The sequence below is a fragment of the Actinomyces israelii genome, assembly GCF_030253495.1.
Taxonomy (GTDB): Bacteria; Actinomycetota; Actinomycetes; order Actinomycetales; family Actinomycetaceae; genus Actinomyces; species Actinomyces israelii.
Genome location: NZ_CP124548.1, coordinates 1,602,826 through 1,718,168 on the forward strand (window position 1 = coordinate 1,602,826; position 115,343 = coordinate 1,718,168).

At 72.4% G+C, this 115,343-nt stretch carries 94 protein-coding genes, 1 tRNA gene, 3 rRNA genes, 1 other RNA gene and 2 pseudogenes (1 of these 101 running past the window's edge); 70 read left to right on the forward strand and 31 right to left on the reverse strand.

All coding sequences use genetic code 11. The features are described 5' to 3' along the window. The first annotated feature begins 165 nt into the window (after positions 1–165). Positions 166–536: a transfer-messenger RNA gene (gene ssrA, locus AIF0345_RS06545) on the forward strand. Here ssrA and AIF0345_RS06550 read toward each other — a convergent pair. After that, positions 534–1,808: a cysteine desulfurase family protein gene (locus AIF0345_RS06550; protein WP_285297710.1), complete on the reverse strand. Its 1,275-nt coding sequence runs from the start codon at positions 1,806–1,808 to the stop codon at positions 534–536. The two genes, ssrA and AIF0345_RS06550, sit on opposite strands and share 3 nt — an antisense overlap. A 130-nt stretch (positions 1,809–1,938) precedes the next feature. On the opposite strand from AIF0345_RS06550, the gene AIF0345_RS06555 reads away from it, so the two are divergent. From AIF0345_RS06555 to AIF0345_RS06585, 7 genes are all read left to right on the forward strand, one after another. After that, positions 1,939–2,895: a sugar-binding transcriptional regulator gene (locus tag AIF0345_RS06555; RefSeq protein WP_268918549.1), complete on the forward strand. Its 957-nt coding sequence runs from the start codon at positions 1,939–1,941 to the stop codon at positions 2,893–2,895. A gap of 218 nt (positions 2,896–3,113) precedes the next feature. Further along, the gene (gene deoC, locus AIF0345_RS06560; RefSeq protein ID WP_043564752.1) at positions 3,114–3,773 is read left to right on the forward strand and encodes a deoxyribose-phosphate aldolase; all 660 of its coding nucleotides are present in this window, start codon (positions 3,114–3,116) and stop codon (positions 3,771–3,773) included. Continuing rightward, positions 3,770–5,140 carry an L-fucose:H+ symporter permease gene (gene fucP, locus AIF0345_RS06565; RefSeq protein WP_043564754.1) on the forward strand — a complete coding sequence of 457 codons (1,371 nt, stop codon included), beginning with the start codon at positions 3,770–3,772 and terminating at the stop codon, positions 5,138–5,140. Before deoC ends, fucP begins: the two co-directional genes overlap by 4 nt. 11 nt (positions 5,141–5,151) lie before the next feature. Next, positions 5,152–6,192: an aldose 1-epimerase family protein gene (locus AIF0345_RS06570; protein WP_285297711.1), complete on the forward strand. Its 1,041-nt coding sequence runs from the start codon at positions 5,152–5,154 to the stop codon at positions 6,190–6,192. Between the two features lie 3 nt (positions 6,193–6,195). Next, positions 6,196–7,131, forward strand: coding sequence for a ribokinase (rbsK, locus tag AIF0345_RS06575; protein WP_285297712.1), 936 nt, complete (start codon positions 6,196–6,198; stop codon positions 7,129–7,131). Positions 7,132–7,186: 55 nt separating this feature from the next. Next, complete coding sequence (nudC, locus tag AIF0345_RS06580; RefSeq protein ID WP_285297713.1) at positions 7,187–8,335, forward strand: NAD(+) diphosphatase; 1,149 nt, start codon at positions 7,187–7,189, stop codon at positions 8,333–8,335. A 79-nt stretch (positions 8,336–8,414) separates the two neighbouring features. Next, entirely contained in the window at positions 8,415–10,613 is a 2,199-nt protein-coding gene (locus AIF0345_RS06585; RefSeq protein WP_285297714.1) for an ATP-dependent DNA helicase UvrD2, read from the forward strand. Here the strand turns inward: AIF0345_RS06585 and AIF0345_RS06590 are convergent. Next, the gene (locus AIF0345_RS06590) at positions 10,504–11,598 is read right to left on the reverse strand and encodes a thiamine biosynthesis protein ThiF (protein ID WP_285297715.1); all 1,095 of its coding nucleotides are present in this window, start codon (positions 11,596–11,598) and stop codon (positions 10,504–10,506) included. The genes AIF0345_RS06585 and AIF0345_RS06590 overlap by 110 nt on opposite strands. 122 nt (positions 11,599–11,720) lie before the next feature. Further along, positions 11,721–12,971: a YlbL family protein gene (locus tag AIF0345_RS06595; RefSeq protein ID WP_043564762.1), complete on the reverse strand. Its 1,251-nt coding sequence runs from the start codon at positions 12,969–12,971 to the stop codon at positions 11,721–11,723. A 203-nt stretch (positions 12,972–13,174) separates the two neighbouring features. Here AIF0345_RS06595 and AIF0345_RS06600 point away from each other — a divergent pair, with 203 nt between their 5' ends. Further along, entirely contained in the window at positions 13,175–14,611 is a 1,437-nt protein-coding gene (locus AIF0345_RS06600) for a zinc-dependent metalloprotease (RefSeq protein ID WP_043564764.1), read from the forward strand. A 15-nt stretch (positions 14,612–14,626) separates the two neighbouring features. Here the strand turns inward: AIF0345_RS06600 and AIF0345_RS06605 are convergent, their stop codons facing one another. Next, complete coding sequence (locus tag AIF0345_RS06605; protein ID WP_285297716.1) at positions 14,627–15,199, reverse strand: PPA1309 family protein; 573 nt, start codon at positions 15,197–15,199, stop codon at positions 14,627–14,629. Positions 15,200–15,436: 237 nt separating this feature from the next. On the opposite strand from AIF0345_RS06605, the gene AIF0345_RS06610 reads away from it, so the two are divergent. The 3 genes from AIF0345_RS06610 (at position 15,437) to AIF0345_RS06620 (ending at position 20,892) form a co-directional block, all read left to right on the forward strand. Further along, a complete protein-coding gene (locus AIF0345_RS06610; RefSeq protein WP_285297717.1) occupies positions 15,437–18,811 on the forward strand; it encodes a UPF0182 family membrane protein in 3,375 nt (1,124 codons plus the stop codon). A 158-nt stretch (positions 18,812–18,969) separates the two neighbouring features. Next, positions 18,970–19,043 (forward strand) — tRNA-Met (locus AIF0345_RS06615). A gap of 157 nt (positions 19,044–19,200) precedes the next feature. Next, positions 19,201–20,892, forward strand: coding sequence for an alpha/beta hydrolase (locus AIF0345_RS06620; RefSeq protein ID WP_285297718.1), 1,692 nt, complete (start codon positions 19,201–19,203; stop codon positions 20,890–20,892). A gap of 30 nt (positions 20,893–20,922) precedes the next feature. On the opposite strand, the gene AIF0345_RS06625 is transcribed toward AIF0345_RS06620, so the two are convergent. Beyond that, positions 20,923–21,855: a CPBP family intramembrane glutamic endopeptidase gene (locus AIF0345_RS06625; protein ID WP_285297719.1), complete on the reverse strand. Its 933-nt coding sequence runs from the start codon at positions 21,853–21,855 to the stop codon at positions 20,923–20,925. 118 nt (positions 21,856–21,973) lie between these two features. Between AIF0345_RS06625 and AIF0345_RS06630 the strand changes: the two genes are divergently transcribed. The 3 genes from AIF0345_RS06630 (at position 21,974) to fumC (ending at position 25,722) form a co-directional block, all read left to right on the forward strand. Next, positions 21,974–23,254, forward strand: coding sequence for a sensor histidine kinase (locus tag AIF0345_RS06630; RefSeq protein WP_285297720.1), 1,281 nt, complete (start codon positions 21,974–21,976; stop codon positions 23,252–23,254). Next, positions 23,254–23,892 (forward strand): response regulator, encoded by a 639-nt coding sequence (locus AIF0345_RS06635; protein WP_285297721.1) that lies wholly within the window; start codon positions 23,254–23,256, stop codon positions 23,890–23,892. The genes AIF0345_RS06630 and AIF0345_RS06635 overlap by 1 nt, the downstream gene beginning before the upstream one ends. 393 nt (positions 23,893–24,285) lie before the next feature. Next, on the forward strand, positions 24,286–25,722 hold the full coding sequence (gene fumC / locus AIF0345_RS06640; RefSeq protein WP_268917877.1) for a class II fumarate hydratase: 1,437 nt from the start codon (positions 24,286–24,288) through the stop codon (positions 25,720–25,722). Between the two features lie 15 nt (positions 25,723–25,737). Here the strand turns inward: fumC and AIF0345_RS06645 are convergent, their stop codons facing one another. The 3 genes from AIF0345_RS06645 to AIF0345_RS06655 form a co-directional block, all read right to left on the reverse strand. Continuing rightward, positions 25,738–26,316: a DM13 domain-containing protein gene (locus tag AIF0345_RS06645; RefSeq protein WP_043564821.1), complete on the reverse strand. Its 579-nt coding sequence runs from the start codon at positions 26,314–26,316 to the stop codon at positions 25,738–25,740. 128 nt (positions 26,317–26,444) lie between these two features. After that, complete coding sequence (locus AIF0345_RS06650) at positions 26,445–27,851, reverse strand: family 4 glycosyl hydrolase (protein ID WP_285297722.1); 1,407 nt, start codon at positions 27,849–27,851, stop codon at positions 26,445–26,447. Then, the gene (locus AIF0345_RS06655; RefSeq protein WP_043564825.1) at positions 27,848–28,597 is read right to left on the reverse strand and encodes a DeoR/GlpR family DNA-binding transcription regulator; all 750 of its coding nucleotides are present in this window, start codon (positions 28,595–28,597) and stop codon (positions 27,848–27,850) included. The genes AIF0345_RS06650 and AIF0345_RS06655 overlap by 4 nt, the downstream gene beginning before the upstream one ends. A gap of 113 nt (positions 28,598–28,710) precedes the next feature. Here AIF0345_RS06655 and AIF0345_RS06660 point away from each other — a divergent pair, with 113 nt between their 5' ends. The 8 genes from AIF0345_RS06660 to AIF0345_RS06695 all read left to right on the forward strand — a co-directional run bounded on the left by AIF0345_RS06660 (position 28,711) and on the right by AIF0345_RS06695 (position 34,910). Next, a complete protein-coding gene (locus AIF0345_RS06660) occupies positions 28,711–29,733 on the forward strand; it encodes a carbohydrate kinase family protein (protein ID WP_285297723.1) in 1,023 nt (340 codons plus the stop codon). Then, on the forward strand, positions 29,730–30,680 hold the full coding sequence (locus AIF0345_RS06665; RefSeq protein ID WP_285297724.1) for an ABC transporter substrate-binding protein: 951 nt from the start codon (positions 29,730–29,732) through the stop codon (positions 30,678–30,680). The genes AIF0345_RS06660 and AIF0345_RS06665 overlap by 4 nt, the downstream gene beginning before the upstream one ends. Then, on the forward strand, positions 30,611–31,114 hold the full coding sequence (locus tag AIF0345_RS06670; protein ID WP_285297725.1) for a type 2 periplasmic-binding domain-containing protein: 504 nt from the start codon (positions 30,611–30,613) through the stop codon (positions 31,112–31,114). The genes AIF0345_RS06665 and AIF0345_RS06670 overlap by 70 nt, the downstream gene beginning before the upstream one ends. 114 nt (positions 31,115–31,228) lie before the next feature. After that, entirely contained in the window at positions 31,229–32,155 is a 927-nt protein-coding gene (locus AIF0345_RS06675) for a carbohydrate ABC transporter permease (RefSeq protein ID WP_285297726.1), read from the forward strand. Next, a complete protein-coding gene (locus tag AIF0345_RS06680; protein ID WP_285297727.1) occupies positions 32,152–32,961 on the forward strand; it encodes a carbohydrate ABC transporter permease in 810 nt (269 codons plus the stop codon). Before AIF0345_RS06675 ends, AIF0345_RS06680 begins: the two co-directional genes overlap by 4 nt. Before the next feature lie 167 nt (positions 32,962–33,128). After that, positions 33,129–33,590 (forward strand): VOC family protein, encoded by a 462-nt coding sequence (locus tag AIF0345_RS06685; RefSeq protein ID WP_268917893.1) that lies wholly within the window; start codon positions 33,129–33,131, stop codon positions 33,588–33,590. A gap of 61 nt (positions 33,591–33,651) precedes the next feature. Next, a complete protein-coding gene (locus tag AIF0345_RS06690) occupies positions 33,652–34,500 on the forward strand; it encodes a GDSL-type esterase/lipase family protein (RefSeq protein ID WP_285297728.1) in 849 nt (282 codons plus the stop codon). Next, complete coding sequence (locus AIF0345_RS06695; protein WP_273167762.1) at positions 34,500–34,910, forward strand: DUF1304 domain-containing protein; 411 nt, start codon at positions 34,500–34,502, stop codon at positions 34,908–34,910. The genes AIF0345_RS06690 and AIF0345_RS06695 overlap by 1 nt, the downstream gene beginning before the upstream one ends. 34 nt (positions 34,911–34,944) lie before the next feature. Here AIF0345_RS06695 and AIF0345_RS06700 read toward each other — a convergent pair whose 3' ends face one another. Further along, positions 34,945–35,997: a zinc-binding dehydrogenase gene (locus AIF0345_RS06700; RefSeq protein ID WP_268917868.1), complete on the reverse strand. Its 1,053-nt coding sequence runs from the start codon at positions 35,995–35,997 to the stop codon at positions 34,945–34,947. Further along, a complete protein-coding gene (locus AIF0345_RS06705) occupies positions 35,987–36,547 on the reverse strand; it encodes a PadR family transcriptional regulator (RefSeq protein ID WP_285297729.1) in 561 nt (186 codons plus the stop codon). Before AIF0345_RS06705 ends, AIF0345_RS06700 begins: the two co-directional genes overlap by 11 nt. 101 nt (positions 36,548–36,648) lie before the next feature. Between AIF0345_RS06705 and AIF0345_RS06710 the strand changes: the two genes are divergently transcribed. The 4 genes from AIF0345_RS06710 to AIF0345_RS06725 are packed head-to-tail and all read left to right on the forward strand — an operon-like array spanning position 36,649 to position 39,903. Continuing rightward, positions 36,649–37,575 (forward strand): ABC transporter ATP-binding protein, encoded by a 927-nt coding sequence (locus tag AIF0345_RS06710; RefSeq protein ID WP_229118647.1) that lies wholly within the window; start codon positions 36,649–36,651, stop codon positions 37,573–37,575. Beyond that, positions 37,572–38,240, forward strand: a complete 669-nt coding sequence (locus AIF0345_RS06715; protein ID WP_273167768.1) for an ABC transporter permease — start codon at positions 37,572–37,574, stop codon at positions 38,238–38,240. Before AIF0345_RS06710 ends, AIF0345_RS06715 begins: the two co-directional genes overlap by 4 nt. Further along, the gene (locus tag AIF0345_RS06720) at positions 38,237–38,911 is read left to right on the forward strand and encodes an ABC transporter permease (RefSeq protein ID WP_043564835.1); all 675 of its coding nucleotides are present in this window, start codon (positions 38,237–38,239) and stop codon (positions 38,909–38,911) included. Before AIF0345_RS06715 ends, AIF0345_RS06720 begins: the two co-directional genes overlap by 4 nt. Next, positions 38,911–39,903: an ABC transporter substrate-binding protein gene (locus AIF0345_RS06725; RefSeq protein ID WP_043564837.1), complete on the forward strand. Its 993-nt coding sequence runs from the start codon at positions 38,911–38,913 to the stop codon at positions 39,901–39,903. The genes AIF0345_RS06720 and AIF0345_RS06725 overlap by 1 nt, the downstream gene beginning before the upstream one ends. On the opposite strand, the gene AIF0345_RS06730 is transcribed toward AIF0345_RS06725, so the two are convergent. Continuing rightward, positions 39,875–40,963, reverse strand: coding sequence for a LacI family DNA-binding transcriptional regulator (locus AIF0345_RS06730; RefSeq protein ID WP_285297730.1), 1,089 nt, complete (start codon positions 40,961–40,963; stop codon positions 39,875–39,877). The two genes, AIF0345_RS06725 and AIF0345_RS06730, sit on opposite strands and share 29 nt — an antisense overlap. A gap of 379 nt (positions 40,964–41,342) precedes the next feature. On the opposite strand from AIF0345_RS06730, the gene AIF0345_RS06735 reads away from it, so the two are divergent. Next, positions 41,343–42,191 (forward strand): TIM barrel protein, encoded by an 849-nt coding sequence (locus AIF0345_RS06735; protein WP_285297731.1) that lies wholly within the window; start codon positions 41,343–41,345, stop codon positions 42,189–42,191. Beyond that, on the forward strand, positions 42,188–43,597 hold the full coding sequence (locus AIF0345_RS06740) for a sugar porter family MFS transporter (RefSeq protein WP_285297732.1): 1,410 nt from the start codon (positions 42,188–42,190) through the stop codon (positions 43,595–43,597). Before AIF0345_RS06735 ends, AIF0345_RS06740 begins: the two co-directional genes overlap by 4 nt. 86 nt (positions 43,598–43,683) lie before the next feature. On the opposite strand, the gene AIF0345_RS06745 is transcribed toward AIF0345_RS06740, so the two are convergent. Beyond that, positions 43,684–44,370, reverse strand: a complete 687-nt coding sequence (locus AIF0345_RS06745; protein ID WP_229118649.1) for a fructose-6-phosphate aldolase — start codon at positions 44,368–44,370, stop codon at positions 43,684–43,686. Between the two features lie 35 nt (positions 44,371–44,405). Continuing rightward, complete coding sequence (locus AIF0345_RS06750) at positions 44,406–46,868, reverse strand: glycyl radical protein (protein ID WP_285297734.1); 2,463 nt, start codon at positions 46,866–46,868, stop codon at positions 44,406–44,408. Positions 46,869–47,016: 148 nt separating this feature from the next. Between AIF0345_RS06750 and AIF0345_RS06755 the strand changes: the two genes are divergently transcribed. Then, on the forward strand, positions 47,017–47,796 hold the full coding sequence (locus tag AIF0345_RS06755) for a 4Fe-4S cluster-binding domain-containing protein (protein ID WP_273167160.1): 780 nt from the start codon (positions 47,017–47,019) through the stop codon (positions 47,794–47,796). A 161-nt stretch (positions 47,797–47,957) separates the two neighbouring features. On the opposite strand, the gene AIF0345_RS06760 is transcribed toward AIF0345_RS06755, so the two are convergent. From AIF0345_RS06760 to AIF0345_RS06795, 8 genes are all read right to left on the reverse strand, one after another. Next, positions 47,958–49,151 (reverse strand): PTS transporter subunit EIIC, encoded by a 1,194-nt coding sequence (locus AIF0345_RS06760; RefSeq protein ID WP_268917861.1) that lies wholly within the window; start codon positions 49,149–49,151, stop codon positions 47,958–47,960. Continuing rightward, positions 49,148–50,224 carry an ROK family protein gene (locus AIF0345_RS06765; RefSeq protein WP_268917860.1) on the reverse strand — a complete coding sequence of 359 codons (1,077 nt, stop codon included), beginning with the start codon at positions 50,222–50,224 and terminating at the stop codon, positions 49,148–49,150. The genes AIF0345_RS06760 and AIF0345_RS06765 overlap by 4 nt, the downstream gene beginning before the upstream one ends. 259 nt (positions 50,225–50,483) lie before the next feature. Beyond that, on the reverse strand, positions 50,484–51,278 hold the full coding sequence (locus AIF0345_RS06770; protein WP_268917859.1) for a DeoR/GlpR family DNA-binding transcription regulator: 795 nt from the start codon (positions 51,276–51,278) through the stop codon (positions 50,484–50,486). Positions 51,279–51,506: 228 nt separating this feature from the next. Next, a complete protein-coding gene (locus AIF0345_RS06775) occupies positions 51,507–52,082 on the reverse strand; it encodes a dihydrofolate reductase (RefSeq protein WP_043564907.1) in 576 nt (191 codons plus the stop codon). A gap of 70 nt (positions 52,083–52,152) precedes the next feature. Continuing rightward, positions 52,153–53,019, reverse strand: a complete 867-nt coding sequence (locus AIF0345_RS06780; protein ID WP_285297737.1) for a thymidylate synthase — start codon at positions 53,017–53,019, stop codon at positions 52,153–52,155. Beyond that, the gene (locus tag AIF0345_RS06785) at positions 53,016–53,702 is read right to left on the reverse strand and encodes a hypothetical protein (protein ID WP_043564844.1); all 687 of its coding nucleotides are present in this window, start codon (positions 53,700–53,702) and stop codon (positions 53,016–53,018) included. Before AIF0345_RS06785 ends, AIF0345_RS06780 begins: the two co-directional genes overlap by 4 nt. 64 nt (positions 53,703–53,766) lie before the next feature. Continuing rightward, positions 53,767–54,210 carry an OsmC family protein gene (locus AIF0345_RS06790; protein WP_285297739.1) on the reverse strand — a complete coding sequence of 148 codons (444 nt, stop codon included), beginning with the start codon at positions 54,208–54,210 and terminating at the stop codon, positions 53,767–53,769. A gap of 238 nt (positions 54,211–54,448) precedes the next feature. Further along, positions 54,449–54,946 carry a DUF2505 domain-containing protein gene (locus tag AIF0345_RS06795; protein ID WP_268917857.1) on the reverse strand — a complete coding sequence of 166 codons (498 nt, stop codon included), beginning with the start codon at positions 54,944–54,946 and terminating at the stop codon, positions 54,449–54,451. A 52-nt stretch (positions 54,947–54,998) separates the two neighbouring features. On the opposite strand from AIF0345_RS06795, the gene AIF0345_RS06800 reads away from it, so the two are divergent. After that, a complete protein-coding gene (locus AIF0345_RS06800) occupies positions 54,999–56,471 on the forward strand; it encodes a sensor histidine kinase (protein WP_043564850.1) in 1,473 nt (490 codons plus the stop codon). 111 nt (positions 56,472–56,582) lie between these two features. Here AIF0345_RS06800 and AIF0345_RS06805 read toward each other — a convergent pair whose 3' ends face one another. Next, the gene (locus AIF0345_RS06805; protein WP_008729815.1) at positions 56,583–56,831 is read right to left on the reverse strand and encodes a WhiB family transcriptional regulator; all 249 of its coding nucleotides are present in this window, start codon (positions 56,829–56,831) and stop codon (positions 56,583–56,585) included. Positions 56,832–57,054: 223 nt separating this feature from the next. Next, positions 57,055–60,261 carry an FtsK/SpoIIIE domain-containing protein gene (locus tag AIF0345_RS06810; RefSeq protein WP_268917855.1) on the reverse strand — a complete coding sequence of 1,069 codons (3,207 nt, stop codon included), beginning with the start codon at positions 60,259–60,261 and terminating at the stop codon, positions 57,055–57,057. 197 nt (positions 60,262–60,458) lie between these two features. Here AIF0345_RS06810 and AIF0345_RS06815 point away from each other — a divergent pair, with 197 nt between their 5' ends. Further along, positions 60,459–61,196 (forward strand): SOS response-associated peptidase, encoded by a 738-nt coding sequence (locus tag AIF0345_RS06815; protein ID WP_052375330.1) that lies wholly within the window; start codon positions 60,459–60,461, stop codon positions 61,194–61,196. A gap of 58 nt (positions 61,197–61,254) precedes the next feature. Further along, positions 61,255–63,672 (forward strand): NAD-dependent DNA ligase LigA, encoded by a 2,418-nt coding sequence (gene ligA / locus AIF0345_RS06820; RefSeq protein ID WP_285297741.1) that lies wholly within the window; start codon positions 61,255–61,257, stop codon positions 63,670–63,672. A gap of 117 nt (positions 63,673–63,789) precedes the next feature. Here the strand turns inward: ligA and AIF0345_RS06825 are convergent, their stop codons facing one another. After that, the gene (locus AIF0345_RS06825) at positions 63,790–65,502 is read right to left on the reverse strand and encodes a L,D-transpeptidase (protein WP_285297742.1); all 1,713 of its coding nucleotides are present in this window, start codon (positions 65,500–65,502) and stop codon (positions 63,790–63,792) included. Between the two features lie 605 nt (positions 65,503–66,107). Between AIF0345_RS06825 and gatC the strand changes: the two genes are divergently transcribed. The 33 genes and pseudogenes from gatC (at position 66,108) to AIF0345_RS06990 (ending at position 104,873) form a co-directional block, all read left to right on the forward strand. After that, positions 66,108–66,413, forward strand: a complete 306-nt coding sequence (gatC, locus tag AIF0345_RS06830) for an Asp-tRNA(Asn)/Glu-tRNA(Gln) amidotransferase subunit GatC (protein ID WP_043564857.1) — start codon at positions 66,108–66,110, stop codon at positions 66,411–66,413. Then, the gene (gene gatA / locus AIF0345_RS06835) at positions 66,410–67,930 is read left to right on the forward strand and encodes an Asp-tRNA(Asn)/Glu-tRNA(Gln) amidotransferase subunit GatA (RefSeq protein WP_285297743.1); all 1,521 of its coding nucleotides are present in this window, start codon (positions 66,410–66,412) and stop codon (positions 67,928–67,930) included. Before gatC ends, gatA begins: the two co-directional genes overlap by 4 nt. 1 nt (position 67,931) lies before the next feature. Beyond that, positions 67,932–69,440, forward strand: a complete 1,509-nt coding sequence (gatB, locus tag AIF0345_RS06840) for an Asp-tRNA(Asn)/Glu-tRNA(Gln) amidotransferase subunit GatB (protein ID WP_404975986.1) — start codon at positions 67,932–67,934, stop codon at positions 69,438–69,440. 195 nt (positions 69,441–69,635) lie between these two features. Beyond that, positions 69,636–71,021: an NAD-dependent malic enzyme gene (locus tag AIF0345_RS06845; protein ID WP_285297745.1), complete on the forward strand. Its 1,386-nt coding sequence runs from the start codon at positions 69,636–69,638 to the stop codon at positions 71,019–71,021. Positions 71,022–71,513: 492 nt separating this feature from the next. Further along, positions 71,514–73,064, forward strand: a 16S ribosomal RNA gene (locus AIF0345_RS06850). A gap of 555 nt (positions 73,065–73,619) precedes the next feature. After that, positions 73,620–76,812 (forward strand): 23S ribosomal RNA (locus tag AIF0345_RS06855). Between the two features lie 204 nt (positions 76,813–77,016). Further along, positions 77,017–77,133, forward strand: a 5S ribosomal RNA gene (gene rrf / locus AIF0345_RS06860). The 16S, 23S and 5S rRNA genes sit together here, the layout of an rRNA operon. A 713-nt stretch (positions 77,134–77,846) precedes the next feature. Beyond that, a pseudogene (locus tag AIF0345_RS06865) lies at positions 77,847–78,491 on the forward strand (hypothetical protein); the annotation flags it as partial. Positions 78,492–78,510: 19 nt separating this feature from the next. Beyond that, positions 78,511–79,581 (forward strand): HAD-IIA family hydrolase, encoded by a 1,071-nt coding sequence (locus AIF0345_RS06870; RefSeq protein ID WP_043559314.1) that lies wholly within the window; start codon positions 78,511–78,513, stop codon positions 79,579–79,581. Positions 79,582–79,604: 23 nt separating this feature from the next. Then, the gene (locus AIF0345_RS06875) at positions 79,605–79,796 is read left to right on the forward strand and encodes a hypothetical protein (protein ID WP_285297747.1); all 192 of its coding nucleotides are present in this window, start codon (positions 79,605–79,607) and stop codon (positions 79,794–79,796) included. 70 nt (positions 79,797–79,866) lie between these two features. After that, positions 79,867–80,727 (forward strand): TlyA family RNA methyltransferase, encoded by an 861-nt coding sequence (locus AIF0345_RS06880; protein WP_285297749.1) that lies wholly within the window; start codon positions 79,867–79,869, stop codon positions 80,725–80,727. Between the two features lie 80 nt (positions 80,728–80,807). After that, positions 80,808–81,719, forward strand: coding sequence for an NAD kinase (locus AIF0345_RS06885; protein ID WP_285297900.1), 912 nt, complete (start codon positions 80,808–80,810; stop codon positions 81,717–81,719). Continuing rightward, a complete protein-coding gene (recN, locus tag AIF0345_RS06890; RefSeq protein WP_285297751.1) occupies positions 81,716–83,530 on the forward strand; it encodes a DNA repair protein RecN in 1,815 nt (604 codons plus the stop codon). Before AIF0345_RS06885 ends, recN begins: the two co-directional genes overlap by 4 nt. Next, a complete protein-coding gene (steA, locus tag AIF0345_RS06895) occupies positions 83,527–84,750 on the forward strand; it encodes a putative cytokinetic ring protein SteA (protein WP_285297753.1) in 1,224 nt (407 codons plus the stop codon). The genes recN and steA overlap by 4 nt, the downstream gene beginning before the upstream one ends. Before the next feature lie 16 nt (positions 84,751–84,766). Then, positions 84,767–85,693: a copper transporter gene (locus tag AIF0345_RS06900; RefSeq protein WP_043559300.1), complete on the forward strand. Its 927-nt coding sequence runs from the start codon at positions 84,767–84,769 to the stop codon at positions 85,691–85,693. Between the two features lie 47 nt (positions 85,694–85,740). After that, entirely contained in the window at positions 85,741–86,688 is a 948-nt protein-coding gene (locus AIF0345_RS06905) for a hypothetical protein (protein ID WP_268917063.1), read from the forward strand. Then, a complete protein-coding gene (murJ, locus tag AIF0345_RS06910; RefSeq protein WP_268917062.1) occupies positions 86,685–88,376 on the forward strand; it encodes a murein biosynthesis integral membrane protein MurJ in 1,692 nt (563 codons plus the stop codon). Before AIF0345_RS06905 ends, murJ begins: the two co-directional genes overlap by 4 nt. A gap of 20 nt (positions 88,377–88,396) precedes the next feature. Further along, positions 88,397–89,533 (forward strand): glycosyltransferase family 4 protein, encoded by a 1,137-nt coding sequence (locus AIF0345_RS06915; RefSeq protein WP_268917061.1) that lies wholly within the window; start codon positions 88,397–88,399, stop codon positions 89,531–89,533. A gap of 60 nt (positions 89,534–89,593) precedes the next feature. Further along, positions 89,594–91,333 carry a CTP synthase gene (locus tag AIF0345_RS06920; protein ID WP_268917060.1) on the forward strand — a complete coding sequence of 580 codons (1,740 nt, stop codon included), beginning with the start codon at positions 89,594–89,596 and terminating at the stop codon, positions 91,331–91,333. Next, positions 91,330–91,998 carry an NUDIX domain-containing protein gene (locus AIF0345_RS06925; RefSeq protein WP_268917059.1) on the forward strand — a complete coding sequence of 223 codons (669 nt, stop codon included), beginning with the start codon at positions 91,330–91,332 and terminating at the stop codon, positions 91,996–91,998. The genes AIF0345_RS06920 and AIF0345_RS06925 overlap by 4 nt, the downstream gene beginning before the upstream one ends. Before the next feature lie 194 nt (positions 91,999–92,192). After that, positions 92,193–93,197, forward strand: a complete 1,005-nt coding sequence (locus AIF0345_RS06930) for a LacI family DNA-binding transcriptional regulator (protein WP_268917058.1) — start codon at positions 92,193–92,195, stop codon at positions 93,195–93,197. Between the two features lie 92 nt (positions 93,198–93,289). Continuing rightward, positions 93,290–94,573, forward strand: coding sequence for an extracellular solute-binding protein (locus AIF0345_RS06935; RefSeq protein WP_268917057.1), 1,284 nt, complete (start codon positions 93,290–93,292; stop codon positions 94,571–94,573). A gap of 70 nt (positions 94,574–94,643) precedes the next feature. After that, positions 94,644–95,552, forward strand: a complete 909-nt coding sequence (locus AIF0345_RS06940; protein ID WP_043559275.1) for a carbohydrate ABC transporter permease — start codon at positions 94,644–94,646, stop codon at positions 95,550–95,552. 1 nt (position 95,553) lies between these two features. After that, on the forward strand, positions 95,554–96,489 hold the full coding sequence (locus AIF0345_RS06945; RefSeq protein ID WP_268917056.1) for a carbohydrate ABC transporter permease: 936 nt from the start codon (positions 95,554–95,556) through the stop codon (positions 96,487–96,489). Between the two features lie 3 nt (positions 96,490–96,492). Beyond that, positions 96,493–97,446, forward strand: coding sequence for a glycoside hydrolase family protein (locus AIF0345_RS06950; RefSeq protein WP_268917055.1), 954 nt, complete (start codon positions 96,493–96,495; stop codon positions 97,444–97,446). Between the two features lie 282 nt (positions 97,447–97,728). After that, on the forward strand, positions 97,729–98,463 hold the full coding sequence (locus AIF0345_RS06955; protein ID WP_268917054.1) for a helix-turn-helix transcriptional regulator: 735 nt from the start codon (positions 97,729–97,731) through the stop codon (positions 98,461–98,463). Then, entirely contained in the window at positions 98,460–99,899 is a 1,440-nt protein-coding gene (gene sufB / locus AIF0345_RS06960) for a Fe-S cluster assembly protein SufB (protein WP_268917053.1), read from the forward strand. Before AIF0345_RS06955 ends, sufB begins: the two co-directional genes overlap by 4 nt. Before the next feature lie 92 nt (positions 99,900–99,991). Then, positions 99,992–101,254 carry a Fe-S cluster assembly protein SufD gene (gene sufD / locus AIF0345_RS06965; protein ID WP_268917052.1) on the forward strand — a complete coding sequence of 421 codons (1,263 nt, stop codon included), beginning with the start codon at positions 99,992–99,994 and terminating at the stop codon, positions 101,252–101,254. A 65-nt stretch (positions 101,255–101,319) separates the two neighbouring features. Continuing rightward, a complete protein-coding gene (gene sufC, locus AIF0345_RS06970) occupies positions 101,320–102,075 on the forward strand; it encodes a Fe-S cluster assembly ATPase SufC (protein ID WP_043559262.1) in 756 nt (251 codons plus the stop codon). A gap of 72 nt (positions 102,076–102,147) precedes the next feature. Beyond that, positions 102,148–103,485, forward strand: a complete 1,338-nt coding sequence (locus tag AIF0345_RS06975) for an aminotransferase class V-fold PLP-dependent enzyme (RefSeq protein WP_268917051.1) — start codon at positions 102,148–102,150, stop codon at positions 103,483–103,485. Between the two features lie 2 nt (positions 103,486–103,487). Beyond that, positions 103,488–104,000: a Fe-S cluster assembly sulfur transfer protein SufU gene (gene sufU, locus AIF0345_RS06980; RefSeq protein ID WP_285297757.1), complete on the forward strand. Its 513-nt coding sequence runs from the start codon at positions 103,488–103,490 to the stop codon at positions 103,998–104,000. A gap of 12 nt (positions 104,001–104,012) precedes the next feature. Beyond that, positions 104,013–104,390, forward strand: a complete 378-nt coding sequence (locus tag AIF0345_RS06985) for a metal-sulfur cluster assembly factor (protein ID WP_229118300.1) — start codon at positions 104,013–104,015, stop codon at positions 104,388–104,390. 285 nt (positions 104,391–104,675) lie between these two features. Further along, positions 104,676–104,873 carry a DUF350 domain-containing protein gene (locus AIF0345_RS06990; protein ID WP_311136111.1) on the forward strand — a complete coding sequence of 66 codons (198 nt, stop codon included), beginning with the start codon at positions 104,676–104,678 and terminating at the stop codon, positions 104,871–104,873. Here the strand turns inward: AIF0345_RS06990 and AIF0345_RS06995 are convergent. The 4 genes from AIF0345_RS06995 to AIF0345_RS07010 form a co-directional block, all read right to left on the reverse strand. Continuing rightward, positions 104,863–105,309, reverse strand: coding sequence for a hypothetical protein (locus AIF0345_RS06995; protein ID WP_268917049.1), 447 nt, complete (start codon positions 105,307–105,309; stop codon positions 104,863–104,865). The two genes, AIF0345_RS06990 and AIF0345_RS06995, sit on opposite strands and share 11 nt — an antisense overlap. A gap of 69 nt (positions 105,310–105,378) precedes the next feature. Next, positions 105,379–105,852: a flavodoxin gene (locus AIF0345_RS07000; RefSeq protein WP_268917048.1), complete on the reverse strand. Its 474-nt coding sequence runs from the start codon at positions 105,850–105,852 to the stop codon at positions 105,379–105,381. A 523-nt stretch (positions 105,853–106,375) separates the two neighbouring features. Further along, complete coding sequence (locus tag AIF0345_RS07005) at positions 106,376–107,188, reverse strand: MerR family transcriptional regulator (RefSeq protein ID WP_268917046.1); 813 nt, start codon at positions 107,186–107,188, stop codon at positions 106,376–106,378. 72 nt (positions 107,189–107,260) lie between these two features. Further along, on the reverse strand, positions 107,261–107,431 hold the full coding sequence (locus AIF0345_RS07010) for a hypothetical protein (RefSeq protein ID WP_285297758.1): 171 nt from the start codon (positions 107,429–107,431) through the stop codon (positions 107,261–107,263). Positions 107,432–107,592: 161 nt separating this feature from the next. Here AIF0345_RS07010 and AIF0345_RS07015 point away from each other — a divergent pair, with 161 nt between their 5' ends. Next, a complete protein-coding gene (locus AIF0345_RS07015) occupies positions 107,593–108,636 on the forward strand; it encodes a quinone-dependent dihydroorotate dehydrogenase (RefSeq protein WP_268917044.1) in 1,044 nt (347 codons plus the stop codon). Between the two features lie 118 nt (positions 108,637–108,754). Continuing rightward, positions 108,755–109,984 (forward strand): MFS transporter, encoded by a 1,230-nt coding sequence (locus tag AIF0345_RS07020; protein ID WP_052374564.1) that lies wholly within the window; start codon positions 108,755–108,757, stop codon positions 109,982–109,984. A 44-nt stretch (positions 109,985–110,028) separates the two neighbouring features. Here AIF0345_RS07020 and AIF0345_RS07025 read toward each other — a convergent pair whose 3' ends face one another. Together AIF0345_RS07025 and AIF0345_RS07030 are read right to left on the reverse strand one after the other, a co-directional pair. After that, positions 110,029–111,036: an aldo/keto reductase family protein gene (locus AIF0345_RS07025; protein ID WP_268917043.1), complete on the reverse strand. Its 1,008-nt coding sequence runs from the start codon at positions 111,034–111,036 to the stop codon at positions 110,029–110,031. Positions 111,037–111,070: 34 nt separating this feature from the next. Beyond that, complete coding sequence (locus AIF0345_RS07030; protein ID WP_043559236.1) at positions 111,071–111,670, reverse strand: DUF3043 domain-containing protein; 600 nt, start codon at positions 111,668–111,670, stop codon at positions 111,071–111,073. Between the two features lie 40 nt (positions 111,671–111,710). On the opposite strand from AIF0345_RS07030, the gene AIF0345_RS07035 reads away from it, so the two are divergent. Together AIF0345_RS07035 and AIF0345_RS07040 are read left to right on the forward strand one after the other, a co-directional pair. Beyond that, a complete protein-coding gene (locus AIF0345_RS07035; RefSeq protein ID WP_268917042.1) occupies positions 111,711–113,150 on the forward strand; it encodes a dipeptidase in 1,440 nt (479 codons plus the stop codon). A 16-nt stretch (positions 113,151–113,166) separates the two neighbouring features. Beyond that, positions 113,167–114,360 (forward strand): glycerate kinase, encoded by a 1,194-nt coding sequence (locus AIF0345_RS07040; protein WP_043559392.1) that lies wholly within the window; start codon positions 113,167–113,169, stop codon positions 114,358–114,360. A 110-nt stretch (positions 114,361–114,470) separates the two neighbouring features. Here the strand turns inward: AIF0345_RS07040 and AIF0345_RS07045 are convergent. After that, a pseudogene (locus tag AIF0345_RS07045) lies at positions 114,471–115,343 on the reverse strand (LacI family DNA-binding transcriptional regulator) (its annotated part continues 141 nt past the right edge of the window); the annotation flags it as partial.

Genomic DNA, 115,343 nt, shown 5'->3' on the forward strand with positions numbered 1-115,343 from the left:
GGAGGTGAGCCGTGCCGCGGTCGCGACCGGTGCGCGCAGCCGCCCGCGCACCGGAGTCGGGTGTGACGCAGTCGACTGAACGCGGATCGGTGTGGGACTGGTAGGCTTTCCCCGCTCTAGCGAGCACGTTCCGGCGGTCTTCACGCCGCCGGTGACAACTTCACAGGGGATGATCGGTTTCGACGACGGTCGTGGGTTCAGGAGAAGCGGGTCGAGGATGCACAGTCATCTCGTCAACGCTCTGTGCGAACCAATAGGTGCCGATAACACTCGCACCGACTTCGCCCTCGCCGCCTGAGCGAGCTCCGAAGTCCGTCAGCCCGGGGAGCGCTTCCGCCCCGGTTCCTGGCGTCATCCAGGGAGCCACTGCCGGGGTCCCTCGTCATCGGGGATCGCGGGACTTCTAGATGACTGAGCCCGTCGGCGCCCTTGTTCGCGTGAGGCGCCGGGGCTGAGAAAAGCACCAGCGAACTGCACCCGGAGAAGTCCTGTTGCACCACCGTCGGACCGGGGTTCGATTCCCCGCATCTCCACTATCCCGCGCGGTTCCAGCGGAAACCCCCGGCACGGGGGCGGGCGTGGAACGCACGTGCCCTGCGCGCGGTCTCAAGGGCCGCAGGCAGGGCGGCGAGCAGCCGCTCGACGTCGGCAATGACGGTCGCCCCTCCCATGGAGCAGCGCAGCGTTGAGCGCGCCGGGCCCTCCTCAAGGCCCATGGCCAGCAGCACGTGGCTGGGCCGGGCGACCCCGGCGTGACAGGCGGAGCCCGCCGAGGCGTCAATGCCGGCCGTGTCGAGGGCCATGAGCAGCGCCTCGGCATCGCAGTCCTCGAACCACAGATGCGCCGTGGACGCCACGTGCGCAGCGCCCTCGGGAAGCGTCGCGTGCGCGCCCGGCAGCGCCGTCGCCCCCTCCAGCAGCCGCCCGCGCAGCACCTCCAGCCTGGCGGACTCCTCGGCCCGCTCGGCCACCGCCAGCTCGACGGCCAGCGCCAGGGCTCGGGCGCCGACAACGTCCTGGGTGCCCGAGCGCAGCCCCCGCTCCTGGCGCCCGCCACCGGTCGGGGCCACCAGCGTCAGGTCGCGCCTGGCCACGAGCGCCCCGGTGCCGACGGGCGCCCCGATCTTGTGGCCGGTGATCGTCATGGCGTCCAGCCCCCAGTCGCGGAAGCGCACCGGCACCCTGCCCAGGGCGGCCACGGCGTCGGAGTGGACCGGCACATAGCCGGGCTCCGTGGGGCGCCAGGCCCCGCTCGCCTCGCGGACCGCCTCGACGAGAGCGGCCATGTCCTGGACGACGCCGGTCTCGTTGTTGGCCGTCATTATGCTCACCAGCGCGGTCCGCGGCCCCACGACCGCCGCGCGCAGGTCGGCCCGATCGGCCAGGCCGGCGTCGTCGACCCCGATCACGACGTGCTCGGCCCCCAGATGGGCCGCCGCGGTGCGCGCCGAGTCCAGCACCGCCGGGTGCTCAATGGGGGAGGTGACCACTCGGGGTCCGTCCGTTCCCGCGACCCGCGCCGCCAGAACCCGGCCGGCCACCACCAGGGCGTCGGCCTGCGTGCCCCCGCTGGTGAATAGCACCTCGTGGGGGTCGACCTCCAGCGCCGCCGCCAGGCGGGCTCGGGCCTGGGCCAGCATCGCCCCGGCGCGCCGTCCCGAGGCGTGCTGGGCGGCCGGGTTGGCCCACCCTCCCAGGCGCCCGCGCAGGTCCGCCGCCACCTGCTCGGCGACCTCTGGGCGCACGGGCGCGGTCGCGGCGTGGTCGAGGTAGACCCGGGAGGCTGGGGAGGTGTTCGTGCGTCTCACCCGCCCACTGTAGAAGAGGGCTCTGAGCATCAGCGGAGCTCGCTGAGAAGCGGCTACCATCCATCCGGTTCCGGTAGGACGGCGACAAGCGGCGTCTGGGCTCGATCGACGGTGAGACGAGGAGGACGACATGGGCGAGGAGGCTGTGAACCTGACGCGCAAGGACATCCTGTCCCTGGACGCGGCTCACCTGTACTACAAGGGGATGACCCAGGCGCAGGTCGCCGAGCGCCTGCACGTGTCCCGGCCCACCGTCTCCAAGCTCCTGTCCCACGCCGAGCGCAGAGGCTTCGTGCATATTGAGATCGTCGATCCCAGGGAGCACGATGAGCACCTCATCGCCTCTCTGCAGCAGCGCTACGCCCTCGACGAGCTTCGGCTCGTCTCGCCGCACCCCGTGACGGCGGGCCTCGCATCCGCTCTCGGCGCGCAGGCCGCGCCCCTGATCGGCGCCCTGATCCGCGACTGCGACCGGATCGCCGTCACCGACTCGCCGGTCATGGCCGACATCGTGCGCTGCCTCGACATTATGCCGCTGTACGGGGTCGAGGTGGTCCGGATGAGCCGGGGCCTGACGGAGCACGCCTCGGGGCGGTCGGGCGATGCCTCTGTTCGCCGTCTGGCCCTTGCCCTGCGGGCTCACCTGCACACCTGTGACGCTCCGCTGGTCGTGGAGTCGGTTCCCCGGGCGAACCAGCTGCGGAGCCGCTCGGATGTGCGCAGAAACCTGGACCTTGCCCGGACCGCGAGGATCGTCGTCTTCTCCGTCGAGGGACCCCGTGCGCTCCTGGGGATGGTGGGCGATCTGGGCTTGAGCGACACCGACCAGCGCGTGCTGCGAGAGCGCGCCGTCGGCGAGATCTGCTCGCGGGTCGTGGACGCCGAGGGATGCGTGTGCCTTCCCGATCTCAACAATCGGACCCTGGGGCTGTCTCTCACCGAGCTCCGCCACGTCGAGCAGAAGGTGCTCGTCGCCGGTGGAACCGCCTGCGCGCCCGCCGTCCGGGCGGCGCTCGAAAGCGGCTACGCCAACCGTCTCGTGACGGACGTCGGCACGGCGCGCTGGCTGCTCGGCGCGTCCGGCTGACCCGCGCCCGGGGCGGCGCGGCACGAAGGTGCCGTTGCGGCACGGATGGTCGATTCTTGCCCGGCAGAACCAGCCATGACGTCTATTTATCGGCGTGATGACGGAGAATCCGCTGCATTCGACCTTTGCTGGTCCGGCCTTCCCGGTGCGCCTGACGATCGCTACCTTTCGTGCCGTCGGACGACGCTGTCCGAATCAGCGCAGACAAAGGAGTTCTCGTGACATCAGTCTCCCACCTCATCGACCACACGCTTCTCGCACCGGATGCGCGTACCGCAGATATCGATCGCCTGTGCCGGGAAGCGGTGGAGATCGGCGCCGCCAGCGTGTGCGTCAACCCCGTCCACGTGGCCCGCTGCGCGGAGAGCCTCAGGGAGGAGGACGTCAAGGTCTGCGCCGTCATCGCTTTCCCCTTCGGCGCCTCTCTGAGCGGGACGAAGGCCTGCGAGACCCGGGCGGCCGTACGTGACGGCGCTCAGGAGGTCGACATGGTCCTCAATCTCGGCGCGGCCAAGGACGGCGAGTGGGACGTCGTCGGCGAGGATGTGCGCGCCGTCGTCGAGGCGGCCGGCCCGGGCACCGTCGTCAAGGTCATTCTGGAGACCTGCCTGCTCACCGACGACGAGATCGTCCTGGCCTGTCAGAGCGCCCGCGACGCCGGCGCCCACTTCGTCAAGACCTCCACCGGGTACTCCACGCACGGAGCCACCGTCCACGCCGTCGCCCTCATGCGCCGGACCGTGGGCGAGTCCATGGGAATCAAGGCCTCGGGCGGAATCCGCACCCCGGAGGATCTCGCGGCGATGGTCGAGGCGGGAGCCACCCGCATCGGCGCGTCCACGGGCCGCGCCCTGCTCGACGAGGAGGCCCGGGCATGACTGCCGCACCCCGCCTCGAGCCCCGGAGCCTCGGGGTCATCAAGGACCCCTCGCACCAGCTGAGCGACGGCTACCTCGACCGCACGCCGATTCTGCAGTACATCCTGCTGTCGATCTGCTTCCCGCTGTGGGGGGCGGCCGCCAGCCTCAACGACATCCTCATCACCCAGTTCAAGTCCGTCTTCACCCTGTCCGACTTCGCCTCGGCATTCGTTCAGTCAGCCTTCTACGGCGGCTACTTCCTGCTGGCCGTCCCCGCCTCCCGCGTCATTCGCCGCTGGACGTACAAGACCGGCATTCTCGTCGGACTCAGCTTCTACATCGTGGGCTGCACGATGTTCTTCCCCGCGTCGCACGTGGCGACATACTCGGTGTTCCTCGCAGCCCTGTTCGCCATTGCCGTGGGACTGTCCTTCCTCGAGACATCCTGCAACACCTACTCCTCGATGATCGGGCCCAAGCGTCTGGCCACGCTGCGACTCAACATTTCGCAGACCTTCTACCCGCTGGGCTCGATCTTCGGGATCCTGCTGGGCAAGTACCTCGTCTTCACGGAGGGGGAGGCGATCCACAAGCAGATGGAGGCGGTCTCCGGCGCCGAGCGGCAGGCGCTGGCCAACGAGCTTCTCCAGCGCACGCTCGGACCCTACCGATTCATCATTATGGTCCTGGCCGCCATGCTCCTGCTCGTGGCGATCACCCGGTTCCCGTACTGCAAGCCGCTGCGCGACGGCGTGCGCGAGTCCCGCGCGACGGTCGGCGAGACCCTGCGCTACCTGGCGGGGAACAGAAGGTTCAGGCTGGGGATCGTCACCCAGTTCCTCTACGTGGGCATGCAGACCGCCGTGTGGTCCTTCACCATCCGCCTCGCCCTGACCCTCGACACCTCGCTCAACGAGCGCAGCGCCTCGAACTACATGGTGGCCGCATTCATCGCCTTCTTCCTCGGGAAGCTCATCGCCAACCTGCTCATGTCCCGTCTCAACGAGGACCTGGTCCTCGTCGCCTACTCCGTACTCGGCGTGGCGGCCCTCGCCTACGTCGTCACGGTGCCCAATATGACCGCGGTCTACGCGGCGATCCTGACCTCGGGCCTGTTCGGCCCGTGCTGGGCGACGATCTACGCCCGCACCCTGGACTCCATCACGGACAAGCATCACACCGAGACCGGAGGCGCCGTGATCGTCATGTCGATCATCGGGGGTGCGGTCGTCCCGGTCATTCAGGGCCTCGTGTCGGACTCGACGGGCTCAATGCAGGTCTCCTTCGCCGTCAACATCGTGTGCTTCGGCGCCGTCCTGCTCTACTTCCTCACCTCCTACCGCCGTCGCCGCTCCGTCGCCATCACCGCGGACGACGCCTCCTGAAAGGACCTGTCATGACCGATGAGACCACCGTTGTTCCTCTGCAGCGCAGCCTGTTCACGGCCGACCCCTCCCACCCGCAGGCACTGCTCTCCCACGGCGAGCTGACTGCCGCCGCCGCTCGCTATCCCAGCGGCGTGGAGACCCTCGTGATGACCAGCTCACGGGTGCGCCTCGAGATTCTGCCGTTCATGGGGCAGATCCTCTGGGACGCCGTCGTCGACGGCGTCAGCCTGCGGATGGACAACATGTTCCGCCAGCCGCTGCCCGCCAAGGAGATCACGCAGACCTACGGGTGCTTCGCCTTCCACTCGGGCCTGCTGTCCGCGGGCTGCCCGGCGCCCGAGGACACCCACCCCCTTCACGGCGAGCTCTCCTGCGCGCCCATGGACGCCGCGCGTCTCGAGGTGGGCGAGGACGGCATCCGGCTCGTATCCACCTACGAGTACGTCATGGGCTTCGGCCATCACTACCGGGCCGAGCCCTCGGTGGCCCTGCGCGCCGGAGCGAGCACCTTCGACATCGATCTGTCGGTGACCAACCTGTCCGCATACGCGCCGATGCCCCTGCAGTACATGTGCCACATGAACTACGCCTTTGTCCCGAACGGGCGCATGAGACAGAACCTGCCCGCGGGAGCCTTCGCCCTGCGCCGCACCGTCCCCGCCCATGTCACCCCCACGCCGCGCTGGCAGACCCTCAACGACGAGATTCTCGCCGGACACATTGATGTGGACAGCCTTGAGATGGCCACCGAGTTCGACCCGGAGATCGTCTACTTCGCCGACGATCTGCCGCGCTACGGCCGGGACCTCGAGTTCACGCTGGGCGCCCCGGACGGCCCCGCCTTCATCACCCGCTTCTCCGCGGCGGACTTCCCGGTCGCCACCCGATGGATCCTGCACAATGCGGACCAGAGGGTCGCCGCCTTCGTCCTGCCGGGAACCTCCAGACCGGAGGGCCGTCTCGCCGCGCAGAAGGCAGGAACCCTGATCGAGCTCGAGGCCGGGCGCAGCCGCCGCTTCCACGTCACCACCGGCATCAAGGAGTCATGAACCATGCGAAGGCAGCCTGAGATCGCCGTCATCGGGTCGAACATGGTCGACCTGATCACCTACATCCGCCGGATGCCCCAGGAGGGCGAGACCCTCGAGGCGCCCGATTTCGCAATGGGCTGCGGGGGCAAGGGCGCCAACCAGGCGGTCGCCGCGGCCCGGCTCGGTTCCGAGGTGCTCATGGTCACCCGCGTCGGCAATGACGTCTTCGCGGCGAACACCATCGAGAACTTCGCCCGCAACGGCATCAACACCACCTATGTCATGTCCACCGAGGCCACCAGCGGCGTCGCCCCGATCTTCGTCGACGAGGAGTCCAGGAACTCGATCCTCATCGTCAAGGGGGCAAACGGGTTCCTCACGCCCGAGGACGTGGCCGCGGCCGAGAAGGATATTGCCCGCTGCCGACTCATTGTGCTTCAGCTCGAGATCCCCCTGGAGACCGTCTACGCCGCGGTCGAGCTCGGACGGCGCCTCGGGGTGCCGGTTCTGCTCAACCCGGCACCCGCCCAGCCCGACCTCGTCCTGGAACGGGTCAAGGGGTGCGACTACCTTGTCCCCAACGAGTCCGAGCTCTCCCTGCTCACCGGCATGCCCGTCGATACGCTCGACGACATCCGCAAGGCTGCGGGCGTGCTCCTGCGCGCCGGAGTGCGCCACGTCATTGTGACGCTGGGCGCGCGCGGGGCGCTGTGGCTGACCGAGGGCCGCGAGCATCTCATCGACGGCATCGAGGTCGACGCCCTGGACACCACCGGCGCGGGGGACGCCTTCATCGGCTGCTTCAGCCACACGCTGGTCCAGACCGGGGACGTGCTCACCGCCCTGAGACGGGCCAACCGCTACTCGGCCGACTCCGTGACCAGGAGGGGGACGCAGACCTCCTACGCCACCGCTGAGAGCTTCGCCCTCCTGCTGGAGGACACCGACGCGGGCTGACGGGCCGCGCCGTCCGCCGGCGTCGCGCGTCGCCCGGGGCGCCTAGGCTGGCGCCATGAGCCCGTCGCGAACCCGGTCTCCCAGCGCCGCCTCTCCGCCCGGGAAGGGCGGAGAGGACGCCTACGGCCGCCGCTCCCTGTCCCGCTCCACCACCGACCGCGATGCCGCGCGTCGCGCCGAGCCGGGCCTGCTCGCCGACCTCGCCGCCGACCCCGCCACCCGCCTGCTGCTCGTGGATGCGCGCGGGCGCGTCGCCCTGGACGTGCCCGCCGTGCACCCCGACCTGCCCGAGGACGGGCTGACCCCGCCCGCGCCCTCGGGCCGCGACCGCGCCGTGTGGGATGCGGGCAGCCGCGCCGTGCAGCCTCCCCGCCTGGCCCCGCTGAGCGCCGCGGACCTCGGAGGCGGGGCCCCGAGAGCCCTGGCCGGCCTGACGACCATCTACCTCGGCCGCGAGAACGGCACCGGCACCGGCGACGCCGCCGGGCCCTCCTGGCTGGCCGTCGTCGTCCCCGACGCGCCAGCGGGCCCGGCCGACGCAGAAGGCGCCGACCAGGCCCACCGGGAGGTGACCGGCCTCCTGGCGCGCCACCCACTGTCCGCCCTGCGCGCCGTCGGCCACGCCCTGAGCGCCCACGACGCCGGGCTGGCCACGCCCGCCGTCGCCCTGGCCGCCTGGCACGCCCGGGCTCGCTTCTGCACCGCCTGCGGCGGGCGCACCACCGCCGACCAGGCCGGGTGGGTGCGCCGCTGCACCGCCTGCGGCGCCCTCGACTTCCCGCGCGCGGACCCGGCCGTGATCATGGCCGTCACCGACGACGCCGACCGCATCGTCCTGGTCCACGGCGCCCGCTGGGCCCCCGGGCGCTACTCCACGGTCGCCGGGTACGTGGAGGCGGGGGAGTCCGGCGAGGCCGCGGTCGTGCGCGAGGTCGCCGAGGAGACCGGGCTGCGCGTGGCCTCGGTCGAGCTCGTCGCCTCCCAGCCCTGGCCCTTCCCGCGCTCCCTCATGCTCGGCTACCGGGCCCGCCTGGCGCCGGGCGAGCGCCCGGCGCGCCCCGACGGCCAGGAGGTCACCGACGTCGTCGTGCTCTCGCGCTCCGAGCTGGAGGCCGCCCTGGCCGCCGGCGCCGTGGTCCTGCCCGGGCCCACCTCGATCGCCCGCATGCTCATCGAGGACTGGTACGGCGGACCGATCCGGTGAGACCCGGCGGCTCTCCGCGGTCGGTGAGCGCTCCCGCGACACCTGTACCTGTCGGCGGCTCGTGGCAGGCTGAGCCGTGATGAGTGAGCACGCACCGCGCCCCGCCGCCAGCACCCGACCGGACTCCCGCCCGCCCGGGGCCCTGCCCGGCCCCGCCGCGCTGCTCGACGCCCTGGACCCCGACCAGCGCCAGGTCGCCGAGCACCTCGAGGGGGCCCTGTGCGTGCTGGCCGGCGCCGGCACCGGCAAGACCCGCGCCATCACCTACCGCATCGCCCACGGGGTCGCCGTCGGCGCCTACCAGCCGACCCAGGTCCTGGCCGTCACCTTCACGGCCCGCGCCGCCGGGGAGATGCGCTCGCGCCTGGCCGACCTGGGCGTCAACGGCACCCAGGCCCGCACCTTCCACTCCGCCGCCCTGCGCCAGCTCACCTACTTCTGGCCCACCGCGATCGGCGGTCGCCGCCCCGAGATCGAGAAGTTCAAGGGCCGTCTCGTCGGCACGGCCGCCCACCGACTCGGCCTGTCCGCCGACCGCGCCCTCATCCGCGACCTGTCGGCCGAGGTCGAGTGGGCCAAGGTCACCATGACCCTGCCCGAGGACTACGCCCAGCGCGCCGCGGCCCTGCGCCGCGAGCCGCCGGGAGGCCTGGAGCCCGCCACGGTCGCCCAGGTGCTGGCCGCCTACGAGGAGGCCAAGACCGAGCGCGGGGTCATCGACTTCGAGGACGTCCTGCTCCTCATGGTCGGCATCCTCCTGGACCGCGAGGACATCGCCGACCAGGTGCGCGGCCAGTACAAGCACTTCGTCGTCGACGAGTACCAGGACGTCTCCCCGCTCCAGCAGCGCCTGCTGGACCTGTGGCTGGGGCGGCGCCGCCAGCTGTGCGTCGTGGGGGACGTCTCCCAGACCATCTACTCCTTCACCGGCGCCACCCCCGACTTCCTGACCGGCTTCACCGCCCGGTACGCCGGCGCCCGCACGGTCAGGCTGAGCCGCGACTACCGCTCCACCCCGCAGGTCGTCTCCCTGGCCAACCGGGTCCTGTCGCGCTCGCGGCGCGGGGGAGGGGCCCCGGCCCTGCCCGCCGGCGCCGTCGAGCTCGTCGCCCAGCGCCCCAGCGGGCCCGCCGTGCGCTTCGAGGCCTACGACGACGACGTCGCCGAGGCCGCGGGAGTGGTCGAGCACGTCGGCCGACTGCGGTCCAGCGGCGTGCCGCTCAGCGAGATCGCCGTCCTGTACCGCACCAACTCCCAGTCCGAGGTGATCGAGCAGGCCCTGTCCGGGGCAGGAATCGGCTACCTGGTGCGCGGCGGGGAGCGCTTCTTCGAGCGCGACGAGGTCAAGCGCGCCATGGTCATTCTGCGCGCCGCCGCCCGCACCGAGCGGGCGGACCTGACCGGCGACGTCGGCGCCGACACCCGCATGGTGCTCGGCCGGGAGGGCTGGAGCGAGCGGCCCCCGGCCCCCCGCGGCGCCGTGCGCGAGCGATGGGACTCCCTGAACGCCATCGTCGAGCTGGCCGACGAGCTCGGCTCCAGGCGGGGAGCCGACCTGGACGGGCTGGTCGCCGAGCTCGGCGAGCGCGCCGCCGCCCAGAACGCGCCGACGGTCGAGGGCGTCACCCTGTCCTCCCTGCACGCCGCCAAGGGCCTGGAGTGGGACGCCGTCGTGCTCGTGGGCGCCAGCGAGGGGCTGCTGCCGATCTCCCTGGCCGAGGGCCCGGCCGCGGTCGAGGAGGAGCGGCGGCTGCTGTACGTGGGCGTGACCCGCGCCCGCGAGCACCTGGTCATCTCCTACGCCCGGGCGCGCAACGCCGGTGGGCGCGCCTCGCGCAAGCCCTCGCGCTTCCTGGACGGGATCTGGCCCACCGGAGGGGGGCCGGCCCCGCAGCGCGGCCGGTCCGCGTCCTCGCGGTCCTCGCGGTCCTCGCGGTCCTCGCAGTCCCCCAAGGAGCGCGCCAGGCGGGCCGCGGCCGAGTTCGAGGCGGACAATGACCCGGCCACCATCGCCCTGTTCGAGGCGCTGCGGGCCTGGCGGGCCGGGGTCGCCAAGGAGCGCTCCAGGCCCGCCTACACGGTCTTCGCCGACACGACCCTGCGCTCCATCGCGGTGGTCAAGCCCGGTACCCTGCCCCAGCTCTCCCTCATCCACGGAGTCGGCGCGGTCAAGCTCCAGGAGTACGGGGCGGACGTGCTCTACGTGGTCCGGGACTTCCAGGGCGGGGCGGCGGAGCCGGGCCGCCCTGGTCGGGGAGGTCCCGCGGGTCGAGGCTGAGCGCGGCGGCAGGCCCGCGACGCCCCTGCCGCCTGCTGTGCGCCTCGCGCGGTCCCGGACCGGCGGGCTCGGGCGAGGCCTCCAGCTCGACGCACAGGCACTCGGGATGGGGCGCCCAGAGCCGTTCCACGCCCACGGCCTCCAGCCCCGAGACCTCGACGCTGTGCCCGACCCACGGCCGCCGTCGACCCGCCAGCACGTCCGTGACCGCGCGCGCCGCCAGCGCCGCCGCCTGGTGCACCAGCAGCAGCTCGGTCGGCGGCGGGGCCAGAAGACGCAGCTGGGTGGCCACCGCCGGCCACTGCGGGTCCGCGTCGCGCTCCCACAGGTCCAGGCACGTGGCGCAGGGCGGGCGGCCCGGCGCCAGGAGCGGGCCCACGCGCACGCTCACCTCCCGCACGACCACCGGCAGGTGGGCGACCCCCGCCACGCTCAGGTCCTGCGCCCGCAACGGCTCGACGAGGTGCCCCTCGACGGTGACGACCAGGTGCGGGCGCGTCTCCAGGGGCGCGCGGGTGCGCACGGGCGGGACGAGGGCGCCCGCCCAGTCGCTCAGCTCCTCGTCCTCGGCCAGCAGCGTGCCCACGCCGGCCTCCGCCAGCAGGGACACGAGCTCGCGGGCGAGCCGGCAGCCGCCGATCACGCCCACGATGCCGTCGCGCAGCGCATGCGCGCGCGCCTGCGGGCTGTCGGCCAGGCGCTCCCAGTAGAGCGCGTCGCCGCTCGTCGGCGTCGGGGTGTCGCGGGTCAGGGCGCCGGCCTCGTCGAGGGCGGACAGGATCTGGCGAGCACGGGCGACCGGCACCTCGCTCCACCGCGCCACCTGGTAGACGTCTCCGGGCGACAGGTCGGGCGGCAGACGGTCGAGGAGCTGCTGCTCCTGCGGGCTCAGCCCGTCCAGGACGACGGCGTGGCCCGGCTCGGTGCCGATCTGCGACTGGCCGACGCGCCGCCACAGGATGGGGGACTGGCCTCTGAATCGCATGGGTTGCTCCAAACGGCGCCCGGTTCGCGAAAGAGGCAGGCTGCCGCGGGCGCTCAGCCGCAGGGTGGCACGGCGGCGCAGCGACGCGCCATGGCTCTGTCACCCTGTGGAAAACTCGCGGGTCACTGCTGGGCGAGCACCGTCTCGCAGGTGGAGGCCCCCGAGGTGTCCCCGGCGGCAATGGCCTCCACCGTGGTGACGGCCTCGTGCAGCGTCGATACCGCGTAGACCTTCAGGCCGTCGGGGACGTGCCCCACCACGTCCCCGCAGTTCGAGGCCGGGGCCAGGAAGTACTCGGAGCCGTCGGCCTTGGCGCCGGCCATCTTCTGCGCAATGCCGCCGATGGGCCCCACGGACCCGTCGAGGGCGATCGTGCCCGTCCCGGCGATGTCCTTGCCGCCGGTCAGGTCGCCGGGGGTGAGCTTGTCGATAATGCCCAGGGCGAACATGCTGCCGGCGCTGGGGCCCCCGACGTCGGACAGCTCGAAGGTCGCATTGATGTCCGAGTCCGCCTGGGCCGACAGGTACACGCCCAGCAGTGAGCCCTCGGAGTCCGGCGCGCCGTCGGAGTTCGCGTCCGGGGGCTCGACGGTGGTCAGCGACACGGTCGTCGGCCGGCCGTCGCGCTCGATGCCCAGGCTGACGCGCGTGCCCACCGGGATCGTCGTCAGCAGCTCGCGCAGCGCGGCGAAGGTCGTGATCGGCGTCGTCTGCCCGCCGTCGGGCGTGATGGAGGTCAGGACGTCGCCCTGGTCGACCACGTCCTGGGCCTGGCCGGACCCGGTGCCCTCAATGGTGAGGACCATGCGGGTGGCCATCCCCGTCTCCATGAGCGCGGCGACCACGGCGGTGTTCTGGGAGCTGGTCATCTGGGCCCGGTTGGCCTGCTCGACCTCCTGCGAGCTCAGCGACTTCGGACAGACCTGCTCGCGGTCCAGGATCGTCTTGTCGGGCGAGAGCCAGGCGCCCACGACGTCGAAGAGGGTCACCGGGTGCTGGGGGCACCCGGAGACCGACACCGTCGTCATGCGCAGCGCCCCGTCGGCCGGGTAGGTCTGCGCGCCGGTGACGGTGATGACGTCCTGGGCCCCCTGGTCCCCGGAGCCCCCTGCCAGCACGTTCCAGGTCGGGCCGGGCGCCTCGATGACCTTGTCCACCCGCACGGTCGCCCCCGCGACGAGGAGGCCCACGGCGAGCACCACCGCTCCGATCCCGATCGCGAGCCGCCCGGACCGCCGCCGACGGCGATTGCCCAGACTGGGAACGGGCTCGGTGCCTGCGGCCGGCTCCCGGGCGGGCTCGGCGGCAGCCTCCTGCCCGGACTCGGCGGCGCGGGCGGAGGGCGGCGTCTGGTGGTGCTGTTCGTCCGTCACGGCCCCATCATGCGTCCTGAAGGGGCTCCAGGTCTCCCCCGTCCGGACGGCGGGCGCGCGGTGTCGCCATTGCCACGTCTCAGCAGGGCCGGTTCCCGGCTCGTACACAGGAATGGGTGGCACGCTCCCCGTGTTGCGCCTGTACGGCCCTCAGCCGCTATCAGCCGTACGGCCCGACACCCCGTACCACCGAGAGGAACCCCATGAGTGAGGACCCCTTCGACGACATCGAGCAGATGCTCTCCGCCCTCTTCGGCGCTGACGTCGCCGGAGACGCTGTGGCCGCGCTGCGCTCCTCCGGCGTCGATCCGGCGCAGTTCGCCCAGATGAGCGGCGTGGACCTGTCCCGGATCACCCCCGGGCAGATGATGGCCATGCGCACTCAGATGCAGCAGATGATGGCCGGTGCGCAGGACGGCCCGGTCAACTGGACCATGGGGCGCAGCCTCGCGCTCCAGGAGGCCGCCAAGAACGGCGACCCGGCCATCACGGCCGGCGACGCCGAGGCGACACGCCAGGCGCTGCGGGTGGCCGACCTGTGGCTGGACACGGCCACCGATCTCATGCCGGCCCCCGGCGCCCGCGAGGCCTGGTCGCGCTCGCAGTGGGTCGAGCGGACCCTGCCGGTGTGGCAGGACGTGTGCGCCCCGGTCGCGGAGGCCGCCACCGCCGCCCTCGCCGCCGCACTGGAGAGCCAGACCAAGGACCTGGCCGACAACAACCCCGATCTGGGGGACGCCGCCCGCCAGGTCGGCGCCCTGACCCAGATCATGCGCTCCATGGCGGGCACCGCCTTCGGCCTCCAGGTCGGGCACGCCGTCGGCGAGCTCGCCGGTCAGGCCCTCGCCGCCACCGACGTCGGGCTGCCGCTGAAGCGGGAGCCCGGCACAGCTCTTGTCCTGGCCAATGTGACGGCCTTCGCCGAGGGCCTGGAGGTCGAGGCCGAGCAGGTGCGCATGTTCCTGGCGGTGCGGGAGGCGGCCGCCGCGCGCCTGTACGCCCATGTTCCCTGGCTGCGCGGCCAGCTGCTGGGCGCCGTCGAGACCTACGCGCGCGAGATACGGGTCGACACCGGTGCCATTGAGGAGGCGGTCGCCGAGGTCGACCCCTCCGACCCCGAGGCGATCCGCTCGGCGCTGGAGTCGGGCATGTTCGCCCCGCAGGAGACCCCCGCCCAGGTGGAGGCCCTGGAGAAGCTGGAGACGCTGCTGGCGCTGGTCGAGGGCTGGGTCGAGGTCGTCACCGCACGGGCCACCGCCCCCCATCTGCCGCACGCCGTGCCGCTGCGGGAGATGGTGCGCCGTCGTCGGATTCAGGGCGGTCCCGCCGAGAAGGTCTTCGCCCGTCTCATCGGCCTGGAGTTCCGCCCCCGGCGCGTGAGGGAGGCCGCGCGCCTGTGGGAGCTGCTGGGCGAGGAGGTCGGCGACGGCGAGCGCGACGCGTTCTGGAAGCACCCCGATGTCATGCCGGCTGCTTCCGAGCTGGCCAGCCCCGAGGACTTCCTGACCATGCGCCGGGCCGCCCAGGACATGGACGCCGAGGTCGATGCGGACCTCGCCTCCCTGCTGGACGGGACGCTGGGCTACGCCGGGGGCGCCCGCGACGCCGACGAGAACCGCCCAGAGGGCATGGGGGACTAGCCGGCCCGGGCCGCCTCACTCGAGAGTCGAGGCCAGGGCCTCGACCAGCCCAGGCACGAGAGTGTCGCCACTCACCACGCGGTCGGCAGAGTCCTGCGTCCGGGAGCGGACCGCGCACCAGGACTCACCGGTGCGCAGCACCCCTACCACCATCCGCACGTCCTCTCGGTCGGGCTGCGCCCTTAAGAAGGCCAGGCGCTCCTGCGCGTCCTGGATGGCCGCGGCCTCCTGCTCCGCCTCGGCCGGCAGGACCAGCCGCTCGACGGCGAGCGCCACCCCGTCAACGGTCTGCGGCCAGGCGAGCCGGCCCAGCAGGTCCTCCAGATCGACGGCTGCGGGCAGGTTCTCCTGCTCGATCATGGTCAGCGCCTGCGGGTCGTGTCGCGCCTGGGCCAGCGCCGCGTCGTCGAGCAGCTCGGCCAGCGCGGGGTCCTGCTCCAGGGCCGCAGCGGTGCGCACCAGTGCGAAGACCCTGGCCGGAGCGTCCCAGCCGCGCTGGGCGACATGCTCCTCGAGCTCGAGGATGGCGCTCCTCAGGGAGCGCTGGCGCGGGGAGGCGGGCTGGTGGGCGGGCGTCTGCTCAGTCATACGGCGAGCCTAAGGACCCCGCCCTGCGGCGTCGACATACCGGGAGGATGAGGATCCGGGCCGGGCCGCGGCGGAGCCGGCCCTGCGCGGGGCCCGCCGAGCCGGCGACTCGCGCGGGTCGCGGGGCGGGTTTTGTGGGCTCCGCACGACCTGTGGGACGATGAGTGTGTCCGGCGACCCAGCGCCGTAATCCATACGCGCACCCGCGCACACCTCTCAACCACACGGAGCGTGACCGTGAGCACCAGGCCAGACGACGAGCCCGACGACAAGCGTCCTGCGCCCGACGAGTCCTCCTCGTCCAGTCGAGAGGAGCGCGTCCGCGGTGGTTTCTTCCAGTCGGACACCGCCGACACCGCCGGCTCTCCGGGGGACTCCGCCGAGAGCCCTCGCACGGGCGACGCGCCCGAGGACCCCGATGAGGGCCGCGGGAACCCGCTGAGCGGCTTCGATCCGGCGTCCTTCCTCTTCGGCGGCGCCGCGCCCTTCGGCGCACGGCGCTCGGAGGGCGCGCGCGGTTCCGGCCGGAAGGACTCCACCGGGTCGGGCGGGCCCCGGCGCCCGTCTCGACCGGTCGCCGGCGCCGCGGGCGGTTCGCGTCGCCCGGGGCCGCTGGTCCTGACCCTGGGGATTCTCGCTGCGCTGGCCGCGGTCATTGTCTTCCTGTCTCGCACCTGGACCGAGGTGCTCTGGTTCAACCAGCTCGGTTTCGCGCGCGTGCTGTGGACCCAGTGGGTCGCCGCAGGCATCATGTTCGCGGTCGGCTTCATTGTGATGTTCGGCGCCATGTTCGCCGCCATCACCAGGGCCTACCGCTCGCGCGAGATCAGCCTCCCGACTGATGAGGCGACCCGCAACCTGGAGGCCTACCGCACGGCGGTGGAGCCCATGCGCCGGACACTGACCTGGGGCGTGCCCGCCGTGCTGGCGCTGCTGGCCTCGGCGTGGGAGCTCGCCCCGCACTGGCGAGAGGCGCTGCTGGCCATCCACTCCCACTCCTTCGGCGTGCCCGACCCGCAGTTCGGCCTGGACATTTCCTTCTACGTGTTCATCCTGCCGGTGCTGGAGATCGCGATCTCCTACCTGTCGCGCGTGGTGATCTTCGCCGGCATTGCCAGCGTCGTCGTCCACTACCTGTACGGCGGGATCTCGATTGCGCGCAAGCCCCATTTCACACGGGCCGCACGCCTTCACCTCACCGTCTTCCTCGCCCTGTTCTCCGTGCTCCACGGTGCGAGCTACTGGCTGAGCCGGTACTCCTCCCTGTACGCCTCCAACGCGAAGTTCGACGGCGCCGGCTACACCGACGTCCACGCCTCCATCCCGGCCCAGGCGATCCTGGCGGCGATCAGCGTCGTCGTCGCCGTCCTGTTCGTCGCCTCGGCGCGCACCCGCTCCTGGCGGCTGCCGGTCACGGGCGTGGCGGTCATGGTCATCTCGGCCCTGATCGTGGGCGTCGCCTACCCGGTGGTCATCCAGAAGTTCGTCGTGGACCCCAACGCCCAGCGCGAGGAGTCCCAGTACATCGACCGCAATATCAAGGCCACGCTGAGCGCGTACGGCCTGGGTGACGTCGAGGCGAGCACCTATGACGCCACGACCACCGCCGAGTCGGGCCAGCTCATGCACGACGCCGAGTCGACGACCTCGATCCGCCTGCTGGACCCGAACCTCGTCTCCCCGGCCTTCAAGCAGCGCCAGCAGAACAAGCAGTACTACTCCTTCGCCTCCCAGCTCAATGTCGACCGCTACCGGATCGGCGACGAGTCGCGCGACACGGTGATCGCGGTGCGCGAGCTGAGCCAGGAGGGCCTGGACGCCGGGCAGCGCACGTGGATCAACGACCACACCGTCTACACCCACGGCTACGGCGTGGTCACCGCCCACGGCAACACGGTCAGCTCGGACGGCTCGCCCGCGTTCTGGGAGGGCGGCATCCCCTCCAAGGGCGACCTGGGCGACTACGAGCCGCGCATCTACTTCGGCAAGTCCTCGCCGTCGTACTCGATCGTGGGCGGCAACGACGGCGGCAGCCCGCGCGAGCTCGACTACCCCGACGACTCGGCCGCCTCCGGCCAGGTCAACACGACCTTCGCCGGCAGCGGCGGCCCGAACGTGTCCAACCCGTTCAACAGGCTCCTGTACGCCACCAGGTTCGCCGAGATGAACATCCTGTTCTCCCAGGAGGTCCGCCCCGGCTCGCAGATCCTCTACGACCGCGACCCGGCCGAGCGCGTCGCCAAGGTCGCGCCGTGGCTGACCCTGGACGGCAACCCGTACCCGGCGGTCGTCGACGACGACGGAGACCCGAGCACGCCCAAGCGGGTCGTGTGGATCCTCGACGGCTACACGACGACCAACAACTACCCCTACTCGCAGCACGAGTCCCTGGCGGACTCCATGAGCGACGCGACGACGGGGCGGGCCTCCCTGCTCGGCGCCCCGAAGGAGTCCAACTACGTGCGCAACTCCGTCAAGGCCGTCGTCGACGCCTACGACGGCAGCGTCAAGCTCTACGAGTGGGACGAGCAGGACCCGCTCCTGGACGCCTGGGAGTCGGTCTTCCCGGGCACCGTCACGCCCATGAGCGAGATGAGCGCCGACCTCATGGCCCACATGCGCTACCCGGAGGACCTGTTCAAGGTCCAGCGCACGGTCATGGCCAGGTACCACGTGACCAACCCCGAGGACTTCTACTCGGGCGGTGACTTCTGGAAGGTCCCCGACGACCCCACCAAGGACGGGGACTCGGCGCAGGCCCCCTACTACCTGACCCTGAAGATGCCGGACCAGGAGCAGGCGTCCTTCTCCCTGTCCAGCGTCTACATCATCGGCGGCAATACCGACCGCAACGTGCTCACCGGCTTCCTGGCCGTGGACTCCGAGACTGCCAGCGACGAGCCCGGGGTGAGGAACCCCGACTACGGCAGGCTGCGGCTCCTGGAGCTGCCGCGCTCGTCCAACGTGTCCGGCCCCGGCCAGGTGCAGAACAACTTCAACTCCGACGGCAATGCCAGCCAGGTCCTCAACCTGCTCAGCCAGCAGGGGTCGCAGGTCATCAAGGGCAACCTGCTGACGCTGCCGGTGGGCGGAGGCCTCCTCTACGTCCAACCGGTCTATGTCCAGTCCTCCTCCGGGACGCAGTACCCGCTGCTGCGCAAGGTGCTGGTCTCCTTTGGCGACAATATCGGCTTCGCCGACACGCTGAAGGAGGCGCTCAACCAGGTCTTCGGGGGGGACTCCGGCGCGACCACGGGGCAGGAGGTCGTCGACGGCGACTCCGCCGCGGCCAATGACACGTCCTCGACCACCGACCCGGCCGCCGCTGCGTCGGCGGAGCCCTCGGCCTCTCCGACCGCGACCGGAACCGCCGGCGCGCCGACGTCGACGCCCAGCGCGCAGCCCACGGCCTCCGCGACCGGGAGCGCGCCGGCATCCAGCGGCGATCCGCAGGCGGACCTCAATGCGGCGCTCACGGACGCCGAGACCGCCATGAACGACTCCAACAAGGCGATGCAGTCCGGGGACTGGACGGCCTACGGGGAGGCGCAGGCCAGGCTCAACAACGCCCTCCAGCGGGCGTTTGAGGCTCAGAAGAAGCTGGGCGGCTGACACACGGGGAAGGCCCGCCGCTCACGGGGCGCCCGCAGGAGGCTCCTGCGGGCGCCCCGCCGCACAGGGTGCTCCTGACCGCGGCGCCCGGTGGTGAGCAAGGGCACGCGCCGGCGGATTGAGTTCCCGGGGCCCGGCGGCTAGGCTGGTCCCGCCGCCGCGGGGTGGAGCAGTTCGGTAGCTCGCCGGGCTCATAACCCGGAGGTCGCAGGTTCGAATCCTGCCCCCGCTACGAAGTGCCGCGAGGCGGTGAAGACTTCGGCCCCTGATATCAACCAGGGGCCGAAGTCTTTTTTGCTGTCCGGAACCGGGCCCGGGCGCCGACCGGTGCGGCCAACTTATTCATACGTGTCAACTCTTTGGAAGGTTCAGTGTCCTCTCTTTCTGGCGTGAGCGTCGTCTCTCCGGGCTTTGTCGCCGGACTCGCCGTTGTCACCGTGACTGCGCTGGCCGCGACGGTCGCTCTGCTGCTGTGGCTTCCACACCGCCGTCGGCGCTCCGGCCACAAGCACGTGAAGAACGCCTCCGCGGGCTCTGCGCGGCGCTGGCGCCTCCTGGTCGCGGCGCTGCCCGCGGTACTGATCTGCCAGCTCCTCGTCACCGGGCTCGCGACGGCGAAGATCAACTCGAAACTGCGGTTCGCCAACACGCTCGGGCAGGTCGCCGAGCTGGCATCCGGCTCCGGCCGCGACTCGGGGGTGACCGAGCTGGCGCCGGTGGCCACCCCGGAGGCGACCGGGGAGGCGGACGCCGAGGCCACCGGCTCGCAGACGCCGCCCGCGCCCGACCCGGCCTACGTCGCCTCGCTGAAGGCGACCTCGGAGGGCGGGAACACCTTCAAGACGAGCTTCCACGGTCCCGCCAGCGGCATCACCGACGACGTGTGGTTCTGGACCCCGCGCGGGTACTCCGCCGCCGACGGGAAGTCCTACAACGTCCTGATGCTCCTGCACGGCGTGCCCGGCACGGCCGATGGCGTCGTCCCGGGCCTGGAGCTCGGCCGCCAGCTGCAGGCGGCCATCGACGACGGGCGCCTGCCCCCGACGATCGTCGCCATTCCCTCGCTCAACGCCGACGCCACCCAGCGCTCGGAGCCCGACTGCGCGGACATCGTCGGACACGCCAAGGTCGGGACCTGGATCCAGCAGGACGTGCCCAAGATGATCCGGGCCACCTTCCCCGGGGTGCGCACGGACCGTCAGGCGTGGGCGCTGGGCGGGGTGTCCTCCGGCGGCTACTGCGCGGTGTGGACGGCCATTATGCGCTCCGACGTCTACGCGACCGCGGCCTCCCTGTCCGGGTACGACGTCCCCGACGTCGGCGGACTGGCCTCGCCCGAGCTCCGCGACGCCAACACCCTGAGCACCCTGGTGGCCCGTCAGCGGCACGCCCCGATCAACCTGTGGCTCCTGGGCGCCCAGGACGACCCGCTGGCCAATGGGACGGTGACCGCCCTGCCTGCCGCCGTCGGGAAGGGCGACACCGCCGAAGCGGTCAGGCCCGGTGCGGGCGGGCACTCCTGGAGTCTGTGGAAGGAGCAGACGACCGCCTTCCTCACCTGGTGGGGGCAGCGTCCGAGCGTCAACCTGAACGGGCCCGTGCCGCTGTCCACCCCGACCCCGTCGCCCGCCCCGACCCCGTCGCCCACGCCGACCCCCGACGCCTCCGCGTCCCAGGCGCCGCCGGCTGCCGAGACGCCCCCGGCCTCGCCGGAGGAGAGCCTCGGGCTGGGCGGCCGCCTGGTGCGGTCCCTCACCCAGATCCGCGGCACGGGCGTGATCACCATGGCCTGCCTGCTGACGCTCGCGGCGACGCTGGCGTGCATCGTCGTCCCCGCCCGGGCGGCGGCTCGTGACGGCCTCTCCGGCGCTGAGGACGGCCCCGGCGCCGAGGCAGGCGCGGCTCGCCCGGGGCGGGGAGGGGCGGCGGTCGGCGTGGCCCGGGCTGCCGTCAGGACGCTGCTCCTGGTGAGCGCGTGCGTCCTCGCCGCGCTCCTGGTCGGTCTGATCGGCAACCGGATCGGCGCCTTCTACCCGACCTGGGCGCTGGCCTGGGCGGATATCGGCCCCGCCCTGCGGTGATGGGCGGTTGACGACGGCCAGTGGCGCCGGTTACCGGCCCGCCGGCGGCGCGTAGGGCCCACTGGCGGCGATCTCCGCCCAGCGCTGCTTGCTGATGCGGGAGGCGAGGACCGCGGCGATCACGCAGAAGACCAGGCCGGTCGTGATCCACACGAGTCGGCGGCTCGGAATGCTCAGGCCCATGATCGCGACGAGCTGGTTGCCGAGGTGGTACCCGCCGTGGATGCCGATGGCGGCCCAGGTGCTGCGCATGATCAGTGCGAGGCAGGCGGCGGCCAGTGCGAATCCGAGTGGTACGGCGAGGTAGAGGACGTGGTCCAGGGCGTTCTGCTGACCGCCGTTGGAGAGCAGGTGCGGGATGGTGAAGACGATCACTGCAGCCCATACGGCGCGCCTGGGGTGGTCGGACAGGCTCTGCAGGAGGTAGCCGCGCATGAGCGCCTCCTCACCGATTCCCTGGAACACGTAGCTGAACACGATAGTGTTTGCGACCACGAGCCAGAGCGGCAGCACAGCGATCTCCTCCTTTGCCTCTGCCGGGGCCCGGGTCCCGATGCCGGCAGCCAGGAGGACCGCGGCGAGGCAGCCGACGACGGCCACCGAGATTCCGGTTCCGGCCAGCGTGCCGAGCAGCGTTCGGCGGTTGAGGGTCAGGCCGGCGGCGCGCATGGGCCGATGGTCCGCGCAGCGGGTGAGCAGGACGGTGAACAGGAGGTAGAAGGGAAGGGGGATCAGCCAGATGAGGGTGGTCGCCCCCGCCCTGAGCAGGAGGTTGTTCGAGCCGTACCCGTCGCGCAGCGGGCCTATGAGGTATGCCAGCGCCGAGGAGAACGCGGCGACCTCGAAGGCGAGGAGGGCCAGGAGGGCGCGCGCCCAGCCGGGTGGGCGACGAGGAGTCTTCTGCTGCGACTCGGGCGCCTGGGGCCGGGGCTCTGGAGACTCTGCGGTGTGTGAGTGCGTCATGCCTCGACGCTATGAACCCGCCCGGAGCGGTCTCGCGTGACCGGGGGCAGGAATCCTGACGCGCACCCATGACCCCGGTCATGGGACGTCGGGGTGCGAGCCGGTCTACGGTGAGCGGATGAGCATCCAGCAGCAGCACACCGGTGGCCGGCCGGATCGATCGGGGGAGATCTCGCCGACGGGCGCCGCCCTTCTGCCCGTTCTGCAGATCCTCGCACTCGTGTGCCTGGCGATCTTCGGGCTGCAGCTTCTCGAGGCCTCGGCACTCACCGGGGTCGGCGTCGCGGTCCTGTGCTGCGTCCTTGCCGTGGTCGGTGTGGTCGGCGCCTTGTGGGTGGTACGACGGCGGCTGGGAGCCGGTCGCGGACGCGCGGCCTGCTCGGTGGTCGTGCTGCTTCTCGTAGCCGGGCCTGCGCAGCTGGGGACGATCGGCTTCTCCGTGCCGGTCCTCGTGGTGGCTGCCGCGCTGCTGGTCGTCGATATCGGTGCGCGCGCGAGCCTGGTCGGCGACGTGTTCGTGTCCGCCCTGCCGGTGCTGTCCCTGGCCCTTGGGCGATCATGGGCGCAGACCCTGCCCGACGTCCTCTCCTTCATGGCTCTCATGTCGGTCGGCACTGCTCTCGGAGTGGTCCTGTCCGGGTATGACGTCGCCCTGGCCGCCCAGCGCCGCGCGATCGCCGAGCGCGACGCGGCCCTGGAGGACACCAGGAGGAGGGTGGCGCTGGAGAAGGAGCTCATGCTGGCCCATGAGCGCGCGCGGGCCGCGCATGAGCTGCACGACGGGCTGGGGCACCGGCTGACGCAGATCGGGATGAGCCTGGAGTTCGCGGGCCGTGTGCGCGACTCGGACCCGAGCGCGGCGTGGAACGAGGTGGCGGTGGCCGAACGCACGAGCCGCGAGGCGGTGGGCGAGATGCGCACGTGGGTGCGGGCCCTGAGCCCCGTGCGCGCCGAGGGCTGTCGGGGCGTGGCGGGCCTGGAGGCCGTCGCGGCGTCGTTCCGCGGGACGGGGCTGGAGGTGCGGGTCCGCGACGAGCTCGGCCCGCACGTGCTCACCGAGGCGGCTGAGCTCCTCATGTACCGCGCCGTGCAGGAGGGGCTGACCAACGCCCTCAGGCACTCCCGGGCGCGGTCGGTGGAGATCCTGGCGGCTACAAGCGGCGACGGCCTCCTGGTCTCGGTGGCCAATGACATTCCCGCCGAGCGCCGTCAGGCGGTTCCGCAGGCGCTGGTGGGGCAGGGGGACGGTGCCGTCGCCGGGTTCGGCCTCGGCGGCCTGTCGGAGCGCGCCGCCGAGCTGGGCGGCGCGGTGACGGCGGGCAGGGTCGACGACTCCTTCCTGCTCACCCTGGTGCTCCCGCCCCGGGAGCTCGTCTCTTCGATCGATCGGAGGGCGTGATGAGTGCGCCGATCCGGATCCTGGTGGTTGACGACCAGCAGCTCCTGCGCCGGGGCCTGATCATGCTCTTCGGCACCGTCGACGACGTCGAGGTGGTGGCCCAGGCCGCCCATGGGGCCGAGGCCCTGGCGGTGCTGCGCGCCAGGGAGGTCGACGTCGTCCTGGCGGACGCGAAGATGCCGGTCATGGACGGGATCGAGCTCGTGCGGCAGTGCTCCCGGATGCACCCGGGTCTGCCGGTCCTGGTGCTGACCACCTTCGACGAGCCCGACGTCGTCCAGGGGGCGGTCGCCGCCGGGGCGGCGGGGTTCCTGCTCAAGGACACCTCGATCGAGTCCTTGGCCGAGGCCGTGCGCGCGGTGGCGGCGGGCGGGCTGGTCATCGACCCGCGCGTGGCGCGGCTCGCCCTCGCCTCCCCGAAGAACGACGAGGGCGAGCCGCCCGTGCTGGCCGTCCTCACCCCGACCGAGCGCGAGATGGCCGCACTGGTGGCCGAGGGCCTGACGAACCAGGCGATCGCGGAGCGCATGGTGCTCGCCGAGGGCACGGTCAAGAACCACGTCTCCGCCCTGCTGCGCAAGCTGCAGGCGTCCGACCGCACCGTGCTGGCGCTGACCCTGTACAAGGCCCTCCACTGAGCCCGGCCCGCGAGAGCGGCCCCCGCACCGCTAGCCGGTGTCCCTTTTCTCGGCATGGTCGGCAGTGATGGTTGGCAGTGCCGGCGACGACGTCGATGAGGCCGCAGGCGATCCGGCCGGCTCGCCCCGTGGATCGGAGCACATCCGCTCGCGCGGGCGGACCCGCCAGCAGGGCGCGCACCGCCGTCGCCCGCGTGCTGGAGAGGCGCAGGTCTCCAGGGACGCACGGCCGCCCACGCACGGCCTCGAGGTCATCAGGGTCATCGACTCCGATGAGCGCTTCCCGGCCCGCTCTCCGGCCCGTTCTCCTGGCCCGTCGCGATCGGCCTGAAAAGCCGCCAGATGCGCCCGTCCGCGCACCTACGCGTGCACCGAGCGCATAGCCTTGCTCCCATGACAACTGATGCAACGACGCCCGACCGGGCCGCCACGACGCGCACCGAATCCGACTCCATGGGCACCGTCGAGGTCGCCTCCGACCGCTACTGGGGCGCGCAGACGCAGCGCTCCCTGACCAACTTCAATATCGGCCGGGAGACCTTCGTCCTGACCCGCCCCCTGATCAAGGCCCTGGGCGTGCTCAAGAAGTCCGCCGCCCTGGCCAACGCCGAGCTCGGCGAGCTGCCCGAGGACATCGCCCGGTACATCGCCGCCGCCGCGGACGAGGTCATCTCCGGCGACCTGGACTCCCACTTCCCGCTGGTCGTCTTCCAGACCGGCAGCGGCACCCAGTCCAACATGAACGCCAACGAGGTCATCTCCAACCGCGCCATCGAGCTGGCCGGCGGCCAGATGGGCACCAAGACGCCGGTCCACCCCAACGACCACGTCAACCGCGGCCAGTCCTCCAACGACACCTTCCCCACGGCCATGCACATCGCCGTCGTCTGCGAGCTCGCCCGTATGTACCCGCGGGTGCAGCGGCTGCGCGACACCCTGGACGCCAAGGCCAGGGAGTACGACGACGTCGTCATGGTCGGCCGCACCCACCTCCAGGACGCCACCCCCATCCGGCTGGGCCAGGTCATCTCCGGCTGGGTCGCCCAGATCGACCTTGCCCTGGACGGCATCCGCTACGCCGACTCGCGCGCCCGCGAGCTCGCCATCGGCGGCACCGCCGTGGGCACGGGCCTGAACGCCCACCCGAAGTTCGGCGCGCTGGCCGCCAAGAGGATCAGCGAGGAGACCGGCATCGAGTTCACCCAGGCCGGCAACCTCTTCGCCGCCCTGGGCGCCCACGACGCCCTGGTGCTGGTCTCCGGGGCCCTGCGCGTGCTGGGCGACGCGCTGATGAAGATCGCCAACGACGTGCGCTGGTACGCCTCCGGCCCCCGCAACGGCATCGGCGAGCTCATCATCCCGGAGAACGAGCCCGGCAGCTCGATCATGCCCGGCAAGGTCAACCCCACCCAGTGCGAGGCCATGACCATGGTGGCCACCAAGGTCTTCGGCAATGACGCCACCGTCGGCTTCGCTGGCTCCCAGGGCAACTTCCAGCTCAACGTCTTCAAGCCGGTCATGGCCTGGTGCGTGCTGGAGTCCATCCAGCTGCTCGGCGACACCTGCGTGTCCTTCGACGAGCACTGCGCCTACGGCATCAAGCCCAACCGCGCCAGGATCGAGCACAACCTGGAGACCAACCTCATGCAGGTCACGGCCCTCAACCGCCGCATCGGCTACGACAAGGCCTCCAAGATCGCCAAGAACGCCCACCACAAGGGCCTGTCCCTGCGCGAGTCCGCCCTCGAGCTCGGCTTCGTCACGCCCGAGGAGTTCGACGCCTGGGTCGTGCCGGTCGACATGACCCGCCCCAGCGCCGCCGAGGACTGATCGCGAGCGGCGGCCTCACCCGGCGGGGCTGAGCGCCGCCGCTCCGAAGGACACGCTGAAGTCCTCGCACCACAGGTCGACGGAGGGCCACGCCGCCGGGTCGAAGTCCGCGGGCAGGTCGTAGACCTGGTTGCCGCGATTGCCCTTGAGGGGGGCCACCTCGAGGTGCTCGTGGTCGCCCGCGGTCGTCCACCCGGCGGCCCCCTCGACGACGGGGCCCGCGCTCAGCCACACCCGCACATCGGGGCCGTTGCTGGTCTCCAGGTTGGAGAGCACCAGCTGGTGGGAGCCGTCGGAGCCGCGCACAATGCTCGCCTCGCCGGTGGTGGTGTGCTCGTGGGAGATGAAGGTGCCGCGTGCGACCAGCTCGGGACCCTCGGCGCCGGCTGCGGGACTCCCCGTCGCGCTGCCCGCCGGCTCCCCGGTGGCGGGTGCCTGGCCGGCGGCCGCCACCTGGGGGATCTTGTCGTCGACCCTCGTGTTGACGAAAAGGAGCCACGGCTTGAAGACGGGCAGGGCGATGGCGAGCGCGATGAGGATGAGGCCGCCAAGCCCCAGGAGGAGGCGACGACGGGGGAAACGCGATCCGGCCATAAGGACAACCTTTCGAAACGGAGTTCAGAAAACAGGCATTTCTATGAATGCGTGTGGGGTGAACCCGGGGCCGCGGGGATCTATTCCCGTCGGCGGGCGGCCGGGCGCGGCAGCTGGTCCGGGGCTCCTCAGCGTTCGAAGACCCGCGCCACCTCGGGGCTGCTGCGGAGGTAGCCGTCCAGGATGCGGCGGGCCGCGCGGACGGAGTCGACCAGGGGATGGGCCGCCAGGGCCCGCCACGCCAGGGTGAGGTCCCCGCTGAGCGCGGCGTCGATCGCGAGCTCCTCGCAGCCCTTGACGGCGCTGACCAGTCCGAGCTCGGCGCCCGCCAGGCGCCCCACCCGCCGGGGGTGCACCCCGTCGGCGTCGACCACGCAGGGCACCTCCACCACCGCGTCCTCGCGCAGCTGCGGCACGAGGAGCCCGGCGCCGTCCAGGCCGTGGGCCTGGGCGTTGCCGACGTCGAGGATCATCCGGGCGGGCCTCCCCGTGGACACGGCCGTCATGAGGTCGAGCGCCACCTGCTGGTAGCCGCCGCCCGCCAGGTCCTCCTCGCGCCGGTCCAGCTCGCCGGGCCGGCGCGACTCGGACATGTACGTGGCCTCCCGCTGCCGGTGGGCGCGGGTCCACAGCTCCCCGGCCCGTCCGGGCTCCCTCTCGACGGCGTCGTAGAAGGTCTCCTGCTGGCGCTCCAGGAACTGCCCGCGGGTGAGGGCCTCCCGGCGAATGCGGGCCACGGACTCGCGGTTGAGGTAGTAGTAGAAGAGGTACTCGTTGGGCAGCATGCCCAGGGCCCGCACCCAGTCGGCGCCGAGGACGCGGGCCTCCTCGATGCGTTCCAGGGCCTCGTCCGAGGCCAGCAGGTCGGGCAGGCGGTCGTGCCCGGCCGTGCTCAGCGAGCGCAGCCAGCCCAGGTGGTTCAGCCCGACGTAGTCGAAGTCGAGCTCCCCGCCATCGGCGGTGCCGACCCGCCTCTCGTCCAGCCCCAGGGCCGCCGCGACCCGGTGCACCAGGCCGATCGGGGTGTCGCAGATGCCCACGACGCGCTCGCCCAGGAGCGTGCGCATCGCCTGAGTGATCAGGCCTGCCGGGTTGGTGAAGTTGATGACCCAGGCCTCGGGCGCGAGGTCCCGTACCACGCGGGCGAGCTCCATGGCGGCGGGGACGGTGCGGAAGGCGTAGGCGTAGCCGCCGACGCCCACCGTCTCCTGGCCGAGCACGCCGTGGTCCAGGGCCACGCGCTCGTCGACGACGCGCCCGTGCGCGCCTCCCACGCGGATGGCCGAGAAGACGAAGTCCGCCCCGCGCACGGCCTCGGCCGGCTCCGTGGTGGTCACGACCGCGGGGGCGTGGGGAAGGCCGAGGTCCGCGATGACGGCGCGCATGACGTCCAGGCGGCGCCGGGAGACGTCGTAGAGGCAGACCTCGTCCACCTCGAGTCCCGGGTAGGGGCCGGTTCCCGCGCGGGCGGCGGCGAGCACCTCGATCACCCGGGGGACGCGGAAGCCTCCGCCGCCTGCGATCACGAGCCTCATACGGGGATGACCTCCGTGTCGGTGCTCTCCAGGGACGGCAGCGGGTCCGTCGCCGGGGCGGCGGTGGTGACAACCGTCTGAAGGTCGGTGACCGGGCACACGGGCAGGAGCCCCGACCCCGGGAACTTGTCGGTGGTGGCCAGCAGGCAGGTGCGCTCGGCCGCCTCCCGGATGGCGTGCTTGATGGGAACCTCGGTACCTGTGGAGTCGAGCACCGTGCCGTCGGGGCGCAGCCCGGAGGCGCCCATGAAGGCCACGTCGGCGCTGAGCTGGGCCAGGGCCTGCAGGGGCAGGGCGCCCACGAGGGAGAGGTAGGAGGGGCGCAGCAGCCCCCCGAGCACAATGAGCTCGACGGCGCGATCCTCGCGCAGCTCGTCGACCACGGCCAGCGAGGCGGTCACCACGGTGATCTTCCGGCCGCGCAGGTGGCGGGCGGCCGCCGCGCAGGTGGTGCCGATGTCGATGAGCACGACGTCACGGTCTCGCACCAGGCGCGCCGCGGCGGCGCCGATGCGATCCTTCTCGGGCGCCGAGCGGACGGCCACGTGCGAGAAGGGCTGCTCGTCCGCCTCCGCGGCCCCGCCGCCGCGCACGCGCTGAAGCCTGCCCTGCCGGTCGAGGTGATTGAGGTCGCGGCGGATCGTCGACTCCGAGACCTCCAGGCGCCGGGCCAGGTCCGCGACGGTGGCCCCGCCCTGCTCGCGCACCAGGTCGAGTATCGCGGAACGGCGCTGTGGAACCAACATGCTCGAAGATTACAGCACGTGCGCGATTCTTGCTCGACTATGACTGGATTTGCTCATTATTGGCATCTGGTGGCATCATTGAGGCGGGATGCGCTGCTGACAAGGAGGTCGCCGTGAGAAGCATCAGCCGTCCTGTCTGCGTTGCGGGCCCCGTCTTCCTCGACGTCGTCATGAGCGGCCTGTCCCGCGCCCCGCGCCCGGGGGAGGAGCAGTGGGTCCCGGAGTGCGCCGTCGCCCCCGGAGGCGGCGCCAACCAGGCCGTCGTGCTGGCGCGGCTCGGAGCGCCCGTGATGGTGCGCTGCGACCTGGGCGAGGACCGCGCCGGAGACCTGGTGCGCGGCGCCCTCGCCGAGGAGGGCGTTGACCTCCGCCACGCCCGCCGGGTGGAGCGCCAGCCGGTCACGGTGTCCCTGGGCCTCGACGGCGACCGGGCCATGACCAGCTGCGGGTCGGACGCCACCCCGCCGCTGGCGGGCCTCCCCGCCCCCTGCGCGCTCCTGGCCGACCTGCGCGCCCTGGCGGCGAACCGGAGGACCATCGGCTCCTGGCGCACCGGGCGGGAGCCCGCCATCGTCGTCGGCGACGTCGGCTGGGACGCCACCGGCCGATGGGACCCGGCCGACCTCGCCGCGCTCGACATCGCGGACGCCGTCACCCCCAGCGACGCCGAGGCCGTGCGCTACACCCGCACCGGTTCAGCGCGCCACGCGGCCCGCGCGCTCGCCGAGCGGGTCCCGGTGGCCGTCGTCACGTGCGGGAGCCGCGGCGTCGTCGCCTGCGACGGCGAGCAGGAGATCGCCCTGCCGGCCGCCCCCGCCCGGGCGGTGGACGCCACCGGCGCCGGAGACTGCCTCACCGCCGCCCTGACCTGGGGCCTGATCCACCGCCTGCCCCTGAGGACGGCCCTCAGCCTGGCGAGCATCGCCGCCTCCCTGGCGGTCGAGCACCCGGGCGGCTCGGCCGGCGCCCCCACCCCCGCTCGGCTCGCCGCGCGCGCCCGCCGGATCAGCCCCGTCCCCGGCTACGACCTCAGCTTCCTGGACCTGCTCGACGCCATCGACGCCATCGACGCCGTCGACGACGTCCAGGCGATCTCCCCGACCACTCCGCAACCGCATGAAGGAGCCCCCCGTTGAGCCCCACCCCTCTTGCCGCCGTTGTCGCCTCGCGCACCATGAGCCGCCGCGGCCTCCTGCTCGGCTCCGGTGCGCTCGCCGTCGCCGCCTCCCTGTCCGCCTGCGCCCCCAAGGGCGGCTCCGCCTCGGCCGGCGCCACCCCCGTGGAGGTGTCCACCGACATCGCCTCCGCGCCCGAGCAGATCCTCACGGTCTGGGACCAGGAGGTCCGCGGCGGCCAGAACGAGCAGATGCAGCGTCTCAACGACGCCTTCATGCGGGCCTGCCCGAACATCACCATCAACCGGGTCTCCCAGTCCTTCGACGACCTTCAGACCACCCTGCGCCTGGCGCTGACCGGCGAGGACGCCCCCGACGTCGTCGAGGCCAACAACAGCCGCAGCACCATGGGCCAGCTCGTCTCCGCCGGCCAGCTGCGCCCGCTGGACCCCTGGATCAGCGCCTACGGCTGGGACGCCGCCTACCCGCCCTCCATCCTGGCCTACTCCTCCTACTCCGCGGACGGAGCCACCTTCGGGGAGGGCTCCCTGTGGGGCCTGCCCCAGGTCGGCGAGGCCGTGGGCATCTACTACTCCAGGTCGCGCCTGTCCGCCCTGGGCCTGGCCGCGCCCCGGAGCTGGGAGGACTTCACCGGCCAGCTCGCCACCATCAAGGACGCCGGGCAGACCCCGCTCATGCTCGGCAATGTCGAGAAGTGGCCCGGCCTCCACGTCTTCGGCCCCGTCCAGGGCGCCCACGTGGACGCCGCGACCATCCGCGCCCTCGGCTTCGGCAGTGCCGGGGCCTCCTGGAACACCCCGGAGAACCTCGCCGCGGCCACCGATGGGCCACCAGGGGCTACTTCAACGACGGCTTCAACGGCCTCGACTACGACACCGTGTGGCAGAGCTTCTCCCGGGGCGACGGCGTCTTCCTCATGGCCGGCTCCTGGCTGGCGCCCGACCTGAAGGCGGTCATGGGCTCCGACGTCGCCTTCATCCTCCCGCCCAGGGCCGCGGGGATGGACAAGGTCCGCACCACCGGCGGCACCGGCCTGCCCTTCGCGATCACCTCGGCGGCCAAGGACCCCAATGTCGCGGCGGCCTACATCAGCTTCATCACCAGTGCCGAGGCCATGCAGGTCCTGGCCGACACCGGCAACGTCCCGGTCAACGGCACCGCCGGCTTCGCCACCGCCGAGGACTCCGTGACCAACGACGTCATGCGCGCCTTCAGCGAGCTGACCACCGACGGCGAGATCCTGCCCTACCTCGACTACGCCACACCGACCTTCGACCAGGTCCTGGGCGACGCCCTCCAGGGCCTCCTGGACGCACGGACCCGGCCCCAGGAGTTCACCGACGCCCTCCAGGCCGCCTACACCGAGTTCATCGACGGCTGACGGCCGCTGACGGCCGCTGACGGCCGCGGCCCGACCGCCGCCGCAGGCCCGCAGGCCGCCACGCCCGCACAGGAGACGCAGGAGACGCAGGAGACGCAGGAGACGCAGGAGACCATGAGCGCACAGACCGACAGGCCCCGCCCGCCGGCGCCGCACCTCCCGGCCAAGCCGTCCAGGCGCAGCGGACGCAGGCTCGCCGCGCTCGGCCTCATGGCCCCGCCCCTGGCCCTCTACGGGGCGTTCATGCTCTACCCCCTGGCCCGCGTGCTTCTGCTCTCCCTCTACCGGTGGGACGGGCTGGGCACGGGGACCTGGGCGGGGGCGGACAACTACGTGCAGACCCTCTCCGACGACCGTCTCCTGGGCGCCTTCGGGCACGCCCTGGTCCTCATCGTCTTCTACGCCCTCATCCCCCTGGCCATCGGCCTGGTGCTGGCCGACCTGCTCACACGCGCCCGGCTGAAGGGCCTCGGCTTCTTCCGCACGGTGGTGTTCCTGCCCCAGGTGGTCGCCATGGTGGCGCTGGCGGTCGCCTGGCGGCGCATCTACGCCCCCGACGGCTTGCTGAACTCAGCCCTGCGCGCGCTGGGCCTGGACGCCCTGACCCGAGCCTGGCTGGGGGACTTCTCGACGGCGCTCATCGCCGTCGGCCTCATCGGCACCTGGGTGAGCACCGGGCTGGTGACGGTGCTCCTCATGTCCGGGATCGCCGCCATCCCCAGGGACTACTACGAGGCCGCCACGCTCGACGGGGCGGGCTGGTGGCGGCGCCTGTGGTACGTGACCCTCCCCGGAGTCAGGGCCGAGATCCTCGTGTCACTCACCCTGACCATTATCGCCGCGCTCAAGACCTTCGACCTGGTCTACGTCACCACCTCGGGAGGGCCGGGCGCATCCACGACCGTGCCCTTCTACGAGGTCTACAACCAGGCTTTCCGGCTGGGCCGGGTCGGGACGGCCTCCTCCCTCGCCGTCATCCTGACCGCGGTCATCTTCGTCATCAACCTGACGATCAACCTCTTCGGGGAGCGCGGACGATGAGAGCCTCCGCCGCCGAGAAGACCGCCGGCTATGCCGTCCTGGTGCTCTTCGCGCTCCAGGCCCTGGCCCCCATCGCCTACGTCCTGCTCCTGGCGCTGAGCCCCCAGGGCGTCGGGCAGACGGGCTGGGGGCATGTCGAGAACTTCGCCGCCGCATGGGAGCAGGGCCACTTCTCCCAGTACATGCGGAGCTCGGCGCTCATCACCGTCCTGGTGGTCGGCGCCGCGCTGGTGCTCTCGCTCATGAGCGGATACGTCCTGGGGATCCTGCGGCCCCGGGGATCCGAGGCGCTCTTCTACGTCTTCCTGCTGGGCATCATGGTCCCCTCCGAGGCGGTCGTCCTGCCCCTGTTCTTCGACCTGCGCGGCCTGGGGCTCACCGACACCGTCTGGGCGGTGGCCCTGCCGCAGACGGCCCAGTCGCTCGCCTTCGGCACCTTCTGGATGCGGGCCTTCTTCCGGGGCGTGGACCCCGCGATCCTGGAGGCGGCGCGGATCGACGGCGCCGGCGACATCCGCATCCTGTGCTCCGTGCTCCTGCCCATCGGGCGGCCCGCCGTCGTCACCCAGATCGTCCTGACCTTCATGTGGACGTGGAACGACTTCCTCATCCCCCTGGTGATGTCGCCCTCGGGGCGGGTGCGCACCGCGCCGCTGGGGCTGGCCCTCTTCCAGGGCCAGTACACGCAGGGCTCCACCCTCCTGGCCGCCGGCGCCGTGCTCGTGGCCCTGCCCACGGCGGTGCTCTACCTGGCTCTCCAGAGGCAGTTCATCTCCGGGATGACGGAGGGCGCCGTCAAGGGCTGAGATCCTCCCCGGGGATCTGTTCCGAGGCCGCCGGCCCGGGCCCGCGGCCGCCGGGGGCCGGGCAGAACCGGCGCCCCCGGAGTCAGTCATCTAGAATGCGCAGTGCCTCCCTGCGCGAGCAGACGCCCGGGACCGAGTACCAGCACGCCGCCCGAGAGGACGTACGCATGCCCCGCATCGACCACGCCGCCGTCTGGGTCTCCGACCTCGCCGGCGCACGCGACTTCTACGCCCGCTGGTTCGCAGGACGGTCTAACGGCGAGTACCACAATCCCAGGACCGGCCTGCGCACCTTCATCCTCACCTTCGCCCCCGACACCTCCGGCGATGCGCCCGGCAGACCCGGCGGGCGCGGTAGCCGGCTCGAGCTCATGAGCCGCCCCGACATCACCGCCCGCCCCGACGCCGAGGCCCTCGGCTGGGCCCACATCTCCTTCGCCCTGCCCGGCCGCGCCGACGTCGACGACCTGGCCGCCCGGGCGCGCGCCGCCGGGGTGCCCGTGGTCGACGGGCCCCGGCTCACCGGCGACGGCTACTACGAGGCGGTCCTGCTCGACCCCGAGGGCAACCGCGTCGAGATCGTCGCCGGCGACTACACCGACGAGGTCGCTCAGCGCCCCGGCGCATGAGCCGCCGGTGTGCCCGATCCCGCAGATCGGCGGCGGGCGCGCGGTCGTAGACTCGCGTCACGTGAGCACCTCTCCATCCGGGCCCGCGCCCGGCCGCGGCATCCGTCGCGGGCTGCGCCGTTCCCTGGCCGTCGCCGAGGCGGCGCTCGCCCGCCGCACCGTGCGTCTCGCTCCGGAGCCGCCGGGGGAGCGCGAGGGCGTCGTGACGCCCGACGGGACGACGGCGCCCGCCGGCTCCGGGGCCGTCCGCGGCTCCAGCGCGCCGCTCAGGCTGGCCGCCGTCGGGGACTCCCTCGTCGCCGGCTCGGGCGTGCAGGCCCAGGACCAGGCCCTCGTGCCGCGCATCGCCCGCCTCGTCGCCGCCGGGGCCGGGCGCGACGTCGAGTGGGCCACCCACGCCAGACTGGGGGCGACCATGCGCCGCGTGCGCTACCGCTTCCTGCCCGAGGTGGACGACGCCGACGTGCTCTTCGTGTGCGCCGGCTCCAACGACCTCATGGCCCGCCGCAGCCTTCAGGAGTGGACCGATGACCTCGCGGCCGTCCTGGACGGCGCCGCGCGGCGCGGTCGGCACGTCGTGGCCTGCAGCGCCGGCCAGCTCTACCGCAGCCCCGCCCTCATGGCGACCCTGCGCTCGGTCCTGCGCGAGTGGACCGACGCCCAGACCGAGGCCTCGGCGGCCGTCTGCGCCGAGCGGGGCGTGCCCTTCGTCGATGTCGCCCACTGCGACCTCAAGGACGGCTTCTGGGCCGACGACGGCTTCCACCCCTCCGCCGCCGGCTACGAGATGGCCGCGGGCATGATCGCGCGCGTCGTGCTCGCCGGGCTCGAGGACGACGCGCCCCACGGGTCAGGCAGCGGCGCGGACGACCTCGTCTCCGCGCACCCGGCCGAGGAGCGGGCCTCGTAATGCGGGCCGTCACATCCGTCGGCCTGGCCGCCGCCGTCCTCGCCGCCGCCCTCCACGTCCTCATCTTCTGGATGGAGTCCATCGCCTGGGAGGGGCCGCTGGCCCGAAAGACCTTCGGCGGGACCCCCGCCGAGGCCCGGCCCCACGCCTTCTACGCCTACAACCAGGGCTTCTACAACCTCTTCCTCGCTCTTGAGGCCCTCCTCGGCGTCCTCCTCCGGGCCGCGGGCGGCCCGGGCCCCGCCTCCTGGGCGGGGACGGCCCTGGCGCTGTTCGGCACCGGCTCCATGCTCGCCGCCGCGCTCGTCCTGGCCCTGAAGTCGCCCGCCCACCGCGGCGCCGCCCTCAAGCAGGGATCGTTGCCCGCGATCGCCGTCGTCTGCCTGGCCCTGGGGGCCCTCCTGGGATGAGGGCCGGGGCGGTGCCGGCGGACCTGCCGGGCCCTCAGCCCCAGGGCAGGCCCACGAGCTTGCCGGTGTGCGCGCCCGCGGCCATGTCCCGCTGCGCCGTCACGATCTCCTCCAGCGGGTAGGCGTGCACCGGCGCCAGGTCGAGCCCACCCGCCGCGACCCGGTCCAGGACCCGCTGGAGCTCGGCCGCGGGCAGGTTGTGGGCCTGGCCCGAGTAGGTGGTCAGCCTCACCCCGGTGGGGATCCAGTCCATCGGGTAGAAGTCGGGGATCGCCCAGGAGTCCGACAGCATGCCCGCGAAGCACACCGTGCCGCCCGCGGCCGTCGCCGCCAGCGAGTCGCGCAGCGCGGGGACACCCACGAGCTCCAGGACCGCGTCCACTCCCTCGGGCAGACGACGGCGGACCTGCGCCGCCACGGCGCCGTCGTCGAGCAGGGCCTCCACGCCCCGGGAGGCCAGGAGCACCCGCCCCGCCTCGCGCCGCGAGGTCGCCAGGACCCGGCAGCCCCGGTCCGCCGCGAGCGCGGCCGCCGCCAGTCCCAGGGCGGAGGTCCCGCCCCGCACGAGCAGGGACTGCCCCGGCCGCAGGTCCAGGCCGGTGGTCAGCGAGCCGTGCGCCGTCTGCAGGGTCTCGGGCACCGCGCCGATGACCTTCCACGGCAGGTCGGAGGAGAAGACGATGACCTGCTCGCGGGGCACGACGACGTACTGCGCGTAGCCGCCGTCGAAGGCCCGCCCCATACCGCCCATCATGGTGGCCGCCTGCGAGCCCGCGGCGAGCACGCCCTCGGGGTCGAGGTCGACGACGCCGGCCGCCTCGATGCCAAGGACCCGCGGGTAGGACATGCCCTCGGCCTGCCCGGTCACCGAGTGGTACTCGCTGCGGTTGAGGCCGAAGGCCATGACCCTGATCCGCACCCAGCCCGGTCGGGGCGAGGGGACGGGCAGGTCGGTGACGTGCAGGTTGTCGATGCCGGGCGCGGTCAGGACCGCGGCCCGCATGGTGGTGGGCGTCACAGGAGGCTCCTTGGTCGGCTTGTGCCCGGCGCGACCGTGCGCCGGAGGTGCGCGCGTCTCAGTGCTCATCGTGCTCATCGTGCTCATCGTGCTCGTCGTGCTCGTCGTCGAGCATCTCGTGCAGCCACTCGATCTCGGCGCGGCGGGCGGCGCCCGCCACGCGCGCCATGCCCCGGCGGTACGGGTCGGGCTCCCGGGCGGAGCGGCGGGGCGCGCCGTCGTCGTAGAAGAAGGCCGGCGCCGGGGCCTGGAGGATCGCCAGCCGACGGCGGAGCACCGCCTCGCGGTCGGCTGCGGCCGGCAGGCGCGACAGGAAGGCGAGCACCGTCAGGAAGCGGGGCGTGGAGGTCATCTCCGTCTCGTCGGGGTGGCGCAGCCGGGCGTGCAGGTGCTCGCGGCCCGCCGTCGTGATCTCAATGCGGCGCCGGGCGCGGCCCCGCCCCCCGGGCCTCGCGGTGCGGACCAGGTAGCCGGCTGCCTCCAGGCGGGCCAGCGCGGGGTAGAGGGCCCCGTCGGACAGGTGGCTCCCGGGGCCGCCGAGCTCGACGATGCGGCGGCGCAGCTCGTAGCCGTGCAGCGGGCCGTCGTCGAGGAACCCGAGGATCTTGAGGGCGAGCACGACACGCAGGATACATCGAATCGACGTAAGCGGGTCGGGGCTGCTACGGTGGACGCGCGTGCCGGACAGATGTGCGTGCACGCGGAAGGGAGACCCCGAGCGTGAGTTCTGCCCCCGGCGTGGCCCACACGGCCAGCACCATCGAGTTCGACGCCGTCACCAAGCGCTATCCCGCACTCGCGGGCGGGCGGAGGGACGCCCCGCCGGCCGTCGAGTCCTTCTCCGCCTGCTTGCCCGTGGGCACCATCACGGTTCTGCTCGGCTCCTCCGGCTGCGGCAAGACGACCCTGCTGCGCATGGTCAACCGCATGGTCGAGCCCACCGGCGGGCGCATTCTGCTCGACGGCCAGGACGTGCGCGAGCGCGATCCCGTCGCGCTGCGGCGCTCCATCGGCTATGTCATGCAGACCGCCGGCCTGCTCCCGCACCGCCGGGTTCTCGACAACATCATCCTCGTGCCCCGCCTGAACGGAACCGATCGCCGGGCCGCCCGCACGCGCGCCCTGGAGCTCATGGACATGCTGGACCTGGACCGCGAGCTCGCCCAGCGCTACCCCCACCAGCTCTCCGGCGGGCAGGCCCAGCGCGTCGGGGTGGCCCGGGCGCTGGCCGCCGATCCCGGCGTCCTGCTCATGGACGAGCCCTTCGGCGCCGTCGACCCGCTGGTGCGCCGCGAGCTGCAGCGCGAGCTCCTCCGCATCCAGGCGGACCTGGCCAAGACCATCGTCTTCGTCACCCACGACGTCGACGAGGCCCTGCTGCTCGGCGACGAGATCATCCTGCTGAGCGAGGGCGCCAACATCGCTCAGCGGGGCACCGGCGCCGAGCTCGTGGCCGCCCCCGCCGACGGCTTCGTCGCCCGCTTCCTCGGCCTGGACGACTCCGAGCGCGCGCTGCGCCTGCGCGAGGTCGCCGGGAAGCGGGTCGTCCAGGATGCGGCCGGGAGGACGCTGGGCGTCCTGGACGACGCCTCCGCCGCCGAGCAGGCAGCTGGGCGGGCCCGCGCTCACGAGGCGGTCGGCACGTGAGCTGGCTGCTCGCCAACATCCCGCAGGTGGAGGCCCACCTGATCGCCCACCTCCTGCAGGTGGTCCCGGCGGTCCTGGCCACGTTCGTGCTGTCCCTGCCCCTGGCGCGCCTGGCGCAGCGGGTCGCGCCCCTGCGGGCGCTCATCGTCTCCGGGGCCTCGCTGATGTACGCCGTCCCCTCCTTGGCCATGTTCGTCATCCTCCCGCTCGTGCTGGGCACGGGGATCCGCGACGTCGCCAATGTCGTGGTCGCCCTGACCCTCTACGGGCTGGCGCTGCTCGTACCGACCGCCGTCGAGGCCCTCGAGGCGGTCGACCAGCGCGTGCGCGACGCCGCCACGGCCGTGGGCATGGGGACGGTGCGCCGCTTCCTCACCGTCGAGCTGCCGCTGGCCGGCCCCGCCATCCTGGCCGGGCTGAGGGTGGTGACCGTCTCCACGGTGTCCCTGACGACGGTCGGGGCGGTGCTGGGCGTGCGCAGCCTGGGCTGGCTCTTCACCGAGGGTCTGCAGCGCGGCCTGACCGCGGAGATCCTCACCGGCCTGGTGATCACGGTGCTGCTGGCCCTCGCCCTCGACGGCCTGGTCGTCCTGGGAGGACGGGTGCTCATGCCCTGGACCCGCGGCCGGCGCGCCGGGGCGCAGGCCGACCAGGAGGACGCATGAACTACCTTGAGAGCACCCTCGACTACATCCTGGACGCCGACCACTGGACCGGTGCCATGGGCCTCGGCACTCTCATTGCCCAGCACGTGGGCTACTCCCTGCTGGGCGTGGGCGTCTCCGCGATCATCGGGGTGCCGCTGGGATGGTGGGTGGGCCACACCGGCAGGGGGCGGGGCCTGGCCGTGGCCGTCTCCGGGGCCGTGCGCGCCCTGCCGACGCTGGGCCTGATCACCCTGTTCGGCCTGGCGCTGGGCATCGGTCTGCGCGCGCCATTGCTCGCCCTGGTCATCCTGGCCCTCCCCAGTGTGCTGGCGGGCGCCTACACGGGCATCGAGGCCGCCGACCACATGGCCGTCGACGGCGCCCGCGCCAGCGGCATGAGCGAGGCCCAGGTGCTCGTCCGCGTCGAGATCCCCCTCGGAGCGCCCCAGCTCGTCGGCGGGCTGCGCTCGGCCAGCCTCCAGGTCATCGCCACCGCGACCCTGGCCGCCTACACCGGCGCGGGCGGACTCGGCAGTCTCATGTTCCTCGGCCTCAAGACCCAGGAGTACACCATGATGCTCGTGGCCTCCCTTCTGGTCGTCGTCCTGGCACTGTTCTCCGAGGCCGTCTTCAGTACCGTTCAACGAGCCGTCGCACCGGCCGGCACGCGCCACAGGAAGGACTCCTGATGCTCTCCACCACCCGCCGCCGTCTTCTTTCCGGGACGGGCCTGGCTGCTCTGGGCGGCGCGCTCGGCGCCTGCGGTCTCGGCAAGGACCCCTTCGCCTCTGAGCGCGGCGGCAGCGGGGGGAACGGGCCCATTGTCGTGGGCAGTCAGCAGTACTTCTCCAATGAGATCATCGCCGAGCTCTACGCCCAGATCCTGGAGGAGGCCGGCTACACGGTCACGCGCACCTACCAGATCGGGCAGCGCGAGATCTACCTGCCCCAGCTCGAGTCCGGCGACATCGACGTCATCCCCGAGTACGGCGGCAACCTCCTCCAGTACTACACCAGCAAGGACCAGGCCACCACCGGGGCCTCCGCGGAGGCGCCCACCGGTACGGTCTCCGACGCCGGGACCGGGACGGCGGCCGACGCCGACTCCGTGCGCGCCGAGCTGCTCGCGGTCCTGCCCGGGGGTCTGACCATCCTGGCCTCGGCCGAGGCCACCGACCAGGACACCTACACGGTCACCCGTCAGGCCGCCGACGCCCACGGCCTGACCTCCATCGCGGACCTCGCCAAGCTCGGGCGAACCGTGATGGTCGCCGCGAACTCCGAGCTGTCCACCCGCCCCTACGGGCCGAGCGGGCTGAAGTCCGCCTACGGCGTGGACGCCAAGGTCGAGCCGGTGGAGGACACCGGGGGCCCGCTCACAGTCAAGGCGCTGACCGACGGCACCGTGGACGCGGCCAATATCCCCAGCTCCAGCCCGGCCATCGTGGACAACGGCCTCGTCGTGCTGGAGGACCCCAAGGGCCTCATCCTCCCGGAGAACGTCACCCCGCTGGTGCGCAGGACCCTCGCCGTCGGCGCCGCTCAGGCCATTGACACGGTCTCGGCGCGTCTGGGCATTGAGGAGCTGCGCGCCCTCAATGCCCGCTCCACCGAGGAGAAGGTCGGCTCGGGCGTCATCGCCTCCGACTGGCTCAAGGAGCAGGGCCTGGTCGGGGGCTGATGCCGGTCCACCGGCGATCGGCCCCGGCGGGCGGGGCCGTCGAGGCCCGCTCGATCAGGCGGGGGACCAGCACCTGCTCGGTGGGCAGATACTGGTCTGCGGCGCGCCCGATCGCCCGCTCCAGCGCGAGCCGGGCCATAAGACCCGGGTTCTGGTCGATGGTCGTCAGCGGGACGAGAGCGGCATCGGAGCGGCGGGCGTTGTCGAAGCCGATCACGCTGACCCGCCCCGGCACGTCCACGCCCGCCATGAGCAGCCCCTGGAGGAGGCCGAAGGCCGCCCGGTCGTTGAAGGCCGTGATCGCCGTCGGCAGCTCGTGGCCGGATTCTTCGAGGAGCTCGGCGGCCGCATGCGCCCCGTGCTCCTGCTCGAGTCCGCCGGGCAGGACCGAGGCCTGCGCGCTCAGGCCGTGCGCCGCCATCGCCTCCAGGTAGCCGGCCCGCCGCTCGGGGCTCGACGGCGCGGTCCCGCCGTCGACGTGCACAATGCGCCGGTGCCCGAGGCCCACGAGGTGGTCGACCGCCATGGCGATGCCGCCGCGGTCGTCGATGCGCACGACATCGACGCCGGGGCAGGACAGCGGGCGGGCGACCGCGACGACGGGGACCTCGGCGGCCAGCATGCGCAGACGGGCGGTGCCGAGCGCGGGGGCGACCATGATCAGCGCCTCGCAGCGGTCGCGCAGAAGGGTCTCGGCGGCCCGCCGGTCATCGACCGGTCCGACCACGGCGGACAGCACCAGCTCGTGCCCGCTGGCCTCCGCGGCCGCGTACAGGCCGTCGATGATCTCGGCGTGAAAGGGCTGGTGCACCCCGAAGGTGACCCCGATGAGCCCCGAGCGCGCCGATCGCAGGGCGCGCGCCCGCTGGTCGGGTCGGTAGCCCAGGCGCGCGGCGACCGCCTTGACCCGGCGCCGAGTCTCCTGCGAGGCCCCGGCGGCGTCCCGCATGACGATCGAGGCCAGGGAGACCGAGCAGTCGGCCTCGCGGGCGACATCGACGAGCGTCACCTTCCGGGCGCGCCCCCGTGAGCGCCCGCCCTCTCGTGGCTTTTTCGTCACGGCTTTCCCGCCTCTCTTCGACTGCGCCGTCGCCCGGCGTTCCGCTGAGCGACGGCGGAGCATTACGGGAGCAACTGTATCAGCTAGAAATCTAGAACGTTATCGCGAGACTCGCATGTCACATATCGTTGTGATTGCTGAGAAAGATCACTATCAATTTACAGACTTGACGTCGCCTCGGTCCTATGCGTCTAGAACGTGCTAGTTTCCTTGTCACCACTGGCCGGCACCGGAGCCGTCCGGTGGAGCCTCGGACCCGCCCAGTGAGGAGCAGCCCCTCGAGGCGCGGGCTCCGCCGCACATGACGCGCACATGACGAAGGAACCACCATGTCACCCGCTCCGCCCGTCCGCATCGTCGCCACCCAGGAGGCCGCCCGATGAGCACTGTCACCGTTCCCGCCGACAACGCCTTCACCCTCGCCGCCTGCGCCGAGATGATCTTCACCGACCTGCCCTTCCTCGACCGCGCGCAGCGCATCGCCGCCCGCGGGCTGAAGGTCGAGATGTGGGACTGGTCCGCCAAGGACCTCGACGCCCTGGCCTCCGCGCGCGCCGACGGCGTCGAGGTCGTCTCCATGACCGGCTACATCGAGGGCGACCTCACCACCGACGACGGCACCGCCCGCCTGCTGGCCACCGCCGAGCAGTCCCTGGCGGCCGCCGAGAAGATCGACTGCCCACGCCTCAACGTCCACGGCACCGGGCTGGGGGAGGGCGGCATCCCCGTCGTCGCCAACGAGCACCCCACGCCCGCGGACTGGCTGCGCGCCGCTCACACCCTGCGGCGCCTGGCCGAGCTCGGAAGGGCGGCGGGCCGCACCTTCACCCTGGAGAACCTCAACCTGCCGGTCGACCACCCCGGATGCCCCTTCGCCCTGGCCCGGGACACCCGCACCCTGGTCCGGGCCGTCGACTCCCCGCACCTGCGGATGAACCTCGACCTCTACCACGCCCAGATCGGGGAGGGGAACCTCATCGAGCTGTGCCGCGCCTGCCGGCCGTGGATCGGGGAGATCCAGGTCGCCGACGTCCCCGGGCGCGCCCAGCCCGGCACCGGCGAGATCAGCTACAGCGCCGTTGCCGTCGCACTGGGGGCCATGGGCTACCACGGCACTGTCGCCATGGAGGCCTTCGCCACCGGGAGCAGCGACGACGCCCTCGACGACTTCATCCGGACCTTCTCCCTGCCGCCTGAGTCCCTGCCGTCCGAGGGGGCGCCCGCATGAGCGCCGCGACCAACCGGCCCGCGCCTGACCAGCGCGGCGTCGACCGCCGTCTGCTGACCATCCGCTCCATCGCCACCCTGGGCGGCCTGCTCTTCGGCTACGACACCGGGGTCATCTCCGGGGCGCTGCCCTTCCTGAGGAACCCGGTCGCCGAGGGCGGCCTGGCGCTGACCGCCTTCGACGAGTCGATCGTCACCAGCGCCCTGACCGTGGGGGCGGCCCTGGGGGCCCTGAGCGGCGGGAGGCTGTCCGACCGCTTCGGCCGCAGGCGCAACATTATGACGGTGGCCGTCATCTTCCTCATCGGCGCGCTGGGCTGCTCGCTGGCTCCCAGCATGCCGGTGCTCACCGTCTTCCGCTTCGTCCTCGGGCTGGGCGTCGGCGGGGCATCGGCAACCGTGCCGGTCTACCTCTCCGAGCTCTCACCGGTGGAGATCCGCGGCACCATGGTCTCCCGCAACGAGCTCATGATCGTCACCGGCCAGCTCCTGGCCTACACCTGCAACGCCGTCATCGCCACGGTGTGGCCGGGCGCCAACGCCTGGCGGTGGATGCTGGTCCTGGCCACCCTGCCGGCGATCGGGCTGTGGGGCGGCATCCACCTGCTGCCCGAGTCGCCCCGCTGGCTGGCCCGCAAGGGACGCCTCGAGGAGATGTGGGCCGTCCTGAACGAGGTCCGCACCCCCGACCGGGTGGAGGAGGAGGGCGAGGACATCGTGCTCCGCGTCGAGGAGGAGGCCCGCATGGGCGGCGGCTCCTGGGCCGACCTGAAGGTGCCGTGGATCCGCAGGATCACCCTCATCGGCATCGGCCTGGCCCTGCTGTCGCAGCTCACCGGGGTCAACGGGATCATGTACTACGCCCCCACCATCCTGATCTCCACGGGAATGGGGTCGCAGGCCTCGATCGTGGCGACCATCGCCAACGGGGCGGTCTCGGTGATCTCGGTGTACATCGGCATCACCTACTTCCTCATGCGGCTGCCGCGCCGCCGCATGATCGTGACCGGGCAGATCGGCTGCGTGGCCTCGCTGATCGCCCTGGGGCTGGTCTTCCTGCTGCCCGAGTCGATGGTGCGCAGCCTCCTGGTGCTGCTGTTCATGCTCTCCTTCCTCTACTTCATGCAGTGCTTCATCGGCGTGACCTTCTGGCTCATGCTCTCCGAGATCTTCCCCATGCGCGTGCGCGGCCTGGCCAACGGCATCGCCGTGCTCTGCAACTGGGTGGGCAACGTCATCGTCACCTTCACCTTCCCGAATCTCATCGAGGCGGTCCAGGGCAATGTGTTCTTCATCTTCGCGGCCGTCAACCTGGGGACCCTGGCCTTCTACGTCAGGTTCCTGCCCGAGACCAAGGGGCACTCCCTGGAGTCCCTGGAGCGCCACTTCGAGGAGAGGTACTCCTGACCGTTCTCCTACGACGCCGGGGCCCGGAACCGCGCGAAGGCGGCGGGCCCCGGCCCGGGCCGGCCTCCCCGGGCCGGCCGGCCCGGCTACAGCAGGGTCTCGCGCCCGAAGGTGCCCGCCCAGTCCCGGGTGAAGCCGGCCAGGGCGGCGGTGACATCGGCGGACTCCAGGGCGCCGCGCACCACCTCGGGGGCCGCGGTCACAGCGTGCGCCCCGGCGGCCAGGGCCCGGTTGACCTGTCCGGCGTTCTTGAAGCTCGCCGCCAGGACCTTCGAGCCCGTGCCGGCCCGGTCGGCCATCGCCGCCAGGTGGGCCACCACCGCGTAGGGGTCCACATCCAGGCTGGCCATGCGGTTGACGTAGGGGGCCAGGTAGTCCGCCCCCGCCGCAATGGCCATGGTGCCCTGAAGGCGGGTGTAGACGGCGGTGGCGGTCACGCGCACGCCGTCGGCCTTGAGCGCCTTGATGGCGCGCAGGCCCTCCTCGGTCACCGGGACCTTGACGTACACCCCCTCGTCCACGCCGTCGAGGAGGGCACGGGCCTCGGCCAGCATCCCGTCGGCATTCGGGGCGATCACCTGCACGTGCAGGCCGCGCTCGGCGCCGATGATGCTCCGGACGGCGCGCAGGTGGTCCAGCAGGTCCACCGCGCCCTCCTTCTTGATAATGCTGGGGTTGCATGTGATCCCCGTCAGGGGGTAGATGTCCGCGCCGGCCTCGACCTGGGCGAGGTCGGCGGTGTCGAAGAGGATCTCCAGTCCCGTGGTGGTCATATCCGTGCTCCTGCTCCTCGTCCTGTCCGCCCGGCTCAGAGGCTCTGCTCCGTGCGGGCGATAATGTCGTCCTGCGTGGCCCGGGACAGCACGTTGAAGAAGGCGGAGTAGCCGGCCACGCGGACAATGAGGTCGCGGTGCTTCTCCGGGTGGGCCTGGGCGTCCAGGAGGGTCTCGCGGGAGACCACGTTGTACTGGACGTGGAAGCCCTCCAGGCGGTTGAAGAAGGTCCGCAGCATCATCATGAGCTTGGCGCGGTCCTCCGGCTTGCGCAGCATGGAGGGGTTGACCTTCTGGTTGAGCAGGACTCCGCCGGTGATGTCGTGCGTGGGGAGCTTCCCCACGGACTTGAAGACCGCGGTGGGACCGTTGACGTCGGCGCCATGGCTGGGGGAGCAGCCCTCCGCCAGCGGCTCGCCGGCGCGGCGGCCGTCGGGCGTGGCGGCGGTGCCGGCGCCCTGGGGGACGTTGGCGGAGATGGAGGAGGTGCCGGCGTAGTAGACGCCGCCGACCGGGCCGCGGCCGTAGCGGGTGTTGCGGCTCTTGCGGATCTCGTCGATGCAGCTGTTGTAGGCGTCCACGAGCAGGGCGTCGACGTAGTCGTCGTCGTTGCCGTACTTGGGGGCCGCCACGAGCTGCTCGCGGATCTGCTCGCCGCGCTCGCCGGCGAAGTCGGACTGCAGGGCCGCCCACAGCTCGTCGGCCCCCATGCTGCGGTCCTCGAAGACGCACTTCTTGATGGCGGCCAGGGAGTCGCCCAGGTTGGCGATGCCCACCTGGAGGCCGGAGACGTAGTCGTAGACGGCGCCGCCCTCCTTCAGGGGCCTGCCGCGGCCGATGCAGTCCTCCACCAGGGCCGAGCACAGGATGTCCGGCACCAGCTCCTCCAGCGCCAGGTCGCAGGCCGAGTCCAGGGTGACGGCGGCCCGCTGGAAGGCGCGCACGGTTACGTCCCAGGCGCGCATGACCTCGTCGAAGGAGGTCATGTCCCCCAGGCGGCCGCAGGCCGGGGCCAGGCGCGTGCCCGTGGCCGGGTCGAGGCCGTCGTTGAGGGCCACCAGCAGCGTCTTGGGGAAGTTGAGGAAGCTCATGCCGGTGCAGCGGTAGCCCCACTTGCCGGGTACGGCCACCTCCACGCAGCCGATGGCGGAGAAGTCGCGGGCGTCGGCGGGGTCGACCCCCTTCTCGATGAGCGAGGGGATGATGACCTCGTCGGAGTTGAAGGCCGGCATCCCGAACCCCAGGCGCATGACCTCGACGCACTCGGAGAGGAACTCCTCGCTCAGCCCCCGGTGGTAGCGCACCGTCAGGTTGGGCTGGGGCAGGTGGGTCTGGGCGACGGCGCGCAGCACCACGTAGGAGAAGGCGTTGACCGCGTCCCTCCCGTCCCGGGTCTGCCCGCCGACGGTGACGTTCTGGTAGAGCGGGCCGCCGGCGGAGAAGCGGGTGTGGGACCAGCTGCGCAGCTTGGCCACGGTGATGACCTTGAGCCACAGGTTGGTCAGCAGCTCGGTGGCCGAGTCCCGGGTGATGCGACCGGCGGCCAGGTCGGCGTCGTAGAAGGGGCCCATGTACTGGTCGAAGCGCCCAAAGCTCAGGGAGTGCCCATTGGACTCGATCTGCAGGACCGCCTGGATGAGCCAGACCGCCTGGACGGCCTCGTGGAGCGTGGTGGCCGGGTGCTCGGGCACGCGGCGCAGGATCCGCGCCATCTCGGTCAGCTCGGCGCGGCGCTCGGCGGCCGGCTCGGCGGCGGCCAGGTCCTCGGCCAGGTCGGCGTAGCGGTGGGCGAAGGCGATGACGGCGTCGATGACGATGAGGACCGCGCGGTAGAAGTAGGACTTCCTCAGGCCCTCGGCGTCGGTGGCGTCCAGGGCGTCGAGCGCCTCCCGGGTGCGCCGCTTGTAGGCGGCCAGGCCCTCGGCCAGGAGCCGCGGGTAGCTGACCGCGATGTGGGCGTCGCCGGAGGTGATATTGCCCTCGGGGTGGATGATGCCCAGGTCGTAGAAGACGCGCGCCTGCGGCGGCATGTTCGCCAGCCCGTGCTCCTTGAGGGTCCGCCCCTCCCAGAAGGGGGCGATGTCCCGCAGGGCCTGCTTGGTCTCCTCGGTGATGGTGTAGCGGTCGCCGGGGCGCTTGTCGAACTCGTCGAGCTCCTCGATGACCCAGTCCATCGCGTACTCGGGCATGATGGCGCTGGCCCGGTTGGTGGAGGCCAGGTTGCCCGCGATGAGGGTCTCGGGCTCGATGTAGATGCTCATGCCCTCCAGGACGGAGCGCAGCATGTGGGCGCGCCTGAGGACGACGGGGTCGGCCGCGTGCTCCCGGTAGACGCGGGTGGTGATCATGGCCCGCTCCGCGCAGACCGACGGCGTGGTCTCCAGGAGGCGGTCGCGCCAGGAGGCCATGCGCGGGGTGAGGGCGCCGAAGTGCGGCTCGGGGGCCGCCTGGGCGGCGTCGGCGCCGCGGGTGGATGCGGGGGCCTGGAGGATGGTCATTGCTGCTGTCTCTCGTTGTGGGCGGCCGGCTGCCGCGGGCGGGTCGGTGGGGCCCGGGGGAGGGAGGCTCGCCGGATCTCTTGCTCCCTTCGAGCACAAGTATATATACTTACGAACGAAAGATACAAGTACTTGCGGAGGAGTCTCGGTGCCGGCTGACAGGGGGCAGGTCCTCAACATCCAGAAGTTCTCCATCCACGACGGGCCGGGTATCCGCACCGTCGTCTTCCTCAAGGGCTGCCCCATGAGCTGCCCCTGGTGCGCCAACCCGGGGTCCCGCAAGCTCCAGGCTCTCCAGGTCCACGACCCCGACCGGCCCGGGGTCCTCGTGCCCGACTCCAGGCAGTGGACGGTCCAGGAGGTCCTCGACGTCGTCATGCAGGACAGGCCCTTCTACGAGGAATCCGGCGGCGGGGCCACCCTGTCCGGGGGGGAGGCCCTCGTCCAGCACCGCTTCGCCGTCGCCCTGCTGGACGCCTTCCGTGCTGAGGGCCTGAACAACGCCATCGAGACCACCGGGTACTGCGCCCCCGCCATCTTCGAGAAGGTCCTGGACCGTATTGACACCCTCCTTATCGACGTCAAGCACTGGGACGCCGTCGCCCACCGCGTGTGGACCGGTGTGGACGACGCGCTGCCCAAGGCGAACCTGCGCCGCGCCCTGGATCGGGGTGTGCCCACCGTGGTGCGCATCCCCTGCGTCCCCGGGGTCAATATCACGCTCGACGACGCCCACGGCTTCGCCCGGGTCCTGCGGGACCTGGGGGTCGAGGAGGTCCAGCTCCTGCCCTTCCACCAGTTCGGGGAGCGCAAGTACGAGCTGCTGGACTGGGAGTACCGCTTCTCGGGGGTGCCGGCCCTCCACGAGGAGGACCTGGAGGATTTCCGCCGCACCCTGGCCGGCGACGGCGTCGCCGCCTACTTCTAGGCGTCTGCTCTCAGTCCCGGCCCCGGGCCGCCACTCTCCCGCCCGGCTTCAAGCGCCCGGGGCGACGGTGTCCTCGCCGCAGGAGCGCGGCGAGGACACCGCCCCGGGCCGGGGCCGGCCCCGGAGGCTGTGCGAGGCGCCTTTCCGGAAGTCCGGCCTTCTCACGTGCGGATCGCCTCACCGTCCTTCAGCGCTGCCGGCTCACCGGGGAAGCGCATGATGAGTGAGAGCGCGAAGGCCAGGACCATCGCGCCCAGACACCCGACGGCCATCAGGGCGAAGCCGTGGCCCAGGAAGACCGGCAGGGTGGCCAGGCCCGGGAAGGCGAAGCTCATGGCGGAGGCCCCGGAGGCTCCAACGGTGGCGCCTCCTACGGCGCCCGAGATGCACACGGCGACCAGGGGCTTCTTCAGCGGAAGGGTCACGCCGAACATGGCGGGCTCGGTAATGCCGAAGCAGGCGCTCAGCGCGGCGGACAGGCAGATCGCACGATAGGGGCGCGAACGGGTCTTGATGCACACGGCCAGGCAGGCGCCTGCCTGGGCGAAGACCGCTGGGGCGAAGAAGGCCAGGATCGTGTCCGATCCGAACTCGCTGATATTGCTTATTGCGATGGGCACCAGCGCCCAGTGGAAGCCGAAGAGCACCATGAGCTGGATGAGTCCTCCCAGGATCGTACCGGCGGCAACGGGGCTCAGTGCGTAGACCCAGTTGTAGCCGGCGGCCAGGGCGCTGCCGATCGTCGTGCCGAGCGGCCCCAGCGCGACCAGGGTGGCGCCGCCGACGACGAAGACGCTGATCAGCGGGGTGAAGGGACCCTCGACAACCTCGGGCAGCAGGCGCCTGCACGCCGCCTCCACGTAGCGCAGCAGCACGACGGCCAAGATGATCGGGATGACGCTGGCGGCGTAGTTCACCTTCCCCACGGGGATTCCTACGAAGGTGACGGGCTGGCCGCCGGCGAGCGCCTCTGTCAGCTTCGGGTAGAGCAGCACCACGGCGATGAAGACGGCGGTGAAACGGTTGGCCTTGACCAGGTTCGCCGTGGTGAAGGCCAGGAAAACCGGCAGGAAGGCGAAGAACGCGTCCGCCATGGCATTGAGAACGGCGTACGCGGAGCTCTCCGTGGGGAGCCGGCCGGTCATGGTCAGGGCCGCGAGCAGGCCCTTGAGGATGCCGGCAGCGGCCAGGGCGTTGAGCAGCGGAAGGAAGATCTGCGAGATCGCATTGATGGCCGCATCGAGCAGCCCCCGGGGTGAGAACCCGGAGCCCTTCGAAGCGGTGCTCTCCGGCGGCTCAGGGAGGTTCTCGGGTGCAGGTGCCGGCTGCTCGGCGGGGTGCGCGGCGGTGCTCACTGGAACATCAGCTCCGCAGCGCCGATAATGCCGAAGTCGTTGCCGAGCTCGGCCTCCTTGAAGTACACGGGCATGTCGTTGTCGTTGTAGGCGTCGAAGAGCTCGCGCACGCGGGGGAAGAGCCGATCGCCGAAGTTGAGCAGACCGCCGCCGAAGACGAAGCAGTTGATATTGAGCAGCACGTAGAGGTTGTAGGTCCACACCGCCATGTACCGGGCCATCTGCTCCACCGCCCACCGGGCCAGCTCGTCGTCGGCGTCCCAGGCCTCTTCCAGGGTGCGTGCGGTGATATTCTGCGCGCCCCCGGCGAGCTCGGGCATCATGGACGCCGCGCCCGCCTCAAGACGGGCGCGGACATGCTTGACGATCATGGACCCAGAGCAGTACGACATGAGGCAGCCGCGGTTGCCGCAGCCGCACTCGATGCCCTCGCCCGGCGTGACGATCATGTGCCCCGACTCCCCGGCCCAGCCGTAGCGGCCGCGGAAGAGGTCGTTGTTGATAATGATGCCCGAGGAGATACCGGTCGACACCGGGCAGTAGAGCATGTGCCGGAATCCCCGCCCCGCCCCGTGACGGTGCTCGGCGAGCGCCCCGGTGTGCGCGTCGTTGTCGATGAGGACGCGCACGCTCCCTCCCAGGGCGGCCCTGAGATAGGAGCGCGCCGGGACGTCGTGCAGCAGCGGAAGGTTGGCTGTCTTGATGATCCGGCCCTCCTCGTACAGGACGTAGGAGGGCATGCCGATGCCGATGCCGCGGAGCTCGTCGATCGTCAGCCCCTGGTCCTCAGCCAGTGCGCGGCAGGTCCCGACAATGCTGTCGAGGAACTCCTCGGGGGAGGCGGAGGGGTCGGCGGGGACCTGGACGCGGCTGGTCAGCTCGCGCTCCCCGTTGAACAGCCCGTAGGCGACCTTGGTTCCGCCGACGTCGACTCCGATGGTGAAGCCGGTGCGGGTGGTGGGCGTGAAGACGGATGAGCTGGTGCTGCGGGGCAGCGTCCCAATTCCGGGCGGCCGGGTGTCGCGCTGGCGGCGCAGTGAGCCAATGTGCTCAATGGGTACGGTCAGAGTCATGGTAGGCACCTCTCTGTGCGGATTCCTTGGACTGGTTCGCGGTACGCGGGTCATGGACAGGTACAGGTACCTGCTATTGGCAGCAATGGCCCGGGGCCGGCCCCCGGTTGGAGCCGCCCTGAGGCTTCACGGGTGGAAGGACGGGTGCGCGTCACGGACCCGGCGGCCAGTGCCGGGGCCTGCGCTGTGGATGTCGGGATGGCGCCTCGGGCGTGCCTCGGCGTCGGCCGGGCGGCCTCGCTGCCGCCCGGTGACTGGACTAGAGCCTGTGGGGGCGAGCCTTGCGGTCGCTCACCGCTCCGTCGGGCGCGACCGTGGAGACGTCAACGCCCGCGGAGGTCAGCTCCTCGACCATCTGCTCGCTGATCGCCGCATCGGTCCACACCCGGGTCACGGCGGTGGCCTCCAGCAGGGGGACCGGGCCGTGGGAGCCGAACTTGTCCGACTCGGTGAGGATGATGACGTGCTCGGCGCGCTCGGCCATGGTGCGCACGGCCTCCGCCCTGAGCTGGTCCCTGCCGGTGAAGCCGACACGGGGGGAGAACCCGTCGGTTCCGATGAACAGCTTGTCGACGAGGAACTGACTGACGGCCTGGCGGATCATGGGACCCACCATCACCTGGGAGTCGTTCTGGTAGCTGCCGCCGAGCAGGATGGTCGAAGCGTGCGGCTGGCGTCTGATGTGCTCGGCGATGAAGGCCGAGTTGGTCACAATGGTGCAGGAGCGCTTGGTGCGGGCGATCTCCCCGGCCAGAAGCGAGCAGCACGATCCGGCCTCGATCATGACCGTCTCCCCCTCGGAGACGGAGCCCGCCGCCGCCTGCGCGATGCGGAGCTTGGCCGCGTAGTGGTGGGCGATCCTGCCCGCGGGATCGTCGCTGGACACCGGCGTCGCGATCCCCCGTTCCCGGCGTACCAGGCCCTGCTCCTCCAACGTGTCCAGATCCTTGCGGATCGTGACCTGAGAGACTGACAGGGCCTCGGCCAGAGCGGTGACGGATGCCTCGCCGTCGCGAGTGACGGTCTCGAGGATCGCCATTTGACGTGCGGCCATGGTGTGCATGCCTCCTTTCTACCCTATGCGGCGGGCTGATGGACACAAGCGTACGGAACCAAGAAGGTTGCAAAAAAGGGACATTAGTCCTTCGTTAGAAAGTTCTGAACTTTCGAGCGGAAGTTTTGGTGGCGGTTCGTCATGCGGTGACACCTCCTCGCGCCGGTCCGGCGGACTGCGGGCGCGGACAACCGGGCGATGGGGCGGGAAAGGGGCGGCGCCCCGGCCTCACAGGCGGCGCCAGGTCTCCACGCGCCAGCGGGCGTCCCCGGAGACGGGGCGCCAGGTCCCCGGGGCGTCGGAGCGGGCGGGGTCGATGCGCCACTGCCGGGCGCAGACCGCCGGCGCCCGCACCAGGTCTGGCTCCGGCAGGCCGCGCTCGCGGGCCCGCTCGGCGGCGTCCAGGTCCAGGACGCTGACCACGAGCACATCGGGCAGCCCCGCCGCCAGGGCCTGGTCGTAGACGCTCCCGCCGCCGATCACCCACAGCCTGGGCAGCCCCGCGGCCTCGCCCGTGCGGGGGTCCTCGCCGAGCTCGGCCGACAGGCCCCGGGCGGCCGCGGCCAGGCCCTGGCGCAGGCCGGAGGCGCGCAGCGCCCCCGGGGCCCGCCAGCGGCGGTCACGGGTGAGGACCACGTTGCGGCGCCCCGTCAGCGCCCCGGCCAGGGAGTCCCAGGTGGAGCGGCCCATGACCAGCCCGCAGCCCATGGTGGTGGCCCTGAAGTGCCTGAAGTCCGCGGGCACCCGCCACAGCATCCCTCCCCGCGCGCCGAGCAGGCCGGTGGCGTCCTGCGCCCAGATCATGCCCAAGCCGCCCGCCGGCGCCGCGGGCCGCACTTCCCCTCCGCTCACGGGAGCCCGGCTCTCGGCGCGCTCACACGGCCACCGGCGCCTTGATCGCGGGATGGTGGAGGTAGCCGGCCGAGGCGTCGATGTCCTCCATGGTGTAGGCGTCGATCGACTCCGCCGGCCTCAGGCGGAGCGCGGGGAAGGGGTGGGCGGCGGGCACCCGGGAGAGCTGGGTGCGCACCTGGACGACGTGGTTGTCGTAGATGTGGCAGTCTCCGCCACTCCAGATCAGCTCGCCGGCCTCCATGCCGGTCTGCTGGGCGAGCATGTGGGTCAGCAGGGCGTAGGAGGCGATATTGAACGGCACCCCCAGGAACAGGTCGGCGCTGCGCTGGTAGACCTGCAGGCTCAGGCGCCCGCCGGCCGCGTAGCACTGGAAGAAGGCGTGGCAGGGAGCCAGCGCCATGGCGCCCAGGTCGCCCACGTTCCAGGCGGACACGAGCATGCGCCGCGAGTCCGGGTCGTGGCGCAGGGTGTCGACCAGGCTCGCGATCTGGTCGATCGCCCCGCCGTCGCGGGTGGGCCAGCTGCGCCACTGCGCCCCGTAGAGGGGCCCGAGCTCGCCGTCGTCGTCGGCCCACTCGTCCCAGATGGTGATGCCGCGCTCGCGGAGCCAGCCCACGTTGGTGGACCCGCGCAGGAACCACAGCAGCTCGCCCTTGACGGCCCTCATGGCCACGAACTTGGTGGTGATGCGCGGGAAGCCGGCCCCCAGGTCGTAGCGCAGCTGGCGGGCGAACAGCGAGCGCGTGCCCGTCCCGGTGCGGTCGCCCTTGGGCAGGCCGTGGGACAGGACCTCGGCGAGGAGCTCCTCGTAGGCCACGTCGACGCCGTCGGGCGCCCGCAGCCCCAGCTCGCTCAGGGCGGGGTAGCGGTCCGCGGAGCGGCTCACGCGTCGATCACCTCGGCGCGGTCGGCCGGCTGTACGGCCGGGCCGAGCGCGGAGCGGGTGCCCTCGATGACCTGGTTGGCCAGGGCCCTGCCCCCGGTCCAGCCGATGGCGGCGCCGACCCCGAAGGGGATGAGGCGCCCCAGCGCAAGGGCGCCGCTCTTGGCGGCCACCCGCTTGGTCATCCGCCGCGTGAGCTGCTTGTTGACGGCCTTGACGGTGGGCAGCGGCATCTGCGCCAGGTACTGGGCGGCCCAGAACAGGGTGGTCAGGCCCAGCGAGCCCTGGATCGCCTCGGATCCCTCGCGTCCGAGCAGGGCCGACATCACCAGGGCCCGGCGCCTGTCGGTGTCGATGACGCGCAGTCCCTGCAGCTCGGCGATGGTGAGCACGTAGGTGACCGCCGAGGCCAGGAACATCGCGGTCTGGCCGATGGTCAGGGCCGTGGCCGTGCCCGCCCCCACCACCGGGAGCGCGGCCGAGGCCCCGACGGCGCCGGACGACAGGCCGGCCTCGGTGCGGAACCGCGAGGCCGCCAGCTCGACGAGCTCTGCCGTGTCGGCGCCGGGGCGGTCGCGGCGCATGCGGGCGATCCGCTCCTCGATGCGGGCGGCCGGGATGGCGAGTGCCTTGTCGAGCGCGCGCTCGAGGGCGGAGCGACCGGTGGAGCGGTCGGATGCGGCCATGGGGTACCTCCTGGAATGAGAGCCGGATGGGCGGGCCGCCGGGACCGGAGCCGGGCCGGGGACGTCAGTCCCGGTCGTCGAGCAGGTGCAGGCGCACCGAGGCGCCCTTCTCGATGGTGTGGCCGACGGTGCAGGCGCGCTCGACAGCGGCCTCCACCCTCGCGGTGAGGGTGTCGCGCTGCTCGGGGGTCAGGGCGGCGAAGTCGGCGACGATCTGGACGTCGAAGTCGCTGTAGCGCTCCTCATCGTCGTCCTTCAGGGTCGCGACGACGACGTTGGCCTCGAAGTCCTCGCCCAGCGCCCTGGCCAGCCGGTGGTCGGCCGACAGGGTGTTGCAGGTGCCCAGGGCGAGCTTGATGAGCTCGCCGGGGGAGAACTCGCCGGGCCCCGTGCCCACGCGCACCTGCGCGCCGCGGGCGTTGCGCCCCAGGTACTGACGGGTGCCCGTGCGCTCGGCCCACACGGAGTTGGACTCTGTCGGCGTGATGACTTCGGACTGCTCGCTCATGGCGCGATGGTGCCACGGCGACCGGGCTGCGTGAAGAAGGCGCGCACATCGGAATGTTGAGTCGCAGTAACCCACAGCGAATCGCAGCGATCTGCGGCCGGCCGCAGCGCCACCGAGCCCTCCGGAGCGGGGCGAACAGGGTGCTCGGCCTCGCTCCGGAGGGCTCGACGGCGGCCTGCGGGGACGCGCCCTGGGCCCGCGGCCCCGAGTCTCAGTGCTCTCAGTGCTCTCAGTGCTCTCAGTGCTCGGCCAGCCAGGCGGTGGCGCGGGCCTCCTCGTCGGCGACAGCGCGGTCGGTGAGCGACATCGCCTTCTCCTCGATCTTGTGCCCCACCAGGGGGACGCTGACGCTCAGGTCGACCTCGATGGTCAGCTCGGTGGCGTTCTCGCCGGCCGGGCGCATCGCGGTGGTGGCGCCGGCGGTGACCGGCGCGCCCTTGAGGGTGATGTCGATGTCTCCGGTGCGGGAGCCGTCGTCGGCGGGCTCGCCCCAGGACTCCGCCAGGGTGAAGGAGATGGTGGAGCGCACGAATCGCTTGGCGGCGGCGGGCAGGAGGCTGGGCGGCACGGAGCCTGCGATTGTGGACACAAAGCCCTGCCCGCGCGCGGCCACGTCCACAGTGGCGTCCTCGAGCCCGAAGCGGTCGATGCGGCCCTGCTGGTAGGCGGGGTCGGAGAGCATCGTGGCAACGCGCTGGGGGTCGGCTGGGTACGTCATGGAGATGGTTTTCCTCATGGGGCGATCTTGCCACGAGGACCGGGCCTCGCGCCGCCGGTAACATCGGGTTGTGCCCAACCTCCTGTCTCCCTCGACCCGCGGCGCCATCGATCTCCCTGCTGCGGACCTCGACTGGCTCCATCAGCTCATCGCCGACTGGCAGGTGATCGCCGATCTGTCGGTGTCCGACCTGGTGCTGTGGATCCGCACCGACACCGGTCGCTTCGTCGCCGTGGCCCACTGCCGTCCCGCCACCGGGGCCACCGTCCACCTCGAGGACGTCATCGGCCGGCGCATGCCCGCCGTTCGCGAGGCCCTGGCGCTGGAGACGTTCACGAGCGTGCAGGTCGTCGTCGCCGCCGACCCGGAGTGGACGGGCACGACCGCCGTGCGCGAGGAGTACGTGCCGGTGGTGCGCGACAGCGAGCCGATCGCGGTGGTCACCCGGGAGTCCTCGGTGGGGGTCATGCGGGGCGGGCGCATCGTCCACCAGGCCCAGGAGGACCTCGCAGACGCCCTGTGCCTCATGATCGCCCAGGGCGACTTCCCGATCCGCGGCGCCGCCACCGGGGTGCGCCACGGCACGCCCCGGGTGGGCGACGGCGTCGTCCGGCTGGATGACGACGGCCGTGTGGTCTACGCCTCACCGAATGCGCGCTCCTGCTTCCACCGCCTGGGGCTGACCGACGAGATCGACGGGCACGTGCTCGCCGAGGCGGTCCCCGCCATCATCCCCGAGCGCACGCCCGTGGACGAGACGATGGCGGTGGTGCTCATGGGCCGCCAGGCCTGGCTGGCCGAGGTCGAGGTCAGCGGCGTGTTCCTGTCGATCCGCTCCATCCCCCTGCGCCGTGACGACCGGCGCATCGGGGCCCTGCTGCTGGTGCGGGACGTCTCGGAGATCCGGCGCCGCGAGCAGGCGCTGCTCAACAAGGACGCCACTATCCGTGAGATTCACCACCGTGTGAAGAACAACCTGCAGACGGTCTCCGCGCTGCTGCGCCTCCAGGCGCGCCGCGCCACCAACGACGAGACGCGCGAGGCGCTGGCCGAGGCCGAGCGCCGCGTCGCCACCATCGCGACGGTGCACGCGGCCCTGAGCCAGAACGTGGACGAGACCGTCGACTTCGACGAGGTCTTCGCCTCGGTGCTGCGCGGCGCCGCGGCCGTGGCGACCGCCAGCGGACGCGTGACCACGCACATCGAGGGCACCTTCGGCGTGGTGGAGGCCGATGCCGCCCAGGCGCTGGCCACCGTGCTCGCCGAGCTGGTCACCAACGCCGTCGAGCACGGGCTGGAGGCCCGCGACGGCACGGTGACCGTCACCGCCGAGCGCGACGGCGACGACCTGACGGTCCACGTGATCGACGACGGCGTCGGCCTCGAGCCGGGCACGGTCATGACGGGGCTGGGGACCCGGATCGTGAGCACTCTTGTGCACGGCGAGCTGCGCGGCGTCATCGACTGGCGGCCCGTGACCGATTCCGCGCGCGGCGGGCAGGGGACCGATGTCGTCGTGCGGGCTCGGCTCGCCCCGACCTGAGCGCCCTGGCCGCCCCGGGCGGACGGCGCGAGCCGCCCGGCGCTCCCCGGACAAGAGAACGCCCGTCGGACCGATCGGTCCGACGGGCGAGACGGGGCGGGTGGCGGGGCGTCAGGAGGAGCGGCGGGCGCGAGCCGCCCGGCGCTTGAGGGAGCGGCGCTCGTCCTCGCTCATGCCGCCCCACACGCCGGCGTCCTGGCCGTTCTCCAGGGCCCACTTCAGACAGGTGTCGACGACCTCGCAGCGGGCGCACACCTCCTTCGCCTCGGCGATCTGGGCGATGGCCGGGCCGGTGTTGCCGACGGGGAAGAAGAGCTCCGGGTCAACGGTGAGACATGCTGCCTGGCTGCGCCAGTCCATGAGGGCTCCCTTCGGGGGTACGTAGTGCGGCCGCCCCGTGCCCGCCTGTCCGAGCCGTGCTCGGAAATGAGCAACAGGTCGTCGCTTCCTTGGAAAACTTTCACACGCGTGCGGGGGCCTGGCAAGAGTTCAGCGGTGAGAGGTGCGTCGACGGCATGTCATTATGCTCACAGCTGGGAGTATTCGGTCCCGGGCGCCTCGCGCTCACGACACGGCCCGGGACTCAGCCCGCAGCCGCCCCCGCGTCGCCGGCGACCTGAAGAGGGACTGCGCTCGCCCTGGAGACCAGGGCCCCCCGGCCCGGCAGCGTCAGCGCACGGGGGTCGGTCACCGGCCGCAGGGAGCGCCCCGCCACCTGCGACGCGGGCCCCAGGGCGGGCCACAGCACGACCAGGTCGCCGCGCTCGCGCAGGGTCGCCAGCGGCCCCCGGTAGGTCGCCACGGTGCGCTCGGTGCTCGCCGAGGCCAGGACCGAGCGCCCGGCCCGCAGGGCCTCCTCGACCCCGACGTGCACGGCCGCCTCGGCCATGTCGAGGTCGTCGACCACCAGGAGCTCCTCCGGCGCCTCGTGCCGGCACCGTTGCAGGGCGCGCAGGGCGGTCGTGCGGCCCGAGCCCGGAGGCCCCACCACGAGCACGCACCCGCGGGGCACCGGCAGCGGCAGGGCGCCGTCCCCGCCCACCGCCCACGTCCCCGGGCCGGGCGGCACCGTGCGGGGGATCGCGGCCAGCCGGTGCGCCGGGCGCCCCGGGGCCCTGCGGGGCGCCCGCGGCACGATCACCTGGACGGCCAGGGCCCGATCCGCGTCGGCGGCGCCGTCGACAATGACGCCGCGTCCCGCCCCCGAGCCCGTCACCACCCCGCGCGGCAGGCCCGCCACCGCCGCCTGGGCCGGCTGCGGCGCCCCCAGCACCAGGCGCAGCCCGATCCGGGCCGCCCACCTCGCGCCGGCCATGGCCAGCGGAGCGGTCACCACCAGGCCCGTGCCCGTCGCCGGGGCCGTGCGCACCATCAGCTCGAGCAGGCCCTGCCCCTCGCCCGGGCCCAGCACCTCGTCAACGGCGGCGGCCATCGCGTCCGCGTCGTCGACGACGACCAGCTCTCCGGCCAGCTCCCCGGCGGCGGCCAGCGACCACAGCCGCGTCAGGCGCCGCGGGTCCTCCGGCCCGACGACGGTGCCCAGGCCGGTGCCGGGAACCGCCGCCAGCTGCGGGGGCGCGGCCCCCGCCAGGCACAGCGAGACGGCCAGGCCCGACTCCAGGGCGGAGGTCGCGGCCGCCAGCGCCGCCGTCGTGCGCCCCGATCCCGGCGAGCCGAGCACGGCCAGGGGCTGGTCCGCGGACCACCGCCAGTGGCCCAGCCGCTGCTCCTGCGGGTGGTCCGTGGCCGCCAGGACCAGGCCGTCTGCCGGGCCCGTGGCGGGACCGAGAGCCACGGCCTCCTGCGCGCCCAGCGACGTCGGCAGCGGCGGAGCCCAGGGGCGCCACGGCGGGGAGGAGGTGCGGGCGGCGGCGCGCACCTCGGCCACGAGCGCCCCCAGGTGGGCCTCGGACCCGCACCAGGGCGCCTGAGCCGGCCCGCCCGCGTCGGCGGATCCCGCGCCCGTGACCAGGACCCGCCCGGGGTGCGGGGCGAGGGCGGCGGCGCCGTCGTGCCCCAGGACGTCCCGGGAGTCACCGACGTCGAGCACGCGCAGGCACACGCGCAGCGTCGTGTTGGCGCGGATGGCCGGCGAGACCGCGCCCGCGGGCCGCTGGGTGGCCAGCACCAGGTGGATTCCCAGGCTGCGCCCCTGGGCGGCCACCCGCACGAGGCAGTCCAGGACATCGGGGTGCTGGGTCGCCAGCGTGGCGAACTCGTCGACCGCCACCACGAGCCGGGGCGGCGCCTGGGCGGGACTCACGGCCCTGACGTCCTTCGCCCCCGCCTCGGCCAGAAGGCGCTCGCGGCGCCGCACCTCGGCCTCCAGGGAGGCCAGCGCCCGCGCGGTCGCCGCCGGGTCGAGGTCGGTGAGCACCCCGGCGGTGTGCGGCAGGCGGGCCAGCGGCCCGAAGGCGGCCCCGCCCTTGTAGTCCACCAGGATCAGGGCCAGGCGCGAGGGCGGCAGGCCGAGGGCGAGCTGGAGCAGCCAGGAGGTCAGCAGCTCGGACTTGCCCGAGCCGGTCGTCCCCGCCATGAGCGCATGAGGGCCGTCACCCACCAGGTCGGCCGTCACCTCCCGCCCGCCGCGGACCCCGAGCACCGCCGGCAGGGCGCCGGAGCCGCCGCGGGAGACCTGGAGGCGCCAGCGCGCCCCGATACCGTCGCGATCCACGGGCCCGGTGACCTCCTCCAGGGCGACCTCGTCGGGCGCCGCGACCTCGGCGGAGGCGCGCGAGGAGCCGAGGCCCATGAGCTCGCCCGCCGCCTCCCACCACCGCTCGCCCAGGAGCGGGGCGCCCGACGGCGCCGCGCGCACGGTGCGGGCTCTTCCCGGCGGGGCCCCGGGGGCGGCCAGCAGCTCGGCACGGCACGCGGCCGCCTCACGCCCCCAGGTCAGCCGATAGCCCTGGTCGGTGGCGGCCACGTGCGCCCGTCCCCGGGCCGCGATCTGCGCGATCCACCACCGCACCGCCGCCCGCGAGGACGGACCGGTCAGCGCCGTGCGCTGGCCGGCGGCCAGCTCGAGCAGGTCGGCGCGCCTGCGGCGGGCGAGCCAGGCAGTGCGCGGGCCGTCCTGCGCGGCGGCGGCCGCCTGCTCGTCGGCGCGCACCGCCAGGGACAGCAGCATGGAGGGCGGGTCCGGGTCTCGCCCGCACCAGCCGGCGCCGGCGGGGCGGCGGCGACCACGCTCGCCCCCAGGGGCCGGGGAGCCCAGCCGCATGACGGCCATGAGCACCATGGGGGCTACCGCCAGCAGCCCGTAGGCACCCCGCCCGGTGGCGCGCATGGCGACGGCCGCCACGACGACGAGCATGAGCGCGGCCGCCACCACGGCCGCCCGCACCCAGCGGCGCCGGGAGCGCCCGGCGGGCGCGGGAACCGTGAGGTCGTGGGGGCGGCGCCGCACCTCCAGCAGGGTGTCGCCCACCAGGACGAGCGCGCCCGCCCGGCAGCGCGCCCGTCGCCGGCCCAGGCTCCGCCACCAGAGGCCGCGACGCACGTGGGTGCCGTTGACCGACCCGGCGTCGGCCACGGTCACGGACTTCGCGGTGGTGCCCAGCAGCAGGTGGCGGCGGGAGACGGCGGGGTCGGTCATCACCTCGCCTCGCCCGACCGTGCCCTCGGCCGGCACCGGCAGGACGAGTCCCGCGTCCGGCCCCGTGAGCACGGCCAGGTGCCAGGGCCGCGACAGCGCCTCCCGGGCCGCCCGGGCGCCCGCGTGCGGCGCCTCGGCGGGCGGGTCGTGCAGCGTGCCGGGGGCGGGGCCGGCGGGGGAGGGCGAAGGCATGGCACGAGGGTGGCGCAGTCGGCGCGGCGCGCGCACCGGGGGTGTGGACGGGCGCCCCCGTCCCCGCGCGAGCCCCGGCTGTGGAGCCCCGCGCCCCGGCCCCTCGCCGAGATCGGTCCGCTTCAGCCTCGAGATCGCTCGGGCTGCGGCCCGAGGCCGCAGTCGCGGGACTGGAGGCGGTGTGCCAGGCTGGCCCCGTGTGCGGACGCTACGGATCCTTCAGCGCCACGACGGCCATCGCCGAGGCCCTCGCCGCCACCGTCGCGCCCGAGGCCGTCGGCCTGGGGCCCTCCCGCAGCATCGCGCCGGGCGCGGACGTCGCCGTCGTCATCCGCCGTCCGGCTCGGGACGGGGAGGCCGGCGCCCCCGGCCCGCCCGCCCGCCCCCGCCGGGTGCACGCGGCGCGCTGGGGGCTCCTGCCGCCCTGGGCCACCGACCCCGCCGCCGGCTTCCGCGCCTTCAACGCACGCTCCGAGACGGCTGCGACCAAGCCGACCTTCCGCGACGCCATGCGCTCCTTCCGCGCCGTCGTGCCCGCCTCGTGCTGGTACGAGCGGCGCACCCCCTCCGCCCCCGCCGCGGCGCGCGCCGCGAGGCAGTCCTACGCCGTGCGCCGCGCCGACGGCGGACTGCTCGCGCTCGCGGGCCTGTGCTCGTGGTGGCGCGTGCCCGAGCGGCCGGACAGGCCCGTGCGCCAGGGGCCGGCGCTGCACGGCTCCTGGCTGCTGACTCTGGCCATTCTCACCCGTGACGCCGGGCCAGACCTGGCCTGGCTGCACCCCCGCGAGCCAGTCGTCCTGCCCGACGACGCCGTGGACGCCTGGCTCGACCCGGGGCTGTGCGACGGCGGAGCCGCCACGGGTCTGCTTCGCCTGGCCCGGCCCGGGCTCGCCTGGACGCCGGTGGAGCGCACCACGCCGGCGCCGCCTCCCTGAGCGGCCCGCTGCCGGGACGCGTGGTCCGCGCCCGCCCGGGATGAGGAAGGATGTGCTCATGACTGACGCCCCCGCCTCACCAGCGCCCGACGACGCCTCCGACCTCACCTCCGTTCCCGCCGCGGCCCGCCTGCGCTGGAGCGAGCTCGTGCGCGACATCGAGCGCGCCCGCGACGCCTACTACGTCGCCGTCGACGCCCAGAGCCCCTGGTCCGACGCCGAGTACGACGCCCTCTACCGCGAGCTGGAGGCCCTCGAGGCCGCCCACCCGGCACTGGCCCTGCCCGGCTCTCCCACGCGGACGGTCGGCGGGCGCGCCTCCACGGACTTCGCCGAGGTCCGCCACCACGAGCACCTCTACTCCCTGCGGGACGTCTTCAGCCTCGCCGAGGTCGAGAAGTGGGTCGAGCGCATCGTCGCGACCACCGAGGTCCCCGACGACGAGCTGCCCATGACCGCCGAGGTCAAGATCGACGGCCTGGCCGTGGCGCTGACCTACGAGCACGGGGCGCTCACCCGGGCCGCGACCCGCGGGGACGGCACCATCGGCGAGGACGTCACCGGCAACGTGCGCACCATCGGCTCGGTGCCCCTGGTCCTGGCCGGGGACTCCCACCCGGCGCTGCTGGAGGTCCGCGGCGAGGTCTACTTCCCCGTCGAGGCCTTCAGCGCCTTCAACGAGGCCCGCCGCACCGAGAACGTCGAGCGCGAGGCCCGGGGGCGCCCCCTGCTGCAGGTCTTCGCCAACCCCCGCAACGCCGCGGCCGGCTCGCTGCGCCAGAAGAACCCCGCGGTGACGGCCGCGCGGCCCCTGGCCATGATCACCCACGGCATCGGCGCCATCGTCCCGGTGCCGGGGGAGGAGCTGCCGGGGGAGCAGCACGAGTGGTACGACCTGCTCGCCCGCTGGGGCCTGCCCGTGTCCCCCTACAACGCGGTCGTGCGCGGGCGCGCCGAGCGGGAGGCCTACATCGCCCGCTACGCCGACCACCGCCACGACCTCATCCACGAGATCGACGGCATCGTCTTCAAGCTCGACTCGCGGTCGCTGCAGGCCGAGCTCGGGCACACCTCCCGCGTGCCGAGATGGGCGGCCGCCTACAAGTACCCGCCCGAGGAGGTCCACACGCGCCTGCTCGACATCGACGTCCAGGTCGGGCGCACGGGCCGGGTCACGCCTTTCGGGATCATGGAGCCGGTGCTCGTGGCCGGGTCGACGGTCGCGCGCGCCACCCTGCACAACTCCGCCGAGGTGACGCGCAAGGGCGTGCGCATCGGCGACCTCGTCGTGCTGCGCAAGGCCGGGGACGTCATCCCCGAGATCGTCGGACCGGTGACGGAGGCGCGCGACGGCACCGAGCGCGACTTCACCATGCCCGGGCGGTGCCCCTCGTGCGGCACCCCGCTCGCCCCGGCCAAGGAGGGCGACGTCGACCTGCGCTGCCCCAACACCCGCTCCTGCCCGGCCCAGCTCACCGGGCGCGTGGCCCATATCGGCTCACGCGGCGCTCTCGACGTCGAGGGCCTGGGCGACGAGGCCGCGGCGGCCCTGACCCACCCCGACGCCGGGCGCGAGGACGCCCTGGCGGCCCTGGCCGCCGGGCGCACCCTGGACACCGAGAGGGGCGGGCTGCGCATCCCCCGGGCCGAGCTCGAGGTACTGCCGCCCTCGGAGCGGATTGACGCGGCGCGCCGGGTCCTGGAGGAGGCGGGCATCGGAGAGCAGGCTCCGGTGCTGACCGGCGAGGCGGGCCTGTTCGACCTGAGAGTCGATGATCTGCGCGAGGTGATGGTCTACCGGCCGGTCGCCCGGCGCGGAGCCCCCACGGGCGACTGGCGCCTGGCCCGTTTCTTCTGGTCCAAGCAGGGCTACGACAGGGACGGGGGCGTCAGGAAGCCGACTGCCGCGGGCAAGAACGCCACTGCGATGCTCTCCCAGCTGGCCGCCGCGAGGTCGCGTCCCCTGTGGCGGGTCCTGGTGGCGCTGTCGGTGCGGCACGTGGGGCCGACGGCGGCCCGCGCGCTGGCCGGACGCTTCGGCTCGCTGAGGGCGCTGCGCGAGGCGGGAGTAGAGGAGCTGTCCCAGGTCGACGGCGTCGGGCCGACCATCGCCGCCTCATGGACCGAGTGGCTCGACGTCGACTGGCACCAGGAGATCCTGGACCGCTGGGCGGCCGCGGGGGTGCGCACCGCCGACGGGACCGCCCGGGATGTCGGGCCCGCGCGGACCCTGGCGGGCCTGACCGTCGTCGTCACCGGCACCCTGGAGCGCTTCACGCGCGACGGCGCCAAGGAGGCGATCGTCTCGCGCGGGGGCAGGGCCGCCGGGAGCGTGTCGAAGCGGACGAGCTTCGTGGTCGTCGGCGAGAACGCCGGCTCGAAGGAGGCCCGGGCCCGCGAGCTGGGCCTGAGGATCCTGGATGAGGAGGCCTTCGAGCGGCTCCTGGCCGAGGGCCCCGACGCCGTGAGCCCCTGAGAACCCGCTGACAGCGGCAGGAGGTGGCCGGCCGCCCACGATCCAGTGGGCGGCCGGCCACCTCCTGCCGCGGAATGGTCCCCGGTCGGGGCGGAGGCAGCGGGGATATCAGTGATATCAGTAGTGGCTGGCGACCGTCGTGCCGACCTCGGCCCAGTTGAAGAACCACTGGGCCTCCCCGACCGGCATGTTGAGGCAGCCGTGCGAGGCGGAGTAGCCGAAGCTGCTTCGCCACGGGGCTCCGTGGAGGGCGTATCCCTGGTAGAAGTATGTGATCCACGGCACGCCCTCGGTCACGTAGTTCGAGCCGTCGGCGTTCTCGCCGCGCATTGTCTGGCTCTCGTACTGGAGGTAGACGTGGTAGGTGCCGGTGACCGTCGGGGTGGCGGCCGCGCCGTCGACCACGCTGACGGGCCCGTGGACGACAGTGGCGCCCTCATAGGCGGTGACGGTCTTGTTCGACAGGTTGATGTCGATCCACTTCTCGCCGTCGGTGGCCTGGTAGGCCAGGTTCTCCGCACCGGCGGCGATCTTGCGCTCCTCCCAGGTCGCCTTGATCTCCTTGGTCTCGAAGGTGCCGGAGTACGGCTTCCCGCTGGAGAGCGCCTGCACGATGGCGTCGCTGATCGCATCGGCGTTGGTGACCTCGCGGCCGTCGACCGCCTCGACGCTGACGGCCACCTCCTTGCCCTGCGAGTTGACGTTGCGCTTGCCGGTGACGGGCTCCTCGTTGACGTCCTTGACCTGGGCGGCGACCCACTCGGAGACCCTGCCGCTGTCCACCCCGATGGTCGGCGCCTCGGACTCGCTCGTGGTCACGGTGATCCAGGAGGCCTTCGCGGTGTCCTCGGCGGTGTAGGTGGACTCCTCGACGGTGGTGGACTCGCCGGCGACGCCGGCCTTGCCTGCGGGAGCGGTGACGGTGACGTCCTGCGAGATCCATCCGTTGGCCTGGTCGGCCACGCTCTGGGCGTCGGCGTCGGAGACGGCCGGCGACTTCGTCTCGTAGGTGACCGTGACGGAGGACGGTGACAGCGAGGCTGCGGCGGTGGCGGCCGCGGCCTTCAGGGCCTCCGTGTCAACACTGGTTCCCTCCTCGCCCGGCGTGACCCGGAACTCGGTGCCCTCCTCGTCGAGCACAATGCCGGCGTTGCGGGCGACCGCCTGATCCGACGGGATGAGGGAGGTGGCATAGGCCGCGGCGACGGAGTCGTCGGTGGTGGTGACCACGTCGATCTTCTCGCCGGAGAACAGGGCTCCGAAGCGGCCCGGTACGCTCGCCCCGCGGGCCAGCGCGGCGTCGGCGGTCGCCTCCGCGTCGACGGCGGTGCCCAGATCGGCCAGGGAGGCCGTGGCGGTCGTGTCCCCGCTGATGGCGACAGTGGCGTTCGCGGCCTTGTCGTTGATGGCGTTGACGATCTCGTCGCGGCCCATCCCGGCGACGTCGATTCCCGCGACCGTCGTCCCCGGTACGGCGATGCCGTTGTAGTGGGCGGCGTAGGCGTAGCCGCCCACGCCGACGCACATCAGTAGCAGGGCGGCCGCCGCGGCCCATATGGGCCACAGGCGACGGCGCCCGGCATGGACCGGGGCGACGGGGGCCGGGGTGACGACGGAAGCCAGGTTCGCGGGTGCGGAGGCCTCGAAGTCGGCCGCCGGGAGCGGGGTGGAGGCGCCGGGGGCGGGCTCGGAGGCGGCGAACCCGCCGGCAGGGGCCGGGTCCGCCGGGCTGGAGGCTCGGAAACCGCCCGGCGGGACCGAGTCGGGCAGCCCTGAGAGCCCTGAGAGCCCGGTATCGGATGCGGCGCCGGCCCCCTCAGCGGGCGCCATGAACGTGGGTGCGGCCGCGGTGGCCTCGCCCCGGCCGGCTCCGGTACCGCCGTCCGCGGAGTCCGGTGTGGCGGGGGCCGGCTCGGAGGCGGGGCTCGCGTCGGGGTCAGCACCGGTCGCAGATGCGGCCTCAGGGGTGTCGGCGGTGTCGGGAGGGTCAGCGGATTCGGGGGAGCCAGCAGGGAACTCGTCGGTCGTTGCGCTGCAGGGAGTCTCCGCAGCGGGCGTACTGCTGTCCTCTGGCTCGGGCGCACCGCCCGAAGGCCGTGCCTCCTCGACCGCCGGTCGAGAGCCGGGGGTGAACTCTTCCGTAGGCATTGGTCCTTGTCCTCAAGCAGCGCGCATGCCGCTGCCCTGTCGTGCTCCCATTCGGTCTGGGAGAGCTTCAGAGTCCATAACAGCGGTCGGTGGTTGGAATGTCAACGGGGCGTCCTGTCCATGTCATGTGACATCGTGCATGGTCCCTGGAAATGCGGTGTTCTGCACGCGCAGACGCCCTGAGCGCGGGCCCCTCGGGGATCCGGTGCCCCCGGTCCGACGCGCCCGGGGCGAGACCTGCGCGCCGGGCGTCCGAACCGGGTCGGCGGCCTGGATAGACTCGCCCCATGTCTGCCATCTCCTCCGACGAGGTCGCCCGTGTCGCGGCGCTCGCGCGGGTGGCGCTGAGCGACGAGGAGGTTGTGCGCCTGGCCGGTGAGCTGGACGCCGTCGCCTCCGCCTTCGCCCGCGTCACCAGCGTGGTCACGCCCGACCTGCCGGCGACATCCCACCCGGTGCCCCTGACCAATGTGCTGCGCGCGGACGTGCCCGGCCCGACGCTCGACGTCGATGAGCTGCTCGCCGGCGCGCCGCAGGCCGAGGACTCCATGTTCCTCGTTCCCCGGATCCTGGGGGAGGACTCGGCCTCATGACCGTCGATGCCCTCCTCCGCTCCACGGCCGCCGAGCAGGCCGCCGCTCTCGCCGCCGGAGAGGTCACCTCCCGCGAGCTGACCCGGGCCCACCTGGACCGCGTCGCCGCCGTCGACGGCGCCGTGCACGCCTTCCTCGACATCGACGCGGCCAGGGCGCTGGCCGACGCCGGGGCCGCCGACGAGGCGCGCCGCTCGGGCCGGCGGGTGGGCGAGTTGACCGGCGTGCCCGTGGCCGTCAAGGACCTCATCGTCACCCGTGGCCAGGTCACCACCGCGGCCTCGCGGATCCTCGCCGGCTGGGTGCCGCCCTACGACGCCACGCTGGTGGCCAACCTGCGCTCGGCCCGCCTGCCGATCCTGGGCAAGACCAACCTGGACGAGTTCGCCATGGGCGGCTCCACCGAGCACTCCGCCTTCGGCCGCACCGCCAACCCGTGGGACCTGGGGCGCATCCCCGGGGGCTCCTCGGGCGGCTCGGCGGCCGCCGTCGGAGCCTTCGAGGCCCCCGTGGCCGTGGGCACCGACACCGGCGGCTCCATCCGTCAGCCCGCCGCCGTCACCGGCACCGTCGGCGTCAAGCCCACCTACGGGATGGTCTCGCGCTTCGGCGTCATCGCCATGGCCTCCTCCCTGGACACCCCCGGCCCCATGGCCCGCACGGTCCTGGACGCGGCCCTGCTCCACGATGTCATCGCCTCCCACGACCCGCTGGACTCCACGAGCCTTGCCGACGCGCCGCGCGGCATGGCCGCCGTCGTGCGGGCCGCGCGGCAGCGGCGGGACCTGACCGGCCTGCGGGTGGGCGTCATCGCCGAGCTCGACGGCGGCGAGGGGTACCACGACGGCGTCGTCGGCTCCTTCCACGCCGCGCTGGCGGAGCTGGAGGGCGCGGGAGCCGTCGTCGAGACCGTCTCCCTGCCGCACCTGGAGTACGCGCTGGACGCCTACTACCTCATCATGCCCGCCGAGGCCTCCTCCAACCTGGCCCGCTACGACGGTATGCGCTACGGCCTGCGCGTGGAGCCCGCCGAGGGCCCGGTCACCGCCGAGACCGTCATGGCCGCCACCCGCGGGGCGGGCTTCGGCGATGAGGTCAAGCGGCGCATCATCCTGGGCACGCACGTGCTGAGCGCCGGCTACTACGACGCCTACTACGGGTCCGCCCAGAAGGTGCGTACCCTCATCCAGCGCGACTTCGACGCCGCCTGGGAGCGGGCGGACGTGCTGGTCTCGCCCACGGCGCCGGTGACGGCCTACCGCTTCGGCGAGAAGGACGACCCGCTGGCCATGTACAAGCTGGACGTGACCACCATCCCGGCGAACCTCGCCGGGCTGCCGGCCATGAGCCTGCCCTCGGGCCTGAGCGATGACGGCCTGCCCGTCGGCTTCCAGGTCCTGGCGCCGCAGCGCGCCGACGACCGCCTCTACCGCGTGGGCGCGGTGCTCGAGGCCGCACTGGAGGAGGGCTGGGGCGGGCACCTGCTCGACCGGGCCCCCGACCTGGAGGTGAAGTGACATGAGCGATACGCTGACGGATGCGCTGATGGACTATGACGAGGCCGTGCGCCGCTACGACCCCGTCCTGGGGCTGGAGGTGCACGTCGAGCTCGGCACCGCGACCAAGATGTTCGACGCCGCCCCCAACGTCTTCGGCGCCCGGCCCAACACCATGGTCACCCCCACGAGCGTGGGCCTCCCCGGCGCCCTGCCGGTGGTCAACGGCAGGGGCGTGGAGTACGCGATCCGCATCGGCCTGGCGCTGGGATGCCAGATCGCCGAGTCCTGCCGGTTCGCCCGCAAGAACTACTTCTACCCGGATCTGTCCAAGGACTTCCAGACCTCCCAGTCCGACGAGCCCATCGCCTTCGACGGTGCGCTGGAGATCGAGCTGGAGGACGGCACCTTCTTCACCGTGCCCATTGAGCGGGCCCACATGGAGGAGGACGCCGGGAAGAACACGCACGTCGGCGGTGCTGACGGCCGTATCGAGGGCGCCAGCCACTCCCTGGTCGACTACAACCGCGCCGGGGTGCCGCTGGTGGAGATCGTCACCCGGCCCATCGAGGGCGCGGGGGAGCGGGCCCCGCAGGTGGCCGCCGCCTACGTGCGCACCCTGCGCGACATCTTCCGGGCCCTGGGCGTCTCCGAGGCGCGCATGGAGCGCGGCAATGTGCGTGCCGACGTCAACGTCTCCCTGCGCGAGTCCGCGCACGCGCCGCTGGGCACCCGCACGGAGACCAAGAACGTCAACACCTTCCGGGGCATCGAGTCGGTCGTCCGCTACGAGATCCGGCGTCAGGCCGCGATCCTGGCCGCCGGCGGCACCGTCCAGCAGGAGACCCGCCACGGCCAGGCCGACGGCACCACCCGCCCCGGGCGCGTCAAGTCCGACGCCGACGACTACCGCTACTTCCCCGAGCCGGACCTCGTCCCCGTGGCGCCCAGCCGCCAGTGGGTCGAGGAGATCCGCGCCCGCCTGCCGGAGATGCCCGCCGCCAAGCGGCGGCGGCTCAAGGAGGAGTGGGCTCTGGCCGACGACGAGATGCGCGACGTCGTCAACGCCGGCGCGCTCGAGCTCATCGAGGCCACCGCCCTGGCCGGTGCGAGCGGCCAGGCCGCCCGCAAGTGGTGGATGGGCGAGCTCGCCCGGGCCGCCAAGGACCGTGAGGTCCCCCTCGAGGACCTGCCGGTCTCCCCGGAGCAGGTCGCCGAGCTGCAGGGCCTGGTCGACGCCGGACGGCTGACCGACAAGCTGGCCCGCCAGGTGCTCGCGGGCGTCCTGGCGGGCGAGGGAGATCCGAGCGATGTCGTCGAGGCCCGCGGGCTCGAGGTCGTCTCCGACGAGACGGCCCTGCTGTCCGCCGTCGACGAGGCCCTGGCCGCCCAGCCCGACGTCGCCGCGAAGATCCGGGGCGGCAAGGTCAAGGCCGCCGGCGCGATCGTGGGGGCGGTCATGAGGGCCACTCGCGGTCAGGCCGACGCCAGGCGCGTGCGCGAGCTCGTCATGGAGCGCGTGGCCCGCTAGCCCGTCAAGACCGGTCGCCGCCGTGAGGCCGGTGCGTCTCCCGCACGAGACGCACCGGCCTCACGCCCCGTCTCACGGAGCGGTCATCGCGGGAGCGCCCTTCGGCGCACCGGCGATACAGTCTCCCCGTCTAGTACCGACTCGACTCGCGCTCGGTCCGCCGGCCGGTCTCCGTTCTCCCGAAGGAACACATACATGGCTCAGCCCAGCCCCAGCTACACCGTCGCCCTGCACCTGGAGGTCCCCGCCTCGCAGAAGGCGGTCACCACCCTTGTCGACACCGCCTCGGCGACCGGCGCGATCGTCAACGGCGTCGACGTCGCCGACACCGAGGGCGACACCCTCATCGTCGACCTGACCGCGGACACGCGGGACTCCAAGCACCGCGCCGAGCTCGTCAGGGCCCTCGGGGCGATCGACGGCGTCGTCGTCCGCAACGTCGGCGACTCCACCTTCCTCGCCCACGTCGGCGGCAAGATCGCGACCGCCTCGAAGTACCCCATCCACAACCGGCGCGATCTCGCGCGCGTGTACACCCCGGGCGTCGCCCGCGTGTGCAAGGCGATCTACGACCACCCCGAGCGCGCCCGCCAGCTGACCATCAAGAAGAACACGGTCGCCGTCGTGACCGACGGCACGGCGGTCCTCGGCCTGGGCGACATCGGCCCGTCGGCGGCCATGCCGGTCATGGAGGGCAAGGCCGTCCTGTTCAAGCAGTTCGGCGACGTCGACGCCTGGCCGGTCGCCCTGGACACCAAGGACCCCGAGGAGATCATCTCCATCGTCAAGGCGATCGCCCCGGCCTACGGGGGCATCAACCTCGAGGACATCGCCGCCCCCAAGTGCTTCGACATCGAGGCGCGCCTGCGCGAGGAGCTCGACATCCCGGTCTTCCACGACGACCAGCACGGCACCGCGATCGTCACCCTCGCCGCCCTCATCAACGCCCTGAAGGTGGTCGGCAAGAGGATCGAGGACGTGCGCATCGTCCTGTCGGGCGTGGGCGCCGCCGGCAGCGCCATCGCCAAGCTGCTCATGGCCCACGGCGCCACTGACATCGTCGGGTACGGCCGCAGCGGTGCTCTCGACGGCGCGAACACCGAGGGGATGAACGAGCACCGCAAGTGGCTGGCGGAGAACACGAACCCGCGCCATGTCACCGGCAGCCTCAAGGAGGGGCTGGTGGGAGCCGACGTGCTCATCGGAGTCTCCTCCGGCAACCTCCTGGAGCCGGCGGACCTGGGGGTCATGAACGAGGGCGCCATCGTCTTCGCCATGGCCAACCCGACGCCCGAGGTCGATCCGATCGGGGCGGCGAGCTACGCCGCCGTCGTGGCCACCGGCCGCAGCGACTTCCCCAACCAGATCAACAATGTGCTGGCCTTCCCGGGGCTGTTCCGCGGCCTGCTCGACACGGGCATCACCAACATCTCGGTCGATCTGCTGCGCGCCGCGGCCACCGGCATCGCCGGCGTCATCGACGACGAGGAGATCCGGCCCGTGTACATCATCCCCGGAGCCTTCGACAACCGGGTCGCCAGCGCCGTCGGCAAGGCCGTGCGCAAGTTCGCCGGGCAGTAGTGCGAGTGCGGCGGGGGGCCTCGGCTCCTGTCGGGCGCGCCGGTGCCGAGGCCGCGTGTCGCGCATCACGGATCAGCGTGTTGACTGGTGGTGCTCATGGTGACTAGAGTGCACCTCGCTGCCTGATGCGCCGCGAGGCGCGGACGGCGCCCCTGGAGCGGTCCGACGACTGGTCGCGGGCCGGAACCCTCGGGAGATCGGGATCACGAGATTTCGATTTGACTGAGGGAAATGGGTCCGAATAGACTACTCCGGTCGCCTTGGGGACTCGAATCGGAAGTAGGTTCCGTTTCGACCCCTTGTGGGTGTGTTGTTTGAGATCTCGATAGTGTGCTTGTTTTTTGTGCCATGGTTTGCCTGCTTTTTGGTGGGTGGGCTTGTTTTGTCTGGTGGTTTTGTTTTCTGGTTGTGGTTGCTGCTGTGTGCTGTCCTGTGTGGGGTGGTGTGTGGTGGTGGTTGTGGCTGGTTGTTGTTTTTTGGTTTGTTTGTTTTTTTTTGGAGAGTTTGATCCTGGCTCAGGACGAACGCTGGCGGCGTGCTTAACACATGCAAGTCGAACGGGTCTGCCTTGTTTTTTGCGGGGTGGGTCAGTGGCGAACGGGTGAGTAACACGTGAGTAACCTGCCCCTCACTTCTGGATAACCGCTTGAAAGGGTGGCTAATACGGGGTGTTCTGGCTGTGCCGCATGGTGTGGCTGGGAAAGATTCACTTTTGTGGTGTTTTGGTGGGGGATGGGCTCGCGGCCTATCAGCTTGTTGGTGGGGTGATGGCCTGCCAAGGCTTTGACGGGTAGCCGGCCTGAGAGGGTGGGCGGTCACACTGGGACTGAGATACGGCCCAGACTCCTGCGGGAGGCAGCAGTGGGGGGTATTGCACAATGGGCGGAAGCCTGATGCAGCGACGTCGCGTGAGGGATGGAGGCCTTCGGGTTGTGAACCTCTTTCGCCGGTGAAGAAGGTCCTGTTCTTTGTGGTGGGGCTGACGGTAGCCGGGTTATGAAGCGCCGGCTAACTACGTGCCAGCAGCCGCGGTAATACGTAGGGCGCGAGCGTTGTCCGGAATTATTGGGCGTAAAGGGCTTGTAGGCGGCTGGTCGCGTCTGCCGTGAAATCCTCTGGCTCAGCTGGGGGCGTGCGGTGGGTACGGGCTGGCTTGAGTGCGGTAGGGGAGGCTGGAACTCCTGGTGTAGCGGTGGAATGCGCAGATATCAGGAGGAACACCGGTGGCGAAGGCGGGTCTCTGGGCCGTTACTGACGCTGAGGAGCGAAAGCGTGGGGAGCGAACAGGATTAGATACCCTGGTAGTCCATGCTGTAAACGTTGGGCACTAGGTGTGGGGGGTCTTTCCGGGTCCTCCGCGCCGTAGCTAACGCTTTAAGTGCCCCGCCTGGGGAGTACGGCCGCAAGGCTAAAACTCAAAGGAATTGACGGGGGCCCGCACAAGCGGCGGAGCATGCGGATTAATTCGATGCAACGCGAAGAACCTTACCAGGGCTTGACATGGGCCGGCTGCTCCTGGAGACGGGGGCCTCCCTTTTTGGGCCGGTTCACAGGTGGTGCATGGTTGTCGTCAGCTCGTGTCGTGAGATGTTGGGTTAAGTCCCGCAACGAGCGCAACCCCTGTCCCGTGTTGCCAGCGTGTTGTGGCGGGGACTCGCGGGAGACTGCCGGGGTTAACTCGGAGGAGGGTGGGGACGACGTCAAATCATCATGCCCCTTATGTCCTGGGCTTCACGCATGCTACAATGGCCGGTACAGTGGGTTGCGATGTCGTGAGGCGGAGCGAATCCCTTAAAGCCGGTCTCAGTTCGGATCGGTGTCTGCAACTCGACACCGTGAAGCTGGAGTCGCTAGTAATCGCAGATCAGCAGTGCTGCGGTGAATACGTTCTCGGGCCTTGTACACACCGCCCGTCACGTCATGAAAGCCGGCGACACCCGAAGCCCGTGGCCCTGTGGGGAGCGGTCGAAGGTGGGGCTGGTGATTGGGACGAAGTCGTAACAAGGTAGCCGTACCGGAAGGTGCGGCTGGATCACCTCCTTTCTAGGGAGCCTTTAGGGAGCTTTTAGGGAGCTTTTGGGGAGGCTGCTGGGCTGGCTGCCTCCTGTCCTGCCGGGTGTGTGCTGGCGTGTGCCGGCCGGCTGCTGGTGGGGTGGGGGGTGTGGGGTCTGTCTGCTGGTTGCGGGGGCTGCTTGGTGTGTGCTGGGTGGTTCCTGGTGGGTTGGCTGTGGTGCGGGGGACGCGTCCTGTGTGCTGTGGTGTGTGCTGCGCTGTGTGTGTGGCTGCTGTGGTGTGCGGGGTGTCTGCTGGTTGCCTGTGGCTGTCTGCTGGTGCGTGCGTGCGTGCGTGTGCTGGTGGGGGCGGGGGGCTGGTGGGGGTGCGCTGTCGGGTTCTGGGGCGGTGCGTCCCGTTGGTGGCTCTGTCGTGGCTGGCTGGTTGCCTGCTGCTGTCTGCCTGTTGTGGTTCCTGCCGGCTTTGTGGCTGGTGGGGGCCCCTGGGGTGGGTGGTGGGTGGGTGGTGGCTGGCTGGTGTGGGCGGGTTGGTTGTGATCTGTATAGTGGACGCGAGTATCTTTGTTCTTTGTGTGTTTTGTTGGGTTGTGCTTGTTTTTTGGGCGTTCGGTGGATGCCTTGGCATCAGGGGCCGATGAAGGACGTGGTGGCCTGCGATAAGCCTCGGGGAGCCGGCTGGCGGGCTGTGATCCGAGGGTGTCCGAATGGGGGGACCCGGCGCGGGTCGTGCCGCGTCACTCGTGCCTGATTTGTGTAGGGTGCGGGGGGTTACGCGGGGAAGTGAAACATCTCAGTACCCGTAGGAGAGGATATTCCGTGAGTAGTGGCGAGCGAAAGCGGATGATGGCTAAACCGTTGTCGTGCGAGACCCGGCGGGGGTTGCGGCGGCGGGGTTGTTGGGGCGTGCCTGTTTCCTGCTGCCGCCGTGGTGGGGGGCGTTGTGCTGGCTGGGTAGCTGAACCGTCTGGGACGGCGGGCCGTAGCGGGTGAGAGCCCTGTAGGCGGAACCTGGCTGGTGGCGTGTGGGCGTGTTCCCGTGGTAGCACGGGGCTCGTGGAATCCTGTGTGAGTCTGCCAAGACCGCTTGGCTGCCTGAATACCTCCTGGTGACCGATAGCGGATGAGTACCGTGAGGGAATGGTGAAAAGTACCCCGGGAGGGGAGTGAAAGAGTACCTGAAACCGGGCGCCTGCGAGCCGTCAGGGCCCTGCCGTCCTCCTTGTGCTGCGGCTGTGCGCCGCCGGGGGGTGGTGGGGTGGTGGCGTGCCTATTGAAGAATGAGCCTGCGAGTCGTGCTGCGTGGCGAGGTTAACCCGTGTGGGGGAGCCGTAGCGAGAGCGAGTCCGAACAGGGCGGTGGAGTTGCGTGGTGCGGACCCGAAGCGGGGTGATCTACCCATGGCCAGGTTGAGGCGCGTGTAAGAGCGCGTGGAGGACCGAACCCACCTGGGTTGAAAACCGGGGGGATGAGCCTGTGGGTAGGGGTGAAAGGCCAATCAGACTCCGTGATAGCTGGTTCTCCCCGAAATGCATTTTGGTGCAGCGTCGCGTGCTTCCCGGCGGAGGTAGAGCTACTGGGTGGCTGAGGGGCCCGTGAGGGTTACCGGGGTCAGCCAAACTCCGAATGCCGTGCGGGTGGAGCGTGGCAGTGAGACCGCGGGGGATAAGCTTCGTGGTCGAGAGGGAAACAGCCCGGACCGTCGGCTAAGGCCCCTAAGCGTGCGCTAAGTGGGAAAGGATGTGCGGCTGCGGTGACAGCCAGGAGGTTGGCTTAGAAGCAGCCATCCTTGAAAGAGTGCGTAATAGCTCACTGGTCGAGTGGTCGTGCGCCGACAATTCAGCGGGGCTCAAGCGCGCCGCCGAAGCCGCGGACCCGCCCCCCTGCTCAGGTGCGGGGGCGGGTGGTAGGGGAGCGTCCTGCGCTGGGTGAAGCCCGGGGGTGACCCGCGGGTGGACGGTGCGGGAGCGAGGATGCAGGCATGAGTAGCGAGACCGGGGTGGGAGTCCCCGGCGCCGAGAGACCAAGGGTTCCAGGGGCAGGTTCGTCCTCCCTGGGTGAGTCGGGACCTAAGGCGAGGCCGACAGGCGTAGTCGATGGATGACGGGTTGATATTCCCGTACCGGCCTTGTACCGACCATGCTGACGCGCGGGTGCTAACCCACGCCGCCGGCCACGAGACGGTCCGCGGGTCGCCTTCGGGCGTCCCCGGGGGCCTGTGGCGGGTGGTCTGGGGGTCCTCCGTGCTGGTAGGCAAGCGTGTTAACAGGGGTGACGCACAGTGGTAGCCCGGCGGGCCTGATGGCTTGGCCCGTTCAAGCGCGCAGCCCGGCCCCCAGGCAAATCCGGGGGCCTGCCCCCCCTACCGGGGGGGCGGGGGCGAGGCGTGATGGTGACCCCGCCGCGGCGCGGCGGGGGACAGCAGGGTGATCCTGAGGTGCCGAGAAAAGCCTCGACGCGATGGTGCGGGCCGCCCGTACCCCAGACCGACACAGGTGGTCCGGCAGAGTATGCCTAGGCGGGCGAGCGAACCGTGGTGAAGGAACTCGGCAAATTGCCCCCGTAACTTCGGGAGAAGGGGGGCCCGACCCCTGAGGCCCCGCGCGGGCTGGGGGGAAGGGCCGCAGAGAGCAGGGGGGAGCGACTGTTTACTAAAAACACAGGTCCGTGCGAAGCCGCAAGGCGATGTATACGGACTGACGCCTGCCCGGTGCTGGAAGGTCAAGAGGATCCCTCAGCCCCCTTCACGGGGCGAAGGGGTGAGTTCAAGCCCCAGTAAACGGCGGTGGTAACTATAACCATCCTAAGGTAGCGAAATTCCTTGTCGGGTAAGTTCCGACCTGCACGAATGGCGTAACGACTTCCCCGCTGTCTCCACCACGGGCTCGGCGAAATTGCACTACGAGTAAAGATGCTCGTTACGCGCAGAAGGACGGAAAGACCCCGGGACCTTCACTACAGCTTGGTATTGGCGTCCGCCACGGCCCGTGCAGGATAGGTGGGAGACCGTGATGCCGCCGCGCCAGCGGCGGCGGAGTCGTTGTTGAGATACCACTCCGGCCGTGGCGTGCGCCTGAACCTCGGCCCGTGACCCGGGCCAGGGACAGTGCCTGGCGGGTAGTTTAACTGGGGCGGTTGCCTCCCAAAGAGTAACGGAGGCGCTCAAAGGTCCCCTCAGCCTGGTCGGCAACCAGGTGGCGAGTGCAAGCGCACAAGGGGGCTTGACTGCGAGACCGACAGGTCGGGCAGGTGCGAAAGCAGGAGCTAGTGATCCGGCGGCCCCGCGCGGGCGGGCCGTCGCTCAACGGATAAAAGGTACCCCGGGGATAACAGGCTGATCCTGCCCAAGAGTCCATATCGACGGCATGGTTTGGCACCTCGATGTCGGCTCGTCGCATCCTGGGGCTGGAGCAGGTCCCAAGGGTTGGGCTGTTCGCCCATCAAAGCGGCACGCGAGCTGGGTTTAGAACGTCGTGAGACAGTTCGGTCCCTATCCTCTGCGCGCGCAGGAGACTTGAGAAGACCCGTCCCCAGTACGAGAGGACCAGGACGGACGAACCTCTAGTGCGCCAGCTGTCCCGCCAGGGGCACCACTGGTTGGCCACGTTCGGACAAGGATAACCGCTGAAAGCATCTAAGCGGGAAACCACCTTCAAGACCAGGTCTCCACAGGAGCACACCTCCTGGAAGGCCCCCAGAACACCACTGGGTCGATAGGCCAGACGTGAACACCCGGCAACGGGCGCAGCCGACTGGTACTAACAGGCCAACACAAACACACCCACACCCCCCACCCACGGGCCAAGACCCACAAACACAAGGGAGGGGACCAAACACCAGGGAAACACACCGCGTCCACTATACGGCCCACAACCAACCCACCCACCACAACCCACCAACCACCACAACCACACCACAACAACCACCACAACCACACGACAACAACCACACCACGACAACCACGACACGCACCCCACCACAGACCCCTCGGCGGCCACAGCGGGGAGGACACGCCCGGACCCATCCCGAACCCGGAAGCTAAGACCCCCAGCGCCAATGGTACTGCGCCCAACCAGACGCGGAAGAGCAGGACACCGCCGAGACCACACCAAAGTCCCCCCCGTCGCCCCCGGTCAGACCGAGGGCGACGGGGGGACGATCCACACCCAGGCTCACCCGCGATCAGGGCCGCCAGCTGAGGAATTAAGGCACCATGACCCAGGACAGGCGCAACGACCAGTGGCGCTCCAGCAGCACCCGTTCGGATCGGTCCGGGGATCGTCACGGCTTCCGGCGGCGCCAGGATGGCGACCGCCGGCACTCCGCCTACGACGCCTACGACCATTATGACGGGCGGCGTTCTGACTCCGGCTCCTACCGCGGCCGCGGCTCCTCATCCGACCGGGACGCTTCCGGTCGAGGCTACTCGCGTGATGAACGGCAGCGCGACCAGCGTCACGACAGTCGTGATGGTCGCGGCAGGGGCGACAATGGCGATCAACGCAGATTCTTCCGGGGCGGCGGCCGCTCATCCAGCTGGGACGACGAGCGGAGGGACGGTGGGCACGGCGACGCCTCCAGGCAGGCCGGGCGGGGCGGTGGCCGGTCCTCCTACCGGGGCGACCGCATGGACCGGTCCCCGGGGCGCGGACGCCGAGACGGCGACCGGCGCGGCTCACGTCCCCCGCAGCGGGCGCGCGTCTGCGAGCCCTCGGTGCCCGAGAACGTCCAGGCCACAGATCTTGAGGCGTCCGCCCGCCGCGAGCTGCGCGCCCTGGGCCGCGCCAACGCGGAGAACGTCTCGCGTCATCTCGTAATGGTTCAGCGCCTGCTCGACACCGATCCCGAGCGCGCCTACCAGCACGCCCGCTACGCGGCCTCGCACGCGGGCCGGATCGCCGTCGTGCGCGAGTCGGCCGGTATCGCCGCCTACCTGGCCGGGCACTACGCCGACGCGCTCCGCGAGATCCGGGCGGCGCGGCGCCTGTCCGGCCTGGACATGCACCGCGCCATCGAGGCCGACTGCGAGCGCGGCCTGGGCCGTCACCAGCAGGCCCTCAAGGTCGCCAAGGGGGCCGACCCCGACCAGCTCGACGATCTGGAGGAGGCGGAGCTGGCCATGGTCGTCTCGGGCGTGCGTCACGAGATGGGCCAGGATGATCTCGGGCTGGTCGTCATCGAGGAGGCCATCATGATGTTCCGCGGTGACCGTGAGACGCTCCGCCGTCTCCACTCGGTGCGCGCCGACCGGCTGGAGGACCTCGGCCGGGCGGCCGAGGCGGCGGCGGTCCGTGAGCGCATCGGGCAGGGCCCTCGGGACGAGCCCGAGGACGACGTCGAGGTCTACGATATCGAGGACGACTACAACCAGGAGCAGTCCGTCCCGGCAGAATCAGACACCTCTGACGCGGCCGAGCCGTCGGACACAACGGGTGCCGCGTCCTCGGACGCCGACGAGCCCGAGGACCAGGAGGCCTGATATGACCGCATCGGCACCCGCGCGGGGGGCCGCGCTCCTGGGCAGCGAGCTGCCCCTCGCGCAGACCTATGACGTCGCCCTCCTGGACCTCGACGGCGTGTGCTTCGCCGGCGACGCCCGGGTCGAGCACGCCGCCGACGGCGTCAACGGCGCCCGCGCCGGCGGCATGCGGCTGTCCTTCGTGACCAACAACGCCTCCCGGGCGCCGCAGACCGTCGTCGACAAGCTCGCCCGCAACGACATCCAGGCCGCCGCCGGTGAGATCTTCTCGGCCGCCATGGACGCCGCCGCGCTGCTGGGCGAGCACGTTCCCGCCGGATCGCCCGTGCTCGTCGTCGGCGGCGACGGCCTGCGTGAGGCCCTCGCCGCCGAGGGCTTCGAGGTCGTCGCCTCCGCCGATGACCGGCCCGCCGCCGTCGTGCAGGGCTGGGACCCGGCCGTGGACTGGGAGATGATGTCCGAGGGCCTGTACGCCATTACGGATGGCGCCATCCACGTGGCCACCAACCTCGACGCCACCCTGCCGACCGAGCGCGGCTTCGCCCTGGGCAACGGCAGCCTCGTGGCGGCCGTCGCCAACGCCTCCGGCCGCGAGCCCCTGGCGGGCGGCAAGCCCTTCCCCGGGATCTACGAGCGGGCCCTCGCCCGCGCCGGCGGCTCCAGGCCGCTGGCCGTGGGGGACCGGCTCAACACCGACCATGTCGGCGCCCGCGCCGCCGGCATCCCCGGGCTGCATGTCCTGACCGGCGTCAGCACGGCGCGCGACGTCGTCCTGGCCCGCCCCGAGGAGCGGCCCGCCTACCTCCACACCGACCTGCGCGGCCTGCTGGAGCCCCACCCGGCCCCGGTGCGCGAGGTGGACGAGGAGGGGAGCGCGTGGGTGGTGGGCGCGGCGCGCTGCCGCGTTCGCGCCGGCGTCGCCGTCCTGGACGGCCGGGACTCCCTGACCGGGAAGGAGACCGAGATCAGTCTTGACGGCTATCGCGCCCTGGCCTGCGCCGTCTGGGAGCACCTGGACCGGCACGGCGAGGACCCGGCGCCGAGCATCCCCGACCTTCGCGTGCGGGCCTGAGCCCGGCCGTCGCGACAACCGCCATGGCGCACCAGGACCCCGGCGAGACCCGCCCCGTTCCGGCCCCGCCGCCGGCCGGCGTGCGCGCGGGCCGGCTCGCCGACACCGCCGACAGGCTCCGGCGGGCCGGCGACGCGCCGCTGGAGGAACGCGCTGCCGCTCTGGCGGCGATCCATGAGACCCTCGTCTCAGAGCTCAGGGAGGCCGAGGGCTGACGCCGGGGCCTCTCGCTCCCCGCCCGGCGCATCAACAGCACCCAGGAACCTAGACAGACACCGGTATTGCATGGCACGACTCATCCGCCTCGACTCCGAGCTCGTCCGACGCGGGCTCGCCCGCTCACGCACGCACGCCGCCCGGCTCATCACCGACGGGCACGTCAGACTCGACGGGGTCGTCGCGCTCAAGCCGGCCCGGCAGGTCAACCCGGCGCAGGCGCTCCAGGTCGCTGCGCCGCAGGGTGAGAGCTACGTCTCCCGGGGCGCCCGCAAGCTCGCGGGCGCCCTGGACGCCCTTGGCGCCCGCGGCCTGGCGCCGCGGGTGGAGGGCCGCCGGTGCCTGGACGCCGGGGCGTCCACCGGGGGCTTCACCGACGTGCTGCTGCGGCGCGGGGCCGCGCACGTGGTGTCGGTCGATGTCGGCTACGGGCAGCTCGCCTGGTCTCTGCGGTCCGACGAGCGCGTCACGGCCCTGGACCGCACCAATGTGCGCACTCTGGACCCGCAGGCCGTCGCGCCGGCCCCGGGGCTCGTCGTCGGCGACCTGTCCTTCATCTCCCTGACACTGGTCCTGGCGCCGCTGCTCGCCGCCGCCGCCGAGGACGCCGACCTGCTGCTCATGGTCAAGCCGCAGTTCGAGGTCGGCAAGGGCCGGCTGGCGCGCGGAGGGGTGGTGCGCGACCCCGAGATGCACGTCGAGACCGTGCTGGCGGTGGCCGCCCGGGCCCACGGGCTCGGGGCCGGGATCGACGCCGTGGAGGCCTCCCCGCTGCCCGGCCCGGCCGGCAACGTGGAGTACTTCGTCAACCTGCACGCCGCGCGCGCGGGTGCCCCGACCGACCTCGACGGCGAGGCCCTGCTCGCCGAGACCCGCCGCGCCGTCGCCGCCGGCCCCGCGGCCTCCCGCGCGGAGAGGATGCCGTCATGAGCGCCTCCTGCCCGGCGGGTCCGACCGAGCCGGCAGGGGCGGCGGAGCCCCGTGCGGCAAGGCGCGTGCTGCGCCGTGTCATGGTGCTCGAGCGGGACCGCGGCGACACCCCGGTGCCGCGGCACCGCAAGGCCGCGCCGACCGCGACCGCAGTCATGCGCGCCAAGGCGGCCCTGCGCGCCCACGGTGTCCGGGCCGTCGACCCGGCCTTCGGCGGCGACGTCGACCTGGTCCTCGTGCTGGGCGGCGACGGCACGATCCTGCGCGCCTCGGAGATCGCCCGGCGGCGCGACGTCCCCCTGGTGGGCGTCAACACGGGCCACGTCGGCTTCCTGGCGGAGGCCGACCCGGACGCGGTCGAGAGCGTCGTGGCCGACCTTGTCGCCGGCCGCTACACGGTGGAGACCCGCATGACCATCGACGTCGAGGTCACCTCCCCCGACGGCACCGTCACCTGCGGCTGGGCGCTGAACGAGGCGGCCCTGGAGAAGCGCGACCGCGCCCGCATGCTCGAGGTCGCCATCGGGGTCGACGGGCAGGCGGTGTCCTCCTTCGGCTGCGACGGCCTGGTGATGGCCACGCCGACCGGCTCGACCGCCTACGCCTACTCCGGGGGCGGGCCCGTGATCTGGCCGGAGGTCGAGGCGCTGCTGCTCGTGCCGCTGGTCGCCCACGCCCTGTTCACGCGCCCGCTCGTCCTGGGGCCCCGCTCCTGCATAGAGGTCGTGGTCCAGCACGCGGGCCTGGGGGGCGCCGAGGTCTGGTGCGACGGACGGCGGAGCCTGGACGCGCCGGCGGGCTCGCGCATCCGCGTCACGCGCGCGGACCGGCCCGTGCGCCTGGCGCGGCTCAACGACGCGCCCTTCGCCACGCGCCTCGTGCGCAAGTTCGACTTGCCCGTCGAGGGCTGGCGGGCCACCACCGAGGCGCCGGACGATGCGGGCGATCAGGGTGAACCGGGCGATCAGGGTGAACCGGGCGATACCGCATGATCGAGTCGCTCCACATCGAGGACCTCGGCGTCATCGAGCAGACCGACCTGCTTCTGAGCCCCGGCCTGACCGCGCTGACCGGGGAGACCGGCGCGGGCAAGACCATGGTGCTCACCTCGCTCGGCCTTCTGCTGGGGCAGCGGGCCGGGACCGCCGTGGTACGCGCCGGGGCCGAGCGCGCCCTCGTCGAGGGCGCCTTCACGCTGGATCCGGCCTCCCGGGCCGCCGCCCGCGCCAGGCAGGCCGGTGCCGAGCTCGACGACGACCTCCTCCTCGCCTCCCGGACGGTGCCGGCCACGGGGCGCTCGCGCGCGCACCTGGGCGGGCGGGCCGTCCCCTCCTCCGTACTCGCCGACGTCGGCTCCCACCTCGTGTCGGTCCACGGCCAGGCCGACCAGCTCCGGCTGCGCAGCGCCGCCGCCCAGCGCGCCGCCCTGGACGGCCTGGGCGGCGCGGAGCACGCCGGGCTGTGCCGCCGCTACGCGGAGGCGTACCGGGCCCGCCGCGAGGCGGCCGAGGCGCTGGAGCAGTGGCGCGCCGGGGCGCAGGCCCGCCGCGAAGAGGCAGACCGCCTGCGCGGGTGGCTGGAGGCGCTCGACGCTGTCGGGCCCCGCCCGGGGGAGGACCGCGAGCTCACCGCCGAGGCCGAGCGCCTCGACCACGCCGAGGACCTGCGACTGGCCGCGGGGACCGCCCGCGCCGCCCTGGTCGGCCAGGAGGACGCGGTCGACGCCGGCCAGGCGGATGCGTCCGCCCTGCTCGCCGTCGCGCAGCGGGCCCTGGACGGCGCCCCCGGCAACGACGAGGCCCTGACCGAGCTCGCCGGCCGCACCCGCCAGCTGGGCATCCTGGTCGCCGACGCCGCCGCCGACCTGGGGGAGTACCTGGAGTCCCTGGACGCCGACCCGGCCCGGCTCGCCCGGATCCAGGACCGGCGCGGAGAGCTCGCCCGCGCCTGCCGGGAGATCGGCGGCGCGAGCACTGAGCTCGACGACGTCAACGCGCTCCTGGGCTGGGGGCGGCGGGCATCCGCACGGCTGGCCGAGATCGAGGACCCGGCCGAGGGCGCCACGGCCCCGCAGCAGGCGCTGGCCGACGCCCAGGCCGACCTGGACGAGGCCGCCGGCCGGCTGAGCGCGGCGCGCCGCACCCTCGCCGGCAGGCTCGAGACGGCCGTCACCGCCGAGCTCGAGGGCCTGCAGATGGCAGGCGCACGGCTGGTCGTCGAGCTGGAGCCGCTCGACGAGCCCGGCCCCACCGGTGCCGAGGCGGTCTCCCTGCTGCTGGCCGCCCATCCGGGCGCGCCCGCGCTGCCCCTGGGCAAGGGGGCCTCGGGCGGCGAGCTGTCCCGCATTATGCTCGCCCTCGAGGTCGTTCTGGCGGACGCCACCGGCGCCCCGCCGGAGGGCACCGCCACCGCCCACCAGCGCACCTTCGTCTTCGACGAGATCGACGCGGGCGTCGGGGGGCGCGCCGCGCGTGAGATCGGCCGCAGGCTCGCACGCCTGGCGCAACGCCACCAGGTGGTGGTCGTCACTCACCTGGCGCAGGTCGCGGCCTGGGCCCACACCCAGCTCGTCGTCGTCAAGGAGACCCCGGACGCGGTCGCGCCGGAGGGCGCGGGCCCTGATGATCCCGGGACGGCGGGCGGAACCCGCACCCGGGTCGTGCGGGTCGTGGGCTCCGAGCGCGTCACCGAGCTGGCCCGCATGCTGTCGGGGCACGAGCGCTCCGAGGCGGCCCTGAGGCATGCCGCCGAGCTGCTGGAGGAAGCCTCCGCGCAAGCCGCCGTGGCACAATCCCCGACGTGAGGAACCCGTTCCGCAAGCAGGCGTCCTCGGACCCTGACCGCCTCAGTGGGCCCGTGCGCGTTGACGCGCGCACCAAGAGGCTCACCAAGCGCCTCCGGGCCGGCGAGGTCGCCGTCATCGACCACACGGACCTCGACCGCGTGGCCGCCGAGGCCCTCGCCGAGGCCCGCCCCGCCGCGGTGCTCAACGCCGCGCCGTCGGTGTCGGGACGCTACCCCAACCTCGGCCCGGGCATCCTGGTCGATGCCGGCATCCCGCTGGTCGACGACCTGGGCGCCGACGTGATGCGGCTGCGCGAGGGGCAGCGCGTCACCATCGACCTGGGCGGCGACGAGGGCCCGGCGACGGTGCGCGCGGCGGGCAGGGACGAGGTGGTCGCCGAGGGCGTGGTCCAGACCCGCGAGAGGGTCGATGAGGCCATGAAGGCCGCGAAGGCGGGCCTGTCGGTCCAGCTCGAGGCCTTCGCCGTCAACACCATGGAGTACATGCGCGGCGAGCGCGACCTCCTGCTCAACGGCGTGGGCATGCCCGACATCCGCACCCGGATGAACGGGCGCCATGTCCTCATCGTCGTGCGCGGCTACTCCTACAAGCAGGATCTCATGGCGCTGCGCCCGTACATCCGCGACTACAAGCCCGTCATCATCGGGGTCGACGGCGGGGCCGACGCCGTGCTGGAGGCGGGCCTCAAGCCGGACATGATCGTCGGAGACATGGACTCCGTGTCCGACAAGGCCCTGGAGTCCGGCGCCGAGATCGTCGTCCACGCCTATCGCGACGGCCGGGCTCCCGGCCTGGCCCGTGTCAAGGGCCTCGGCGCCGAGCACAAGGTCTTCGCGGCGACCGGCACCAGCGAGGACATCGCCATGCTCATGGCCGACGGCGACGGGGCCGAGCTCATAGTCGCGGTGGGCACGCACGTCACCCTCCTGGAGTTCCTCGACAAGGGCCGCGAGGGGATGTCCTCGACCTTCCTGACCCGCCTCAAGGTCGGCAACCGCCTCATCGACGCCAAGGGCGTCTCGCGCCTGTACCGCACCCGCATCTCCGGCTGGCACCTGGCCCTCCTGGCGCTCGCCGGGCTCATCGCCCTGTTCGCAGCGCTCGCCTCCACCCCGGGCGGGCAGACCTTCCTGGGCCTGTCCGGCGCCGTATGGGACGACCTCGTCAACTTCTTACGCTCCCTCGTGGGGCTGGCCCCGAGCACGCCCTCCGTGTGAGCAAGGAAGGAACCCCATGATCGACTTCCGCTACCACCTGGTCTCGCTCATCTCCGTCTTCCTGGCGCTCGCCGTCGGCGTCGTGCTCGGCGCGGGGCCGCTGCAGAACTCCCTGGGAACCGCCCTGAACGACCAGGTGACCTCCCTGCGCGAGAACCGCAAGGCGATGCAGACCCAGCTCGAGCAGACCGAGGCGGCCGTCAACAACCGCGACGACTACATCGCCGCCGCGGCCACCGCCTACCTGCCCGGGACCCTCGAGGGCAAGAAGATCGCCCTGGCGGTCCTCCCCGAGGCCAAGAGCGATGACATCGACACCATCATCACCCAGGTCGAGGCGGCGGGCGGAACCATCAACGGACGCGTGAGCCTGACCACCGCCTGGACCGATCCGTCCCGCGAGGCCTTCCGCGAGTCCTACTCGGGACAGCTCGCCGGCCGCCTGGGCAAGACGGTCTCGACCGACGGCAACGGGGTGCTCGGGGAGGGCCTGGGCGCGGCGCTGACCAGCGGCTCGGACAACGCGAGGCAGCTGATGGAGCTGCTGACCGCCACCGACACCCCCCTGGTCTCCGTGGACACCAGGCTCAACGGCCCCGCCGACATGATCGTCGTCGTCGGCCCGCGCAGCCCCGACGCCGCGGAGACCAGGGACGCCGCGACCACCGACTCGCTGTCACAGGCGGCCTCCTCCTGGGCCAAGGCCCTGACCGGGACGGCCGCGGTGTCCACGGCGGTCGTCGTCGGCGGCGCCGACGACGAGACCGATGTGGTCTCCGCCCTGCGTACCGCCAAGGCCGCCGTCACCACGATCGACTCGGTCGGCCAGGTTGCGGCGGCGGTCTCCACCCCGCTGGCCCTGGTCTCGACGGCCTCGGGCACGAAGGGCCACTACGGCTTCGACAAGGGCGCGGACGCGGTCATGCCGCCCATGGCGAAGTAGCGTGCGGGCGCCGGGCCGGAGCGCGGCCCTCCCGATAGGCTGGGCCCATGAACCGCATCCCCGGGCGCGTCGGCGCCCCCGCGGGCGCGTCGGACCGCTCCTGCCCCATCGACGTCGCCCTCCACGCGCTCGGCGCCACCGTGTCCTGGTCGACCGGCCTGGGAAGCATCAAGAGCCTGGGCCCCCGCCTGGAGCGGACGAGCTTCCGCGGACGCGCCGTGAGCCTGCGCGGCGGCATCGGGGCCGCCGTGGGCGCTGTGGCCGCCAGCAGCCGGGCCGGCCTGCTCCTTCCCGATCCGGCCGGGTGCGGCGCCAGGAGAGTCACGATGGCCGCGCTCACGGCGACGACGGCCGCCGGCGCCGCCGGCCTCGCCGACGACCTGGATGCCGGCGCCCACGACGGCGACGCGCCCGTCAAGGGCCTTGCCGGGCACCTGGGCGCCCTGGCCCGCGGGCGCGTGACCACCGGTGCGCTCAAGGTCGTCGTCATCGGCTCCGGCGCCCTGGTCTCCGGAGCGCTCCTGGCCCGCTACCGCGGCTCCGCGTCCGGCGGGCGCGCTCCGGTCATGGTCGCCGCCGACGCCGCGACCGGCGCGGTGACCATCGCGGCCTGGGCCGACGTCCACAACCTGCTCGACCTGCGGCCCGGCCGCGCCCTGAAGACGGCGGCCCTGATGAGCGGCGCCCTGCTCGCGGATCGCCGCGAGGGCGCCGAGGCGGCCCGGGCGCTGGCGGCCGGCGCCCTGGGCGTCGTCGCGGCGGCCCTGCCCGAGGACCTGATGGAGGACACCATGCTCGGCGACACGGGCGCCAACGCCGTGGGCGCCCTGGTCGGCACCGCCCTGGCCGCGCACCCCAGCCGGACGGTGCGCGCCCTCGCCGCGCTCGCGGGCACCGCCCTGGTCCTGGCCGGCGAGCGCGTCTCCTTCACCCGGGTGATCGCCCGCACCCCGGTGCTGGCCGCCCTCGACGGCCTGGGCCGCCGCCCCTCATGACCGCCTGCCCCCGGGCCGACCCGCCGGCCGGAGGGCCGCCCGGGACGCCGGGCGCGTGGCGCGCGCGCCTCCACGGCCCGCTCGGCATCGCCGGCCTCACGCTCGTCTCGCGCGTGCTCGGCTTCCTGCGGTGGATCGTGCAGGCCTCCACCGTGGGGGCCGGGACCGTCGCCGGCGCCTACACCACCGCCAACCAGGTGCCCAACGTCCTGTACGAGGTCGTGGTCGGCGGCGCCCTGGCCGCCACCGTCGTCCCGCTGCTGGCCGCCGCCGCGATCCCCACGCGCAGCCGGGACGCCTCACGGATCGCCTCGGGCCTGCTCGGCGTCGTCCTGGCGGTCCTGACGCCGCTGGCGCTGCTCCTGGCCCTCCTGGCCGATCCCATCGCCCGGCTCCTGCCCGTCTCGGCGGGCGCGGATCCGGCTCTGCAGACGGATCTGGTCGCCGACTTCCTGCGCATGTTCTCCGCCCAGGTCCCCCTGTACGGCGTCGGGGTGGTCCTCACCGGGGTGCTGCAGGCCATGGGGCGCTTCGCCTGGCCGGCGCTCACCCCCGTCCTGTCCAGCCTCGTCGTCATGGCGACATACGCCGTCTACGGCGCCATGACGACCGGCCCGGGCGACCAGGCCGGCCCGGCGGCCCTCAGCGTCCTGGGGTGGGGGACCACCGCCGGCGTGGCCGCCCTGAGCCTGCCGCTGCTCTATCCGGTCGTGCGCCTGGGAATCCGGCTGCGCCCCACCCTGCACCTGGACCGGGCGGTCGCCTGGCGCGCCCTGCGGCTGGGCGGCGCCGGCGTGTGGACCCTGGTCGCCCAGCAGCTCAGCGTCCTGGCGGTCCTGGCCCTGGCGCGCTCCGGCGGGCGGGCCGGGACCGTGGCCGTCTACCAGTACACCCAGGCGGTCTACATGCTGCCCTACGCCGTCATGGCCGTCCCCGTCGCCACGGTCGTCTACCCGCGCCTGGCGGCGGCCTTCGACCCGGGCGGCCACGGCGGCGCCGGGCGGGGGGACGGCGGCTACCCGGCCCGGGCCGTCGAGCTCGCCGCCGCATCCACCGCCCTGATGGCCGCGGTCGCCCTCGCCGGCTCCGGCATGCTCATGGCGGCCTCGGCGGGGGCCGAGCGCTTCTTCGCCCTGCTGACCGACGTCGATGGCATGGGCCTGTCCCTGGCGGTGCTCTCCCCCGGCCTGGTGGGCTACGCCCTCGTCTACCAGGTCACCCGGATCCTCTTCGCCGCGAGCCGTCCCCGGTACGCCGCCCGCGCCACCGCCCTGGGGTGGGCGACGGTCGCCGGGGCCTCGGCCGTGGCGGTGCGCCTCATGGCGCCGGGCGGGGGCGACGGGAGGGCCACCCTCGTCGCGCTGGCCATGGGGACGACCATCGGCATGAGCGTCGCCGGGCTCGGCATGCTCGCGGCGCTGGCCATGACCGCGGGCGCCCGCGCCCTGGGCCCCACCCTGCGCACGCTCGCCGTCGGGGCGCCGGTCGCGCTGGCCGCCGGGATCGGCGCGCGCGCGCTGAGCGCGCGTGTCGACTCGGTTCCCGGCGCGATCGCCGTCGCCGCGGCGGGCGCGACCGGCGCGGCCGCCCTCGTCATGGGGGCGTGCATGTGCGCCGGCCCGCGCCTCCTGGACGCGGTGCGGCCGGGCGCCGCAGCCGGTCCGCCCACGACCCGGGAGGAGCAGTGAGAGCTCTGGCAGAAGAGGACATGGATCCCGAGGCAGATCGGCGTCCGCGGGCCGCCGGGCGCCGGCAGCGCGTCCTGGAGGCGTGCGGCTCGGCCGCGGGGGGAGTGCGCGCGCACCTGGGCGACTGCGCCCGGCTGCTGGCGCGGGCGGGCCACGACGTCATCGTCGAGGCGCCCGACGCCGCCCTGGAGGGCCTCGACCTGGGCGGGGCACGGGGGGAGGGCCTCGAGATCGGTCCCGGGCCAGGCCCGGGCGACCCCGCCGTCGTCGCCAGGCTGCGGCGCCTGGGGCGGCGCGCCGACGTCGTCCACGCCCATGGCCTGCGCGCCGGCGCCCTCGCCGCCCTGGCGCTGGGACGACGCCGCCCCGGCCGCACCCGCCTGGTCGTGACCCTTCACAACCTCACGGTCGGCGGGCGGCTGACGCGCGCCGTCGGCGAGCGCCTGGAGCGGCTCGTCGCCGCGCGCGCCGACCTGGTCCTGGCCGTGAGCCCCGACCTGGCCGAGCGCGCCGCCGCCAGGGGGGCGGCACGGGTCGAGATCGCCGTCATCCCCGCGCCGCCGCGCACCCCGACCGGCGCGGCGCCCCACGCTCCCTCGGCGGAGCCGGCCTGGCGGGGCCCGGGGCGGCGGCTGCTGACGGTGGCCAGGCTGGCGCCCCAGAAGGGCATCGGCCTGCTGCTGGACGCCGCGGCGGTGCTGCAGTCTCGCGTGGACGGCGGCGAGCTGCCCGCCTTCGTGTGGGCGCTGGCCGGGGAGGGGCCGGCGGCCCGGGCCGCGCGCGAGCGGGCGGCCGCCGAGGAGCTGCCCGTCAGGGTCCTGGGCGGGCGCGAGGACGTCCCCGTTCTTCTCGCGGAGGCCGACGTCGTCGTCCAGACGAGCCTGTGGGAGGGCCAGCCGCTGGCCATCCAGGAGGCCCTGCGCGCCGGCGCCGCCATCGTGGCCACCGACGTCGGCGGAACCGCCCTGACGGCCCGCGGCGGCGCCGTCCTGGTCGCCCCCGACGCGCAGGCCCTGGCCGACGCCGTCGCCGCCCTGCTGGCCGACGACGCGGCGCGCGAGGCCGCCCGCGGGCGGGCCCGCCTGGCCGCGGGCGGCCTGCCCACCGCCGACGACCTCGCGGACCAGCTCGCCGGGCACGTCCTGGAACAGGAGTGAGACGGGCGCGGGCCGCGCGTGCACCGCGGCCGGGCCCCGGACCTGCTAAGTTGAAGGCCCGTGAGCTCCAACCGCGCACGCCTGAGTGGAAACCTGCCTGACGTACCCCGGCACGTCTTCGTCACCGGGGGCGTCGTCTCCTCGCTCGGAAAGGGGCTCACGGCCTCCAGCCTGGGCCGGCTGCTGCGGGCCCGCGGCCTCGACGTGGTCATGCAGAAGCTCGACCCCTACATCAACGTCGACCCCGGCACCATGAACCCGTTCCAGCACGGGGAGGTCTTCGTCACCGAGGACGGCGCCGAGACCGACCTGGACATCGGCCACTACGAGCGCTTCCTGGACGTCGACCTCACCGGCGCCGCCAACGCCACCACCGGCCAGGTCTACTCCGCCGTCATCGCCAAGGAGCGGCGCGGGGAGTACCTGGGCGACACTGTCCAGGTCATCCCGCACATCACCGACGAGATCAAGCGCGTCATGCGGGCCCAGGCCGCCCCTGGCGCGGGCGGCGGGGTGCCCGACGTCATCATCACCGAGATCGGCGGCACGGTCGGCGATATCGAGTCCCAGCCCTTCCTGGAGGCCGCCCGCCAGGTGCGCGCCGACCTGGGAAGGGAGAACGTGGCCTTCGTGCACGTCTCCCTCATCCCCTTCCTGAGCGCGGCCGGCGAGCTCAAGACCAAGCCCACCCAGCACTCGGTGGCGGCGCTGCGCAGCATCGGCATCCAGCCCGACGCCCTGGTGCTGCGCACCGACAGGCCCCTGCCTGAGGGCGTCAAGAGCAAGGTCGCCCTCATGTGCGACGTCGAGGCCCCCGCCGTCATCGAGTGCAAGGACGCCGCCAGCATCTACGAGGTGCCGCCCACCCTGCACCGCGAGGGGCTGGACGCGTTCCTCGTCCAGCGCCTGGCCCTGCCCTTCCGGGACGTGGACTGGACCGAGTGGAACGGGCTGCTCGACCGCGTGCACAACCCCCGCTACCGCGTCGAGGTGGCCCTGGTGGGCAAGTACGTCGACCTGCACGACGCCTACCTGTCGGTCTCGGAGGCCATCCGCCACGGCGGGTTCGCCGGCAACGCCCGCGTCGACATCCGCTGGGTCGCCTCCGACGCCTGCGAGACACCGCAGGGCGCCCAGCGCGCCCTGGCGGGCGTCGATGCCGTCGTCGTGCCCGGCGGCTTCGGGGTGCGCGGCATCGAGGGCAAGCTCGGCGCGCTGCGCTGGGCCCGCGAGCACAGGGTCCCCACCCTGGGCCTGTGCCTCGGCCTGCAGTGCATGGTCATCGAGGCCGCCCGCAACCTGCTCGCCCTGGCGGCCGCCTCATCGACGGAGATGGAGCCCGAGACCCCCGACCCGGTGGTCACCACCATGGACTCCCAGCGCCAGTTCGTCACCGGCGGGGGAGACCTCGGCGGCACCATGCGGCTGGGCGCCTGTCCCGCGGTGCTCACGCCCGGCTCGATCGTGGCGGAGGCCTACGGCGCCACCGAGGTCTGCGAGCGCCACCGCCACCGCTTCGAGGTCAACAACGCCTACCGGGAGCGCCTGGCCTCCGTCGGCCTGCGCGTGACGGGCACCTCGCCGGACGGGCACCTCGCCGAGCTCGTCGAGCTCGACCGCGACCTGCACCCCTACTACGTGGGCACCCAGGCCCACCCCGAGTTCAGGTCCCGGCCGACCCGGGCTCACCCGCTCTTCGCCGGCCTGATCAGGGCGGGCCTGGAGCGCCGCCGCGACCTCTACGCCTCCCACCGGCAGGAGCCGAGCGGGGCGAGCAACGAGGAGGGGAAGAGGCAGTGAGCCACGCCGAGCTCGAGGACACCCGAGACGGCGGCCGCAGGGTCGGCGCGCACGAGCGAGTGTGGAGCGGTCCGATCTTCACCGTCGACGACGAGGAGCTCGTCCTGGCCGAGGGTCAGGAGCCGGTGCGCCGGCAGATCGTCGCCCACCACGACGCCGTGTCGATCGTGGCGCTGCGGGAGGGGCCGGACTCCTCCCGGGCCGACGGCGCCGCGGAGATCCTCATGGTGCGCCAGTACCGCCACCCCGTGAGCGCCATGCTCTGGGAGGTGCCAGCCGGCCTGCTCGACGTGCCCGGGGAGGCCCCGCTTCTCGCGGCGCGGCGCGAGCTGGCCGAGGAGACCGACTTCGCGGCCGCGCGCTGGGACGTGCTGGCCGACTTCTACGCCTCGCCCGGCTTCACCACCGAGGGCGTGCGCTCCTACCTGGCCCGGGACCTGCACATGCTGGCGCCGCAGGAGCGGGTGCGGCGCGAGGCCGAGGAGGCCGAGTTCGTGCCCACCTGGTTCCGCCTCGACGACGCGGTCGCCGCGGTGGTGTCCGGGCGGCTGCACAACCCCTCGACAGTCGTGGGTGTCCTCGCCGCCGCCCAGGCGCGCTCGCGCGGCTGGAGGGGCCTGCGCGCCGCCGACGCCGAGTGGCTCAGGAGCCCGCGGAGCCTGTAGGTCGGCGCAGGCCGCGGACGCGCCGGGCCGCCTGTCACGGTGACCGGCGGCCGACGGTCCGCCGCAGCGACGAGCAGGAGCGACGAAAGCCCGGCTATATGGACGTTAATCGGTTGACGTAACGTCTGTCACGAGGCATGATGGTTCCAGCCGGGCCGCGGGCCCGGCGCGCTTCCGACCCGGGAAGGAGGGCGATGACGACCCTCGGCGAGGTGGCCGCCGCGGCGGGCGTGTCCACCGCCACCGCCTCGCTCGTCCTGTCCGGAAAGGACAAGGGACGGGTCTCCCGCAAGACCGCCGAGCGCGTCCGCCTCACCGCGGACTCCATGTCCTACGTGCGCGACGCCCTCGCGGGGGGCATGCGCAACCGCAGGACCCGCACCGTCGGCGTCCTGGGTGAGCAGGTCCTGTCCACCCCCTACGCGGTCGCCATGATCGACGCCATCCTGACCGCCAGCCGCGAGCTCGGTTGGTCCGTCCTGCTCACCGACTCCGGCGGTCAGGAGGGGCAGACCCGCCGAGCCGTGCGCGAGCTGCGGTCCCGCCGGGTCGATGCCATCATCCACGCCGCGATGTACCACCAGGAGGTGCGCGTCCCGCCGGAGGCCGCCAACGTGGCCGTCCTCAACGGCTTCACCGACCGCGACGACGTCGTCGGCGTGGTGCCCGACGAGGAGACCGCCGGCTGGGAGGCGGCGCGGCACCTGATCGGCCTCGGCCACCGGCGCATCGCCTACGTGACCGATGACTCCGGCGCCATCGCCGTCGGCCTGCGCCGGGCCGGCTACGAGCGGGCGCTGGCCGAGGCGGGGCTTGAGACCGATGCGGGCCTGGTCGTCTCCGGCCCGAGCACCCCCGCCGGCGCCGACGCCGCCGCCCGGGCCGCCCTGGACCGGGGCGACCGCCCCACCGCCGTCTTCTGCTTCAAGGACGAGATCGCCGCCGCCGTCTACAGGCAGGCCGCCCGGCTGGGCCTGCGCATCCCCGCCGAGCTGTCCGTCGTCGGCTTCGACGACCTGGCCCTGATCTCCACCAACCTGGCCCCGCCACTGACCACCATGCGCCTGCCCCACTACGAGATGGCGGACTGGCTCGTCAGGGGCCTGATCGACCGCACCCTGCCCGACCCGCCGGCCACCATCCGGTTTCACTGCGAGCTCGTCGAGCGGGCCTCCACCGCACCGCCCGGCGGCGCCTGACCCCCGGGCGCGCACCCGCCGCACACCGCCGGATCCAGTGGACCGGCGACCCGCACCCACCAGGTAGACACAGTAGACACGAAGGAGCGCCCATGTTTCCCAGCCGCCGAGCACTTCTCGGCCTCGGAGCCACCGCCGCGGCGAGCGCGGCCCTGTCCGCCTGCTCATCCCAGGGCGGGTCCAGGCCCGGCACGCTGACGCTGTGGACCCACAGCGCCGGCGGCACCGACGAGTACGCGGTCATCGAGACGATCGCCAACGACTTCAACGCGGCCAACCCCGGCACGAAGATCCAGATCACGGCGTTCCCGCAGGCGGTCTACAACGACTCCATCGTCACGGCCGCCGCCGCGCACGAGCTCCCCGACATCCTCGACCTCGACGGCCCGATCATGCCGAACTGGGCATGGTCCGGCTACCTGGCGCAGCTGGACCTCCCGACCTCGCTGACGGACGCGATGGTGGACTCCGCCAAGGGCCACTTCAACGGCGCCCTCTACTCGGTCGGCCCCTACGACACCTCGCTGTGCTTCCTGGCCCGCAGATCCGCCTTCCAGGCGGCCGGCATCACCGTCCCGACCATCGCCAGGCCCTGGACCAGGGCCGAGTTCGACGCCGCCCTCAAGAGGCTCTCCGAGCTGCCCGACTACGAGCTCGCCGTTGACATGAGCGTGTGGGACACCGCCGAGTGGTGGCCCTACGCCTACGCGCCCATGCTCCAGTCCTTCGGCGGCGACATTATCGACCGCGACACCCTCACCACCGCCGACGGGTTCCTCAACGGCTCCGACGCCGTCGCCTTCGGCACCTGGTTCCGCAGCCTGTTCGCCGACGGCCTGGCCTCCCAGACCCCCGGGACGGACGGCACCGACTTCCTCCAGGGCAAGGTCCCCATGGTCTACGCCGGCGGCTGGAAGGTCCTCAAGGCGCAGGAGACCTTCGGCGCCGAGGAGGTCCTCATCCTCCCGCCGGTCGACTTCGGCAAGGGCGCGAGGGTCGGAGGCGGCTCGTGGCAGTGGGCGGTCTCGGCGAGCTCGAAGAACCAGGAGACGGCGACCAGGTTCATCGAGTTCCTCATGCAGGACGACTACCTCGTGATGTACTCCGACGCCATCGGCACCTACCCGTCGATCGAGTCCGCCATCCCCGGCACCCAGAACTACGGGGCGGGCAGGCCCCTGGAGCCCGTCTACGAGATCGGCAAGGCCTACGCGCTCCTGCGGCCGGCGACGCCCGGCTACAAGGTCATCTCCTCGGTCGTCGACAAGGCCCTCCACGACATCGTCTCCGGCGCCGACGTCCGCAAGACGCTCGACCAGGCCGTCAAGGACATCGACGCCGACATCAGGGCCAACGACGGCTACCGGGCCGAGTAACCGCGGCCCCACCCAGCTCCGATCCATGCGATCCGGCGGGGCGCCGTCTTGCCGGGAAGGGAAGACCACCATGTCAACTGACAGGCGCAAGGGGCGCCGGTCCGCGCTGCGCAGGGAGGCGCGCCAGGCCTGGCTCATGTCCTCGCCGGCGCTCATCCTCCTGCTGCTCTTCATGGGCATCCCCATCCTGCTGACATTCCTCCTGTCCTTCACCAACGCGCGTCTCATCTCGCCCCGCCCGCCGAGCTTCGTGGGCCTGAACAACTTCATCCGCGCATTCACCGGCGACTCGTCCTTCATCCGGTCCCTGACCAACACGGCGCTCTTCGCCCTGGTCGTCGTGCCCTGCCAGTCCGCCCTGGCCCTCGCCCTGGCCATCCTGGTCAACGCCAAGGTCAAGGGGGTGACGGCCTTCCGCACCATGATCTTCATGCCGGTGGTCACCTCCATGGTCGTCGTCTCCATCCTGTGGAGCTTCTTCTACGAGGACGACGGCCTGTTCAACTCCGCGCTCAACACCATCACCGGCGGCGCCTGGACCGCCGTGGCCTGGCTCAACAACCCGGGCACCGCCATGCCCGCGATCATCGTGCTGTCCATCTGGCAGGCCGTGGGCCTGCACATGATCATCTGGCTGTCGGGCCTGCAGGGCATCGACCCCGCCCTCTACGAGGCCGCCGACCTCGACGGCGCGGGCGGCTGGCAGCGCTTCCGCTACGTGACCTGGCCCGGACTGCGCTCCACCATGGTGTTCATCCTGGTCACCATCACCATCGCGGCCCTGGGCCTGTTCGTCCAGGTCGACGTCATGACCTCCGGCGGGCCGCAGGACGCGACATCCACCCTCGTCTACCACGCCGTGCGCAAGGGCTACCGCGAGCAGGACATGGGCTACGGAAGCGCGATCTCCCTGATCTTCTTCCTGGCCGTGCTCGCCATCTCGCTCATCCAGCGCCGCCTCACCCGGGAGAAGGACTGACATGACCACCAGCAACACGGGCACCGCCGGCCGCACCGCCGTCGAGAAGGGGCACGGCCGGGCGGCCTCCAGGACCCGCGCCAGGATCCTCACCTACGCCGGACTCGTGATCGCCTCCGCCCTGGCCGTCTTCCCGCTGCTGTTCATGGTGTTCTCCTCGCTCAAGGCCGACGACCAGATCTTCGCCGACCTGGGCGGCCTCAGGGCCTTCCTGCCGGTGGGCCGCCTGAGCCTGGAGAACTACACGGGCGTCTTCGAGCGCGTCCCCGCGGGCAGGTTCATCCTCAACTCGGTCATCGTCACCGCGTGCATCGTGGGCCTGGGCCTCGTGGTCAACTCGATGATCGGCTTCGCCATCTCGCGCATGCGGTGGAGGGGCAAGAGCCTCGTGCTCTCCCTGGTCCTGGCCACCCTCATGGTCCCCTTCGAGACCATCGCGGTCCCCCTGGTGTACTGGGTGGTCAAGCTGCCCTCGGTCACCTGGGCGGGCGACGGCTTCCTGCTCAAGCAGGGGATGCTCAACACCTACCAGGTGCAGATCCTGCCCTTCGTGGCCAACGCGCTGGCGATCTTCCTTTTCGCCCAGCACTTCGGCGACATCCCCAAGGAGATCGACGAGGCCGCCCGGGTCGACGGCGCCGGCTGGTGGACGATCTACCGGCGGATCGTGGTGCCCCTGTCCGGGCCGACCTTCGCCACTGTCGCCATCATCACCATGCTGCCGGCCTGGAACTCCTACCTGTGGCCGCTCATGGTCGTCCAGGCGGAGTCCATACGCCCGGTGAGCGTGGGAATGCAGTACTTCTTCCAGCTCAACCCCGTATGGGGCCAGATCATGGCCTACGGCACGCTCATCACCCTGCCGGTGCTGGTCGTCTTCGTCCTGTTCCAGCGCTCCTTCGTGCAGTCGCTGGCCGGCACCGCGGTCAAGGGCTGAGCCGTGGCGCTGCGCCTGCCCGACCACTGGCTGTGGGACCACTGGATCGCCGACGACGGCGAGCGGTACCACCTGTTCTTCCTGCGCGCCTCGCGGGCGCTGCACGACCCCCAGCGCCGCCACATGAACGCGTCGATGGGGCACGCGGTGTCCGACGACGCCCGCAGCTGGGAGCTGGTCCCGGACGCGCTGGTGGCCTGCGAGGGCCCCGCCTTCGACGACAGGGCGGTCTGGACCGGGTCCACCGTGGTCAGGCCCGACGGCTCCCTGCGGGTGTTCTACACGGGGATCTCCCGCGCCGAGGCGGGGATGGTCCAGCGCATCGGCTGGGCGGACTGCGCCGACGGCGTCACGTTCGAGCGCGCGACGAGCGAGCCGCTGGTGGCCGACGGGCGCTGGTACCAGAAGTGGGCCCCGGGCTGCGGCTACGACGAGGCCTGGCGCGACCCGTTCGTGTTCCTCCACGACGACGGGCGGTGGCACATGCTGATCACGGCCCGCGCCAAGGGCGCGGACGTCAAGCACGCGGGCGTCGTCGGCCACGCGGTCTCCGACGACCTGGACCACTGGGAGGTGGCGCCCCCGCTGACCGGGCCGTCCGTGTTCGGCCATCTGGAGGTCAGCCAGTCCCGGACGGTGCAGGGACGCCACCTGCTGGTCTTCTCCTGCGGGCAGGACATGCAGGCCGAGCCGGGGCCCGGCGGCGTCTGGGTCGCCGAGGGGGGCGGACCGCTCGGCCCCTGGGACGTCGACCGCGCCCGCTACGTGCGCCCCGAGCACCTCTACGCCGGCCAGCTGCTCCGCCTGCGCGACGGCGAGTGGGTCTTCACGGGCTTCACCGACACGGTCGACGGCGTCTTCGTCGGCTGCGCACCCGACCCGATCCCCTGGCGGGAGGTCCGGCTCGTCGAGCGGGACCGAGGCGCGGCGCCGCGGCCCGCGTCCCGGCGGGCCTGACTCGCGTCTTCTCGCGGCGGGGCCGGGCCGCCACCACCGGGGCCGACCCCGCCGCCGGGCGCGCTCCGCACCCGCCCGACCGGTTTCCGCCATTGGCGAAATAATCGTGAACGCGATTCGCTTTTGTGCGTCATGCGTGCTCGATTCCACGTCGAGACAGGGCGTCTGGAACTTGCCAGCGTTGAATATGGGAAGGAAGATCTTGGTTAAAGTTGGATGGAGACACCGGCCGACCCGGTGGCCCATCGCTTGTGGAACCGACGCGGCGAAGGAGGGGCAGGCATGAGTCACGCCGATGACGACTCCACGCGTGCCCGCGTCCTCGATCTCATTGTCGCCAAGGGCCCCGTGTCCGCCGCGCAGCTCGCCAAGATCCTCTCCCTGACCCCGGCGGCCGTCAGACGCCACATCACGGCCCTGGAGGAGGACGGCGAGATCCAGGTGCACACCGCGGCCCCGCCCGGAAAGCGCGGACGCGGGCGGCCGGCCCGCCACTATGTGGCCACCCGCGCCGCCCGGACCACCTTCGCCGAGGGCTACTCCGAGATCGCCAACCGGGCCCTGTCCTACCTCCAGCAGGTCGCCGGGGACAAGGCGCTGGACTCCTTCGCCGCCTCGCGCGGGCGGGACCTCGAACGGCGGTACATGTCGGTCGTCGAGGCGGCCGGCAAGGACCCGGCCGACCGGGCCCGCGCGCTGGCCGACGCCCTGACCCTGGACGGTTACGCGGCCACCATTCGCGATGTCGGAGACGGCACCTACGCCGTCCAGCTGTGCCAGGGGCACTGCCCCGTGCGCGACGTCGCCGGCAAGTTCCACGAGCTGTGCGAGGCCGAGACCCAGGCCTTCTCCCGGCTCCTGGGCGTGCCCGTACAGCGCCTGGCCACCCTGGCCGGGGGCGAGCACGTGTGCACCACTCACATTCCCATAGCCATGCCGACCCTGCGCAGGCGCGCGGTCCGGGCGGCCGCGGGCAGGCGCGGCCGGCGGGCCGAGCGAACGGAAGGAACCCGATGACACTACCCACGACCGATGCGCCTCGCGTGAGCGACGACGAGATCATCGACTCGATCTCGACCACCTACGACTTCGGCTGGCACGACTCCGACGAGGCCGGCCGGAATGCCAGGCGCGGTCTCGACGAGCAGGTCGTTCGGGAGATCTCGGCGCTCAAGGGCGAACCGGAGTGGATGCTCGCCAAGCGGCTCAAGGCGTACGAGATCTTCGAGCGCAAGCCCATGCCGACCTGGGGCATCGACCTCTCGCCCCTCGACCTGGACGAGGTCAAGTACTTCGTGCGCTCCACCGACCGGCCCGCCACGTCCTGGGACGACCTGCCCGAGGACATCAGGACCACCTACGACCGTATCGGCATCCCCGAGGCCGAGCGCGAGCGGCTCGTGTCCGGGGTCGCCGCCCAGTACGAGTCCGAGGTCGTCTACCACCAGATCCGCGGCGACCTGGAGCAGCAGGGCGTCATCTTCCTCGACACCGACACCGCCCTCAAGGAGCATCCCGAGCTGGTGCGCGAGTACTTCGGCACCGTGATCCCCGCCGGGGACAACAAGTTCGCCGCGCTCAACACGGCCGTGTGGTCCGGCGGCTCCTTCATCTATGTGCCGCCCGGCGTCCACGTCGAGATCCCCCTCCAGGCCTACTTCCGCATCAACACCGAGAACATGGGCCAGTTCGAGCGCACGCTCATTATCGCCGACGAGGACTCCTACGTGCACTACGTCGAGGGCTGCACCGCCCCCATCTACTCCACGGACTCCCTGCACGCGGCGATCGTGGAGATCATCGTCAAGAAGAACGCCCGCGTGCGCTACACGACCATCCAGAACTGGTCCAACAACGTCTACAACCTCGTCACTCAGCGGGCCACCTGCGCCGAGGGCGCCACCATGGAGTGGGTGGACGGCAATATCGGCTCCAAGCGCAACATGAAGTACCCGGCCGTCTTCCTCATGGGGCCCCACGCCCGCGGCGAGGCCCTGTCCATCGCCTTCGCCGGCGAGGGGCAGCACCAGGACACCGGCGCCAAGATGATCCACATGGCGCCCCACACCTCCAGCCACATCGTCTCCAAGTCGATCTCCCGGGGCGGGGGCCGCTCCGGCTACCGGGGGCTGGTCCAGATCCTGAAGAACGCCCGCCACTCCAAGTCCAACGTCCTGTGCGACGCCCTGCTGGTCGATGAGATCTCGCGCTCCGACACCTACCCCTACGTGGACGTGCGCACCGACGACGTCGAGATGGGCCACGAGGCGACCGTGTCCAAGGTGAGCGCCGACCAGCTCTTCTACCTCATGCAGCGCGGGCTGACCGAGACCGAGGCCATGGCCACCATCGTGCGCGGCTTCGTCGAGCCCATCGCCCGCGAGCTGCCCATGGAGTACGCCCTGGAGCTCAACCGCCTCATCGAGCTGCAGATGGAGAACTCGGTGGGCTGAGACCGCCGACACCACCGGCTCCCGCCGGCCTCGCCCACGTCCTCATCATGATCCCACCAGCCGCCGGGCACCGCCCGGCACAGGAGTGCTCAATGCCCGATCTTCTCACCGACCACTCGCACGCGTCGCTGGAGGGAGCACACTCCCACGGCCCCGCCCGTTACGTCTCCTCGCGGGCCGACCGGCCCACGTCCTTCGAGCCGGCCGACATCCCGGTGCCGGGCGGCCGCGAGGAGGAGTGGCGCTTCACCCCCATGAGGCGCTTCGCCCCCCTGTTCGACCTCGAGGCCGTCCGCGCGGCGACCGGCGGGGGCGGGGCCCTCGACGCCGCCGTGGACGCCCCCCGGGGCGTCACGGTCGAGACCGTCACCCGCGACGACGCCCGCATCGGCTCCGTCGGCGCGCCCGTGGACCGCACCGGCATCACGGCCTGGGCCGGCTTCACCGAGGCCACCGTGCTGACGCTCACCGCCGGCGCCGAGCTGGACCGCGCCGTCCGCCTGACCGTTGCGGGCCACGACCCGGGTCTCGACCTCCCCACCGCCCAGCACATCCACATCGCCGCGCAGCCGGGCGCCAGGGGCACGGTGCTCCTGGACCACACCGGCACCGCGGCGCTGACCCAGGGCGTGGAGGTCGCCGTCGCCGACGGCGCCGAGCTGACCCTGGTGACCGTCCAAGGCTGGGAGGACGCCGCCGTCCACGCCTCCAACCACCGGGTGCGCGTCGAGGGGCGCGGCGTCCTCAGGCACGTCGTCGTGAGCCTCGGCGGGGACGTGCGCATCTGCTCCGACCTCGGCTTCTGCGGGGAGGGCGGGCGCATCGAGGCCTTCGGCGTGTACTTCACCGACGCCGGCCAGCATCAGGAGCACCGGCCCTACGTCGCCCACACCGAGCCGCACTGCTACTCGCGCATCACCTACAAGGGCGCCCTCCAGGGCAGGGGCGCCCACGCCGTGTGGGTGGGGGACTGCCTCATCGGCGCCGGCGCCCGCGGCACCGACACCTACGAGCTCAACCGCAACCTCGTCCTGACCGAGGGCGCCAAGGCCGACTCCATCCCCAACCTCGAGATCGAGAACGGCAATATCGAGGGGGCGGGCCACGCCAGCGCCACCGGCCGCTTCGACGACCAGCAGCTGTTCTACCTGCGCGCCCGCGGCATCCCCGAGATCGAGGCCCGCCGCCTGGTCGTCCTGGGCTTCTTCAACGAGATCGTCGCCGAGATCGGCGTCCCCGAGGTCGAGGAGCGGCTCATGGCCGCCATTGAGAAGGAGCTCGAGCTCACCGGCCTCGTCTCCGCCCGCGAGCCCGACGACTCTGACGACTCTGACGACTCTGACGACACGGCCTGAGCCCTGAGAGCGGCGGCACCCGCCCCCACGACACATTGAACAGACTTTCCCCCGGAAGAACACACATGAGCACTCTCGAGATCAACAACCTCCACGTCCAGGTCGCCACCAACGACGGTCCCAAGCCCATTCTCAAGGGCGTCAACCTCTCGGTCGGATCCGGCGAGGTCCACGCCATCATGGGCCCCAACGGCTCGGGCAAGTCGACCCTGGCCTACTCCATCGCCGGCCACCCCGACTACGAGGTCACCGACGGCCAGGTCCTCCTCGACGGCGTCGACCTGCTGGAGATGAGCGTGGACGAGCGCGCCCGCGCCGGCCTCTTCCTGGCCATGCAATACCCCGTCGAGGTCCCCGGCGTCACCGTCGCCAACTTCCTGCGCACCGCCAAGACCGCCATCGACGGCCATGCGCCCAAGGTCCGCCAGTGGGTCAGCCAGGTCAACGAGGCCATGAAGAACCTGCGCATGGACTCCTCCTTCTCCCAGCGCGACGTCAACGCCGGATTCTCCGGAGGCGAGAAGAAGCGCTTCGAGATCCTCCAGATGGAGCTGCTGCAGCCCCGCTTCGCCGTGCTCGACGAGACCGACTCCGGCCTGGACATCGACGCCCTGCGCATCGTCTCCGAGGGCGTCAACCGCCTCCACGACTCCTCCGAGGCCGGCTTTCTCCTCATCACCCACTACACGCGCATCCTGCGCTACATCACGCCCAGCCACGTCCACGTCTTCGTGGCCGGCCACGTCGCCGAGGAGGGCGGCCCCGACCTGGCCGAGCGCCTCGAGCTGGAGGGCTACGACCGCTACCTCTCCCTGTCCTGAGGCGCTCGGGGCACGGCCCGCCCGCCTGTGCCCTCAGCCGCTGCCCGATTCTCGCCAGGAGGCGCAATACCCATGACACTGCACGATCCGGAGGCGGTCCGGGCGCTGACCGCGGCCGAGGTCGACGCCGTCCGCGCCGACTTCCCCTACCTGGAGCGGCCCGCCCGCAACGGGGAGCCGCTGGCCTACCTCGACTGGGCCGCGACGTCTCAGAAGCCCTCCTGCGTCATGGCCCGGGAAGCGGAGTTCCTCTCCCTGAGCAACGGCGCGGCCGGGCGCTCCACCTACCAGATCGCCGACGAGGCCACCCAGTCCTGGGAGGACGCCCGCGACGCCGTCGCCGCCTTCGTCGGCGCCCGGGGCGGCCAGCTCGTCTTCACCAAGAACGCGACCGAGGCGATCAACCTCGTGGCCCTGGCGATCGGGCACGCCAGCCTCGGCCGTCCCGCCGCGCGCGGGGGGGCGGCCGCGGACGACGCCGACCCCGCCCGCCGTCTGGCGGTCGGTGCGGGCGACGAGATCGTCGTCACCCGCGCTGAGCACCACGCCAACCTCGTGCCCTGGCAGGAGCTCGCCGCCCGCACCGGGGCGGGCCTGCGCTGGCTCGACCTGACCGAGGACGGGCGCATCGACCCGGCCACAGCCGACGCCGTCACCGACCGCACCCGCGTGCTCGCCCTGACCCACGCCTCGAACGTCACCGGGGCGATCACGCCCCTGGCAGACATCCTGCCGGCGGCCCGCGCGGCCGGCGCGCTCGTCGTGCTGGACACCTGCCAGTCGGCGGCCCACCTGCCGCTCGACTTCGCCGCCCTGTCCGACGCCGGCGTGGACGCCATGGCCCTCTCCAGCCACAAGATGCTCGGCCCCACCGGCGTCGGCGCGCTGGTGGCCACCGAGGCGCTGCTCGACGCCATGCCGCCGGTGCTCACCGGCGGCTCCATGATCGAGGTCGTCACCATGGAGTCCTCGACCTACATGCCCGCCCCCGCCCGGTTCGAGGCCGGCAGCCAGCCGCTGGCCCAGGCGGCGGGCTGGGGCACGGCGGTCGGCTACCTGGCGCGACTGGGCATGGACCGCCTCCACGCGGGGGAGCTGGCGCTCACCCGGCGGGTGCTCGACGGGCTCGCCGCCATCGAGGGAGTGCGCCTGCTGGGCCCGGCCGACACGACCGGGCGCCTCGGCGTCGTCGCCTTCACCGTCGCCGGCGTCCACCCCCACGACGTCGGGCAGGTCCTCGACGCCGCCGGCGTGGCCGTGCGCACCGGGCACCACTGCGCCCAGCCGATCCACGCGCACTTCGGCGTGGCGTCCTCGTCGCGGGTATCCTTCGGGCCGACCAGCACCTCCGCCGAGGCCGATCGCCTCCTCGAGGCCGTCGCCTCGGTCCGCAGCTACTTCCGAAGGTGAGCATGAACGACCTCGACCAGCTCTACCAGCAGGTGATCCTCGACCACTCCCGCGAGCGGCACGGGCATGGAGCCCTGACCGATCCCGACGCGACCAGCCACCAGGTCAACCCCACCTGCGGCGACGACATCGAGCTGGGGGTGCGCGTCCGGGACGGCAGGGTCGTCGCCATGGGCTGGGAGGGCGACGGCTGCTCGATCTCCCAGGCCTCCATCTCCGTCATGCACGACCTCGTCGACGGCGCCGACCTGGCCACGGTCGCCCGCCTGGAGAAGGACTTCGACGTCCTCATGCACTCCCGCGGACGCGGCGTGGGGGACGCCGTCCTGGACGAGCTCGAGGACGGCGCCGCCTTCGAGGGCGTCTCGAAGTACCCCAACCGCGTCAAGTGCGCCCTCCTGGGGTGGATGGCGCTCAAGGACGCCCTGGTCAAGGCCGGCGCGGTGCCGCCGGCCGGGCCTGACCGGGCCCGGCCGGACGCCCCTGAATCTCACGCGACCTCACCATCAACCTAAGGAGGAGCCATGATGAGCGAGACCCGTGCCGCCGGCCCGGACAACCCCATGGCCGCCCAGCACACCCCGGCCGTCGGCGGCGATGCCGACGTCGCGGCGATCGAGGAGGCCCTGCGCGACGTCATCGACCCCGAGCTCGGCATCAACGTCGTCGACCTCGGCCTGCTCTACGGCGTCGCCATCGAGCCCGACGGCACGATCGTGCTCGACATGACGCTGACGACCGCGGCCTGCCCGCTGACCGACGTCATCGAGGAGCAGGCCCAGCAGGCCCTCGGCCTCATCGCCGACAAGGTCCGCATCCAGTGGGTGTGGCTGCCGCCGTGGGGCCCGGACAAGATCACCCCCGAGGGCCGCGAGCAGTTGCGCGCTCTGGGCTTCAACGTCTGAACCGGGTGCCGCGGGCCGTACTCGGGCGAGCCGGTTCCGGCGGCAGGGTCGGGGAGATCTCCCCACGGCGGCGGGCGGACCGTGTATTGCCCGCCTTCGAGCGCCCTTGCTAGGGTCCGTCCATGCGTTCCGCGAGTATCCGCCCAGCGCGCTCAGCGAGCGCCGAGATACCGAGATACTGAGAAGTACTGAGGAAGCGATGAAGGGGGAGGCTCCATGCACCAGCTCGTGAGCACGGCCGTGAGCACGGCCGATGACTCGGGACTGCCGGCTGGGCTCAACGGAATGGTCATTCTCGCCACCGTGCTCTATGCGGTCCTGGGCGTCCTGCTTCTCATGCTCTTCGCCTGGCTGATCAACCTGATCTTCAAGCTGGATCTTCGCAGGGAGCTGATCGAGGATCAGAACCCGGGGCTCGGCCTGGCCTTCGCGGGGACCGCCATTGCGATCGCCATCATTATCTCGGCGACCATCAGCGCCTGAGCCCCGCCTTCCCGGAACGGATCGCGGCGCCCAGGGCCGCCAGGGGGAGCAGCCAGGGCCCGAGCCGCCACGCGGGTGACAGGACGTAGTCGCCGTACTCGTAGGCGAGGCTCGCCACGGCGGCGACGGCGCCCCAGACGAGGACGCACGCCCCCGAGGTGAGTGCCGCGCGCACGTGCCGGCCCCGCCGGGCCTGACGGACCGCCGGGTACATGCATGCGGCGAAGACCAGGGCGCTGACGGCCAAGAAGGTCGTCAGCACCGCCGGGTCGGGGAGCGTGCCGAAGGGGGCGTAGTGCGCTTCGCTGTCGCGGGCCGTCCAGTGCCCGATCAGCTGGTCGACCAGGGCCGCGGCCGCCAGGACGACGCCGGCGGTCACCGCCGCCCGGGCCGGGGCGCCGGCCCGGCCGCGAGACTCTGTCGAGGCTTCTGTCATGGGTACTCTCCTTACTCTCCTTCTGCGACTGGCTTTGCGACTGGGCGACGCGCGCGGGGAAGGGGTGCGTCAGACGAGCCCGGCGCCCCAGGCGCGGGCCGCCCGGGCCTCGTCCTCGTCGAGGGGGCCCTGGCCGCTTGCGACGACGAAGCTGTGAGTGTCGACGTTCCCGTGCCCGAGCATCTTGGCGATCCGCTTGGCGGCGGAGCCGCTGATCCAGTTGCGCTGGGTGACAGTGTCGACGGCGAGCACCCGTGTCCCAGCGGGGATGGTCGCGGCCTCCAGCCACTCGCGGATACCGGGCTCCTCAGGGGAGCCGCCCCTGTCCCGGGCCCGGCGCCTGCTGGCCGGGCTGGGCAGCCCCCGGTTGTGGGTGGGAGCCGCCAGGACGAGCAGGGACACGTCGTGGGGGACCGTCGTCGCGGCCCGGGCGGCCGGGACGACGTCGGCCCGGCCGCCGCCCTCCCGGAGGCCGGCGGCGACCTCCTCGGCGAGCGCCCGGGTGCTTCCGAAGCAGGACTCCACGATCAGCAGTGCCTTCACAGGCGTCTCCTTTCAGTCTCGTCCGCTTCTCGGACGACGGGGATGATGAGATGGGTGGTCGGGGCGGTTACCGGGCCGGCGGACACGCTCCGATCCTCACCCGTGACGCCGCGTCGTAGGCAAGAGGCGGGCCAACGGGCCGCGCCCGGAGACCGGGATCTCCATGTCGCGGTGCTCGGCTCCCAACACCCCTTGCACAGCTCCATCGTCAGGCTCACCGGTCCGGCGACGCGCAGCCGCCGGCCGCCCACAAGCAGGGGCTCCAGGAGCTCTCCCCGCCGGGATCCGTGGCGGCGCGCAGCCGGAATGGCGAGGCCCAGGTCCAGGCCGTCAACGGCCCGAAGCCGCCCGAAGGTCTTGGTCAGGCCGCCCACTGCGACGGCGGTGCGGTTGGCGCGAGATGTCATGGGCCCAGGCTCATGTGTGACGTTGCGTCGCACGCAAGCTCGTGTTTCCGTACCACCGGGGACGGCGATGACGGGGCTCGGTCCGGCGGCCTCGTCGAGGAGCCGTCGAGCGGGACTCAGGCCCGGCGCCAGTGGTCGATCGCAGCCAGGAGGCGGCGCTCGACGAGCGGCCCGATCCGGGCGTAGTGCGGGTCGACGTCCGCCATGAGGCGGAACAGCGAGCAGACCGCGGCGGTGTCGACCCGGCGGGCCAGGCGGCGCAGCTGGGCGCCGGTGAGCCGGCGCTCGAGGCGGGAGACGATCCAGTCGGCGTGCGCCTCCAGGTCGGCCTGGGAGGCGGCGTCGGCATCCCGGCCGTAGGCGGCCAGGGATGCGGCGTCCTCGACCTCGTCGGGCTCGGGGAAGAGGAGCTCGGCCTCGGGCGGCATCTGTCCGCGGTAGCAGGCCAGGTCGGTGATGTCGCGCTCGCGGCGCACGGCCGTGCGCGTCCGCTCGTCGGCGGCCCCGCGCTCCATCCTGTCGAAGAACTCGGCCATGCGCGGCGGCATGGGGGAGACGGTCGACCCCTCCTGGGCGCGTTCGAGCAGGTTCGCGAGCATGTCGCGCTGGCGGGCGACATCCGTCAGATGGTTCTCGACGGCGTCCAGGGCCGCACTCAGGTCCGCGACGACGTCCGGTGCCGGCGCCTGGCTGCCGCCCGAGCCGTCGGCGGACGCGGCGGGCTCGGCGTCCAGGACACGGGCAATCGTTTCCAGCGGGACCCCGGCCCGGGTCAGCCAGCGGATGCGGGAGAGCCGGGCGACGTGCGACAGCTCGTAGTCCCGCCACCCGCCGCGCTCGCCGGGCACGGGCAGCAGGCCCAGGGAGTGGTAGTAGCGCACGGTGCGCACCGTGGTCCCGGTCAGCCTGGCGATCTCCGCAACACGCACGCGCCCAGTCTGGCACGCCCGCCCCGACGGCGCCGTGAGCCTCCCGCGCTGGGCCGCGACCGGCCCGGGCCTTCAGAGCCGGGAGGCGTCGACGGCGAAGGTGCCCCGTCGCAGCGAGCCGGACTCCGTGCCGGTGGTCAGCCGGCGGACCCGCAGCTCGGAGGAGCCGTGCGTCCACGAGTCGGCCGAGGCGCTGCGCACCCATGTGCCCGCGTAGCAGTCGGTCTGCGGCTCCGGGCGCACCGGGTCCGGGGCGGCGCCCTCGCCCGTCGCGGTCGCATCTTTGACGTACGACCGCCCTGCCCCGCCCCATGACCGCGCCGACCGGGCAGAGACGAGCACCCGGACTCACTCATCCAGACGATTGGCTCCGGGGCGGCGGGCGGGCCGGGTACGCTGGTCGCGTGCTCTACGACCTGCTGTACAAGACCGTCCTGACGCGTACCGACCCCGAGCGGATTCACGACGTGTGCGTCGACGCCATCGAGGTCGTCAGCAGGGTCCCGCTGCTGCGCGACGTGGTGAGGCAGGTGTGGGGGCGCCGCCCCGCCTTCCCCGTGCCCAGCGCCAACCAGGGCGGCCCCCTCGTGCGGCCCGTGCCCGGCCTGCTGGGCCTGGCCGCCGGCATGGACAAGGAGGGGCTGGCCGTCGAGGGCATGGACATGCTCGGCTTCGGCTTCATCGAGGTCGGCACCTTCACCGCCCGCGCCCAGCCCGGCAACAACCGGCCCCGCATGTGGCGCTACCCGCGCACGCGGGCGATCCGCAACCGCATGGGCTTCAACAACTCCGGCGCCGACGAGGCCGCCCGCCGCCTGCGCCGCCTGCGCTCGAGCGTGCGGGGCCGCTCCATCGTCGTGGGCGCCAACATCGGCAAGACCAAGGCCACCGCGCTGGCCGGCGCCGTGGCCGACTACCGCTACTCGGCCGGCGCCGTGGCGCGCTGGGCCGACTATCTGGTCGTCAACGTCTCCAGCCCCAACACCCCCGGCCTGCGCAGCCTCCAGGACGTCGGCGCGCTGCGCCCCATCCTGGAGGCGGTGCGCGAGGCCGGCGACGCCGCCGCCCACCGCCACGTGCCGCTCCTGGTCAAGATCGCCCCCGACCTGGTAGACGAGGACATCGACGCCGTGGCCGACCTGGTCGCCGACATGGGTCTGGACGGGGTGGTCGCCACCAATACCACCATCGACCACGACCTCGGCGAGGGCGGCCTGTCCGGCGCCCCGCTGCTGCCGCGCTCCCTGGAGGTCGTGCGCCGCCTGCGCGACCGCCTGGGGGAGGGGCCCATCATTATCGGGGTGGGCGGCATCTCCTCCATTATGGACGCCGAGCTCATGCTCGACGCGGGCGCCGACCTGCTCCAGGCCTACACGGCCTTCGTCTACAACGGCCCGGCCTGGCCCGGTCGCATCAACCGGGCCCTGGCGACCATTCGCCGCCGCTGAGAGCGGGCGGATGCTGCTCGGCACCGGCATCTGATAGCCTGGCTCCCAACTAAGAGGGAGAAGAGGCTGCCCGTGGGGTCGGGCCGGCAGCCCGACGCCGTCTACCCCTCTGGTCGCTATGAGCACTTCCGACTCTTCTGCCCGTACTCTCCTGGAGGCGGCCGGACTCGGCTTCCTCGTCTGCGCCTACCTGGGGCGCCTCCCGGCCGCCATGAACCAGCTGGGCCTGCTCCTCGTCGTCTCCGCCGCGGGCCGGAGCCTGGCCCTGGCCGGCGCCGTGGTCGCTGCCGTCGGCCTGGGGACCGCGCTCGGGGCCCCGGCGGTCGGCCGTCTGCACGACCGCCTGGGAGCCTGGCGGGTCACAGCCTGCGCGCTCGTGGTCCAGACGGCCGCACTGGTCATCATCTGGTGCGCGGTGGGCCGCGCCTGGGCCGACTGGATCGTCCTGGCGGCCGGCGCCGTGATGGGCGCGGCCAACCCGCAGGCGGGGTCGGTCGCGCGCGCCGTGTGGTCTTCCATCGCACGCGCGAGCGAGCAGCCCGCCCGCGCCCTGAGGATCGTCCGCATCGGCATGGGCTGGGAGACGGCCGCCGATGAGACCAGCTTCGTCGTCGGGCCCGTCGCAGCCGGGGGCCTCGTCGCCCTCCTGGGGGCCCAGGGCGCCGTCGCGGCGCTCGGGACGCTGACCCTGGTCGGCGAGGGGCTGTTCATCGCCTGGCTGCTGACCCACCGGGACGCCGTCCGCCCGAGCGGAGAGCGGACCCGTCCGAGTGGGCGGGGCGCGCCGCGCACCGCCGCGCTCGGCGCGCCGGCGGGCGCCATGCTTCCCGTCCTCCTGGTCATTACGGGAGTCGGCGTCGTCTTCGGCACCACGCAGACGGCCCTGACGGCTGTTCACACCGCGCACGGCACCCCGGGGCTGACCGGCCCCGTGTACGGCTCCATGGGGATCACCTCGGCCATGGTCGGCTTCGTGAGCCCGGGCCTGCGCGTGGGGCGCCTGCGGAAGACTGCCACAGGCGGAGCCGTCGTCCTCCTGTGCTCCCTGGCGCTGATGAGCGTGCCGTCCACCCTCCTGGCCGAGGCCGTCATCCTGTGCCTGGGCGCGGGGGTGGGCGTGGTCCTGGTGACCTGCTACTCGCGCGTGGAGGAGATCACGTCCGCCGACCGCATTACCGGCGCCATGACCCTTGCCTCGACCGGCAACGTCCTGGGCGTCTCCCTGGGAAGCACGGTCACCGGGGTGATCGGGGACAACCTGCACCTGGGCAACCTGCCGGCCGTCGTGGCCGGGACGTGCATGATCGTGGTGGCCCTCATCGAGGCCGGTGCGCGGCGCCGGCGCTGAGCGGAGGAGCCCACCGGCGGCCACGACCGCCGGTGGGCCCGCCGTCAGGCCGGGCGCTTCTCCGGGGACCGGGTCAGCTCCGGGTCGCGGGCGACCACCTGGCCCAGGGCGGCGTCGACGGCCTCCATGACGTCGCCGCCCAGCTCGACGCCGGAGGCCTTGACGTTCTCGACCAGCTGCTCGGGACGGGAGGCCCCCACCAGGGCGGCGGAGACGTAGTCGTGCTGGAGGACCCAGGCGATCGCCAGCTGCGGCATGGTCAGCCCGGCCTCCGCGGCGATCGGCTGGAGCCGCTGGACGGCGGTGAGCACCTCGTCGGTCATCCAGCGGGCGATCATGCGCTTGCCGCCCTTCTCATCGGTGGCCCGCGACCCGGCAGGCGGCCGGTGGCCGGGCAGGTACTTGCCGGACAGGACGCCCTCGGCCATGGGGGACCACACGATCTGCCCCACGCCCAGCTCGGTGGATGCCGGCACGACGCGCTCCTCGATGACCCGCCACAGCGCCGAGTACTGGGGCTGGTTGGACACCAGGCGGAAGCCCATCCGGCAGGCGAGCTCCTGGCCGGCGCGGATCTGCTCCGCGGTCCACTCCGAGACCCCGATGTAGAGGGCCTTGCCGGCGCGCACGACGTCGGCGAAGGCCTGCATGGTCTCCTCCAACGGAGTCTCGTAGTCGTAGCGGTGCGCCTGGTAGAGGTCCACGTAGTCCGTGCCCAGGCGCCGCAGCGAGCCGTTGATGCCCTCCATAATGTGCTTGCGGGACAGGCCGACGTCGTTGGGGCCCTTGGGGCCGACGGGCCAGTAGACCTTGGTGAAGATCTCCAGGCCCTCGCGGCGCAGGCCCGCCAGAGCCCTGCCGAGGACCTCCTCGGCGACCGTGTTGGCGTAGACGTCGGCAGTGTCGAAGCTGGTGATGCCCAGGTCGAGAGCGGCGTGCACGCAGCGGACGGCGGTGTCGGTCTCCACCTGGGAGCCGTGGGTGAGCCAGTTGCCGTAGGTGATCTCCGTGACCTTCAGACCAGAGCTGCCGAGATGACGATAAGCGACCATGCTCACATCCTAGGGCCCCGGGCCCGCCTGCGGCTCAGGAGGGGTACTGACGGCGCGCCACCTGCGGGGAGGGCTGGCGCCAGCGGCGCAGGTTGAAGCAGCGCGAGAAGATGTACCAGAAGACCGTGCCCTGGGCCTTGACCCTGTCCTCCCCGAACTTGGCGTGCAGCCGGCGGCGCAGCAGCCACCAGCACACCACGGCATCGACGATGGACAGGAGGAACACCGCGTACAGGCCCATGATGAGCATCAGCCCGACCCCGGGCGCCCGCGTCTGAATGCCGATCATGACCACGATGAGCAGGATGCTCAGCGGCATGAAGGCCTCGCCCAGGCTGAAGCGGGCGTCCACGTAGTCGCGGATGTAGCGCTTGACCGGGCCCTTGTCGCGAGCCGGCAGGTAGCGCTCGTCGCCGGTGCGCATGGCCTCGCGCTGACGCCTCCAGGCCTCGTCCTGCTTCGCCCGGGCCTGCGCCTTGGCGGCCTTGCGGTCGGTGGGGACGACAGGGTGGAGGCGACGCGCCTCGGCGTCCCTGCGCTTGGGAGTGGCGCGACCCTTTCCGCCGGATTTGACGGGAGTTTCGACGGCGGGCTCGGGCTCGGGCGCAGCGGCGCGCTTCTTGAACAGCTTCACGTCGACAGGGTAGCGGCTCTCCCGCGATACCCTGCAAACCATGATTACCGCTGCCGCCCTGCGCTCCGCCGTCCACCAGTCCTTCGAGGCGATCGTCTCCGACCTGATCGAGCTCGTCGCCATCCCCTCCGTGTCCGCCTCCAGCCACGACCAGGCCCAGGTGCGCCGCAGCGCCGAGCACGTCGCCGGCCTGCTGCGGGACTCCGGCCTGGACGCCGAGGTCCTCTCCGCCCAGGGGCCCGACGGCGTCATGGGGCGCCCGGCGGTCCTGGCCCACCGCGAGGGCCCCGCCGGGTCCCCCCGCGTCCTCCTGTACGCCCACCACGACGTCCAGCCCGTCGGCGACCCCGGCGCCTGGGCGCAGGCCGACCCCTTCACCGCCGAGCGCCGCGGGGAGCGCCTCTTCGGCCGCGGCACCGCCGACGACGGCGCCGGCGTCATCACCCACGTCCACGCCCTGCGCACGCTCGCCGACCTCGGGGGAGGCGAGCTGCCCTGCTCGGTGACCGTGTTCATCGAAGGCGAGGAGGAGGTCGGCTCGCCCTCCTTCGAGGCCTTCCTGAACGCCCACCGCGAGCGGCTCGCCGCCGACGTCATCGTCGTCGCCGACTCCTCGAACTGGAAGGTCGGCGTCCCGGCCCTGACCACGTCCCTGCGCGGCGTCATCCAGGTCGATGTGCGCCTGGACGTCCTGGACCACGCCCTGCACTCCGGCCAGTACGGCGGCCCGGTCCTGGACGCCGTGACCTCCATGTGCCGTCTGGTGGCCACCCTCCACGACAAGCGCGGCGACGTCGCCGTGTCCGGCCTGGCCTCCCGCCCCCAGGCGGCTCCGGACTTCCCCGACTACTCCGAGGCCGAGTTCCGCGCCGATGCCGGCGTCCTGGACGGCGTCGAGCTGGTGGGCATCGGCGACCTCACCGCGCGCCTGTGGACCAAGCCGGCCCTGAGTGTCATCGGCATGGACGTCACCCCGCTGGAGCTGGCCGGCAACGTCCTGGCCCCCTCGTGCACGGCCCGCCTGTCCATGCGCATCGCCCCCGGGCAGGACCCGGCCGCGGCCGTGGAGGCGCTGCGCTCCCACCTGGAGGCCCGCGCCCCCTTCGGGGCCCGCCCGACCGTCACCCTGTGCGAGACCGGGCCCTCCTTCGACGGATCCTCGGACAGCCCGGCCGGGCACGCCGCCCGCTGGGCCCTGACCACCGCCTTCGGCCGCGACTGCGTCGACATCGGCCAGGGCGGCTCCATCCCCTTCATCTCCACCCTCCAGAAGACCTTCCCCGACGCCCAGGTGCTCGTCACCGGCATCGAGGACCCCGACACCCGCGCCCACAGCGAGGACGAGTCCATGCACCTGGGCGACCTGGAGCGCATTGTCACCGGCGAGGCGCTCCTGCTGGCGCGTCTGGGCGGGACGGTCGGCGAGGCCGAGGGCCCTGAGGGCCCTGAGGGCTCTGGAGGCGCCGAGGCGCACCGGTGAGCGGGGCGGCAGGCGCATGAGGGTCCTCCTGGCCACGGGGGCCATGTACCCCGAGCCGGGCGGCGTGCCCGTCGTCGCCCCGCACGCGGGCCTGGCCGCCGCCGACGTGGCGGCCGCGCTCGCGGCCGGGTGGAGGGCGCGGCGCGACGACGACGTGCTGACGGCGCTGCCGATTCCCGACGGCGGTCCGGGCACCGCCCAGGCCATCGGGGCCGAGAGCGTCTCCGCCCGGCGCGCCCTGCAGGCGTACAGCCCGCTCGGGGAGGTCCGCGAGGTCGACCTGCTGCAGCTTCGCGGGGCGCCCACGGCCTGGACGCGGGGCCGGGCGGGGCGCACCTGGCTGCTGGACGCGGCCCGGTTGACGGCCCTGCCCGTGGACGCCGAGCTGGCCGCCCGGGAGGCGCGCGAGGGCACGACCGACGGCCTGGGCGAGGCCCTCGCCCAGGCGCTGGCCCTCACGGGCGCCGGGGACACCCTCGTGGTCGGCCTGGCGCGCTCGGCGGTGCACGACGGCGGTCGCGGGCTGCTCGACGGCCTCGGCGGGCCGGCAGCGGCGCGCTCGCTCCTGGAGGAGCGGGAGGTGCTGCTGGCGCTTGCCGACGACATCGCCCTGGGCGGGCTGGCGGGGGCGGGTCAGGCCCTGACGACGCTGACGGCTCTGAGCCCCGCTGAGGCGCAGGAGCGCGACCGCCTGGCGTGCACGGCGGCCTCGCGGGCCATCGAGCTCATTGGCGCTCCGCGTCGCGGGGCGCTGGCCCTGGCGGGCGGCGCGGCCGGCGCCGCCGAGCGGCTGTCGGTGTCGTCCTGGGGGACGGGGGCCGCCGGGGGCGGCGCGGCCGTGCTGAGGGCCCTGGGGGCCCGGGCCGTGCCGGGAGCGCGGGCGATGGCGCACCTGCTGGGCCTGGACGACGCCATCAGCGGGCAGGACCTGGTGGTCACGAGCGCGGGGGAGGTCTACGACGTGCTCGCCGACAGCGTCGTCGCCGTGGTCGGCACGGCGGCGGGAGCTCTGGCGCTGCCCACCGTGCTCGTGGCGGGGCGGTCCATGGTCCCGCGCGGCGAGCTCGCCGGGGCCGGCGTCGTCAGCTCCTACGCCCTGGAGGACGCCGGAGGGGGCTCGCCCGCCGACTGGGTCTCGGGCGGGCCGGAGGCCGTCAAGAGCCGTCTGGCCGAGCTCGGGTCGCGGCTGGCCCGCTCCTGGTCGCGCTGACACCACCGGCCTGCTGGAGGGGGCGCCGTCAGCCGGCCTCCGCCGTGCGGGGAGCCGGCGGCGTATCGTGTGCCGCCAGAAAATGCTCGATAGCCGGCCTCCGCCGTGCGGGGAGCCGGCGCCGTCGAGCCGCGCACAATGAGGTCGGGGGCGAAGAGCATCTCGGTGCCGGGGACCTCCTGGCCCACGATGATGGACATGAGCGTGGTGACGGCCGCGCGGCAGATCGCGGCCACGGGTTGGCGCACGGTCGTCAGGGGAGGGGCGGTCATGGGGATGAGCGCCGAGTCGTCGTAGCCGATGACGGACAGGTCGTGGGGCACGGACAGCCCGCGGCTGCGGGCGCCCGCGATGATGCCCAGGGCCATGATGTCGGAGCCGCAGATGATGCCCGTGCAGTCCTGGTCGATCAGGCTGCCCGCGGCGGCGGTGCCGCCCTCGTAGGAGTAGAGCGTCTCGACGATCCGCAGCGGCTGGTCGGGCAGTGCAGCGCGCAGGGCGTCCTCGTAGCCGGCGCGCTTGCGCTGGGCGGGGACCATGCGCAGCGGGCCGGTGGCCAGCCCGATGCGGCGGTGCCCCAGGCTGACCAGGTGGTCCACCGCGATCCGGGCGGCGGTGCGGTCGTCGGTGGTGAAGCCGGGGGCCCTGATGGTCGGGGCGTTTCCGTTGATGGTCACCAGGGGCACGCCGCGGTCGCGCAGGCGCTGGTAGCGGGTCACGTCGCCGCTGGTGTCGGAGTGGCGGCCGGAGACGAAGATGATGCCGGCCACACCCCGGTCCACGAGCATCTCGATGTACTCGTCCTCGCTGGTGCCGCCGGGGGTCTGGGTGCACAGCAGGGGGGTGTGGCCGCTGGAGGCGAGGAGCTGCTCGATCTCCTGGGCGTAGGCCGGGAAGATCGGGTTGCTGAGCTCGGGGACGACCAGGCCGACCAGTCCCCGGGAGCTTTGCCGCAGGGCCTCGGGGCGTTCGTAGCCGAGCAG

Coding starts and splice junctions, on each gene's coding strand:
- AIF0345_RS06630 (WP_285297720.1), top strand. CDS start 21,974: ATGAGCATCCAGCAGCAGCACACCGGTGGCCGGCCGGATCGATCGGGG.
- AIF0345_RS06590 (WP_285297715.1), bottom strand. CDS start 11,598: ATGCGATTCAGAGGCCAGTCCCCCATCCTGTGGCGGCGCGTCGGCCAG.
- AIF0345_RS06955 (WP_268917054.1), top strand. CDS start 97,729: ATGAGTCACGCCGATGACGACTCCACGCGTGCCCGCGTCCTCGATCTC.
- gatC (WP_043564857.1), top strand. CDS start 66,108: ATGTCTGCCATCTCCTCCGACGAGGTCGCCCGTGTCGCGGCGCTCGCG.
- AIF0345_RS06940 (WP_043559275.1), top strand. CDS start 94,644: ATGTCAACTGACAGGCGCAAGGGGCGCCGGTCCGCGCTGCGCAGGGAG.
- AIF0345_RS06795 (WP_268917857.1), bottom strand. CDS start 54,946: ATGAGGAAAACCATCTCCATGACGTACCCAGCCGACCCCCAGCGCGTT.
- gatB (WP_404975986.1), top strand. CDS start 67,932: ATGAGCGATACGCTGACGGATGCGCTGATGGACTATGACGAGGCCGTG.
- AIF0345_RS06745 (WP_229118649.1), bottom strand. CDS start 44,370: ATGACCACCACGGGACTGGAGATCCTCTTCGACACCGCCGACCTCGCC.
- AIF0345_RS06805 (WP_008729815.1), bottom strand. CDS start 56,831: ATGGACTGGCGCAGCCAGGCAGCATGTCTCACCGTTGACCCGGAGCTC.
- sufD (WP_268917052.1), top strand. CDS start 99,992: ATGCCCGATCTTCTCACCGACCACTCGCACGCGTCGCTGGAGGGAGCA.
- AIF0345_RS06900 (WP_043559300.1), top strand. CDS start 84,767: ATGATCGACTTCCGCTACCACCTGGTCTCGCTCATCTCCGTCTTCCTG.
- AIF0345_RS06650 (WP_285297722.1), bottom strand. CDS start 27,851: ATGAGGCTCGTGATCGCAGGCGGCGGAGGCTTCCGCGTCCCCCGGGTG.
- AIF0345_RS06700 (WP_268917868.1), bottom strand. CDS start 35,997: ATGAGCACTGAGACGCGCGCACCTCCGGCGCACGGTCGCGCCGGGCAC.
- gatA (WP_285297743.1), top strand. CDS start 66,410: ATGACCGTCGATGCCCTCCTCCGCTCCACGGCCGCCGAGCAGGCCGCC.
- AIF0345_RS06790 (WP_285297739.1), bottom strand. CDS start 54,210: ATGAGCGAGCAGTCCGAAGTCATCACGCCGACAGAGTCCAACTCCGTG.
- AIF0345_RS06985 (WP_229118300.1), top strand. CDS start 104,013: ATGAGCGAGACCCGTGCCGCCGGCCCGGACAACCCCATGGCCGCCCAG.
- AIF0345_RS06635 (WP_285297721.1), top strand. CDS start 23,254: ATGAGTGCGCCGATCCGGATCCTGGTGGTTGACGACCAGCAGCTCCTG.
- AIF0345_RS06655 (WP_043564825.1), bottom strand. CDS start 28,597: ATGTTGGTTCCACAGCGCCGTTCCGCGATACTCGACCTGGTGCGCGAG.
- AIF0345_RS06585 (WP_285297714.1), top strand. CDS start 8,415: ATGAGTGAGCACGCACCGCGCCCCGCCGCCAGCACCCGACCGGACTCC.
- ligA (WP_285297741.1), top strand. CDS start 61,255: ATGACTGACGCCCCCGCCTCACCAGCGCCCGACGACGCCTCCGACCTC.
- AIF0345_RS06605 (WP_285297716.1), bottom strand. CDS start 15,199: ATGACTGAGCAGACGCCCGCCCACCAGCCCGCCTCCCCGCGCCAGCGC.
- AIF0345_RS06785 (WP_043564844.1), bottom strand. CDS start 53,702: ATGGCCGCATCCGACCGCTCCACCGGTCGCTCCGCCCTCGAGCGCGCG.
- AIF0345_RS06645 (WP_043564821.1), bottom strand. CDS start 26,316: ATGGCCGGATCGCGTTTCCCCCGTCGTCGCCTCCTCCTGGGGCTTGGC.
- AIF0345_RS06825 (WP_285297742.1), bottom strand. CDS start 65,502: ATGGCGCCCGCTGAGGGGGCCGGCGCCGCATCCGATACCGGGCTCTCA.
- AIF0345_RS06845 (WP_285297745.1), top strand. CDS start 69,636: ATGGCTCAGCCCAGCCCCAGCTACACCGTCGCCCTGCACCTGGAGGTC.
- AIF0345_RS06720 (WP_043564835.1), top strand. CDS start 38,237: ATGAACTACCTTGAGAGCACCCTCGACTACATCCTGGACGCCGACCAC.
- AIF0345_RS06725 (WP_043564837.1), top strand. CDS start 38,911: ATGCTCTCCACCACCCGCCGCCGTCTTCTTTCCGGGACGGGCCTGGCT.
- AIF0345_RS06915 (WP_268917061.1), top strand. CDS start 88,397: ATGGATCCCGAGGCAGATCGGCGTCCGCGGGCCGCCGGGCGCCGGCAG.
- AIF0345_RS06870 (WP_043559314.1), top strand. CDS start 78,511: ATGACCGCATCGGCACCCGCGCGGGGGGCCGCGCTCCTGGGCAGCGAG.
- AIF0345_RS06625 (WP_285297719.1), bottom strand. CDS start 21,855: ATGACGCACTCACACACCGCAGAGTCTCCAGAGCCCCGGCCCCAGGCG.
- AIF0345_RS06995 (WP_268917049.1), bottom strand. CDS start 105,309: ATGACAGAAGCCTCGACAGAGTCTCGCGGCCGGGCCGGCGCCCCGGCC.
- AIF0345_RS06990 (WP_311136111.1), top strand. CDS start 104,676: ATGGTCATTCTCGCCACCGTGCTCTATGCGGTCCTGGGCGTCCTGCTT.
- AIF0345_RS06555 (WP_268918549.1), top strand. CDS start 1,939: ATGGGCGAGGAGGCTGTGAACCTGACGCGCAAGGACATCCTGTCCCTG.
- AIF0345_RS06810 (WP_268917855.1), bottom strand. CDS start 60,261: ATGCCTTCGCCCTCCCCCGCCGGCCCCGCCCCCGGCACGCTGCACGAC.
- murJ (WP_268917062.1), top strand. CDS start 86,685: ATGACCGCCTGCCCCCGGGCCGACCCGCCGGCCGGAGGGCCGCCCGGG.
- sufB (WP_268917053.1), top strand. CDS start 98,460: ATGACACTACCCACGACCGATGCGCCTCGCGTGAGCGACGACGAGATC.
- AIF0345_RS07040 (WP_043559392.1), top strand. CDS start 113,167: ATGAGGGTCCTCCTGGCCACGGGGGCCATGTACCCCGAGCCGGGCGGC.
- recN (WP_285297751.1), top strand. CDS start 81,716: ATGATCGAGTCGCTCCACATCGAGGACCTCGGCGTCATCGAGCAGACC.
- AIF0345_RS06875 (WP_285297747.1), top strand. CDS start 79,605: ATGGCGCACCAGGACCCCGGCGAGACCCGCCCCGTTCCGGCCCCGCCG.
- AIF0345_RS06680 (WP_285297727.1), top strand. CDS start 32,152: ATGAGAGCCTCCGCCGCCGAGAAGACCGCCGGCTATGCCGTCCTGGTG.
- AIF0345_RS06905 (WP_268917063.1), top strand. CDS start 85,741: ATGAACCGCATCCCCGGGCGCGTCGGCGCCCCCGCGGGCGCGTCGGAC.
- AIF0345_RS06750 (WP_285297734.1), bottom strand. CDS start 46,868: ATGACCATCCTCCAGGCCCCCGCATCCACCCGCGGCGCCGACGCCGCC.
- AIF0345_RS06775 (WP_043564907.1), bottom strand. CDS start 52,082: ATGATCTGGGCGCAGGACGCCACCGGCCTGCTCGGCGCGCGGGGAGGG.
- AIF0345_RS07035 (WP_268917042.1), top strand. CDS start 111,711: ATGATTACCGCTGCCGCCCTGCGCTCCGCCGTCCACCAGTCCTTCGAG.
- AIF0345_RS06735 (WP_285297731.1), top strand. CDS start 41,343: ATGAGCACTGTCACCGTTCCCGCCGACAACGCCTTCACCCTCGCCGCC.
- AIF0345_RS06885 (WP_285297900.1), top strand. CDS start 80,808: ATGGTGCTCGAGCGGGACCGCGGCGACACCCCGGTGCCGCGGCACCGC.
- AIF0345_RS07025 (WP_268917043.1), bottom strand. CDS start 111,036: ATGGTCGCTTATCGTCATCTCGGCAGCTCTGGTCTGAAGGTCACGGAG.
- sufU (WP_285297757.1), top strand. CDS start 103,488: ATGAACGACCTCGACCAGCTCTACCAGCAGGTGATCCTCGACCACTCC.
- fucP (WP_043564754.1), top strand. CDS start 3,770: ATGACTGCCGCACCCCGCCTCGAGCCCCGGAGCCTCGGGGTCATCAAG.
- AIF0345_RS06935 (WP_268917057.1), top strand. CDS start 93,290: ATGTTTCCCAGCCGCCGAGCACTTCTCGGCCTCGGAGCCACCGCCGCG.
- AIF0345_RS06740 (WP_285297732.1), top strand. CDS start 42,188: ATGAGCGCCGCGACCAACCGGCCCGCGCCTGACCAGCGCGGCGTCGAC.
- AIF0345_RS06975 (WP_268917051.1), top strand. CDS start 102,148: ATGACACTGCACGATCCGGAGGCGGTCCGGGCGCTGACCGCGGCCGAG.
- AIF0345_RS06930 (WP_268917058.1), top strand. CDS start 92,193: ATGACGACCCTCGGCGAGGTGGCCGCCGCGGCGGGCGTGTCCACCGCC.
- AIF0345_RS06675 (WP_285297726.1), top strand. CDS start 31,229: ATGAGCGCACAGACCGACAGGCCCCGCCCGCCGGCGCCGCACCTCCCG.
- nudC (WP_285297713.1), top strand. CDS start 7,187: ATGAGCCCGTCGCGAACCCGGTCTCCCAGCGCCGCCTCTCCGCCCGGG.
- AIF0345_RS06600 (WP_043564764.1), top strand. CDS start 13,175: ATGAGTGAGGACCCCTTCGACGACATCGAGCAGATGCTCTCCGCCCTC.
- AIF0345_RS06880 (WP_285297749.1), top strand. CDS start 79,867: ATGGCACGACTCATCCGCCTCGACTCCGAGCTCGTCCGACGCGGGCTC.
- sufC (WP_043559262.1), top strand. CDS start 101,320: ATGAGCACTCTCGAGATCAACAACCTCCACGTCCAGGTCGCCACCAAC.
- AIF0345_RS06570 (WP_285297711.1), top strand. CDS start 5,152: ATGACCGATGAGACCACCGTTGTTCCTCTGCAGCGCAGCCTGTTCACG.
- AIF0345_RS06685 (WP_268917893.1), top strand. CDS start 33,129: ATGCCCCGCATCGACCACGCCGCCGTCTGGGTCTCCGACCTCGCCGGC.
- AIF0345_RS07020 (WP_052374564.1), top strand. CDS start 108,755: ATGAGCACTTCCGACTCTTCTGCCCGTACTCTCCTGGAGGCGGCCGGA.
- AIF0345_RS06770 (WP_268917859.1), bottom strand. CDS start 51,278: ATGGCCGCACGTCAAATGGCGATCCTCGAGACCGTCACTCGCGACGGC.
- rbsK (WP_285297712.1), top strand. CDS start 6,196: ATGCGAAGGCAGCCTGAGATCGCCGTCATCGGGTCGAACATGGTCGAC.
- AIF0345_RS06765 (WP_268917860.1), bottom strand. CDS start 50,224: ATGACTCTGACCGTACCCATTGAGCACATTGGCTCACTGCGCCGCCAG.
- fumC (WP_268917877.1), top strand. CDS start 24,286: ATGACAACTGATGCAACGACGCCCGACCGGGCCGCCACGACGCGCACC.
- AIF0345_RS06695 (WP_273167762.1), top strand. CDS start 34,500: ATGCGGGCCGTCACATCCGTCGGCCTGGCCGCCGCCGTCCTCGCCGCC.
- AIF0345_RS06945 (WP_268917056.1), top strand. CDS start 95,554: ATGACCACCAGCAACACGGGCACCGCCGGCCGCACCGCCGTCGAGAAG.